Here is a 112,081-nt window from a genome sequence, read left to right on the forward strand (position 1 = left end):
ATGCTGCAGAAGATCATCGGCGTGTTCGCCCTGGCGATGGCGCTGCAGATGGGACTCGATCTACGACCGAAGGCCACTGGCCACGCGCCGGGACGACCGGAGCTGTCGCTGGTCGGCGTGGTGATCGGCTGGGCCTCGGCGATTTTCGGCATCGGTGGCGGCTCGCTGTCGGTGCCCTACCTGACCTGGCGCAGTGTGCCGATGCAGCAGGCAGTGGCGACCTCGGCGGCCTGCGGTCTGCCGATCGCCATCGCCGGGGCGCTGAGTTTCATGGTGGTCGGCTGGCACGAGCCGCAGCTGCCGGACTGGAGCCTGGGTTTCGTCTATCTGCCGGCCATGCTGGGTATCGCCGCCACCAGCATGTTCTTTGCACGGCTCGGCGCGACGCTGGCGCACCGGCTGTCGGCCAAGGTTTTGAAACGGCTGTTCGCTCTGCTGTTGCTGAGCGTCGGCATCAATTTTCTGGTTTGAGGAGTAACCGATGCTGCCCTATCCGCAGATCGATCCGGTGGCGATATCCATCGGCCCCTTGCAGATTCACTGGTACGGCCTGATGTATCTGATCGGCATCGGCGGTGCCTGGTGGCTGGCCTCGTTGCGGGTGCAGCGCTTCGCACCCGAATGGTCGAAGGACAAGCTGTCCGACCTGGTGTTCTGGGTGGCGATGGGCGTGATCGTCGGGGGGCGGCTGGGTTACGTGCTGTTCTACGATCTGGCCGCCTACGTCCATCAGCCGAGCCTGATCCTGCAGGTGTGGAAGGGCGGCATGTCGTTCCATGGCGGTTTGATCGGCGTGCTGCTGTGCAGCTGGATCTTCGCCCGGCGCAACGGCAAGAGCTTCTTCGAACTGATGGACTTCATCGCGCCGTTCGTGCCGATCGGCCTCGGTGCCGGGCGCATCGGCAACTTCATCAATGCCGAGCTGTGGGGCAAGGCCAGCGATGTGCCCTGGGCGATGGTCTTTCCGACCGATCCGCAGCAGCTGGCTCGGCACCCGTCGCAGCTCTACCAGTTCGCCCTGGAAGGGGTGGCGCTGTTCGTCATCCTCTGGCTTTACTCGCGCAAGCCGCGGCCGACCATGGCGGTGTCCGGGCTGTTCGCGGTGTGCTACGGCATCTTCCGCTTCATCGTCGAGTTCGTCCGCGTGCCGGACGCGCAGCTGGGTTATCTGGCGTTCGGCTGGCTGACCATGGGCCAGGTGCTCTGCGTGCCCATGGTTCTGCTGGGCGTCGGCATGATCGCCTGGGCCTATCGCCGCGACGCGACCAAGGCCGTGGTCTGATCCGCCAGGGAGCGCGGCTTGTCGCCATGAGGGCGACAAGCCGGCCCCGGCCTTTTACTATTCGCGCAGCCTTTTCACCGCGCTTCGGCGCCCGCTTCGAGTCAATCGATGAAACAGTATCTCGACCTGATGCGCCACGTGCGCGAACACGGCACCTTCAAGACCGACCGCACCGGCACCGGCACCTACAGCGTGTTCGGCCATCAGATGCGCTTCGACCTGGCCGAAGGCTTTCCGCTGGTCACCACCAAGAAGTGTCACCTGAAATCCATCATCCACGAGCTGCTGTGGTTCCTTCAGGGCGACACCAACATCAAGTACCTGCAGGAAAACGGCGTACGCATCTGGGATGAGTGGGCCGACGAGAACGGCGAGCTGGGCCCGGTCTACGGCTACCAGTGGCGTTCGTGGCCGGCACCGAACGGTGAATCCATCGACCAGATCGCCAACCTGCTGGCGATGATCAGGAAGAATCCGGACTCGCGTCGCCTTATCGTCTCGGCCTGGAACCCGGCGCTGGTCGAGCAGATGGCGCTGCCGCCGTGCCATGCGTTGTTCCAGTTCTACGTCGCCGACGGCAAGCTCAGCTGCCAGCTGTACCAGCGCTCGGCCGACATCTTCCTCGGCGTGCCCTTCAACATCGCCAGCTACGCGCTGCTGACGCTGATGGTGGCGCAGGTCTGCGACCTGCAGCCGGGCGAGTTCATCTGGAGTGGCGGCGATTGCCATCTGTACGCCAACCATCTGGAGCAGGCCGACCTGCAGCTGACCCGCGAGCCGCTGCCGCTGCCGACCATGAAGCTCAATCCGGACGTCAAGGACCTGTTCGCCTTCCGCTTCGAGGACTTCGAACTGGTCGGCTACGAAGCGCATCCGCACATCAAGGCGCCCGTCGCCGTCTGACTTTGGTCGGGTTTGCCGTTGCGGATAACCCGACTGTCACATTAGCCGTATAGACTCGACCGCTCAGGGATACTTTGGGAGGCGAGTCATGCGCAGGGTCGTGTTCAATCAGAAGGGCGGTGTCGGCAAGTCGAGCATCGCCTGCAACCTGGCAGCGGTCAGCGCATCGCAGGGTTATCGCACGCTGGTGGTGGATCTCGATGCCCAGGCCAACTCCACGCATTACCTGACCGGACTGACCGGTGATGACGTTCCCACCGGCATCGCCGACTTCTTCAAGCAGATCCTCGCCGGCGGTACGGCTGGCAAGAAGGCGCGCCCGCCGATCCTGGAAACCGCCTTCGACAACCTGCACCTGATCAGCGCCACCGCCGAGCTGGCTGACCTGCAGCCCAAGCTGGAGGCCAAGCACAAGATCAACAAGCTGCGCAAACTGCTCGAAGTCCTCGCCGAAGATTACGATCGAATCTACCTCGATACGCCGCCCGCGCTGAACTTCTACACCGTGTCGGCACTGATCGCTGCCGATCGCTGCCTGATTCCTTTCGACTGCGACAGCTTCTCGCGGCAGGCGCTATACGGCCTGCTGGGGGAGATCGAAGAGTTGAAGGAAGACCACAACGAGACGCTCGAGGTCGAGGGCATCGTGGTCAACCAGTTCCAGCCACGGGCCGCGTTGCCGCAGCAGATGATCGACGAACTGCTGAGCGAAGGACTGCCGGTGCTGCCGGTCAACCTGATGAGTTCGGTGAAGATGCGCGAGTCGCACCAGGCCTGCATGCCGCTGGTCTACCTGGATCCTCGGCACAAGTTGAGCCAGCAGTTCGTCGAGCTGCACGACCTGCTCGAAGCGAACGGCTGAAGCGGCCCGGACTGCGCCTGGCGGCTTCAGTCGTCGGCACGCCGCTCCAGCTTCTTGCCCAGCCGTGACGCGTACAGCTCGCCGATCATCCCGCGACGGAACACCAGTACGCAGACCATGAAGATGATCCCGGTGACCAGCGTCACCGGCAGTTCCGAGGTGGCGAAGTAGTTGCCCAGCGTGGTCACCAGGGCGGCGCCGAACACCGGTCCGACCAGGGTGCCGATGCCGCCCAGCAGGGTCATCAGCACCACCTCGCCGGACATCTGCCAGCTGACGTCGGTCAGCGTGGCGAACTGGAACACCAGCGCCTTCAACCCGCCGGCCAGCCCGGCCAGCGCGGCGGACATGACGAAGGCTCCGAGCTTGTAACGCGACACCGAATAGCCGAGGGAAATGGCGCGGTTCTCGTTCTCGCGGATCGAGCGCAGGATCATGCCGTACGGCGAGTTGATCACGCGCCAGATCAGCAGCATCCCGGCGAGAAACACCGCGAGCACGAAGAAGTACATGTACAGCGGCTCCTGCAGATCGATGAAGCCGAACAGGTGCCCGCGCGGAATGTTCTGAATGCCGTCCTCGCCATGGGTGAAGGGCGCCTGCAGGCAGAAGAAAAAGAACATCTGCGACAGCGCCAGGGTGATCATCGTCGAGTAGATGCCCTGCCGGCGGATCGCCAGGAAGCCGATGATCAGCCCGAGAAACGCCGCACCGCCGACGCCGACGAGAAGGCCAAGTTCTGGCGGCAGTCCCCACTCCTTAACCGCGTGCGCGGTGAAATACGCCGCGCCGCCGAAGAACGCTGCGTGGCCGAAGGAGAGAATGCCGGTGTAGCCGAGCAGCAGGTTGAAGGCGCAGGCGAAGAGGGCGAAGCACAGCACCTTCATCAGGAAGATCGGGTAGAAGTAGAACGGTGCCAGCGCCAGCGCGACCACGCCGCTCAGGATCAGCACGGTCTCCAGGCGCAGCAGCGGGCGTTTGGTGGTAGGCGTGACGTTCACCGGGCTGTTCATCAGGCGTCCCTCCCCATCAGGCCGGCCGGCCGCACCAGCAGCACGATCGCCATGATCACGAAGATCACGATATTCGACGCTTCCGGGTAAAACACCTTGGTCAGTCCCTCGAGAATGCCCAGCATGTAGCCAGTGATGATGGCGCCGAGAATCGAGCCCATGCCGCCGACCACCACCACGGCGAACACCACGATGATCAGGTTCGAGCCCATCAGCGGGCTGACCTGGTAGATCGGCGCGGCGAGCATGCCAGCGAGGCCGGCCAGCGCCGCGCCCATGCCATAGGTGAAGGTCAGCAGCAACGGCACGTTGATGCCGAAGGTGCGCACCAGCGTCGGGTTCTCGGTGGCGGCGCGCAGGTAGGCGCCGAGCTTGGTCTTCTCGATCAGCAGCCAGCTGGCGAGGCAGATCACCAGCGAGGCCAGCACCACCCAGGCGCGGTACTTGGGCAGGAACATGAAGCCCAGGTTGTAGCCGCCGGCCAGTTCTTTCGGCACGGCGTAGGGTTGCCCGGAGGAGCCGTAGAAGTAGCGGAACGCGCCTTCCAGGGCGAGCGCCAGGCCGAAGGTGAAGAGCAGGCTGTATAGGTGGTCGAGGTTGTACAGCCGCGACAGCGCCAGGCGCTCGATCACCGCACTGCACAGGCCGACGATGATCGGCGCGAGGATCAGCGCCGGCCAGTAGCCGATGCCGAGGGTCGCCAGCAGCAGGTAGCCGGCGAAGGCGCCGATCATGTACTGCGCGCCGTGGGCGAAGTTGATGATCTTCAGCATGCCGAAGATGATCGCCAGGCCCAGGCTGAGCATGGCGTAGAACGAGCCGTTGATCAGACCGATCAGCAACTGACCGAGGAAGGCCTGGATCGGTACATCGAAAATCGTCGTCATCAGACCCCCAGGGCTTCGTTGAGCATGCTCATGCGGCCGGGCAGATCGGCGACGTCGAAGGTGTCGATGACCTTGCCGTGGTCGACCACGTAGAAGCGGTCGGCGACCTTGCTGGCGAAGCGGAAGTTCTGCTCCACAAGCAGGATGGTCATGCCGCGCTGCTTGAGTGTCTGCAGCACCTCGCCGATGCGCTGGATGATTACCGGCGCCAGACCTTCGGTGGGTTCGTCGAGCAGCAGCAGCCTGGCGCCGGTACGCAGGATGCGCGCCATGGCCAGCATCTGCTGCTCGCCGCCGGAAAGCTTGGTGCCGGGGCTCTTGCGGCGTTCCTCGAGGTTGGGGAACAGCTGGTAGATCTCAGCCAGGGTCATGCCGCCCTTGGCGATCACCGGCGGCAGGGTGAGGTTTTCCTCCACCGTCAGCGTGGAAAAGATGCCGCGTTCTTCCGGTACATAGCCGATGCCGTGGCGGGCGGTGCGGTGTAGCGGTACACGCAGCATGTCCTTGCCATCGAAGCGGATGCTGCCGCTGCGCTTGCGGATAATGCCGACGATCGAGCGCAACGCGGTGGTCTTGCCGACGCCGTTGCGGCCGAGCAGGGTCACCGTCTCGCCCTGCTGCACGTCCAGATCGATGCCGTGCAGGGCATGGCTTTCGCCATACCAGGCGTTGAGGTCGCGCACGCTGAGCAAGGGTTCAGTCATCGTCGGTCCCCATGTAGGCCACGCGCACGCGCTCGTCCTGGCTGACCGTGCGGTAGTCGCCGGAGGTAAGGATTTCGCCGCGCTGCAGCACGGTCACCTGATGGCAGAGGTCGGCGACCACCTTGAGGTTGTGCTCGACCATCAGCACCGCGCGCTGGGTGGCGACCTCGCGGATGATCTCGGCGACCACGTGCACATCCTCGTGCCCCATCCCGGCCATGGGTTCGTCCAGCAGCAGCACCTTGGGTTCCAGCGCCAGGGTGGTGGCGATCTCCAGCACGCGCTTGCGCCCGTAGGACAGATCAGCGGCCAGCTCGTTGCGCTTGTCGGCCAGGCCGACCGACTCGATCAGCTGCATGGCGCGTTCGTTGAGGCGATTCAGCGAACGCATCGGCAGCCAGAACTGCGTGGCCAGCCCGCCCGGGCGCTGCAGGGCCACGCGCACGTTGTCCAGCACGGAGAGGTGCGGGAACACCGCCGAGATCTGGAACGAGCGCACCAGCCCCATGCGCGCCACCCTGGCCGGGTCGGTACGGGTGATGTCATGGTCGAGCAGGCGAATGGTCCCGCTGGTGGGCTGCAGGAACTTGGTCAGCAGGTTGAACACCGTGGTCTTGCCTGCGCCGTTGGGCCCGATCAGGGCGTGCACCCGTGCATGACGCACGTCCAGGTCGACATTGTTGACCGCGACGAAGCCGCCGAACTCTTTGCGCAGGCCTCGGGCAGAGAGCATCACCGGCGCGTCCGTGGCTGCGCCGGCGGACGGTCCGCCTGCGTTCAGGCCTTGCGCTGCGGCCATGCTCACTGCCCGACCAGATCGCAGCCACTTTCGGCCGGATCGATATAGGCCTCATTGCCCGGTACGGTCGCCAGCACCTTGTAGTAGTCCCACTCGCGCTTGCTTTCCTCGGGCTTCTTCACCTCCATCAGGTAGACGTCGCTGATCAGCCGGCCGTTGGCGCCGACCTTGGCGTTACGCGCGAAGACATCGTCCACCGGCATCTCGTGCATCGCCTTGGCGACCGGTTCGGTGGCATCGGTGCCGGCTTTCTCGATGGCCTTGAGGTACTGCATCACGCCGGAATAGGTGCCGGCGTGGATCATGTTCGGCATGCGCCCGGTGCGCTTGAAGAAGCGCTCGCCGAACTCGCGGGACTTGTCGTCGCGGTCCCAGTAAAAACTCTCGGTCAGGGTCAGCCCCTGGGCGGCGTCGAGGCCCAGGCCATGCACTTCGGCGAGGGTGAACAGCAGCGCGGCGAGGCGCTGGCCGCCGGCGACGATGCCAAACTCGGCGGCCTGCTTGATGCTGTTGGCGGTGTCCAGGCCGGCGTTGGCCAGGCCGATGACCTTGGCCCCGGAGGATTGCGCCTGCAAGAGGAACGAGGAGTAGTCGGTGCTCGCCAGCGGATGGCGCACCGCACCCTTGACCTCGCCGCCCTTGGATTTGACGAACTTGCCGGTCTGCTCTTCCAGCGAATAGCCGAAGGCGTAGTCGGCGGTGAGGAAATACCAGCTGTCGCCGCCCTGGGACACCAGCGCACCGCCGGTGCCGACCGCCAGCGCATGGGTGTCGTAGGCCCAGTGGAACCCATAGGGCGAGCATTGCTTGCCGGTCAGCTCCGTGGTGGCGGCGCCGGTCACCAGGTTGATCTTCTTCTTGCTCTTGGAAATGCCCTGTACCGCCAGCGCCACCGAGGAAGTGGTCAGCTCCATGATCGCGTCGACCTGCTCGCGGTCGTACCACTGGCGCGAGATGTTGGAGGCGATGTCCGGCTTGTTCTGGTGATCGGCGGTGACGACCTCGATGGGGGCATCCAGGACCTTGCCGCCGAAGTCCTCGGCCGCCATCTTCGCCGCCTCGAACGACCACTTGCCGCCGAAGTCGGCATATACGCCGGACTGGTCGTTGAGGATGCCGATCTTCACCTTGCCGTCGGAAATCTCGGCCGAGGCGGGGACGGTAACCGCGGCCGTCAGGGTTGCCGCTGCGATTGCTGAAAGCTTCATGCGAATCTCCTTGCACGGATTGCTCGGCATACGGACTCGCCCCATACGAAGCGAGGCGTATGGAGTGGGTTAGGGAAAAGCTGCGCAGGTCGGTGAATGCGCTGCTGCTGGAGTCGCTCGCACAGCAATAGCGGGTGATTGCCAGGGGACAGCGGGGATCGGACGGCGCCAGGTGCCGGGTGACGCCGTCAGGTCGTCGATCCCGGCCGAGTCGCTGGGTGAGGGGCCGGGCCGGAAACGGATCGAAGCAGGGCACATGGGCGTCTTCGTCTTATTGTTGTTCTGGCTCTAAACGTAGCAGGGGTTTGCCGGGACGCAACCCGGACGATACGGATAGGCTCGGAGCTGGCGACCCCGTGTGTGCAAATGGCATGGACCGGCATGGGTTGCTCAGCGAGCGATCAGGATGTCGCAGGGCGGCTGGTCGAGAAATTGCCGGGCCAGACTGCCCAGCAGCGCGCTGCTCAATTCGCCCCGGCTGTGGCTGCCCAGTGCCAGCAGCTGCGGCTGCAGGTCGCGCAGGGCGGCGTCCATGCAATTGCTGCGTTCGCCCTGACAGAGGCTATGGCTCAGCAGCGCGCCAGTGTCGGGCAGTTGCTGCTGGATGTCCTCGACCAATTGATCGAACAGCTCCTGCTGCAGTGCCAGGCCTTCCCGATCCGGACCGTGAACCTCGGCCATCTCGTGCACGTGCAGGGCATGCAGTTCGGCGCCATCGCCCAGCAGTTCCCAGGCGCACTGCATGGCGCGGGTGGCACAGCGGGAAAAGTCCAGCGCCGCGACGGCGCGCCCATACGCCGCGTCCGCGGGGATCGTTGCCAGCAACAGCGCCGCCGGACTATCGAGCAGCACGCGCTCCAGCATGGTGCCGGCGAACCCCTGGGTGGAGCCCCGATGGTGCCGGCCCAGCACCAGCAGGTCCGCTTCCAGTCCCTGGGCCTGGGTCAGGATTTCTTCCGCGGGATGGCCACGGCGAACCCAGGGCTCGCCGTTGCCCAGGCCGTTTTGCTGCAGGCGGGTCTGCAGCAAGGCCCGGGCAGCCTGTTCATCGATGTCGCCTTCGCGTGAGTCGAACACATGCAGCAGGCTGATGCGGGCACCGGTCCGTCGCGCCAGTTGCGCGCCGCGCCGCAGAGCCAGGTCGGCCTCCGGGCTGAGGTCATGAGCGACGAGAATGTGTTGGATCATGGCGACCTCGCGAGGCTGGCGAAAGCCGCAAGTATGCCGCGCCGGCACAGTGCTGTCCCGCTCCCGGCGGGCTGTCCCGGGCCCGCTTGGTGCGCCAACTTGGCGGTGAGTGGTCACTGCTGCTTTTGTCGATCCCGCCGTGCGGATATGCTTGCCGACATTCGAGCAGGAGTGAAGGATGAGCAAGGTCAGTGTGCTGGTAGTGGATGACGCACCCTTTATCCGCGATCTGGTGAAGAAGGCGCTTCGCAGCCAATTTCCCGGTATTCGCATCGAGGATGCAGTGAACGGGCGCAAGGCCCAGCAGATGCTCACCCGCGAGCGCTTCGATCTGATTCTCTGCGACTGGGAAATGCCAGAAATGTCGGGGCTGGAACTGCTGACATGGTGCCGCGCGCAGGACGCGCTGAAATCCGCGCCTTTCATCATGGTGACCAGCCGTGGCGACAAGGAAAACGTGGTGCAGGCGATCCAGGCTGGCGTATCGGACTTCATCGGCAAACCGTTTTCCAACGAACAGCTCACCGGCAAGGTGCGCAAGGCGCTGGGCCGTGCCGGCAAACTGGATGCGCTGGCTGCCAGTGCACCGGTCAGGAGCATGGCTACCGGCATGGCCAACGACTCCCTCGCCGCGCTGACCGGCGGCAAGGCGGAGCCACGTCCCGCTGCGTCGCCTGCGCAACCCAAGGCAGCACCCTTGCTGCAACCCGCTGCGCCAGCTCCCGCTGTAGCGCCATCCGGACGAGGGCAGGGGCAGCTGCGCCTGGCCAATGGCAGCGTCGCCTGCGTCATCAAGACGCTGAGCCTCAAGGAGGCGCTGCTGGTGGTCAAGCGCGGCGAGCAGCTACCGCAGGTGCTGGAAAGTGCCGTGCTCGATCTTGATCTCGAACAGGGCGAGGGCAGCGAGATCGCCCGCCTCAACGGCTATCTGCACGCTGTCGCGGCCTTCGAGCCGAAGCCCGACAGCGAGTGGCTGCAGCTATCGTTCCGCTTCGTCGACCGCGATCCCCAGAAGCTCGACTATCTGTCGCGGCTCATCGCCCGCGGCACGGCGCAGCGGCACTTCGTCCCGGGCGCCTGAGCGGCTCTGCCGGGCGACCGTTCGGCGCCTGGCAGTTCGCACAACCCGACCGGCATCACACCCCGACGGTCGGTGGCTCGCACAGGCCAGTCGCCACTGCTAGTCTTTGCGCTCCAACACCCTAATCACTAGAAATCTGCCGTTATGCTGGGGCGCATTCTTCTGTTGCTCGGGCTGCCACTGCTGGCCACGCCGGCACTGGCCCTGACCATCTACAAGTACACCGATGCCAACGGGGTCGTGACGTACAGCGATCAGGCCGCGCCTGGCGCCCAGGTCTTCGTCTTCCGTGACCGCATGGTGGAAAAGCTCGACACCCAGGTCAGGCTGGAAACCCGCAAGCACGCTGCCGGCGAGACGCTGTTGGTGCGCAACGACCTGTTCGCGCCGGTGGACATCGAGCTGAGCCTGGAAAACGTCGAGAATGCCGTTGGCGCGCCAAACGAGCCGATCCGCTGGGTGCTACCCCCGCGCAGCCAGATTCGCCTCGCCACCCTGGCCCCGCGTGACGCATCCAGGCCGCTGCGATACACCCCCAGGCTGCGCCATGCGCTGGGTGATCCACGCCTGTTGCCCAAGCCCTACAAGTATCCGCTGCCCTGGCGCGGCGGGCCGTTCCGCCTGACCCAGGGCGCCAACGGCCAGTACAGCCACTTTACGCCCAAGGGGCGTTACGCGGTGGACATCGCCATGCCCGAGGGCACGCCCATCGTTGCCGCGCGCGGCGGCATGGTGGTGAAGGTCGAGAACGAGCAGAGCGGGCGCGGTAGAAACCCGGCCGGCAACTTCGTGCGCATCATGCATGACGACGGCACCATGGGCGTCTACCTGCACCTGATGAAGGGTTCGGTGGCGGTGCGCGAGGGCCAGCGCATCGAAACCGGCATGCGCATCGCGCGCTCCGGCAACACCGGCAACAGCACCGGACCGCACCTGCACTTCGTGGTGCAGCGCAACGTCGGGCTGGCCATCGAGTCGATTCCCTTCGACTTCTCGCAGCCCGTCAACAGCCTGCCGAACTTCGCCGTGGGCGGGGAATAACAGCGGCAATCTGCAAGTCACGAGCTTCAAGGAAAGGCAGGAAAAGCGGCTTCAAGCTGCAAGAATAGCTCGACAGGCGTTCGCTGCCGGCTCACACACTGATTCGCTTGCCGCTATAGGTCGGGCCGCGCTGCACCGACCCGACGAGCGGAGTCACTGTGGATGTAAGAAGCTACACCTACCCCACGCTAGCTTGCTGCTGGTTCACCCTGCTTGAGCACCTTGGCCAGCACGATCTTCGGTCCGCGCATCTTCTTGATGACGATCTGCAGGCCTTCGACCTGGAGGACCTCGTCCTCGTCCGGGACGCGCTTGAGCGTTTCGTAGACCAGGCCCGCGAGGGTTTCCGCCTCGACGTGGTCGAGATCGATATCGAGCAGGCGCTCAAGCTTGAACAACGGCGTGTCGCCACGCACCAGCAGCTTGCCGGGCTGGTAGGCGAGCACGCCGCGTTCGGTCTTGCGGTGTTCGTCCTGGATGTCGCCGACCAGCACTTCCAGCACGTCTTCCATGGTCAGGAAGCCGATCACCTTGTGATCGCCTTCCTCGACCAGGACGAAATGCGCACCGCCCTGGCGGAACTGTTCCAGCAGCGTGGCGAGCGGCATGTGTTTGGATACGTGCTCGAGAGGGCGCAGCAGTTCGTTCAGGCAGAAGCGCTCGGCCAGGTGGTCGTCTGCCGCCAGCGCCAGCAGCAGGTCCTTGATGTGCAGCAGGCCGACGTACTCGCCCCGGTCACTGTCGTAGACCGGATAGCGACTGTACTTGTGCCGGCGAATCACCTCGAGAATCTCGGCCAGCGGTGCGTCGTGATCCAGTTGCAACAGGTCTTCGCGGGAGTTGGCCCAGTCGACCACCTCCAGCTCGCTCAGCTCCACCGCCGAGGCCAGCACCTGGATCTGCTGGTTGCCAGGGTCGCGGGCGCGATTGGAGTGCAGGATCAGCTTGAGCTCCTCGCGGCTGTAGTGGTGGTCGTGGTGTGCGCCCGGTTCACCCTGGCCGGCGATGCGCAGGATGGCGTTGGCGCTGGCATTGAGCAGGTAGATGGCCGGGTACATCAGCCAGTAGAAGATGTACAGCGGCACGGCCGTCCAGAGCGACAGCAGTTCGGGCTTGCGGATCGCCCAGGACTTGGGCGCCAGTTCGCCGACGACGATGTGCAGGTAGGAAATGATGAAGAACGCGGTGAAGAAGGCGATGCCGTGTACCAGCGCTGGTGACTCGATGCCGAAGCTCGCTAGCAGTGGTTCGAGCAGGTGGGCGAAGGCCGGCTCGCCGACCCAGCCCAGGCCCAGCGAAGCCAGGGTGATACCCAGCTGGCAGGCGGAGAGGTAGGCGTCGAGCTGCTCGTGCACGGTGCGCAGGATATGTCCGCGCCAGCCATGGCCACTGGCAATGGCTTCCACCTTGGTGGCGCGCAACTTGACCATGGCGAACTCGGCGGCGACGAAGAAGCCGTTGAGCAGGACCAGGAACAGAGCGAAGAGAATCAGGCCGAAATCGGCGAAATAAGAAGAGGCGGCGTAGCTGGGGGAAGGGTCCATGAAGGGGTCTGGTAGTCAATGTCGCGACAGGATGGCGGCGGCGCGCCGGCTTTTCAAGCGCCCGAGCGTGACTTTGCTTCAGGCGCGGCTCAGCGGGTAGCCGTTTGGCCGCGCTGGAAATGGCAGGAGAAGCAGCTGCCCTGGCCTGGAATGCTGGTAATGTCCAGCCGTCCCTGGTGGCGCAACAGCACATGCTTGACGATGGCCAGCCCCAGACCGGTGCCACCGGTGCTGCTGGCGCGGCTGGAATCGACCCGGTAGAAGCGTTCGGTCAGGCGCGGCAGGTGCTTCTGCTCGATGCCGATACCGCTGTCCTCGACGCTGAGATGTGCGCCGGCTTCGTCGCTCCACCAGCGAACATGCACACTGCCACCGTCGGGCGTGTACTTCACCGCGTTGAACACCAGGTTGGAGAAGGCGCTGCGCAGTTCCGTCTCGCTACCCTTGAGTTGCAGCGCCGGATCGGCATCGAGTCTGATCAGGTGTCCGCGGCTGCCGGACAAAGCGCGGGCATCGCTGATGATCGACTGCAGCAGCAGGCCCACGGCCACTGGCTGGTTGTCCGTCGGCCGGCTGCTGGTTTCCAGGCGGGCCAGCAGCAGCAGGTCGTTGAGCAGGTGCTGCATGCGTCCGGCCTGCTGATTCATCTGCTGCAGGGCACGGAGCCAGCGCGGGTTCACCGCCTCGGCATTTTCCAGCAGGGTTTCCAGGTAACCGGCGATCACCGTCAGCGGTGTGCGCAACTCGTGGGAGACGTTGGCCACGAAGTCCTTGCGCATCTGCTCCAGCTGATGCAGGCGGGTGACGTCGCGGACCAGCAACAGGTGTTCGCTGTTGCCGTAACGGGTGACGTTGAATTGCAGGCGCACACGATCATCGACCGGCGAGGCCAGCTCCAGTGGCTGGTCATAGTTGCCGCTGTCGAAGTACTCCTTGAAGGCCGGGTGACGCACCAGGTTGCCGATGGGATGGCCGGTGTCCTGCGGCTTCTTCAGGCCCAGCAGGCGGTTCGCAGCAGGGTTCCACCACTCCAGGTTGCCGTCGCTGTCGAGCATGATCACCGCATCCTTGAGGGCTGCAGTGGAGCCCTGGGCGCGATCGATGATGCCCTGCAACTGGCCGCGCAGACGCAGATCGCGGCGTTGCAGCTGGTACAGGCTGTCGAACACGTCGCCCCAGATGCCGGCCGAATCCGGTGGTGCTTCGTCGGGGTCGGCGCGGTGCAGCCAGCGCTGCAGGCGCAGCAGCTGGCGCAGGGTCCAGGCCAGATAGCCGCTCAGGCCGACGACCAGCGCCCAGGCATATTCGCCGCTGATCAGGCCCACCAGCAGACAGCCGCCCAGCAGAAGCAGCAGGCGACGCACGAGGGCTCCTTGCCAGTCCTGATTCAACCGATGCACTCCAGAGATGTGGCGATGATGTGGTGAATGACGCCGGGACGCATGCTCACCCGGCGCATTCAGCTCTTGCTGGAGAAACGATAACCGGTACCGCGTACCGTCTGCACCAGGTTCTCGTAGACTTCACCGAGCGCCTTGCGCAGGCGGCGGATGTGCACGTCGACGGTGCGTTCCTCGACGTAGACGTTGCCGCCCCAGACCTGGTCGAGCAGCTGGCTGCGGGTGTAGGCACGTTCCTGGTGGGTCATGAAGAACTGCAGCAGGCGGTACTCGGTAGGGCCCATCTCGGCCGGCTTGCCATCGATGGTGACACGGTGACTGACCGGATCGAGCAGCAAGCCGCCGATCTCGATGGGCGACTCGCTGTCCATCGGCGCCGCGCGGCGCAGCACGGCCTTCAGGCGCGCTACCAGCTCGCGAGGCGAAAACGGCTTGGTGATGTAGTCATCGGCACCGACTTCCAGCCCCTGGATCTTGTTGTCCTCTTCACCTTTGGCGGTGAGCATGATGATCGGCGTGTCGGCGGTCAGCTCGTCACGCTTGAGGCGACGTGCCAGTTCGATGCCGGAGGTGCCGGGCAGCATCCAGTCGAGCAGGATCAGGTCCGGCTTGCGGTCGATGATCAGGGCATGGGCCTGCTGGGAGTTTTCCGCTTCGAGACAGTCATAACCGGCCATTTCCAGGGCGACGACGATCATCTCCCGGATCGGCGCCTCGTCATCGACGATCAGTATGCTCTTGCCATTCATGGTCAGGCCTCGGGTCCGTTCTTATCAGCCGGCATTAGATAACGGAATTATTGCAGCCATGTGACAGGTAGACGGCAATGGCGGCTGCGTCTCGGATCGCACGGCCGGCATTCCGCCTAGGCTCTGGTTGCGTAATCCAGCACGATGCCGGCGAGAATCGCCAGCCCCGCCCAATGGTTGTGAAGAAAGGCCTTGAAACAGGCTTGCGGCTTGCGCGAAGCGGTCTGCCGGTACTCCCAGGCGAAGCAGCCGGCGGCAACCACCAGCCCGAGGTGGAACCACTGGCCCAGCTCGAAGCGCATGCCGGCGAGCACCAGGCAGAACAGCGCCAGGCCCTGCAGCGTGACGATGATGATGCGGTCCGCTTCGCCGAAGAGGATCGCGGTGGACTTGATGCCGATCTTCAGGTCGTCCTCGCGGTCGGCCATGGCGTAGTAGGTGTCATAGGCCACCGTCCATAGCAGGTTGGCGATGAACAGCAGCCAGGCTTCGGGCGGCAGGCTGCCGGTTTCGGCAGTGAAGGCCATCGGCATGCCCCAGGAAAAGGCCGCGCCGAGCACCACCTGCGGATAAAAGGTGTAGCGCTTCATGAACGGGTAGCAGGCGGCCAGGGCCACGGCGCCAAAGGACAGGTAGACCGTTGTCGCGTTGGTCAGCAGGACCAGTAGGAAGCTCAGGCCCAGCAGCACGGCGAATAGTGTCCAGGCCTCGCGCGAGCTGATCTTGCCGGTCGCCATGGGGCGCGCCTGGGTGCGTTGCACATGGCCGTCGAAGTTGCGGTCGGCGAAGTCGTTGATCACGCAGCCGGCGGCGCGCATCAGGATCACGCCGGTGACGAAGATGAACAGGTTCTTTGCGCTGGGCACGCCTTCGGCTGCGATCCACAGCGCCCACAGCGTCGGCCACAGCAGCAGGTAGGTGCCGATGGGCCGGTCCAGGCGCATCAGCTGGATGAAGTCCCAGGCGCGCGGGTGCAGGCGATTGCACGATTGCAGCAATTTCAGATACATCGGCGGCTCTCCTTGGCGGAATGGGGTGCGCAGCGGGGCGCCTGTTCAGGGGGCGATATCGGCGGCCTGCCACAGTGCCGACAGGAATACCTCGCTGACCAGCACGCCGAGCCGATTCTGGCGGAAGCAGGAACGCCGTGCCCAGAGGCCCTCGGCGCGGCACTCCGTCGGCAACCAGGCGGCTGGATAGCGGCAGGCCTCGAGCGTGCCGCGGGTAAAGGCTGGATCGCTGAACAGCAGTTCGCCCAGGGAGCGATTGCCGAGGCGTTGCAGGTCGAGGCCGGATTCCTCCAGTTGCGCCCGTGCCGCGACGCTGCGGGCGAACACCCAGGGCTGGTCGTGACCGCACAGATAGACTTCGCGCACCCAGCCCTCGCTCCCGGCCGGAAGGTTGAGCACGGCGCATTCATCGGCGCGCAACGGCTGCCAGGCTTCATGCAGCGGCGTCACGCTGAAGGCGCCATTGGCCAGATCGGTCAGGCGGCGGGTCAGCGAGCCCTTGTCGACGTACAGCCAGTCGTACAGGGCGGGATCGAGCGGGAAGGGCAGGCGGTCGGCACTCAGCCAGTCAGGAAATTCGGACACAGCGCGTTCGGGCATGATGAAAAGAGCGGCGAGTCTAGCACGCGCTCCGGCTACTGCAGGACGCGCGCGACGACGCGAGCGTTGGCCCGTTTTGTAGGTCTGTGCAAACAGCGCTACCGGACCATCATGTCCAGCCTTCCAGGCGCATGGTGGCACGCACCAGGCGCTGCTCCTCCTGCTCGATCTCCTTGAGGTTGTCGCGAATGCTGTGGATATGGTCGCGCGCCGCGCGCTGTGCCTGATCCGGCAGGCGCTCGGTGACAGCGTGATAGAGCCGCGAGTGCTGGCGGTCGATCTGCCGTTTCGGTGCCGGGCGGTGATAGAGATTGTTCACCGAGGCGAACACGGTACTGAGCATCAGGTCGGTGAGCGATTGCAGGGTGTGTACCAGCACCGGGTTGTGCGAAGCCTCGCAGATGGCCAGGTGGAAGGCATGATCCAGGCGTGCATGCTCGCGCGGATCGGCACCTTCCGCGTTGCTGTGGGCGGCGAGCATCTCCTCGTAGCGCCGGCGCACGAGGATAAAGTCCGCATCGGTGCCGCGCAGGGCCGCCAGCCGTGCCGATTCGCCTTCGAGCAGGGCGCGCACTTCCAGCAGGTCATAGAGGGTGCGTGGCTGCGAGCTGAACAGGTGCATCAGCGGGCTGGCATCATGCTTGCCCGACAGTTCGGCGACGAACGAGCCCCGCCCCTGGGCGGTCTCGATGATGCCGCGCCCGCGCAGCACGCGCAGCCCCTCGCGCAGCGCCGAGCGGGAAATGCCGAGCTTCTCGCACAGGCGCCGCTCCGAGGGCAGGGCCTGGCCGACCTTCAATATGCCGTCGACGATCAGCCGCTCGATACGCTCGGCTACGACGTCCGCCACTTGACGGCGGTCATTGTTGAACTCGTTCACCATACTGCTTTCTCCAGCTGGTAGGACCAGTTGAAGCGAAGTTTACCGCGGTCGACGGAAAAAGAGTAAGCATGCGGTCTAGAGGGATATCAGGTAGTGTCTCGCCGGGGCCAACTACAAAAAACTGGTAGGACCAGTTTGCGCGAGCCTAGACGGCCAGACGCCATCGGCGCTAAAGATGCGTCATTCCACCGCAGCTGCTGGTGCTGGCTGCAACCCACGAGAACCGGAACTTGCCATGAACATTCTCTACGACGAACGCGTCGATGGTGCGTTACCAAAGGTCGACAAGTCCGCCCTGCTTGCCGAGCTGCAGGCGCGGTTGCCCGACCTGGACATCCTCCACCGCAGCGAGGACCTCAAGCCCTACGAGTGCGACGGGCTTTCCGCCTACCGCACCACGCCGCTGCTGGTGGTACTGCCCGAACGCGTCGAGCAGGTCGAAACCCTGCTCAAGCTCTGCCATCAGCGCGGCGTTCCGGTGGTCGCCCGCGGTGCCGGCACTGGCCTTTCCGGCGGTGCGTTGCCGCTGGAGCAGGGCATCCTGCTGGTGATGGCGCGCTTCAACAAGATTCTCGAGGTCGACCCGGCCGGGCGCTTCGCCCGTGTCCAGCCCGGCGTGCGCAACCTGGCGATTTCCCAGGCCGCGGCGCCCCATGAGCTTTACTACGCCCCCGATCCGTCGTCGCAAATCGCCTGTTCCATCGGCGGCAACGTCGCCGAGAACGCCGGCGGCGTGCATTGCCTGAAGTACGGGCTGACCGTGCACAACCTGCTCAAGGTCGACATTCTTACCGTCGAGGGCGAGCGCATGACGCTCGGCTCCGACGCCCTCGATTCACCGGGCTTCGATCTCCTGGCGCTGTTCACCGGTTCCGAGGGCATGCTCGGCATCGTCACCGAGGTGACGGTCAAGCTGCTGCCCAAGCCGCAGGTGGCCAAGGTGCTGCTCGCCGCGTTCGACTCGGTGGAAAAGGCCGGGCGTGCGGTGGGCGACATCATCGCCGCGGGCATCATCCCCGGTGGCCTGGAGATGATGGACAACCTGTCGATCCGCGCCGCCGAAGACTTCATCCACGCCGGCTACCCGGTGGATGCCGAGGCGATCCTGCTCTGCGAGCTGGACGGCGTGGAAGCCGACGTGCACGACGACTGCGCGCGCGTCAGCGAAGTACTCAAGCTGGCCGGCGCCACCGAAGTGCGCCTGGCCAGGGACGAAGCCGAGCGCGTGCGCTTCTGGGCTGGGCGCAAGAATGCCTTCCCGGCGGTTGGACGTATCTCGCCGGATTACTACTGCATGGACGGCACCATCCCGCGCCGCGAGCTGCCGGGCGTGCTCAAGGGGATTTCCGATCTGTCCGAGCAGTTCGGCCTGCGCGTGGCCAACGTGTTCCACGCCGGCGACGGCAACATGCATCCGCTGATCCTCTTCGATGCCAACCAGCCCGGTGAGCTGGAGCGCGCCGAGGAACTGGGTGGCAAGATTCTCGAACTGTGCGTCGAGGTGGGCGGCAGCATCACCGGCGAGCACGGCGTCGGCCGCGAGAAGATCAACCAGATGTGCTCGCAGTTCAACGCCGACGAGCTGACCCTGTTCCATGCGGTCAAGGCGGCCTTCGACCCGAGCGGCCTGCTCAACCCGGGCAAGAACATTCCGACCCTGCATCGCTGCGCCGAATTCGGCCGCATGCACATCCACAACGGCCAGCTGCCTTTCCCCGAACTGGAGCGTTTCTGATGTCCGTAATCGCCAACGACGCCAGCGCGCAGTTGCTGGATCAGGTCAACCAGGCGCTTGCCGCCAATACGCCGCTGCGTATCCAGGGCAGTGGCAGCAAGGCCTTCCTCGGCCGTGCGCTCGAAGGTCAGGTGCTCGACGTGCGCGAGCACCGCGGCATCGTCAGCTACGACCCCACCGAACTGGTGATCAGCGTGCGCGCCGGCACCCCGCTGGTGGAACTGGAAGCGGCGCTGGACGCCGCCGGACAAATGCTTCCTTGCGAGCCGCCGCACTTCGGCGATGGAGCCACCGTTGGCGGCATGATCGCCGCCGGCCTGTCCGGCCCGCGCCGCCCATGGAGCGGATCGGTGCGCGATTTCGTGCTCGGCTCGCGGGTCATCACCGGGCAGGGCAAGCTCCTGCGCTTCGGTGGCGAAGTGATGAAGAACGTCGCCGGCTACGACCTGTCGCGCCTGATGGCGGGCAGCTTCGGTTGCCTCGGCGTACTCACCGAAGTCTCGCTCAAGGTCCTGCCCAAGCCGCGCCTGTGCACCAGTCTGCGTCTGGAGATCGACCTGGAACGCGCGCTGCTCAAGCTCGCCGAGTGGGGTCAGCAGCCGGTGCCGATCAGCGCCGCCAGCCATGACGGCCAGGCGCTGCACCTGCGTCTGGAGGGCGGCGAAGGCTCGGTCAACGCTGCGCGCGAGCGCATCGGCGGCGAGGACCTGGGCCTCGGCTACTGGAACGATCTGCGCGAACAGCGCCTGGCCTTCTTCGCCGACCCTCGTCCGCTCTGGCGCCTGGCGCTCCCCAACAACACGCCGGCGCTGGCGCTGCCAGGCGATCAGCTGGTGGATTGGGCCGGCGCCCAGCGCTGGCTGAAGTCCGATGCCGAAGCCGCAACCATCCGGGGCATTGCCGGCGAAGTCGGCGGGCATGCCACCTGCTTCAGCGCCGGTGCCGCCGAGAGCCCGTTCCAGCCGCTGGCCGCACCGCTGCTGCGCTATCACCGCCAGCTCAAGGCCGCACTCGACCCGCAGGGGATCTTCAACCCCGGCCGCATGTATTCCGAGGTCTGACGACGTATGCAAACGAATCTGAGCGAAGCCGCGAAAAAACTGCCGCGCGCCGAGGAAGCCGAAAGCATCCTGCGCTCGTGCGTGCATTGCGGCTTCTGCAATGCCACCTGCCCGACTTACCAACTGCTGGGTGACGAGCTGGACGGTCCGCGTGGGCGCATCTACCTGATGAAGCAGATGTTCGAGGGTGGCGAGGTGACCGAGAGCACCCAGCTGCACCTGGACCGCTGTCTGACCTGCCGCAATTGCGAAACCACCTGCCCATCCGGGGTGAAATATCACAACCTGCTGGACATCGGCCGCGATTTCATCGAACGCCAGGTCCAGCGCCCGCTGGGCGAGCGTATAGTGCGTGGCGGTTTGCGCACGGTGATCCCGCGTCCGGGCCTGTTCAAGGCGCTGCTGGGCACCGGCAATGCGCTCAAGCCGCTGATGCCGGCCTCGCTCAAGGGCCATCTGCCGCGCGAGATCCGCCCGCCCAAGCCGCGCCCGCAAGTCATGCACGGTCGTCGCGTGTTGATGCTCGAAGGCTGCGTGCAGCCGAGCCTGGCACCGAGCACCAACGCCGCCGCCGCGCGGGTCCTGGATCGCCTGGGCATCAGCGTCAGCCCGGCCCGTGAGGCCGGCTGCTGCGGTGCGGTGGATTACCACCTCAATGCCCAGGATGCCGGTCTGGACCGCGCACGGCGCAACATCGACGCCTGGTGGCCAGCCATCGAGGCCGGTGCCGAAGCCATCGTGCAGACTGCCAGCGGCTGCGGTGCCTTCGTCAAGGAATACGGCCACCTGCTCAAGGATGACCCGGCCTACGCCGCCAAGGCGGCGCGCGTCAGCGAACTGGCCAAGGACCTGGTCGAGGTGCTGCGCAGCGCCGAACTGGAAAAGCTCAATGTGCGCGCCGACAAGCGCATGGCCTTCCATTGTCCGTGTACCCTGCAGCACGCACAGAAGCTTGGTGGCGCGGTCGAAGACGTGCTTGCCCGGCTGGGCTTCCAGCTCACCGCGGTGCCTGATGCGCATCTGTGCTGCGGCTCGGCGGGCAGCTATTCGATTACCCAGCCGGAAATCTCCATGCAGTTGCGCGACAACAAGCTCAACGCGCTGGAAAGCGGCAAGCCGGAAGTGATCGTCACAGCCAACATCGGCTGCCAGACGCATCTGGACGGCGCCGGCCGTACGCCGGTCAAGCACTGGATCGAAGTGGTCGAGGAATCGATGGGCTGATTGGTAGGGTGGGCTTCAGCCCAGCGTTCGTTGGCGCCCGAGGCTGCTGGTGGGCTGAAGCCCACCCTACGGGACTGACCGGGAGTGCCGCGCCACATAACGCTCACGCACGAATAACTTGAATATGACAACCGGAGAATCGAGATGAAAAGCAAAGCCGTACTGAGCCAGACCGAAGTGGCTGCCATTCTTGCCGCCGCCCGCGCCGAAGCGCAGGCCAATGGCTGGGCCGTGACCATCGTCGTCGCCGACGACGGCGGCCATCCCCTGGCGCTGGAGCGTCTGGACGGCTGCGCGCCGATCGCCTCCTACATCGCCACCGAGAAAGCCCGCAGCTCGGCGCTCGGCCGTCGCGAAACCAAGGGTTATGAAGACATGGTCAACGGCGGTCGCAGCGCCTTCCTTTCGGCGCCGGTGGTCTGCTCGCTGGAAGGCGGCGTGCCGGTGATCGTCGATGGGCAGGTGGTCGGTGCGGTCGGCGTGTCCGGCGTCACCGCCGTGCAGGACGCGCAGATCGCCAAGGCCGGCGTCGCCGCCCTGGCCAACTGATCAGGCAACAGGAGAACAATAGATGACCGAGCGTGTAACCCTGGGCCGCCTGCAAGTCGCGGCCAATCTGCAGCGTTTCATCGAAGACGAAGTCCTGCCGGGCACCGGTATCGAGGCCGCCGCCTTCTGGCAGGGCCTGGACACCCTGGTCCATGACCTGGCGCCGAAGAACCGCGAGCTGCTCGCCGAGCGCGACCGTATGCAGGTCGAGCTGGACACCTGGCACAAGGCCAATCCGGGTCCGATCAAGGACATGGCCGCCTATCGCGCCTTCCTCGAGTCCATCGGCTACCTGCTGCCGGTGCCGGGCGAGGTGAAGATCGAGACCGCCAACGTCGACAGCGAAATCGCCACCCAGGCCGGCCCGCAGCTGGTGGTGCCGATCATGAACGCGCGCTACGCGCTGAACGCCGCCAATGCCCGCTGGGGCTCGCTGTATGACGCGCTCTACGGCACCGACGCGATTTCCGAGGAGGGTGGCGCGCAGAAGGGTCCGGGCTACAACGAAGTCCGCGGCGCCAAGGTCATCGCCTACGCGCGCAATTTCCTCGACCAGGCCGCGCCGCTCGCCGAAGGCAGCCACGCCGATGCCACCGCTTACCGCGTGCAGGATGGCCAGCTCAAGGTGACCCTGGAAAACGGCAGCATCACCGGGCTGGCGCAGCCGGAGAAGTTCGTCGGTTTCCAGGGTGAAGCGGTCGAGCCCAAGGCCGTATTGCTGAAGAACAACGGCCTGCATGTCGAGATCCAGATCGATCCGAACAGCCCGATCGGGCAGACCGACGCCGCCGGCGTGAAGGATCTGCTGGTCGAGTCCGCGGTTTCCACCATCCTCGACTGCGAGGACTCGGTCGCCGCGGTCGATGCCGACGACAAGGTATTGGCCTACCGCAACTGGCTGGGCATCGTCCAGGGCACTCTCAGCGAAGAAGTCGCCAAGGGCAGCTCCAGCTTCGTCCGTCGCCTCAACCCGGACCGCGAGTACAGCGCGCCGAATGGCGACGAACTGAAGCTGCACGGCCGCTCGCTGCTGTTCCTGCGCAACGTCGGTCACCTGATGACCAACCCGGCGATCCTCTACGACGGCGATCGTGAAATCCCCGAAGGCATCATGGATGGCGTGTTCACCAGCCTGATCGCCAAGCATGACCTGGCGCGCAAGGGCAACTCGCGTACCGGCAGCATCTACATCGTCAAGCCGAAGATGCACGGTCCGGCCGAAGTCGCCTTCGCCGACGAGCTGTTCGGTCGCGTCGAGGACCTGGTCGGTCTGCCGCGTCATACCGTGAAGCTCGGCATCATGGATGAGGAACGTCGCACCAGCGCCAACCTCAAGGCCTGCATCGCGGCAGCCAAGCACCGCGTGGCCTTCATCAACACCGGCTTCCTCGACCGCACCGGCGACGAGATGCACACCTGCATGGAAGCCGGCCCGGTGCTGCGCAAGGGCGACATGAAGTCCACCCCGTGGATCCAGTCCTACGAGCGCAACAACGTGCTGGTCGGCCTGGCCTGCGGCCTGCGCGGCAAGGCCCAGATCGGCAAGGGCATGTGGGCCATGCCGGACATGATGGCGGCGATGCTGGAGCAGAAGATCGGCCACCCGAAGTCCGGCGCCAACACTGCCTGGGTACCGTCGCCGACCGGCGCCACCCTGCATGCGCTGCATTACCATCAGGTCGATGTACAGGTCGTACAGAGCGAGCTGGAAAAGGTCGACCTGGCCGCCGAGCGTGAGCAACTGCTCAATGACCTGCTGACCATCCCGGTGGTCGCCGAGGCCACGTGGAGCGCCGAGGAGAAGCAGCAGGAACTGGACAACAACTGCCAGGGTATCCTCGGTTACGTGGTGCGCTGGGTCGAGCAGGGCGTGGGTTGCTCCAAGGTGCCGGACATCCATAACGTCGGCCTGATGGAAGACCGTGCGACGCTGCGCATCTCCAGCCAGCACATCGCCAACTGGCTGCGTCACGGCGTGGTCAGTCGCGAGCAGGTTCAGGAAACCCTGGAGCGCATGGCCAAGGTGGTCGACCAGCAGAATGCCGGCGATCCGCTCTATCGCGCCATGTCCAGCGACTACACTCAGTCGGCGGCGTTCCAGGCGGCCTGTGATCTGGTGTTCAAGGGGCTCGAGCAGCCGGCCGGTTACACCGAGCCGCTGCTGCACGCCTGGCGCCAGCGTTTCAAGGCAGCCCAGGGCTGACAGGCCAGCAGGAACCGCGTGCTGCCGGATATGCGGCGCGCGCGGTGCAGGACAGCAGCCCCAGGTGCCCAGCGGCGCCCGGGGCTTTCGAGCATGAGCGGCACGGCTTCGGCCGGGTCGTTTGGAAGCGCACCGCGTGGGGGCGTTTTCGTGCGAAGAACCGGGCATGCCCGGACACACTAGAAGCGGTTCACAACAAAAACTCAGGGACCCAACAAATGAGTCAAACACTACTGTCCATCCTGGCCTTCGTGCCGCTGGTACTGGCGGGTGTGCTGCTGATCGGCTTTCGCTGGCCGGCCAAGTACGCAATGCCGCTGGTTTTCGTCCTAACTGCGCTGATCGGCCTGCTGGCCTGGGACATGACCCTCAACCGGGTCGTCGCATCCACCTTGCAGGGCCTGATCCTCACCGCAGCGATTCTCTGGATCATCTTCGGTGCGATCCTGCTGCTCAACACGCTGAAACATTCCGGGGGGATCAGTTCTATTCGGCGTGGCTTCTCCAACGTCAGTCCGGACCGTCGCGTCCAGGTGCTGATCGTCGCCTGGCTGTTCGGCTGTTTCATCGAGGGCGCCTCGGGCTTCGGCACGCCGGCCGCGGTGGCCGCACCCCTGATGGTGGCACTGGGCTTCCCGGCGCTGGCCGCCGTGGTCATGGGCATGATGGTGCAGTCGACGCCGGTGTCCTTCGGTGCCGTGGGTACGCCGATTTTGGTCGGTGTGGGCGCTGGCCTGGACAAGACCGGCATCAGCGAGCAGCTGGTTGCGGTGGGCAGTAACTGGGAGGTGTTCTTCCACCTGATCTTCTCGCGCGTCGCGATCATCCACGCGCTGTGCGGGATTCTCATGCCGCTGATCATGATCAGCATCATGACCCGCTATTTCGGGCGCAACAAATCCTGGACCGAAGGGCTGGCAGTTGCCCCGTTCGCCGTGTTCACCGGTCTGGCATTCGTCATTCCGTACGCCGCTGCCGGTGTATTCCTCGGCCCGGAATTCCCCTCCATGATCGGTGCGCTGGTCGGTCTGGCCATCGTCGTGCCTGCCGCCAAGGCCGGATTCCTGCTGCCCAAGGACAGCTGGGATTTCGCACCTGCCAGCGAGTGGCCCGCCGAATGGATGGGCAAGATCGAGATGAAGATCGAGGACGTCGCCGGCAAGACGCCGATTTCCGTACCCATGGCCTGGGCGCCGTACCTGCTGCTGGCGGCACTGCTGGTCTGCTCGCGGGTGTTCCCGGACTTCAAGGCACTGCTGATGTCGCTGACCTTCGGCTGGAAGGACATCCTTGGCGAGACGGGGGTTTCCGGTACGCTGGAGCCGCTGTACCTGCCGGGTGGCATCCTCTGCATCGTGGTGCTGATCACCTTCTTCCTGCACCGCATGAGCGCGCGGGAACTGGGCGCGGCCATTTCCGAATCGAGCAAGACCCTGCTCGGTGCCGGCTTCGTGCTGATCTTCACCATCCCGATGGTACGTATCCTGATCAACTCGGGTGTTAACGGCTCCGACCTGGTGTCGATGCCGGTGGCCATGGCGCAGCTGGTCGCCAACAGCGTGGGTGATGTCTATCCCTTCTTTGCCCCGGCCGTGGGCGCGCTGGGTGCCTTCATCGCCGGTTCCAACACCGTGTCCAACCTGATGCTCTCGCAGTTCCAGTTCAACACCGCGGGCCTGCTGGGTCTGTCCGGTGTGTTGATGGTGGCGTTGCAATCGGTCGGTGCGGCGGCGGGCAACATGATCGCCATTCACAACGTGGTAGCGGCTTCGGCCACCGTCGGCCTGCTCGGTCGCGAGGGGATCACCCTGCGCAAGACCATGCTGCCGACCCTGTACTACCTCATCCTGGCCGGCACCATCGGCCTGATCGGGTTCTACGTGATGGGCATCAGCGATCCGCTGGTGGGTGCCGCAGGCTAAGCCTTGCAGCATCGAAACGGGCGGCCTGGGCCGCCCGTTTTCATTTATGGGCTTGGTGCGGTGCGACGTTCTGGTATAGCGTGCGTCACAGTCGACTGGCAGCGAGGTGACCCATGAAGAAGTGGCAATGCGTGGTGTGCGGCTACATCTACGACGAAGCGCTGGGCGTACCGGAAGAGGGCATCGCCCCCGGAACGCTCTGGGAAGACGTGCCGGAAGACTGGGTGTGCCCCGACTGCGGCGTCGGCAAGCTCGATTTCGAAATGATCGCGATCGGCTGATCCCGTTCCGCCCAGCACAAGAGGACATCATGTGAGCGCACCCGTAGTCATCATCGGTACCGGCCTGGCCGGCTATAACCTGGCGCGTGAATTCCGCAAGCTGGACCCGCAGACGCCACTGCTGATGATTACCGCCGACGATGGTCGTTCCTACTCCAAGCCGTTGTTGTCCACCGGCTTCGCCGCCAACAGGAATGCCGAAACCCTGGGCATGGCTGCCGCCGGCACCATGGCCGAGCAACTCAATGCCGAGATTCGCACGCATACCCGGGTCACTCGCCTCGAGCCGGCGAATCGATGCGTCTGGATCGGCAACGAGCCGGTGGCGTACCGCGATCTGGTGCTGGCCTGGGGCGCACAGGCGATCCAGGTACAGGTCGAAGGCGCCGCCGCGGATCTGGTCTTTCCGATCAACGACCTGCACGATTACGGCCGCTTTCGTGCTGCGCTGGAAGGCAAGCGCCGGGTCCTGATCCTCGGGGCCGGACTGATCGGCTGCGAATTCGCCAACGACCTGCTGCAGGGTGATCACGAGGTCGATCTGGTGGCGCCCGGCGAGCAGGTCATGCCCGGCCTGCTGCCGCTGGAAGCTGCCCGGGCAGTGAGGCGTGGCCTGGAAGGCATCGGCGCACGTTTCCACCTGGGCAACGTGCTGGAGCGTCTCGAACGCAACGGCGCTGAGCTTCAGGCGACGCTGTCCGACGGCACGCAACTGACCTGCGACCTGGTGGTCAGCGCGGTCGGCCTGCGTCCGCGTACCGCGCAGGCGGCCGAAGCGGGGCTGGCGGTGGCGCGCGGAATCGTCGTCGATCGCCTGCTGCAGACCTCGGCTGCACACGTCTACGCCCTCGGCGATTGCGCCGAAGTGGAGGGGCTGAACCTGCTCTATGTGATGCCGCTGATGGCCGGTGCGCGGGCTCTGGCTAAAACGCTGTTTGGCAATCCTACCTTTGTCAGTTATGGCCCCATGCCGGTCACGGTGAAGACCTCGGCGTGTCCGGTGGTGGTTTCGGTACCGCCTGCCGGACGCGCGGGAAGCTGGTCGGTCGAGGCCCATGGAAACGACGTCAAAGCGCTCTATCTCGGGCCTGGCGGGCAGTTGCTCGGCTATGCGCTGACGGGTTCGGCGGTGCAGGAACGAATGGCCCTGAACAAGCAGTTACCGCCAGTGCTGGCGGAACTACCGCAAATTCTGTCGCTAAAGTCCCCCAACTGAGCTTGCAGGGCGTCCGCGGGGACTGGCGCAGGTGCTAGCGCCGTGCCATTCTCCATGGGTCTGCCCCAGCCTAGAGCTGTTGCAGCGCCTTTAGCGCTGTTCTTGTGAACAGTACGGACACAACAACAAAAACGTCTCAGAGGCTCCCAATGCGTAAACCGGAACTCGCCGCAGCCATTGCCGAGAAGGCTGATCTGTCCAAGGACCAGGCCAATCGCGTACTCAACGCCGTGCTGGATGAAATCACCAATGCGCTGAACCGCAAGGACAGCGTCACCCTGGTCGGTTTCGGCACCTTCGTTCAGCGCCACCGTGGCGCCCGCACCGGGAAAAACCCGCAGACCGGGCAACCGGTCACCATCAAGGCCAGCAATACCGTCGCGTTCAAACCGGGCAAGATGCTCAAAGACGCCGTCAACTGACGCTGCGCCGACCCGGAGCCGATCGGCTCCGGGTAAACCTGACCGACCGGTCTTCCCCGGACCCGTTCGTACCCGTCCTTCCCCCCGCCGACCAAGCCACTACAATGCGGCCTTCCTCTCGTACCGGTCGGGACAACACGTCATGAAATTCCGCTTTCTGCTTTGGATGCTGGGCCGCCTGATGGCCAAGGCCAGCCGCACCAACCCCGAGTTCCAGCAGCAGCTGGGCGACAAGGACCTGAGCTTCCAGCTGCACACCCTGGATGGCAAGGTCGCCCGGCACTTCGTGGTGAAGGACCAGCGCGTCACCAGCAAGCGCGGCCCGGCGAGCGAGCCGGCGTTCTCCCTGGGGTTCAAGGATGCCGCCTATGGCTTCGCCACCATGACGGCGAAGAACAAGCAGCTGGCGTTCATGCAGGGGATTCAGAACAAGGACATCCAGATCCAGGGTAATCCGGCGCTGGTGATGTGGTTCCAGGGGCTGACGAAGTACCTGAAGCCGAAGAAGGCCTAAAGGCAGCTTCAAGCGTGTGGCTGCTCTTCCCGCCAAACCCTCGCTTCATCCTTCAACCAATCCCGAAACGCCACCAGTCCCGCCGACTCCACCTTGCGCTCGGGAATCATCAGGTAATAAGCCCGCGTCTCACTGCGGTAGACATGCGGATGCGCCAGCACCAGGCGTCCCTCGGCCAGTTCCCGCTGGATCAGAAACGGTGGAATCAGCGCCACGCCCATGCCGTGCTCGGCCGCCTGGGCCAGCATGGAAAACAGTTCCAGCCGTGGCCCGGTCATGTCGCGGGCGACCTTCAGCCCCACTGAGTCGAACCATTGCCGCCAGGCGTAGGGGCGGGTGGTCTGCTGCAACAGCGGCATCTCGGCGAGGGCTGCGTTGCTCAGTTGCGCGCCATCGACCAGCAATGCCGGGCTGCACACCGGCTGCAGATCTTCCGGCATGAGTGCATGCGCCTCGGTCCCCGACCAGTCGGCATCGCCGAAATAGATCGCCGCATCGAACTCGGTATCGGCGAACAGGAAGGGGCGGGTGCGGTTGGTCAGGTTCACGGTGATATGTGGGTGCCGTGCCTGGAAATGCCGGAGCCGCGGCACCAGCCACTGGGTAGCGAAGGTCGGCACCACTGCCAGTTCGATGCTCATGGCGCCCTGCTGGCCCATCACCGACAGGGTGTCGCGCTCCACTGCGTCCAGCTGCGTGGCGATGCGGCGGGCATAGGACTGGCCGGCAGCGGTCAGCTTCACGCCGCGGCGCGAGCGACGGAAGAGTGCCAGGCCGAGAAACTCCTCCAGGCCGCCGATCTGCCGACAGATTGCGCTCTGGGTCAGCGCCAGTTCGTCGGCAGCGCGGGTGAAGCTCTCGTGGCGGGCCGCGGCCTCGAAGGCGATCAGGGCGGCAGTGCTGGGGATCTTGCGGCGCATTATGCGGAGCCCTCACTAGAGTGGCGTAATAATCGCGAGGAAGCTTATCTCGGAGTGAATAAAACGCACAGCTCGATGCGAAATCCTCGTTTGCCGCGTTTCCCGGCTGGGCATAGGATCACGCCACGTCGCCGCGCCGAGGTGCGGCGCACACGACAACAAGAGGAGCCCCCGATGGCCGGCAAAGCAAACTTCAACTGGATCGACCCGCTGCTACTGGATCAGCAACTGACCGAAGAAGAGCGCATGGTGCGCGATAGCGCCGCGCAGTTCGCCGCTGACAAGCTGGCACCGCGCGTGCTGGAAGCCTTCCGCCACGAACGGACCGATCCGGCGATCTTCCGCGAGATGGGTGAAACCGGCCTGCTCGGCGCGACCATTCCCGAAGCCTATGGTGGCAGCGGCCTCAACTACGTGTGCTACGGGCTGATCGCCCGCGAGGTCGAGCGCATCGACTCCGGCTACCGCTCGATGATGAGCGTGCAGTCGTCGCTGGTGATGGTGCCGATCTTCGAATTCGGCAACGAGGCGACCAAGCAGAAGTACCTGCCCAAGCTGGCCAGCGGCGAGTACATCGGCTGCTTTGGTCTGACCGAGCCGAACCACGGCTCGGACCCGGGCAGCATGGTCACCCGGGCGAAGAAGGTCGATGGTGGCTATCGCCTCTCGGGCAGCAAGATGTGGATCACCAACAGCCCCATCGCCGATGTCTTCGTGGTCTGGGCCAAGGACGACGAAGGACAGATCCGCGGCTTCGTGCTGGAGAAGGGCTGGGAAGGGCTGTCCGCTCCGGCAATTCACGGCAAGGTCGGCCTGCGTGCGTCGATCACCGGTGAGGTCGTCATGGACAACGTGTTCTGCCCGGAAGAGAACGCATTCCCCGATGTGCGCGGGCTGAAGGGGCCGTTCACCTGCTTGAACAGTGCGCGCTACGGCATCAGCTGGGGCGCGCTGGGCGCCGCCGAGTTCTGCTGGCATGCCGCCCGCCAGTACGTGCTCGACCGCCAGCAGTTCGGCCGTCCGCTGGCGGCCAACCAGCTGATCCAGAAGAAACTCGCCGACATGCAGACCGAAATCACCCTGGCCCTGCAGGGTTGCCTGCGCCTTGGGCGGATGAAGGACGAGGGTACGGCGGCGGTGGAGATCACCTCGATCATGAAGCGCAACAGTTGCGGCAAGGCGCTCGACGTGGCGCGCATGGCCCGCGACATGCTGGGCGGCAACGGCATCAGCGACGAGTTCGGCGTGGCGCGGCATCTGGTCAACCTCGAGGTGGTCAACACCTATGAAGGCACCCACGACGTGCATGCGCTGATCCTCGGTCGCGCGCAGACCGGCATCCAGGCGTTTTTCTGATGCCGCCGTAGGGTGGATGACGCTTTTTTCATCCACCGCTGGCCACGCAAGGTGGACGGGTGAAGCGCCAGCCATGCGCCCCGATCCACCCTGCGTTCACTTGAGCTTCGAGATTTCACCCATGCCCGGCGCCCTGTCCCATATCCGCGTGCTCGACCTGTCCCGCGTGCTTGCCGGGCCCTGGTGCGGGCAGGTTCTCGGCGATCTCGGTGCCGAGGTGATCAAGGTCGAGCGCCCGGAAACTGGCGACGACACCCGTCACTGGGGCCCGCCTTATCTCAAGGATCAGCATGGCGAAAACACCTCGGAGGCGGCCTATTACCTGACGGCCAATCGTAACAAGCAGTCGCTGACTGTCGACTTCACCCGGCCCGAGGGGCAGCGCATCATCCGCGAGCTGGTGACGCAGAGCGACGTGCTGCTGGAAAACTTCAAGGTCGGCGGTCTGGCCGCCTATGGGCTGGACTACCAGAGCCTCAAGGCGATCAATCCGCGGCTGATCTATTGCTCGATCACCGGCTTTGGCCAGGACGGTCCTTACGCTAGCCGTGCCGGCTACGACTTCATGATCCAGGGCCTGGGTGGGCTGATGAGCCTGACCGGGCGCAGCGATGCGGAAGAGGGCGCCGGGCCGGTCAAGGTCGGCGTGGCGCTGACCGATATCCTCACCGGGCTCTACGCTGCCGTGGGCGTGCTCGCCGCGTTGGCGCACCGCGAGCATAGCGGCGAAGGCCAGCACATCGACACGGCGCTACTCGACGTGCAGGTCGCCTGCCTCGGCAACCAGGCGCTCAACTACCTCACCACCGGAGTGGCGCCGAAGCGCATGGGCAATGCCCATCCGAACATCGTGCCCTATCAGGACTTCCCCACCGCCGATGGCGACATCATCCTCACTGTCGGCAACGACGGCCAGTTCCGCAAGTTCTGCGAGGTGGCCGGGCATGCCGAGTGGGCGGCCGATCCGCGCTTCGCCACGAATCGCGCGCGGGTCGCCCATCGCGCCGAGCTGATTCCGCTGATCCGCCAGGTCACGGTGTTCCGTACCACGGCGGAATGGGTCCGTGCGCTGGAGCAGGCCGGCGTGCCCTGCGGGCCGATCAACGACCTGGCCCAGGTGTTCGCCGACCCGCAGGTGCAGCAGCGTGCTTTGAAGATCGACATGCCGCACCCACTGTCCGGCACGGTGCCGCTGGTGGCCAGTCCGCTACGCTTGTCCGCCTCGCCGGTGGACTACCGCAACCCGCCGCCGCTGCTTGGCGAGCACAGCGAGGCGCTGTTGCAGCGCCTGCTGGGCATGAACGATGAGCAGATCGCCCGCCTGCGCCAGGCCGGCGTCATCTAGCTCAGAAGCCTTCCAGCACGATCTTGCCCTTGGCTTTGCCGCTTTCCAGCAGGGCATGGGCACGACGCAGGTTGGTTGCGTTGATGGTGCCGAAGTGCTCGCCGAGGGTGGTGCGCAGCACGCCGCGGTCGACCAGTTCGCTGACCCGCTGCAGCAGATTGTGCTGCTCGATCATGTCGGGCGTTTCGAACAGGGCGCGGGTGAACATCAGTTCCCAGTGCAGCGACAGGCTCTTGCGCTTGAGCTTCATCACGTCCAGCGGCTGCGCCGGGTCATCGATCAGGCTGAGGCGTCCCTGCGGCGCCAGCGCTTCGACCAGTTGATCGAAGTGACGGTCGGTGTGGGTCAGGCTGGCGACATGGCTGACGCTGGCGAAACCGGCACGCTGTAGCTGGTCGTACAGCGGCTGGCTGTGGTCGATGACGTGATGGGCGCCCAGTTCGCGCACCCAGGCCTGGGTTTCCGGGCGCGAGGCGGTGGCGATCACGGTGACGTCGGTCAGCTGGCGCGCCAGCTGCAGCATGATCGAGCCGACCCCGCCGGCGGCCCCGACGATCAGCAACTGCTGGCCGCTGCCCTGGCCTTCAGCCAGTTGCAGGCGATCGAACAGCAGCTCCCAGGCCGTGATGGAGGTCAGCGGCAGCGCCGCGGCTTCGGCGAAACCGAGGCTTTGCGGCTTGCGGCCGACGATGCGCTCGTCCACCAGATGCTGCTCGCTGTAGGCGCCGGCACGAGCAATCGAGCCGGCGTAGAACACTTCATCGCCGACTTTGAACAGGCTGACCTCGCTGCCCACACCCACCACCACACCGGCGGCGTCCCAGCCCAGCACCTTGGGTTGTCCACCCTCGGGCTTGGTATTGCGGCGCACCTTGGTGTCCACCGGGTTGACCGAAATGGCGCGTACTTCCACCAGCAGGTCACGCGGTCCGGGCACCGGCGCGGGCAGTTCGATGTCCTGCAAAGACTCGTGGTGATCGGTGGGAAGAGAGTTGAAGTAGGCGACTGCTTTCATGCTGTTTCTCCAGAGAGGGGGCGGCTGGTTGCGGTAGGCCATACTCGTTTATTTGACTCGGCGGAAAAACGAGGTAATAAGCGAGTCTCTTTCAACAGGATTTTGAAAATGCTGCGTTTCGACGACCTGCAGCTGTTCATTCGCACGGCCGACAGCGGCAGTCTGTCCGCTGCTGCACGAGCGCTGGACACCTCGCCAGCGGTGGCCAGCGCCGCACTCAAGCGCCTCGAAGCTTCGCTCGGTGCTCGATTGTTCGTGCGCTCGACGCGCAGCTTGCGGCTCACCGCCGAGGGCGAGCTGTACCTTGGCCATGCCCGCGCGGCGCTGGCCAGCCTGAAGGAGGGCGCGCAGTTGCTCGTCGGTGGTCGGGAAGCGATCAGCGGCGTGTTGCAGTTATCGGCACCCTCGGACTTTGGCCGCAATGTGCTGTTGCCCTGGCTGGACGCCTTCCAGGCGAGCCATCCGCAATTGCAGGTGCGCCTGCTGTTGGGCGATGGGCTGACCGATCTGTTCCGCCAGCCGGTGGATGTCGCCCTGCGCTATGGCGCGCCGGAAGACTCCAGCCTGGTGGCCTTGCCGGTCGCCGCCGACAATCGCCGGGTGCTCTGTGCGTCTCCGGCCTATCTGCAGCGGCATGGTGAGCCGCGGCGACTGGACGACCTGGCGGCGCACAACTGCCTGCGTTTCATGCTTGCAGGGCGGGTTCATGATCGCTGGTGCTTTCAGCACGGACGCCGCGCGCTCACGGTGCAGGTCGGCGGTGACCGGGTCAGCGACGATGCCGATGTGGTGCGCCGCTGGGCACTTGCCGGTGTCGGCCTGGCCTACAAGTCATGGCTGGACATTGCCGACGATGTGGCTGCGGGCCGCCTGCGGGTACTGCTGCCCGATTGCCTCGGCGAAGCCGCACCGCTCAGCCTGCTCTGCGCCCATCGTGCGCAGCTGAGCAAGCCGGTACGGCTGTTGCGCGAGCACTTGCAGGGGCGCTGTGCGGCGCTGCTGGCGCGAGCAGCGTGGCATGGGGCCTAGGCCCGGCGTACTATCGGGGTGAACTCTATGGCCCTTGGCTATTCTTATCCGAATACTGGTTAACAAATGGACTGGCGCATCATGCTCACGCGTTTTCGAAACACCTGGCAACTGACCGTTGTCTTCCTCATGTCCTGGCTGCTGGCCGGCTGTGGCGTCAATAACATTCCCACCTATGACGAGCAGGTCAAGGCCGCCTGGTCGCAGGTGGAAAACCAGTATCAGCGGCGCGCCGACCTGATCCCGAACCTGGTCGAGACGGTCAAGGGGTTCGCCCGCCAGGAGCAGGAAACCCTTACGGCAGTGATCGAGGCCCGCGCCAAGGCGACCTCGATTCAGGTCGATGCCGGCACCCTGGACGATCCGCAGAAGTTGCAGCAGTTCCAGCAGGCGCAGAACCAGCTGACCGGCGCTTTGAGTCGCTTGATGGCGGTTTCCGAGCGCTATCCGGAGCTGAAGTCCAACCAGAACTTCCTTGCCCTGCAATCGCAGCTCGAAGGTACCGAGAACCGCATCGCCGTGGCGCGCCGCGATTTCATCGCTGCAGTCGAGCGTTACAACACCGAGATTCGAACGTTCCCCGGTCGCATCTGGCATACGCTGATGTACAGCGACATGCCGATTCGCGAGAACTTCGAGGCCACGGCCGAGAACGCCGAACAGGCGCCAAAAGTGCAGTTCCAATGACCTCAAGGTTCGCCCTGCTGCTGGCCCTGGTGCTCTGGGCCGGTAGCCTCGTCGCCCAGGAATCCGAGCTGCCGGCATTGACCGGTCGGGTGGTCGATCGCGCCGAGTTGCTCGATAACCAGGCCGAGGCGCGCCTGACCCGCATGCTGGCGGCGCACGAACAGGCGACCGGCGAGCAGGTGGTCGTGGTGACCGTGCCGGACCTGGGCGGACGCAGCATCGAGGAACTCGGGCTGGAGCTCGGCCGGAGCTGGGGGATCGGCCAGAAAGGTGAGGACAATGGTGCCCTGCTGATCGTTGCCCGTGACGATCGCAAGATCCGCATCGAGGTGGGCTATGGACTGGAAGGCCGCCTCACCGACGCGCAGTCCTCGGTCATCATCAACAGGATCATCGCGCCGGCATTCCAGCGCGGCGACTTCACTGCCGGGATCAGCGAAGGCGCGGAGGCGATCATCACTGTGCTGGGCGGTGATCCGCTGCCCGCCGAGCTGCGACCGGTCATGCCGATGACGCAGGAGCAACCCGGCGGCCTCGGGATTCTCGGTTTCTTCCTCATGCTGGTAGCGATCTTCGTCATCGGCGGCGGGCGCGGTGGCCGCGGTGGCGGTCGTCGCGCACTGCTGCTTGGCGCCTTGCTCGGCGGCATGGGGCGGGGCGGTGGCGGCGGTTTCGGCGGGGGTGGCTTCGGTGGAGGCGGCGGCGGTTTCGGGGGCGGTGGCGCTTCCGGCGGCTGGTAAATCAATGATGGATGAACGATGACCTTACTCAGCGAAAGCGAACTGCAACAGGTAGCCGAAGCGATCGAGCGCGTCGAGCGTGACACCGATGCCGAGCTGGTGACGGTATTGGCCTCGCAGGCCGACGACTACCACTACATCCCCCTGCTATGGGCCAGCCTGATCGCCCTGCTGCTGCCCGGTGCCGCGCTGTTCTTCACCGGTTGGCTGGGTGCCTGGCAGCTGCTGCTGGTGCAGTGGGCGACCTTTATCGTGCTCGCGGTACTGTTCCGCATGCCTGTGCTGACCAGTCGCCTGATTCCGCGCTCGGTGCGCAACTGGCGCGCCTGCAATCTGGCGCGGCGTCAGTTCATCGAACTCAATCTGCATCACACCGAAGGTGACACCGGGGTGCTGATCTTCGTCTCGGAAACCGAGCGCTATGTGGAGATCCTGGTCGATCGCGGCATTTCCAGTCGCATCGAAAATGCAGCCTGGGAGTCGATTGTCGACAGCTTTACCGAAAGCGTGAAGCGCGGCCAGGTGCTCGAAGGGTTCCTCGGTTGCATCGATGCCTGCGGGACTCTGCTGGCCCGACACGTGCCCAAGACCCATGAGCGCAACGAGCTGCCGAACCGCCTGGTAGTGCTGCCTTAGCGCTCCCCGCAGCGATGGCGCCCGTGGGCGCCATCCGTTCACCGCATGCGTCGTTGTTCGGCAAGTAGCTGGCGCTCGCGCTGCAGGGCGCGCGCAAGGGGTTGCTGAGCGTCGCGCTCGGCCGCGGCGATCAGTGTCTGGTCGACCAGGTCGCGCTGTGCATGACTGCCGCCGAAGCGCTGCGCCTGATTGCGGATCGCCCGCAGCAGCTCTACGCATCGCCCATGGTCACCTTCGACGAACGCGACCACCGCCTCGACGCCCGGAGCGCCGATCTGGCCGGTGAAGCGTGCGTTGTCGTCGTCCCGCGCGCAGGCCCGTCGCTGGGCTTCACGCAGCAGGCCCAGCAGGTCCTCGCGGCCGGCGCAGGCGAAGGCCATCGCCGCGTGAAAGTCGTTGAAGGCATAGTTGCCGTCCGCTGCCATCGCTGCCCAGCGCTCGGCCACGCCCGCCCAGCGGTCGCCGACATCCACGCCGCGCAGTTGCAGCCGCCAGAGCAGTGCGCTTGCGTCGATCAGCTCCAGCGCCAGGGTGCTCTGTTGGCCATTCACCGGGCCGTCGAACAGGGCCAGCGCAGCATCGCAATCGTCCAGTTCGATGTGATGCAGCGCCAGGTGCCACCAGTTGTGCACCGCCAGCATGCTGTCCTGCTGCCAGGCCGGATTGCCGCGCATCCAGGCGATGCCTTCCTCGCGCCGCCCCTGCATCTCCAGCACATGCGCGACGGCGTGTTGCGCCCAGGCATCGTCGGGTTGCAGCGCGATTGCTTCGCGGCCATAGCGTTCGGCAAGCCGATAGTCACCGGTCTCTTCCAGCCCGAAGGCATACAGGCCGAGCAGCGCGTGATAGCCAGGCACTTCCAGCGACCAGTCCGGCAGGACGCGGGCGATGCGGTCGCGCAGCATGCGTGCATCGCCGGTGAAGAAGTCGATCTGCTGCCCGGCCTGCAGCGCCAGCATGTCGTGGGGGTAGTCGATGCTGAGGTCTTCCAGTACGCGCCCGGCGGCGTGCCAGTGGCCGTCCAGCAGCTGACCCAGCGCCTGCAGGTGGCGTGCCTCGCGGTCATTGTGCGGCAGCTCCCGGGCGCGCTCGTACGAGGCGCGGGCCACCGGCAGGGCGGCCGCCTCGGTGCCGAGCAGGTAGAGCCAGGCGTGCAGGACATGGCCCATGACCAGTTCCGGCGAGGCCTGCAGTGTGACCTCGGTGGTCGCCAGCGAATCGGCGTGCAGGCAGCGGAACTGCGCGAGCGCCCGATCGAGCAGGGGCTGCGCCTCGCTGTTGCAGCCGGTCAGTTGGTACCCGTGTGCGTCTTTCATTGTTCTATGCTCCATGAGTCCGGTTCGTTGGCATCGGCCAACGTGCCCATACTCGGGGTTACGTCTGCGTTGCACCCCAGTCATCCTGGAAACAAACCGGCTATTTCCGCCATGGCCCGCTCAGAGATCGCCGAACGCCCGCCGCTGACCGTCGCCCTGCTGGCGACGCCGGACAGTACGGCGTCGACGTTGTTCGGCCTCTACGATCTGCTGCTGGGCGCCCGTCGCGACTGGCAGCAACTGCTGCACCGCGCCGATGTGGCATCGCCTTTCCTGCCGCTGATCGTCAGTCGCGACGGGCGCTCGCTACGCGTCTACAACGACATTCCGGTCCACCCTCACGCCAGTCTGGACGATGCGCCGCCGACCGATGTGGTGATCGTCAGCAATCTTGCGGTCAGCCCCTGGGAGCCGCTGGACGATCGCTATGCGCGCGAGGCGCAATGGCTGTGCGAGCGCTACGCGGCCGGCGCGACGCTGGCGGCGGCTTGCTCCGGAGCCATGTTGCTGGCGCGTACCGGACTGCTAACCGGTTGTGAAGGGACTTCGCACTGGGGCTATTGCGATTGCCTGCGCCGCGAGTATCCGGACGTGCACTGGCATCCGGACAAGGCATTGGTCAGTACCGGGGTCGGCCAGCGTCTGGTGATGTCCGGCAGTGGCAGCAGCTGGCATGCGCTGGGGCTGTTTCTCATCGCCCGTTTCGTCGGTGCGCGTGAGGCGATGGAGGTGGCGCGGCTGAACCTGTTCGACTGGGACGCGACCAGCCCGCTGGCCTACGCGGCGATGATGCGCACCAGCCAACTGGCCGATCCGGTGATCGCCCGCTGCCAGGAGTGGGCCGCGCAGCACTACGAGGAAGAGGCTCCGGTGAGCGCCATGGTGCGCATCAGTGGCCTGCCGGAGCGGACCTTCCAGCGCCGCTTCGCCCTGGCCACCGGTCTGACGCCGCTGGATTACATCCATACGTTGCGGCTGGAGGAGGCCAAGCAACTGCTGGAAAGCAGTGAGCTGTCGGTGGAGGCGATCGCCTGGGAGGTCGGTTATCAGGACGCCGGCTTCTTCGGGCGACTGTTTCGGCGCAAGGTCGGCCTCACGCCGGCGCAGTACCGGCGGCGCTTCGGCGTGCTGTCGCGCCGCCTGGCCGGCATTGCCACACTGCAGCAGGTGGCGCCGGCCATGCACTGATCCCTGGCTCAGCGCCGGGTTGGGCCGTCGTCTTCCGGCTCGCTCGATAGCACCGGCGACAGTTCGAAGCTGTCGGTACTGTCCATGGCGCTGGCCGCGACGCGGTCGATGCTGTTCAGCGCATGGCCGATGATCGAGCTGACACTGGCTTCGTGATGTTGCACGGGTAGCCGCTCGATGGCCGCCAGCACCTCTTCCCCGGGCACGGTTTCCACTGCGAGCAGGCGTTCGGTGATGTGATCTAGCGCCGGTTTCAGTCGCTGCAGCAAGGCGAGACATTCCTGATTGAGCTGCTGCAGCAGTTCGTCCGCCGCCTCCAGCGCTTCGCGCGGATCGCTTTCCAGATGCGCATCGCGCACGGCCTGCAGGCTCAACAGTGAACCGCGCGGGCCCATGCCCAGGGCGCCGACCATGGATAGGGCGATCTTCGAGGCTTCCTGCAGGTCCTGTCCGGCGCCGGACGATACCTCGTGGAAGTACAGCTGCTCCGCGCCACGGCCGGCCAGCAGCATCTGGATGCGATTGCGCAGTTCGGAATACATGTGCAGGCGCTTGTCTTCCACAGGGGTGACCAGTGTCACACCCAGGGCCTGCCCGCGCGGCAGGATGGTGACCTTCTCCACCCGGCCGACCTTCAGTGCCGCCGCCACCAGCGCATGGCCGGCTTCGTGCACGGCGATGCGCTTGCGGTCGGTCGGCGACAACGGCGTGACTCCGGAGGGCTGCTCGCCGATGCGGCAGGTTTCCACGGCGTCGACGAAGTGCGCCATGTCGACCTGCCGGGCGCCATCGCGGGCGGCCAGCAGGGCGGCATGGTTGACGATGTAGGCGATGGCTGCGGGCGTCAGGCCGACGGTGTTGCGCGCCAGTTGCGGGAAGTCCAGAGCGCTCGACGCGCTGATCTTGCCGGCGTACAGGCGGAACAGTGCTTCACGGTCATCGAGGCCGGGCAGGCCGACAGCGACGGAGCGGTCGAAGCGGCCTTCGCGCACCAGCGCCGGATCCAGCGAGTTGGGGAAGTTGGTCGCACCCAGCACCAGCACGCCGCGTGCACCATCGAAACCGTCCATTTCGGCGAGGAACTGGTTGATGATACGGTTGCTCTCGGCATCGCTGGAGCGTGTCTGCTCGGCGCGCTTGCCGATGCCGTCGATCTCGTCGATGAAGATGATGCACGGCGCCTGCTTGCGCGCGGTGCGGAACAGCGCCTTGACCTTCTGGATGCCGACGCCGAAATACATCGACGAGAAATCGCTGCCTGTGACCTGGATGAAGCTGGCATTCGACTCGCTGGCCAGCGCCTTGGCCAGCTGGGTCTTGCCGGTGCCGGGCTCGCCGGTCAGCAGCACGCCCTTGGGCGGTCGGGCACCAAGACGGGCATAGGCGGCCGGATCGCGAAGGTAGGCAGTGACGTCGGCGAGGGCCTGCTTGGCCTCGGCGGCGCCGATGACGTCGGCGAAGGTCACGCCGCTGCCCTTGCGCTGGACTTCGAAGCTGCGGGTCTTCATGGCGAAGAATACCGCCGCACCGATCAGCAGCAGGACGATCGGTGAATAGGGCAGCAGGATCTTGTAGAACGGTTTTTCCGCGTCGGTCTGGAACATCACCAGTGGGAACAGTTCGCCGCTGCTCTGTGCGTACTGCTCGAGCAGCAGCCCGGCGACACGACCGGACTGGTCCGGCACCCAGTAGCGCAGGCCGTCGTGCAGGCTGACGTACACCGCATCCTTACCCAATGCGGCGCTGGCGATGCTGGCGCCACGCAAGTCGTTCATCAGTACCGAGAGGTCGCGGCGATTAGCCTGCCAGAGCTCGGTGGAGTCCTGCAGGGCTTCGAGCATACTCGCCGCTGCGCCAGTGGCTGGCGTCGACGGGGCGGTAGGGCGCAGCTGCCAATAGGCGACGCTGGCGGCGATCAGCAAGAGCAGAAAAATGGAGAGTACAGGGCCGAAGCGGCCTTGTAGCAGGCGGGGTGTTTTCATTTCACATCCAATCGGGAAGGCCCGACGTATCAAAAACCACCGCCAGGAGGCGGACCACAGTATTTGCGGGAAACCCCGCGGCGCCAGTTGCATGGCGCGCCACAGTTCGGGATGTTTTGGATGCGATTTATATGCCCGGCTGTGTCTCGGGTCGGCAGACTCCGATAGCCGGCGAGAATACGGCAAGTGCCACCATGGAGGCGGCCACGCGACGAACGGATGGTAAGTTTTCGACGAATGACCGGTGCCTCGGGGAACTAAATTCGCGGCGAATGCGTGGCGTGGGCGGGCGGCGGATGGCATCTGTCACGTAAGTGATCCGATGCAGAGATTGTCCCGCAAGGGCCTGCTAGGGTTCATCGTCGCACGGTCGCTTGTCACGAACCGGGCGCAATAAGAACCTGCCGACAGTCGCCCGGAACCGATGCCGGTGCGGAAAAACAACGTCCGACCGACCCGAGACTTCAACATGCCGAACAATAAGAAGAATCTTCGCTGCGCCTTTCTCTGTGCGCTGATTACCCTCCTGCCATTTGCGTCGGCCAGTGCCGACGGGGAAACCATCAAGCTGCTCACGCAGAACTTCCCGCCGTTCAGCATGGCCGACGATGGCAAGAATTTCGCCAAGGAGGAGGCGATCAGCGGCATAGACGCCGAAGTGGTGGCCGCCCTGTTCAAGCGCGCGGGCGTGCCCTACGCGATGACGCTGCGTTTCCCGTGGAGCCGCCTGCAGCAGCTGGCCGAGAAGACCCCGGGCTTCGCCGTCTTCTCCCTCAGCCGTACCCCCGAGCGCGAGCCCAAGTACAAGTGGGTCGGTCCGCTCAGCGAGATCCAGATTCGTGCTGCTCAAGACTCCGGAGAGCCGGATTCAGGTCTCCAGCCTGGATGATGCCAAGCAGTATCGAATTGGCTCAAAGGATGGCAGCGTGGGCAGTCAGTACCTGATCAATCGTGGTATCGAGGTGCAGAGTTCGCTGATCGATACGCCGGCCAAGCTGAAGGCCGGTCAGTTCGATCTGTGGGCGACCACCAACCCCTCCGGCGAATACGAGGCGAAGCAGGCCGGCGTCGGCCCGCTGGTCGTGGCGCTGACCCTGAGCCGCGTCGACCTATACCTGGCGCTGAACAAGGAAACGCCGGATGCGGTCGTCGAGAAACTGCAGCGGACCCTCGACCAGATGATGCAGGAAGGGCTGCTGCAACAGGCGGCGCAGCGTTACGTGAACTGAAGGTGTTCCACGCTACCGGGGAGCGGGTGATCGTCCCCTGACGCGATTTTTCGCAGATCGCTATCTGCGAAAAATCACATCCCCATCCAGGCATGAGCGAGCCATGTCTGTACGGCACTCGGCTCAGGCTGCCGCAGCGAGGACTGGCGCGCTCTTACTGCATATCGGCTGGCGGGATTCCGGCCTGCTGATGGTTGAGGCCGCGAGCGGATGCGGCCCGTGCGCCTGTTCAACCAACAAATCACCGGAAAACGAGACGGCGGGATTTTTTGCCGGTTTGGACTGCCTTAGTCCAGTGGAGCGGGACCGCTCCAACCGCATTCCTGACGATTCGAGAGTTCGATGACTTGCTTCAACAACTACATGCGCCGTGCCTTCTACATGGCTGCTGCAGTCTGGATTGCGCCTGTCGCCGCGGAAACCCTGCCCGAACCGGTAGGGCATGTGGCGCGGGTGGAAGGTGCTGCGTACATCAGCAGTCGCGGCCATACCAACGCTGCCAAGGTCGGCCAGGCGATCGTGCCGGGAGTGGTTTTGAGTACCGGTGCGGAGGGCGCGCTGGGGGTGATTTTTGGCGACGGCAGTGTGCTGGCGTTCGGCCCGCACAGTGAGCTGATCCTCGACGACTATCGCTTCGCTCCGGCTTCGGATGAGCTGCGCCTGCGCGCGACGCTCACCCGCGGCACGCTCAACCTGATTGCGGGTGACATGGCTCGCCTCGATCCACAGGCCATCGCCGTCGACACGCCTGATGGCCGCATCGGTGTACGCGGTGGCCAGGTATTGATGAAGGTGGCGCCGTGAGACCGCTGGCGCTGAGCAAAACGATAGCGCTGCTGACGGTGGTGCTACTGGGCGGCTGCGCGCAGCATTCCTACGTGATGCTGGCGGACGATGCGAATGGGCGCGGTGGCGTGATGCTGGGGAAAGAGGGAGAGCATCGGCTGGATGCGCCCGGCAAGGGTATGGCGATAGCGGGTATTGGTCAGCCCTTCGCCGTGTCCGAAATGCGCCGCAAGGCGGATTTCGACAAGGCGCTGGCTGCCCAGCCCGCATTGCCCGAGCGCTTCACGCTTCACCTGACATCGTCCGGTGGGCTGGACGGCGCGACCGGGCAGTTGCTGGACAGCGTTCTGCTGGCCGCGCGGCGCCGTGATTATCCGGTGGTCACGGTAATCGGCCACACAGATACCCTGGGTCATCGTGCGGCCAACGAGCAGGTGGGTTTGCGTCGCGCCCAGGCGGTAGCAGAGCTGCTACGCACCAAGGGGCTGGAAGCGATGGAGTTGCGGGTGGAATCCCATGGCGAACGCAATCCGCTGGTAGCGACACCGGATGCCACTGTCGAGCCGCGTAATCGCCGGGTCGAGGTACTGGTACGCTGAGGTGATGCCGGCGAGGCAGGCTTATGCCGCGCCGGTGCAGACGATCAGCTCAGTCGATGACCAGTATCGCGTCCATTTCCACCTGGGCGCCCTTGGGCAGGGCGGCAACGCCGATGGCGGCGCGTGCCGGATACGGCTGCTGGCAATAGCGGCTCATCACCTCGTTGACGGTGGCGAAGTTGGCCAGGTCGGTGAGGAAGATGTTGAGCTTGACGATGTCCTTCAGCGAGCCGCCAGCCGCTTCGGCCACGGCCTTGAGATTCTCGAATACCTGCACGGCCTGCGCTTCGAAGCCTTCCACCAGCTCCATGCTCGCGGGGTCCAGCGGAATCTGCCCGGACAGGTAGACGGTATTGCCGGCGCGGATCGCCTGGGAATAGGTGCCAATGGCGGCGGGGGCTTTATCGGTATTGATTACGGTCTTGCTCATTTGCGCACTCCTCGGGAATTGGCTTGGGGCACGAAGGATAAAACAGCCAGTGGGGGAAAAGACGATAAAAGCGGTTGGAAGTCGAGGCTGGACGGGCAAGCGGCTCGAGGGCGCTCTTTCGTCCGGTCTGCTGCCTCTAACGCCTTTTCGTAATTTATGCCTTGACTCGCGTGATCCGCGTCACGCCCTTGATCGCCCGCAGCTTCTTGATCACCCGCGCCAGGTGCACGCGATCATGCACGCTGACTACCAGCTGGACCACGCTGATGCGGCCGTCGCGCTCGTCCATGCCGATCTTCTCGATGTTGCCATCGGCGGCATTGACGCTGCCGGCGAGCAGGGCGATGAGGCCGCGCTGATGCTCCAGCTCGACGCGCAGTTCGACATTGAACTCGCCGGTAACATCCTTGGACCAGGATAGCTGTATGCACTTGTCCGGGTTGTGGCGGACATCGGCGATGTTTCGACAGGTTTCCAGGTGCACCACCATGCCCTTGCCGGCGGACAGGTGCCCGACGATCGGATCGCCGGGGATCGGCGTGCAGCACTTGGCATAGTTGAGCACCAGTCCTTCCGTGCCGCGGATGGCCAGTGGGCCCTGCAGCGCCGGTGCCTCCTCGTCGTCACTCAGGATCAGGCGACGAGCGATGACATACGCCATGCGATTGCCCAGCCCGATGTCTTCCAGCAGATCCTCGACGTATTCCATGTGGTACTCGGCGAGTACCTGCTGAATACGCTCCGGGCTGATCTTCTCCAGGCTGGTTTCGAAACCGCTGAGCGCCTTGCTCAGCAGGCGCTCACCGAGGTTGATCGACTCCGAGCGGCGTTGCAGCTTGAGTGCATGGCGGATGTGGGTGCGTGCCTTGCCGGTGACGACGAAATTCAGCCAGGCCGGATTCGGCCGCGCCCCCGGCGCGGTGACGATCTCAACCGTCGAGCCGCTTTCCAGCGGTTGCGACAGCGGCGCCAGGCGGCGGTTGACGCGACAGGCGATGCAGGTGTTGCCGACGTCGGTATGCACCGCGTAGGCAAAGTCGACCGCAGTGGAACCCTTGGGCATCTCCATGATGCGGCCCTTGGGGGTGAAGACGTAGACCTCATCGGGGAACAGGTCGATCTTCACGCTTTCGATGAATTCCAGCGAATTGCCGGCGCGCTGCTGCAGTTCCAGTACGCCCTTGACCCATTGCCGCGCGCGCGCGTGGGTGCCCTTGGGCACTTCGTCCTCGTTGGATTTGTACAGCCAGTGCGCGGCGATGCCGTTGTTGGCCATCTCTTCCATCTCGCGGGTGCGGATCTGGATCTCGATGGGCACACCGTGCATGCCGAACAGCGTCGTGTGCAGCGACTGGTAGCCGTTGGCCTTGGGGATGGCGATGTAGTCCTTGAAACGACCCGGCAGCGGCTTGTACAGGCTGTGCACGGCGCCGAGCACGCGATAGCAGGTGTCGGCCTTGTCCACTACGATGCGGAAGGCGTAGACGTCCATGATCTCGTGGAATGCCTTGCGCTTGCCGCGCATCTTCTTGTAGATGCTGTACAGGTGCTTCTCGCGGCCCAGCACCTCGCCTTCCAGGCCTTCGCGCTCGAGGCAGTGGATCAGCGACTGTTCGATCTTCTCGACGATCTCGTTGCGATTGCCGCGGGCGCGGCGAACCGCCGCGCGGATACGCTCGGAGCGCATCGGGTGCATGGCCTTGAAACCGAGATCCTCGAATTCCACGCGCATGGTGTGCATGCCCAGCCGGTTGGCGATGGGGGCGTAGATTTCGAGGGTTTCCTTGGCGATGCGCCGGCGTTTCTCGCCGGCCAGCACTTCCAGCGTGCGCATGTTGTGCAGGCGGTCGGCGAGCTTGACCAGGATCACGCGAATGTCGCGGGCCATGGCCATGGCCATCTTCTGGAAGTTCTCGGCCTGGGCTTCGGCCTTGGTCTCGAAGTTCATCTGGGTCAGCTTGCTGACCCCGTCGACCAGTTCGGCGACGGTTTCACCGAATTGCGCGACCAGTGCTTCCTTGGGGATGCCGGTGTCTTCGATGACGTCATGCAGCATCGCGGCCATCAGGCTCTGATGGTCCATGTGCATGTCGGCGAGGATGTTGGCTACCGCGAGAGGGTGGGTGACGTAAGCTTCACCGCTGCGCCGGCGCTGGCCATCATGGGCCTGCTCGGCATAGAAATAGGCGCGACGGACCAGATTGACCTGGTCCGGGCCGAGGTAGGTCGACAGGCGATCCGCGAGCGCGTCTATGGCTGGCAAGATAATGCTCCTTGCCAGCGGGCTTCGATGTTATCGGTTCGACTTCGACCTGGCATTTAATCAGATGGCCTCGTTGGGCTCTTCCTCGTACTGGGTGAAGAGCGGTTCGTCATCGACGATCTCGTCCTGGGCGATGACATCGTAGTCGACCAGGCCGGAGGCGATTTCGCGCAGCGCGACCACGGTTGGCTTGTCGTTTTCCCAGGCCACTTTCGGCTCTTTGCCGCCGGTCGCCAGTTGACGCGCGCGCTTGGTGGCAAGCATGACCAGCTCGAAGCGGTTATCAACGTTGTCCAGGCAGTCTTCAACGGTAACGCGGGCCATGGTGTTCCTCGTGATCAATAGCGGTAGAGCATGCCCGAATGGGCGAGCGGACGGAGTAGTCTAAAAAATCACCAGCCTTAATGGAAGCGCTGTTTCTTCGCGGCCGCGTGGCTGGTCAACGCTCGGGGCTCGGCGTGTTGGGTTTCGCTGCGCTCAACCCAACCTGTGTTGTACCTTCAACCTTCCTAAGCCAGCAAATCGCCGAGCAGGCGGGCGTGGCGTTGTTGCTGGTTACGCTGTTTAAGCTGGTTGGCGCGGAAGATCGATTGCAGATCGATCAGGGCATGGGCGAAGTCGTCGTTGATCACCAGGTAGTCGTACTCGACGTAGTGGCTCATCTCGCTGACGGCTTCGCGCATGCGCTTCTCGATGATCTCGTCGCTGTCCTGGCCGCGATTGTTGAGGCGCTGACGCAGGGCCTCCTGGGACGGCGGAAGGATGAAGACCGACTTGGCCTGGGGCATCAGGCGGCGGACCTGCTGCGCGCCCTGCCAGTCGATTTCCAGAATCAGGTCGAAGCCCTCGGCCAGTGTTTCCTCCAGCCAGCGCTGCGAGGTGCCGTAGAGGTTGCCGAACACTTCGGCATGCTCAAGAAACTCGTTGCGCTCGAGGCGGGCGAGGAATTCCTCACGGCTGACGAAGTGATAGTTGACCCCGTCGACCTCCCCCGGCCGCATGGCGCGGGTGGTGTGCGAGACCGATACGCGCACCTGTGGCTGGGCGTCGATCAGGGCCTTGACCAGGCTGGTCTTGCCGGCCCCGGAAGGCGCGGAAACGATATAGAGCGTACCGGTGGTGGCGGACATGACGGGTTCCTGGAAAACGCTATGAGTGCTGATGGGTGAAAAAGTAGACCAGCCGCCTGTGCGGCTGGCGGCTATTCGAGATTCTGTACCTGCTCGCGCATCTGCTCGATCAATACCTTCAGGTTGACCGCGGCCTGGGTGCTGCGCGGGTCAAAGGCTTTCGAACCGAGGGTATTGGCTTCGCGGTTGAGCTCCTGCATGAGGAAGTCGAGACGGCGTCCGGCCGCCCCTCCGGCCTTGAGTACGCGCCGCACTTCGGTCACGTGGGTGCTCAGGCGGTCGAGCTCCTCGGCCACGTCGCTCTTCTGTGCCAGCAGGACCATCTCCTGCTCGAGGCGCGGAGGATCGAGTTCTGCGCGGATCTCGGCAAAGCGATCGATGATCTTCTGGCGCTGGGTTGCGAGCATCTGCGGCACCTGCTCGCGCAGCGTGGCGACTTCCTCGAGCATGCTGTCCAGTCGGTCGCCGAGCAGTTTGGCCAGTTCCTCGCCTTCGCGCCGACGGCCTTCCTTGAGCTGCTCCAGTGCCACGTGGAAAAGCTGCAGCGCGCTCTGGTTGAGTGCCTGGGGATCGGCGGCGTCGCCAACCAGTACGCCGGGCCAGCCGAGTACCTGCAGCGGGTCGATGAGGGCTGGCTGGGCAATCAGCGCGGCAACCGTCTCGGCCGCCGCGATCAGCTGGCTGGCACGTTCGCGGTCGACCTGCAGGCTGTTGCGGTCATTCGCCTCGACGAAGCGCAGGGTGCATTCCACCTTGCCGCGCGACAGGCCCTTGCGCAGGGCATCGCGAACCGCGCCCTCGAGATCGCGGAAGGCTTCCGGCAGGCGCAGGTGCGGCTCCAGATAGCGGTGATTGACCGAGCGGATTTCCCAACTGAGGGTTCCATTGGCGCCGGCCTGCTCGCTGCGGGCAAAGGCCGTCATGCTGTGGACCATGGGGAATACCTCTCGAATGCGGACTGCGAAAGGCGGAGGATTGTAAAGGAAAACGGGCCGTCACTGCAGCGATGGCCGGACGGTCCGACCATTTCCCTGTCGATGGGCTCTATAATGCCGCACACATTCTTATCTAGCAGGACGTACCCATGAAGCGACCCAGTGGCCGTGCCGCCGATCAGCTCCGCTCGATCCGCATCACTCGCAACTACACCAAGCACGCCGAGGGTTCGGTATTGGTGGAGTTCGGTGATACCAAGGTGATCTGCACAGTCAGCATCGAGTCGGGTGTTCCGCGCTTTCTGAAGGGGCAGGGGCAGGGCTGGCTGACCGCCGAGTACGGCATGCTGCCGCGCGCCACCGGTGAGCGGAACCAGCGGGAAGCCGCGCGAGGCAAGCAGGGTGGGCGCACGCTGGAAATCCAGCGCCTGATCGGCCGCTCGTTGCGTGCGGCACTGGACATGAGCAAGCTTGGCGAGAACACGCTGTTCATCGACTGCGACGTGATCCAGGCCGACGGCGGTACGCGTACCGCTTCGATCACTGGCGCCATGGTCGCGCTGATCGACGCACTCAAGGTATTGAAGAAACGCGGTGGCCTGAAGGGCGGCGATCCGCTCAAACAGATGATTGCGGCGGTCTCGGTCGGCATCTATCAGGGTGAGCCGGTGCTGGATCTGGATTATCTGGAAGACTCCGCTGCGCAGACCGATCTGAATGTCGTGATGACAGACGCCGGCGGTTTCATCGAGATTCAGGGTACGGCCGAAGGTGCGCCTTTCCACCCTGACGAGCTGAACGCCATGCTGGCCCTGGCGCACGATGGCGTGCGCCAGCTGTTCGAGCTGCAGCGCGCAGCGCTGGCTGACTGAGTGAGAGGTAACGCGAAATGACCGATCGGGAACTCGTGCCGCTGCCCAGTCGAGAGGCGCGGCAGTGGGCGATGTTCTGCCACTACTCGTCGTTCTTCTGGTTCCTGGCACCGATGATCGGCAACGTGATCGGCCCGCTGATCGTATGGCAGTTGAAGAAGGACATGGATCCCTTCGTCGACCAGCAGGGCAAGGAGGCGCTGAATTTCCAGCTCACCTTCAGCATCCTGCTGATGGTCTGCGGCGTGCTCGCCTGGATTCTCATCGGCTTTCCGCTGATGGTGCTGGTAAGCGTAGTGGCCCTGGTGCTGGTGGTGATCGCCGGCATTCGTGCCAACGAAGGCAAGCCCTACCGCTATCCGTTCTGCTGGCGGATCGTCAAGTAGGGCAAGCCGCGTTCTAGAGGCTCAGCGTCCAGTCGTAGTCCACCAGCAGCGGGGCGTGCTGGGAGAAGCGCGGCTGGCGAGGCAGGCGGGCTGTGCGTACGAAGCGACGCAGGCCGGAGGTGAGGATCTGGTAGTCGAAGCGCCAGCCGAGGTTGAGCATCTCGGCCTGCTCGGTATCCGGCCACCAGCTGAACAGATCGCCTTCCCGGTTGACTTCGCGCAGCGCATCGACATAGCCCATGTTGCCGAATATCTCGTCCAGCCAGGCGCGCTCGGGCGCAAGGAAGCCGGGATCCTGCTGGCAGTCGCGCCAGTTCTTCACGTCCAGCTTCTGATGGGCGACGTACAGCGATCCGCAATAGATGTACTCGCGGCGCTTGCGGCGCTGCTTGTCCAGATAGTGGGCGAAGTCGTCCATGAACTTGAGCTTGTGATTCAGGCTGGCATCGCCGCCATGGCCGGAAGGAACCAGCAGGCTGGCAATGCTGAGCTTGTCGAAATCGGCCTGCAGGTAGCGACCGTAGCGATCCGCGGTCTCGAAACCCAGGCCAGTGATCACGGCTTTTGGCTGCAATCTGGAGTAGAGCGCCACGCCACCTTGTTCCGGAATCTCGGCATCGCAGGCGTAGAGGAAGTAACCATCCAGCTGGTAGGCCGGATCGTCGAGTTCCAAGGCAGAGGCGCGGGTATCCTGCAGGCAGATGACATCGGCATTCTGTGCTTGCAGCCAGCTGAGCAGTCCCCGCTGTGCCGCCGCTTGAATGCCATTCACGTTGACGCTGATGATCCGCATAAATGGCCCCTAAAAACACGTGCGTGTATGATAACCCAAGCTCTTCGCAATTAGCTAAAACAGTGGTCTTCCGGGAAATTTCTTCATGCAGGCGTACCAGCGCGAGTTCATTCGCTTCGCCATCGAGCGCGGCGTTCTGCGTTTCGGTGAGTTCACTCTCAAGTCGGGACGCACCAGCCCCTATTTCTTCAACGCCGGACTGTTCAACAGTGGCAGCGCGCTTGCGCAGCTCGGGCGCTTCTATGCCGCGGCGGTGATGCAGAGCGGTCTGGACTTCGACGTAATCTTCGGTCCGGCATACAAGGGCATCCCGCTCGGTGCCGCTACCGCGATCGCCCTGGCCGAGCAGCACCAGCGTGACGTGCCCTGGTGTTTCAATCGCAAGGAGGCCAAGGATCACGGCGAGGGCGGCACCCTGGTCGGTGCGCCGCTGGCCGGACGCGTGCTGATCGTCGATGACGTGATCACCGCAGGCACCGCGATTCGTGAGGTCATGCAGATTATCCAGGCGCAGAATGCCGAGGCGGCGGGCGTACTCATTGCGCTCAATCGCCAGGAGCGGGGGCAGGGAGAGCTGTCCGCAATTCAGGAAGTGGAACGTGATTATCGAATGCCGGTAATCAGTATTGTGTCGCTGGAGCAAGTGCTGGAGTATCTCGCCGACGATGCTCAACTGAAACGGCATCTGCCCGCGGTGCAGGCCTATCGCGAGCAGTATGGAATCTGACCCGGGTAGGTAGTCCGCCATGCGTAGATCGGTAGCCGCGCGAACGATGCTCCTGTTAGGGGGCCTGACCTCGGCGTTGGCCTCGGCTGCCGAGCTCTATCGTTATGTCGACGAGCACGGTGTGGTCGTGCTCGACCGCCATGGTGTGCCGCCTCAGCATATATCGCGGGGTTATCAGGTCCTCAACGAACAGGGTCGTGTCGTTCGCGAGGTGCCGCCAGCGCCGACCGCCGAGGAGTTCGCCCGCCAGCAGGCACAGAAGGCACGTGATGCTGCGGACACCCGGTTGCTTCGCCTGTACGCCAGCGTCGAGGACGTGGAGCGCGCCGAGACGCGCAAGCTGGCGGAGTTGGATAGCGTCATCGGGCTGGCTCGGGGAAATCTGCAGTCACTCCGGAGCCAGCGTAGCGGGCTGCAGAAACAGGCCGCCAATCACGAGCGCGCGGGGCGCACGGTTCCGGACAATTTGCTGGCGCAGATCGAAAACCTCGAGCAAGAAGAGCAGAGCCTGCTGCGCGACCTCAAGCGTTTCGAGGCGGTGCGTGCCGATGCCGAGGTCAGCTTTGCCGATGATCGCCAGCGGATTGCCGAACTGCTTGGGCGCAATCGATAGACGCGTCACGTGTGGGGTGGGCTGCGCCCCGTCGTATCACCTTTGTTCGCCAGCCTCCTTTGCCGTCGAAAGTGGCCAGATGCCAGCTTTCGGATCAATGCATAGCTTGCTCATTATCATAGAGAAGCGCTCTAGCTCAATGCTTTCAAGGTAGGGGTGAGTTGCGCGAGGTCAGTCTGTACCGTGGCGCAAATTATCGGGTACGGCTGATCAGCATGAATGATAGGGACCTACGCAGTTATCAGGAGCTCCACAAGCCGAAGGGAAATTTCGCGACTCGCGCTGAATACCTCGAGCACGAACTGGAGATCATGGCGCCGAAGCGCTGGGGCATGAACCTGCCGTTTCGTGACTACCGCTTCGAGTACGAAGACTGGGTGCCGGCGATGGCGGCCACCATCGGCAAGATAGTCATGGTTGCGGCAGTCGTTGCGGCTTTTGCCGGGCCGATGGGGCTGTCCAACGAGTTCGTGATCGAGAACGCGCGCTACGAGATGCTGATCGCGGCGCTGCTGTTCGTCGTGGTGTTCTCCGGTTTTCTCAATCCCACGGCCAACCTCGCCGGGACCCACGGCCCGCTGATTCCGCTGATTCCGCTGATCGTCGCATCGGGCGGGCACCCCATGGCATTGGGGATCATGGTGGGCGTGCTCGGTTTCACCTTGGGTGTGTTCAAGGGCGGCAGCCTGTTGGCACGCCTGACCAGCGACGGCGTCTGTGGCGGCCTGCTGCTGTACCTGGGCTTCATCGGCATCACCTCGCAGATCAAGAAGCTGTTCGGCTGGGCCGATGGCTTCGACATGGGCTATATCGCCTTCGTCGTGGTGTTCGCCACCATCGTGATGTACGCCTATCTCGAACATATCCGCATGCGCTGGCTGGCGATTCCGTTGGGCTCGGCGTTGGCGGCAGTGATTGCCTTCGCCTTGGGCGCGCCGTTCGAATTCAGCACCGCGCCGGGCGTGCCCAACCTGAATCCGATGTACTGGTGGGGTGAGAACACCGGCTGGCAGATTGGTCTGCCCGAGCTGCATCACTTTGTTGCCGTCGCGCCCTTCGCCGTGCTGGCGGTAGCCATGTGGTCGCCGGACTTCCTCGGGCACCGCGTGTTCCAGCAGCTCAACTACCCGCCGAAGGCGAAGAAGGTGCTGATGAACATCGACGACACCATGTGCGTCGCAGCCGCGCGGCAGATCGTCGGTACCTCCCTGGGCGGCGGCAATCTGGCCTCGTCCTGGGGTACCTTCATGGTGCCGGCCGCGATTGCCAAACGGCCGATTCCCGCGGGTGCGCTGCTTACCGGCCTGCTCTGCGTGGTCGCGGCGCTGTGGGGCTACCCCATGGACCTGGCGATCTGGCCGCCGGTACTGAGCGTGGCGTTGATGGTCGGGGTGTTCCTGCCGCTGCTGGAAGCCGGCATGCAGATGACCCGCGAAGGCAAGACCTCGCAGTCGGCGGCCATCGTGATCTTTTCTTCGGCGCTGGTTAACCCGGTGTTCGGCTGGTCACTGACCGTGCTGCTCGACAACCTCGGCCTGATCGGTGACAAGGCGCGCGGCCAGTCGTTGAGTCACCTGCATCGCTGGGTCATCCCGACGATCGTTTTCGTCGTGCTCTGCGGCGTGATGCTGGGTATCGGCATGTTCCCGGGCATCCCGGCGATGCTCGAGTCGTTCCGCATCGACCTCTGATTCAGTCGGCGGAAAGGAAAAAGGGAGCCTGGGCTCCCTTTTTCCTTTTGTGGCTTTGTCAGCCCTGGCTGTTGGTGATCAGCGTGCCGACGCCGACGTCGGTGAAGATCTCCAGCAGCACGGCGTTGGGCACGCGGCCATCGATGATATGGGCGCTGTTGACGCCGCCCTGCACTGCTTCCAGCGCGCAGCGGATTTTCGGCAGCATGCCGCCGTAGATGGTGCCGTCGGCGATCAGGGCGTCGACCTGGGCCGTGGACAGGCCGGTCAGCACGCTGCCCTGCTTGTCCATAAGGCCGGCGATGTTGGTCAGCAGCATCAGCTTCTCGGCTTTCAGCGCCTCGGCTACCTTGCCGGCCACCAGGTCGGCGTTGATGTTGTAGGACTCACCGTTCTCGCCCACGCCGATCGGTGCGATCACCGGGATGAAGTTGCCCTGCACCAGCATCTCCAGTAACTCGGCGTTGACTCCGGTGACTTCACCGACATGGCCAATGTCGATGATTTCCGGCTTGGTCATCTCCGGCGTCTGGCGGGTCGCCTTGAGCTTCTTCGCGCGGATCAGACCGGCATCCTTGCCGGTCAGGCCGATGGCGCTGCCGCCATGCTGGTTGATCAGGCTGACGATGCTCTTGTTGACCTGTCCGCCGAGCACCATTTCCACCACGTCCATGGTCTGGCTGTCGGTGACCCGCATGCCGTCGATGAAGTGACTTTCGATATTCAGGCGCTTGAGCAGGTCGCCGATCTGCGGGCCGCCACCGTGCACCACCACCGGGTTGATGCCGACCGCCTTCATCAGCACGATGTCGCGGGCGAAGCCGGTCTTCAGCTCCTCGCTTTCCATCGCGTTGCCGCCGTACTTGATGACCAGCGTCTTGCCGACGAACCGGCGGATATAGGGCAGGGCCTCGGACAGTACCTTGGCGAATTGGGTGGCAGCTTCACGGCTGAGGGTCATGCAGGGCTCCGCAAAATCAGAACGGCAGTTTGAGGTCGGGTGCAACGTTGAGCAGCTGTGCGCGGAAAACGTCCTGAATACGGCTGAGTTCTTCCTCGCTGTCGGCCTCGAAGCGCAGCACCAGAACCGGTGTGGTGTTCGAGGCGCGGATCAGGCCCCAGCCCTTGGGATAGTCGACCCGCACACCGTCGAGGGTGATCAGGTTGGCTTCGCCCCACTGAGCGTCGCGTTGCAGGGCGTCCATGATGGTGAATTTGCTTTCCTCTGTCACCGTGATGTTGATTTCCGGTGTGGAGATATCGCAGGGGAATGCGGCGAACACCTGCTCGGCGTCGCGCTTGTCCTGGCTGAGGATTTCCAGCAGGCGCGCGGCGCTGTAGATGCCGTCGTCGAAGCCGAACCAGCGCTCCTTGAAAAAGATGTGGCCGCTCATTTCGCCGGCCAGCAGGGCGCCGGATTCCTTCATCTTCTTCTTGATCAGCGAGTGGCCGGTCTTCCACATCACCGGGCGGCCGCCGTAGCCACTGATCAGCGGCGTGAGGCGGCGGGTGCATTTGACGTCGAAGATGATGTCGGCGCCGGGATTGCGTGAAACCACATCTTTGGCGAACAGCATCAGCAGGCGGTCCGGATAGATCATGGTGCCGGCATTGGTCACCACGCCGACGCGATCTCCGTCACCGTCGAAGGCCAGGCCCAGGTCGGCGTTCTCGGCTTTCACCCTGGCGATCAGGTCGACGAGGTTCTCCGGCTTGCCCGGGTCCGGGTGATGGTTGGGGAAATTGCCGTCGACCTCGCAATACAGCGGAATCACCTTGCAGCCCAGCGCTTCGATCAGCAGGGGAGCGATGACGCCGGCGACGCCGTTGCCGCAGTCGACCACCACCTTCATCGGCCTGGCCATGGCGATGTCTCTGCGGATCTGTTCGAGATAGCGCTCCAGCACATCGATCTGTTCGACCTTGCCGATGCCGCTCGCCAGGTCGTTGCTCTCGATCCGTTTGCGCAGGGCCTGGATCTGCTCGTTGGCCAGGGTGTCGCCTGCGATGACGATCTTGAAGCCATTGTAATCCGGCGGGTTGTGGCTGCCGGTGAGCATGACCCCGGACTTGCCGGCGAGGATGTTGGCTGCGTAATAGAGCACCGGGGTCGGCACCATGCCGACATCGCTGACGCTGCAGCCGCTGTCTACCAGGCCTTGTATGAGGTGCTGGACCAGTTCCGGACCGGACAGGCGTCCGTCGCGGCCGACCGATACGTCGGGCTCTCCCTGGGCAAGGCTCTCGGACCCGATGGCGCGGCCGACCCAGTAGGCGGTTTCGGTAGTCAGGCTGTCGCCGACGACGCCACGGATGTCATAGGCGCGGAAGATACTGGCGGGCAAGTTCGGGGCTTTGGCGCTGCTCATTGCGGTTTCTCGCTCCTTGATGTCGAGGCCGAAGATATCCTGGTCCTCGTCGAGAATATCGATGTCGAGAATATCGGTTTCCGGCAAGCGCGGATCGATGTACTCGGCAGGTTTGGCAGGCCGGACGGCTTGAGCCGCGGCGGATGCCTGGGTTGGAGCCGGTCCGGTGGGGCGGACGGGCAGTCGAGCGATGTTCCTGGCCAGTGCGTCGAGGACCGGCAGGCTCAAGGCCGGTACTTGGATGGCCTTGCCGGCCGAGAGTTCCTGCAGCAGTTGGCCGATCTGCCGCACGTCTTCGCGCAGCTTGCGTTGCTGGCCGCCAAGCACCAGCTGCAACCCGACCAGTACGCCTGCCAACGCCAGGAGTGCGGCAGCCATCAACTGCAGCGGCGACAGAGCGGCCGGCGTCGCGTCGCCGACCGGCAGGTAGGCGAGTTTCCAGTTCGGGTTGCTGCTGGCGAGGGTCAGAGCGGACGCCGCATCGCCTGTCGTGCCTCGCTGCAGGAGCAGTTGTTCCGGGGCGCCCGGGAACTGCTGGATGAGGCGCAGTTGGCCTGCTTCGGCGGGCGGAATCGGCAGTGTGGCGAATACGTGTTCAAGATCGCTCACCAGCAGCAGGCTGCCGCGTATGGCCTGCTCGCCCTCCGCGCGCAAGGCATGGGCGCTGTAGAGCAGCCAGCGGTTACCGACCTTGTACGCTTCCGGCGCGGGTGACTGGCCGGCTTCGGCCCGTTGTAGCAGGTCGAGGGCGGCGAAGTTCAGCGGCCCCGGGCGACTGCTGTCCGGTACGGCTGTGCCACGCCTGTTCAGGTGTGCGTCGATCACGCCGGGCAGCCCCAGCAGGCGCTGCTCGGCTTCGCGTCTGCGCTCGGCGTCGGCGTCGGCGCGTAGCACGTCGACCAGCTGTTGCTGGTCTGCTGCAGCCTGTGTGTCGATGCGCAGCTGCCGCAAGGTCTGCTGCACGGCGCTGGCCTGACCCTGGCCCCAGGCATTGGCCAGCCGCAGCTGTTGCTGCTGGTGAGCACCCTGCATGCCCATCCAGAGCAGTGCGGCAGCCGCGCCGAGCCCGAGCAGGCTGCTACCCAGGCCGCCAAGCAGGGGCTTGCAGTCGATTCCGCGGCGCGTGCTGCGGGTATCGCCCGGGTTCAGTACGCCTGAGTCCTTGGCGGTACGTTTGAAGAGTGCCATGAAGCTCCTCGAATCATCCTGAGAGGTAAGCGGGGGCGTATTGCCTAGTGGCTACCGGAATGCCCGAAACCGCCGGCTCCGCGATCACTGCTGTCGAAGCTGTCGACCAGTTCGAAGCGGGCCTGGACCACCGGCACCAGCACGAGCTGCGCGATTCGCTCGCCAACGGCAATGCTGAAGGCGCTCTGGCCGCGATTCCAGCAGGACACCATCAGCTCGCCCTGGTAATCCGAATCGATCAGTCCGACCAGGTTGCCGAGCACGATGCCATGTTTGTGGCCAAGGCCCGAGCGGGGCAGAACCAGGGCGGCCAGTCCCGGATCGGCGATGTGGATCGACAGGCCGGTCGGGATCAGTAGTGTCTGTCCCGGCTCCAGCACGGTGTCGCTCTGCAGCATCGCACGCAGGTCGAGGCCGGCGGAGCCCGGCGTGGCGTATTCGGGAAGCGGGAAATCGCGGCCGAGGCGAGGGTCGAGAATCTTGGCTTGGAGTGCGTGCATGGCTGGGACCTTCGATGTTTGGGAGAGCCGCATTGCTGCTTCAGCAGGCCCTATGCCTGTTTGTAGCGGTTGGCGATGAAGGCCACCAATTCACGGGCGATGTGCCCCTTGCTGGCCTGGCTGAAGCGGGTTTCATGTTGCTGGCGGTCGATCACGCTGACGGCATTGTCTTCGCTGTTGAAGCCGATGCTGGGGTTGGCCACGTCGTTGGCGACGATCAGGTCGAGATTCTTGTCGCGCAGTTTGCGCGTGGCGTACTCCAGCAGGTTCTCGGTTTCGGCAGCGAAACCGACGCAGAACGGCCGATCCGGCCGGCTGGCCAGGGTCGCGAGGATATCCGGATTGCGCACCATCCGGAGCAGCAGGCCGTCACCGCTGTTGGGGTCTTTCTTCAGTTTTTGCGGTGCCACCACTTCAGGTCGGTAATCGGCTACCGCTGCCGCGGCGATCAACAGATCGCAGGGCATCGCCGCCTCGCACGCGGCGAGCATGTCGCGGGCGCTGACCACGTCGATGCGCTGGACACGATCGGGTGTTGGCAGGAACACCGGGCCGGTGACCAGCGTGACCCGCGCACCGGCTTCGGCGGCTGCCTCGGCGAGCGCGAAGCCCATCTTGCCGGAGCTGTGGTTAGTGATGTAGCGCACCGGGTCGATGTTTTCCTGGGTCGGCCCGGCAGTGATCAGCAGGTGCAGTCCGGTCAGCAGGCCGGTATCGAAGCAGTCTGCGGCGGCCTGGGCAAGTTCCTCCGCCTCGAGCATCCGGCCCATGCCGACATCGCCGCAGGCCTGGCTGCCGGAGCCGGGGCCGAACAGGCGGATGCCGCGCTCGAGTAGCAATTCGCGGTTGGCCTGGGTGGCGGGGTCGGCCCACATTGCCTGGTTCATCGCCGGCGCGAGGGCGACCGGGGCGTTGGTCGCCAGCACTACGGTGGTCAGCAGGTCGTTGGCTATGCCCTGGGCCAGGCGTGCCATGAGGTCGGCGGTGGCCGGCGCGATCAGTACCAGGTCGGCCCAGCGGGCCAGTTCGATGTGGCCCATGGCCGCTTCCGCGGCGGGGTCGAGCAGATCCAGGTGGACCGGGTGACCGGAAAGCGCCTGCAGGGTGAGAGGGGTGATGAATTCACGCCCGCCCTGGGTCATCACCACCCGGACTTCGGCACCATGATCGCGCAGGCGGCGGACCAGTTCGGCACTCTTGTAGGCGGCGATGCCGCCGCCGACGCCCAGGACGATGCGTTTACGATACAGCCGCTGCATAGGCCTGCCTTGTTATCTCATGGGGGACTGTCCGGAGTGAGAACCAGGTCAGAACTCGCCCGTTACCCCGGAAAAATGACGGGCTAAGATAGCACAGCGCCCACAGTGGAAAAGTGGGCCTGCTCGACAGGGAGGTGATATGAGCATACGTGACTGGCCCGCGGCGGAGCGGCCGCGGGAGAAGCTTCTCGAGCAGGGGGCGGCGGCACTTTCCGACGCCGAATTGCTGGCGATATTCCTGCGTACCGGCGTTGCCGGCAAGAGCGCGGTGGACCTGGCCCGTCACCTGCTCGCCGAGTTCGGCAGCCTGCGGGCATTGCTGGAGGCCGAGCTGGATCAGTTCAGCGCGCATCTGGGGCTGGGGCCCGCCAAGTTCGCGCAGTTGCAGGCCGTATTGGAGATGGCGCGCCGGCATCTGGCCGAACGGCTGCGACGCGATTCGGCGCTGGAATCGCCACAGGCGGTGCGCGACTACCTCAAGGCGCGTCTTCGTCATGAGCCCCATGAGCTGTTCGGTTGCCTGTTCCTCGATTCCAAGCACCGTGTCCTGGCATTCGAGGTGCTGTTCAGCGGCACCATCGACGGCGCCAGCGTCTATCCGCGGCAGGTGGTCAAGCGCGCGCTGGCGCAGAATGCGGCAGCGGTGATCCTGACGCATAACCACCCCTCCGGCGTGGCCGAGCCCAGCCAGGCCGACCGGCAACTGACCCAGCGGTTGAAGGAGGCACTGGCGCTGATCGACGTGCGTGTACTCGATCATTTCATCGTCGGTGATGGCGAACCGTTGTCGATGGCCGAGCATGGCTGGATGTGATCGGCGCTACGCCAGCAGCGGCACCAGCAGCAGCGGGCCGAGTGCCAGCAGCACGAAGCGCCCGTTCCAGCCAAAGGCGATGCGCCACGGGGTGAGCCCGGCGTGACGTGCCAGCATCAGCGCCGAGGGGCCGTAGGGCGAAAGCAGCATCGCCAGCGAGAAGCCGGTGAGCAGCGCGACAGCCGGCTGCATGACCGCCACGCCGTGGCCTGCCAACTGCGCCAGCAGTGCCGTACACAGGCTCAGCGAGATGATCGGCGCGACGCCGAGCAACGCCAGGGCGATGATGGTGAACATGCCGGCGCTGCTCAGGCCGAACAACGCCAGGGGGGTGCTGCTGAAGTGACTGGCCAATGCATCTACCGGTACCAGCGCCGCCGTGAGGCCTCCGAGCAGTGCGGAGCAGGCAAAGATGAAGGTCTCGTTGCGCATTCCGGCCAGCGTGTCCCGTACCTCGACATAGGCGCCTGACCGTGAGGCGCCTTGATAGAGCAGCAGCCCGATTACCGCCGGCGGCACCAGCAGCATCGCGGCCTGGGTTGCCGACAGCCAGGTCAGGTTGGCCAGCAGTGCGATCAGCAGGATACCGAGCAGGCTGCCATACAACAGGCTGCGCAAGCCATTCGCCGGGCCGGCAGGTTGCGCGCCATTCAGCGAGTCGTCGGTCCCTTGCAACTGCTGCAGCCGGCCATTTTCCAGCGGCCAGCCGATCAGCAGCAGGATGGCCCCGGCAATGAGTCCGAACGGCAGCAAGGCGCTCCAGCTCAACCCGGGCAGTTCACGGGTGAGGATCGCCACGGCCACGCTGGTTGGCGCCAGCAGCGGCACCAGCGCAAAGCCGCGAAGGGCCGTAACCATAACGCCCCTGGTGCCTTCCCGGCGCTGTGTCTGGTTGTAGGCGTGTCGATCCAGATGGCGCTCCAGCGAGCCGCAGACGAGATTGAGCATGCCGAAGCTCAGTATCGAGCCGATGGCGAAGGTGCTCAGCAGATAACTCGGGTAAAGACTTGCGCCCGGCTGTCGCAGTAGCAATCGGTGCAGCTCGCCGAGTTGCGGCAGGCGCTTGACCGCGCAGTGCGCCAGCCCCAGCGCGCCAATGAATGCTCCGTAATAAGCCGCTGCAGCGAGCATTCGTTGCGCCTGCTGCCAGCTGGGCTCGCCGAACAGCAGCCAGCAGCCGAACAGGCCCAGGGTCGCCAGCCCGAGCCGGCGCGGATAAGGCATGAGCGAGCGCCAGTGCCAGCCGAAGAACAGCACCAGCAGACCACCGCTGATCACGCTCGGCAGTTGCGTGCGGGTGATCAAGGCGATCAGTTCGCAGGCGAGCGCCAGCGGTAGCAGGGCAATCATTGTTCAGGGCAACTCGCTTCGTAGCTTGCCACGCTGATAGACGCCTTCGCCGAACGCCAGCAGTCGGTCTTCCTCATCCAGCAGGTCGCAGCTGGCCATGAACACCTTGTGCCCGGAAGAACGGCAGCGAGCCACGGCGCGGACCAGACTGCCGGCGCGCGCCGGTGCGCTGAAATTGATATTCATCGAGAGTGTGGTCGCCACGCGCCGCTGGTCTGCCTGCTCCACCCAGGTGCCGCACAGTCCCATCGCCACGTCGAGCAGAGTTGCGCTGACGCCGCCATGCAGGCTGCTGGCGTTGTTCAGGTGCCTTGGCTGCAGCCGCAGTTCGATCACCACCTGGGTGGGGCCGTATTCACTGAGGCGGCACCCAAGGTCCTGAAAGAATCCCGTTAGCGAGGCTTCCACCTTCTGTAGCGAGGTGTCGGAGCAAGACTGATCGGACATGTAGAAGTATCGGGCTAGGGCTTGCGCAGCAGGGTGGCAGTCTTTAGATGCCCGGTCAATCATGTGGAATGCCATTCCGCTATGCGAAATTGCTGTCAGGTCGACGGAGCGAATTGCAGTCGCACGATGGCAGTGCTGCGGGGCCTGCCAGCGTCGCGCATTCGATCGGTCTTCCCGCTTCGATCGATCGCGGGATGCGCCAGCCATGTTGCAGATGAACGAGCCGAGCGGCTTAAGTTGGCTCGGGTACGGCCGCTAACGCTGGGGTGAACTCCGATAACGGCATGTTGCTACTAAGGCACACTGGTCTTTAGCGGAGCGTACGGGTAAAACGTCGGATCGTTCCGGCAAGAGTAAGAGGCGTCCATGAGTCCCGCCAACCGTCACCCCAAGGCCGTCGTGTTCCATGCCGCGCTGGTCGTCGGTCTGCTGCTCATGCATTACTGGCTGGCGCCGCCGATGCTGGTAACTGCCGTTCTGCTACTGGCTGCGTCGCTCTGGCCGTGGTTCACGACGGGGCTGGCAGCGCAAGGCAGCGCTTCGGTCGACGACGGCCCCTCACAGGTCTTCACCGAGCTGAGCAAGAACCTGTCGCGCAATACCTGCCACAACGCGCTGTCTGCCGCCCAGGTCGCATTCAGCGCCGAGCAATTGGCCAATCGCTTGCAGTCGCAGCTGCAGGCCGTCAGTGAAATTGCCAATGGTGCTCAGGCCATCGCGGCTACGGAGCAGGCCAGTGCCGAGCGCGCGCGGCAGACGCTGGAGGCTGCCCAAGCCGTGCGCCAGCGCAGCGATGCCGGACAAGCCGAACTGCAGCGGGCGATCGAGCGGATGCAACAGCTCAGTGCGCAGACGCATGCCAGTCGCGAACTGATCGATGGCCTCTCTGCGCGCACCGAAGAGATTCGCCAGATCACTGATGTGATCCAGTCCATCGCCAGCCAGACCAATCTGCTCGCACTCAATGCTGCCATCGAGGCTGCGCGCGCCGGAGAGGCTGGCCGTGGCTTCGCCGTGGTTGCCGACGAGGTACGCAGCCTGGCGGCGCGCACGTCCAGCGCTACCGAGGAAGTCGGGCGGATGGTGGCCGATATTCGCGAACAGAGCGAGGCGGTGGTCAGTTATATCCAGCGTCAGGGCAATGAGCTGGACGCAGCGGCCGAGCAGATTGCAAATACCGGAGAGCAGCTCAGCGGCATCGCCGGCCTGGCTGGCAGCGTCGAGAGCCAGGTGGCGCAGATCACCACGGGGGCCGCCGACAACCATCAGCGCCTGACAGGCCAGTTCGTGGCGCTTGACCAACTGCGCGCGGATGCGCTGGATAGCGAGAAGCAGACGCTGCAGCTCGAGCACGCGGCCGAGCGTCTGGTGGCACAGGCCGAAAGCGCCAGCGAACAGTTGGCCGAGGTACAGCTCGACGACTATCACCAGGCGATGTTCGACCTGGCTCGGCAAGGCGCTGCGGCCATCGCCGCGCGCTTCGAGGCCGACATCCAGGCCGGGCGTATCAGCCTCGCCGACTTGTTCGATCGCAATTATCGGGCGCTGCCCAACACCGATCCGGTGAAGTACCAGACGCGCTTCGACCATTATGCGGACCAGGTGCTGCCGGCCATTCAGGAGCCGCTGCTGCTGCATCCTGCACTGGTCTATGCCATTGCCACGACCCCTGAAGGCTACGTGCCGACCCATAACCGAGCATTCAACCAGCCGCCGGTCGGTAATCCGGAGATCGATCGGGTCAACAGCCGCAGCAAGCGCCTGTTCAATGATCGTACCGGGGCTCGTTGTGGCAGCCATCAGCGGCGTGTGTTGCTGCAGACCTACAGCCGCGACACCGGCGAGCTGATGCATGACCTGTCCGTTCCGATCATGGTCGGCGGGCGTCACTGGGGCGGGCTGCGGCTGGGCTATCGGCCCGAGGAATAGCATTCGGCCATGCAGGTTGGCGCTATAGCCCTGTGTGTGACAGGGCCGCAAGCGCCCGCAACGGCTAAGCTTGGCTGATCGCAATTGCCTGGGACTGCGCCCAATGAAAACCCTCACCGATCACCTGGCCCAGTACGCCGCCTACCACCGCGACCCGCGCAACCTGCTCACCCATTTCGTCGGCATTCCGCTGATCGTCATGGCGGTGGCCGTTCTGCTGTCGCGCCCGGGGCTGTCATGGGCAGGACTCTGGATCAGCCCGGCGGCAATGCTGTCGTTTGCCGCTGCGGTTTTCTATCTTCGCCTGGATCTGCGCTACGGCCTGCTGATGAGCACCGTGCTGCTGCTATGTCTCTGGCTGGGCGCGGGGCTCGCCGCTGCTGCCACGGCGCTCTGGCTGGGGGTGGGGCTCGGCCTGTTCGTGCTCGGTTGGATCATCCAGTTCGTCGGCCATTATTTCGAAGGTCGAAAGCCAGCGTTCGTCGACGATCTGAGCGGGCTGATCATCGGGCCGCTTTTCGTAGCGGCCGAGATCGGCTTCATGCTTGGTTTGCGCGAGTCGCTGCGCCAGGCCATCGAGGCACGCGTCGGTCCGGTGCGCCTGCGTCAGTCAGTAGCGCGCGGCTGAGTGCATCAGGGCCTGACAGCCATCCACTGGTCGCTGAGGCTACGGGCATGGCGGTCGACCGTGATCGGCGCGAAGGGGCGGCCCGAGGCGGTAGTGAAATTATTGCTGCCGCTGTTCATGTCCTCCAGCGCCACCTTGAGAAAATCCCAGCGGGTCTTAAGCCTGGCCAGCGCCGGGTCGTGCTTGTCATCCAGTTCCGCCAGTTGCGCATCGATGGCTGGCACCAAACCGCGCTCGTCCTGCCCGAGGTAGGTGTCCGGCTGCTCGCGAGCGATCTCGAAGGAACCGATATAGGCGCGACTCAGATACTGCACGGCGAGATACTCGACCTTCGCCGGCAATTCCGCCCGCGCGTCTGCGCCCTGTTGCTCGCGAACCGCGGACAGGAAGTCGCGCAGCGCCTTGCTCAGCTGCAACGGCCAGCCCCAGGGCATGTCGTCCTCCTCGTAACCGAAGCTCGCCCCTTCGCGCAGTCGGGCCTGAAGCGCCTGATGGCTTTCGCGTAGTGCACTGGTGGGGGCGGGAACGTCGAGCAAAGCGGCATTCAGCGCCTGGATGTCTGCTTCCAGGCGCATCAGGTGGGCCTTCTGGAAACCTTCGCCGCGGTAGAGCAGCAGGCTGCTGGTGGCGCGGTTCGCGTGGATCTGCATGCTTTGCAGGGGTGCGATTGGCTCGGCCTGGGCTGCTTCGGTGAAGCCGGGCAGCATCGCCAGTATCAGCAGTAGCCAGAAACGAGTGAAACGATTCATCGTCGTGCTCCTTTCTTATTTTTATAGAAGCGCTGCGTGCAGGTTGGCAGCGATCCGAGCCTAGCGGAGTGCTGGCCAAGTGGTATCACCCCAAAGAATGATTTGTGCCGCTTTGCAGTCAATCAGGCGGTATCGTGCGACAGTCGGACGCGATCGCTAGAGCATCTTCTCGAGGCCGATAAAGGTGGCGAACCAGGCATTGAAACGGCGCCAGAGCCCGCCCGGCTCCTTTTCGATGACGCGCAGGCGGCCGTTGTCCTCGGCAATCCAGACCATCCTGCTGTGCCCGTCGCGCTCCTCCAGGCGTACCTCGTAGCTCAGGGCCGGTGACATGCCTTCGAGCGTCAGACGGTGGACTTCGCGGGCCAGCTCCCTGCTTTGCACCAGAATTCCCACTTCGCTGTTCCATAACACCGAGCGTGGATCGAGGTTCAGCGAGCCAATGAATACCCTCTCCTGATCGAAAACCGCGGCCTTGCTGTGCAGGCTGGATTCCGATTCGCCGAGGAAACTGTACGACGGCTCCTGGTCCGGCTGCCGGCGCAGTTCGAACAGGCGTATTCCCAGCGTCAGCATCTCTTCGCGATAAGGGCCGTAACCGCCATGAACGGCTGGCACATCGGTGGCCTCCAGCGAGTTGGTGAGGATACGCACGCTGACGCCTGCTCCGGCGCGGTCGGCCAGGTATTGCACGCCGCTGTCGGTGGGCACGAAGTAGGCGGAAACCAGCGTCAGCTCGCGGCTCACGGTCCGCAGGGCGGGGGCGAGTTGCGTAGTCAGCAGCAGCGAGGTATCCGGTACGCCTTCGGCGAGCAGTTTTTGCGGCGCGTCCCACAGTGCTTCGGCGGGCGCCCAGATGAGTTCGCCCAGCCATTGCGCCAGTTGCGGGCGCTGCTTGTAGCGCATCAGGCGTCGATACTGCTCGCTGTTTTCGTGACGCGCCTGCTGCAGGTAGTCACGCAACTTCTGCCGCGCTTTGTCCAGGCTGGCTTGCCGTGGTTGCTGCCAGAGAAAATGCTGGATGGGCACGCTCAGTTGATCGTTCCAGTATTCATCGAAGCTCTGTGCCAGCTGCTCGGCTACCGGTCCCGCGCCGAGCAGGTCGATATCGGTGAAGTTGATGCCCTGATCCGCCTCGAAATACTCGTCGCCCAGGTTGCGGCCTCCGACGATCGCCAGGCTACCATCGACCAGCATCAGCTTGTTGTGCATGCGCCTGTGCTGCAGTGACAGGTGCAGCAGGCGGCCCAGGGTCCTGGTGACGGCATTGCTGCGCCCGAGGTGAAGAGGGTTGAAGACACGAATCTGGATGTTGGGGTGCGCGGCCAGCGTCGCGATCTGGTAGTCCTGCCCGTCGCTGGTGGTGTCGTCCAGCAGCAACCGCACGCGAACGCCGCGATCGGCTGCCTGCAGCAGTTCGTCGATCAGTGCGCGGGTGGTCAGGCCGTCGTGGACGATGTAGTACTGCACGTCCAGGCTGAGCTGCGCGGCGCGAATCATTTCGCTACGGGCGGCGAACGCCTCGGTGCTTTCGGCCAGCAGGCGAAAGCCCGAATGGCCGGCCGGGTGGCCGGCGGCGAGCTGCTGTATGCGCCGGCCCAGTGCTGACGCCTCCGGTGCCACTGCATAGGACTCGCTCGGCTCGGGGTGGCTGGCACAGCCGGCCAGCAGCACCAGCAGCAAAACGGTCAGGTAGGCGCGCAAGTTTTCTCCGGCTATGCATCCTTTCATTCATGCTTGGACGTTGCGCTTCGTCCGAAAATTCAGAAACGGTCCTTCAGTCGATACCAGAGCATGCCCAGGGCCAGCAGTGGCGAGCGCAGGGCAGGCCCGCCGGGGAAGGTCGGATGTGGCACCTTGGCGAACAGGTCGAAGCCACTGTCCTGCTGCCCGGCAATGGCCTCAGCGAGCAGTCGGCCCGCCAGGTGCGTGGCGTTCAGGCCATGCCCGGAATAGGCCTGGGCATAGAACACGTTGCTGTGCTCCGGCAGGCGGCCGATCTGCGGCAGGCGGTTGGCGCCGATGCCGATCATCCCGCCCCACTGGAAGTCGATGCCGATGCCGACGAGCTGCGGAAATACCTCGAGCATCTTCGGCTGCATGTAGGCGGCGATGTCCTTGGGGTCGCGCCCCGAATAGTGACAGGCACCACCGAACAGCAGCCGGCCATCGGCGGAGAGGCGGAAGTAGTCGAGTGCCACCCGCTGGTCGCAGACCGCCGTGTTCTGCGGCAGCAATTCCCGGCGCAGGGGTTCGGGCAGCCGCTCGGTGGCGATGATGTAGCTGCCGGCTGGCAGCACCTTGCCGGCGAGTTTCGGCTGCAGGCCCTTGAGGTAGGCGTTGCAGGCCAGGACGAGATTGTCCGCCTGTACCACGCCCTGCCGCGTATGGACCCGCACCTGCGGGCCGTACTCGATGCGTTCGACGGCCGATTGCTCGAACAGGCGCACACCCAGCGATTGCGCGGCGGCGGCTTCGCCAAGCGCGAGGTTCAACGGGTGCAGGTGCCCCGAGCCCATGTCCAGCAGGCCGCCGAGGTAGCGTTGGGAGCCAACCACCGCGGCCAGGTTGGGGCGTGACACGCGCTGCAGGGGATGTGGATAGCCCAGGCGCAGCAGGTCGGAATAGTCTTCGTCGAAGCTCTTCAGATGCCGGGGTTTGGTCGCCAGGTCGCAATAGCCCCAGGTCAGGTCGCAGTCGATGGCGTAGCGCTCGATGCGCTGGCGGACGATGTCCACCGCTTCGAAGCCCATGCGCTTGAGTTCGTCGACGCCTTCTTCGCCGAGGACTCTGCCGAACTGCTCGACATCATGCCCGACGCCGCGAATCAGCTGGCCGCCATTGCGTCCGCTGGCACCCCAGCCGATGCGTTGCGCTTCCAGCAGGATGACGCTGAAACCGCGTTCGGCCAGTTCGATGGCTGTGTTGAGGCCGGAGAAGCCGCCGCCGACGATACACACGTCGGCCCGTTGTTCGCCTTGCAACGATTCGCAAGCAAGCTCGCGATTGACGCTGGCGGCATAGTAGGAGGGCGCATGTACGCTGTCGTTCGACGCGGATGCCTGATGCTTTATCGAAGAGTCATATGTCTGCATGCGCCTAGGGTAGACCGGAGCGATGCCGCGGAGCAAAGCCGAACCTTACCAGCGGTGGCATGCGATACCTGTCATGGTGCTGCTGCCCGGCTTCTAGCCGCTCTAGTCCGGGACGGGCAGGTCGAGTGATTCCTTGATCTCTTCCATCACGATATAGCTCTTCGATTCGCGCACATGCGGCAGCTTCAGCAGGATGTCGCCGAGCAATTTGCGATAGGAGGCCATCTCCGAGATGCGCGCCTTGACCAGGTAATCGAAGTCGCCGGACACCAGGTGACACTCCAGTACATGGGGCAGCTTGAGCACGGCTCGGCGGAATTCCTCGAAGATGTCGCCGGACTTGTACGCCAGGCTGATCTCGACGAATACCAGCAGGCCCGCCTTGAGGTGCTGCGGATTCAGCCTGGCCGAGTAGCCCATAATGATGCCCTCGCGCTCCAGGCGGCGTACCCGCTCGGTACATGGGGTGGTCGACAGGCCGACGCGCTCGCCCAGTTCGGTGAACGGCAGGCGTCCTTCAGCCTGCAGGATGCGCAGGATATGGCGGTCGATCTTGTCCAGTTCGCGACGTGTCTGATGCCGGGTTCTCAAGGGATATACCCTCCATTAAAAGCAATCGAGGCGTGGAAAAATGCCAAAGATAGCTTTTTATATGGTGAATATCACTGCATAGGCCTTCTTATACTCCGCTCAATAGTGATCTGGAAAAGCCCGTTGCAACGGGTGGGAGGCAGCAATGCGTGTACTGGTATTGGGTAGCGGTGTGGTTGGCACTGCCAGCGCCTACTATCTGGCGCGAGCCGGTTTCGAGGTAGTCGTGGTCGATCGGCAGCCGGCGGTGGCGATGGAAACCAGCTTCGCCAATGCCGGCCAGGTGTCGCCCGGTTATGCCTCGCCCTGGGCTGCCCCCGGCGTTCCGTTCAAGGCGATGAAGTGGCTGTTGCAGCGCCACGCACCACTGGCCATCAAGCTCACCGGTGACGTCGACCAGTACCTGTGGATGGCGCAGATGCTGCGCAACTGCACCGCAGCCCGCTATGCGGTGAACAAGGAGCGGATGGTGCGGCTGTCCGAATACAGTCGCGATTGCCTCGACGAATTGCGTGCCGAAACCGGTATCGGTTACGAGGGACGCCAGCTCGGTACCACACAGTTGTTCCGCACCCAGGCGCAGCTGGATGCGGCGGCCAAGGACATCGCCGTACTGGAACGTTCCGGCGTGCCCTACGAGCTGCTGGATCGTGCGGGTATCGCGCGGGTCGAGCCGGCCCTGGGGAAAGTGGCGCACAAGCTGAGTGGCGCTCTGCGCCTGCCTAACGACCAGACCGGCGATTGCCAGATGTTCACCTCGCGCCTGGCCGAAATGGCCGTGGAGCTTGGGGTCGAGTTCCGTTTCGAACAGAATATCCAGCGTCTCCAATATGCCGGCGACCGGATCGACGGGGTATGGATCGACGGCAAGCTGGAGACGGCAGACCGCTACGTGCTGGCGCTCGGCAGCTACAGCCCGCAGATGCTCAAGCCGTTGGGCATTCGCGCTCCGGTCTATCCGCTCAAGGGCTACTCGCTGACCGTGCCGATCAGCGATCCGGCGATGGCGCCGCAATCGACCGTGCTCGATGAAACCTACAAGGTGGCCATTACCCGGTTCGATCAGCGTATCCGAGTTGGTGGCATGGCCGAGATTGCCGGGCATGACCTCTCGCTCAATCCGCGTCGGCGGGAAACCCTGGAAATGGTCGTCGGCGATCTGTTCCCGATGGGCGGTGATCCGGCCGAAGCGGAATTCTGGACCGGGCTGCGACCGGCGACGCCGGATGGGACACCGATCATCGGTGCCACTCCCTATCGCAACCTGTTCCTTAACACTGGCCATGGTACGCTCGGCTGGACCATGGCCTGCGGCTCCGGCCGGGTGCTCGCCGATCTGCTGGCTTCCAGGCGCCCGCAGATCAGCACCGAGGGGCTGGACATCTTCCGTTATGGCAAGCGTAAGGAAACCCGTAAACATGCCCATCCGGCGGCTGCACACTGAAACCCGCTACAGCGAGGCGGTCATCCACAACGGCGTGGTGTATCTGTCCGGACAGTTGGCCGATGATCTGGCCGGCGACATCCGCCAGCAGACCCGCGAAACCCTGGCGAGCATCGAGCGCTTGCTGGACGAGGTCGGCACCAGCAAGGCCCGGCTGTTGTCAGCGACGATCCATCTCAAGGATATCGCTGCCGACTACGCCGGTATGAACGAGGTATGGGACGCCTGGCTCGCGGCGGGCACGGCGCCGGCACGTACCACGGTCCAGGCGCTGATGTACGTACCCGAAGTGCGGGTGGAAATCACCGTCGCCGCCGCGATGCCCGTTCTCGCCGGTCCGGTGCTCTGAGTCCCGATGCGGGCGACCGACGTTTCGATCAGAGTGTTGTAAATTCTGAACGCCATTGCCATGATAAGCCCCCTCATCGCTTCGCTCTTGAAAGGGGGCTCCCGTATTGGACGTCGGCGTTCGACTGCAAACCATCCGCAAGCTCAAGGGCCTGTCCCAGCGTGAACTCGCCAAGCGTGCAGGCGTTACCAATAGCACCATTTCCATGATCGAAAAGAACAGCGTCAGCCCGTCTATCAGCTCGCTGAAGAAGGTGCTGGGAGGTATCCCCATGTCGCTGGTGGAGTTCTTTTCGCCCGATTTCGAACAGGATGGCGACACCCCGGTGGTCTACAAGGCGGGTGAGCTGATCGATATTTCCGATGGCGCAGTGAGCATGAGGCTGGTGGGCAAGGCGCACCCGAGCCGAGCCATCGCCTTTCTCGACGAAACCTACCCGCCCGGCACCGATACCGGCGAGGAAATGCTCGCACACCAGGGCGAAGAGGCCGGCATGCTGATTCATGGCCGGCTGGAGCTGACGGTCAACGGCCAGGTGTACGTACTGGAAACCGGCGACAGTTACTATTTCGAGAGCAGCAAACCGCATCGCTTCCGCAATCCGTTCGACGAGCCTGCTCGTCTGATCAGTGCGACGACCCCGGCCAATTTCTGAGCGGCCGTGGCAGCTGCTGCTGCATCGCCCGTTGCGACAATGGGTCGCGGCTAGGCCCCGTGCCGGCAAGGGTTGTTTCGGCGGGCCAGGCTTGCCGCTATACTAGCGCCCGCCTGCGTAACCGTGGCCGCGGGCGTGTCTAGCCACAATGAGGGTGTAAGGTGAACCTGATTAAGAAGATCCTGGTAGCACAGACTGCCGTAGTGGCCCTGTGGGCAATGAGCGCTCAGGCTGCGACTGACGAAGCCATCGCCGAGCGTCTCAAGCCGGTGGGCGAAGTATGTATTCAAGGTGAAGAGTGTGCCGCTGCTGGTGCCGGCGCTGCCGCCGCCGCAGGTGGCGCAGCCCGCAGTGGTGCCGATGTGTACGGCAAATTCTGTACTGCCTGCCACAGTTCCGGCCTGCTGAACTCGCCGAAAACCGGTGACACTGCCGCCTGGTCCGCACGTGCCGATGCTGCGGGTGGCCTGGATGGCCTGCTCAAGCATGCCATCAGCGGTATCAATGCCATGCCGCCGAAAGGTACCTGTGGCGATTGCTCCGATGACGAGCTGAAGGCTGCGATCCAGCACATGTCCGGCCTCTGATCGAGCGTCTGGCATTATCGACACGGCCGCCTTCGGGCGGCTTTGTCGTTTCTGCGGGGAGCAAAGCGCGGCTGGTTCGAGTCGAACGGCTACAGGCCGGATGCAATCGACGCCAGAGGAGCCCTGCATGCCCAGTACCGCACCACAACCCGAGCAGTTGCGCCTGACCAGCGACGGACGCACCCCCAACAGCCCGCATCCGGTACTGATCTATCGTCAGCTGCCGTTGGCCGGGCCGAGTCCCGCGGACGCCTTCGAGCGGCTGTTCGACAGCCATCTCTGGCCTTCGGCCTGGCGTGGCACCGTCTATGACTATCACCACTACCATTCCACCGCCCATGAGGTGCTGGGCGTGGCCAGCGGCTGGGCGCGGCTCAAGCTGGGAGGCGAGCAGGGACAGGAGGTCGATCTGCGCGCCGGCGATGCGCTGGTGCTGCCAGCCGGGACCGGGCATTGCGCGTTGCAGGCGAGCGAGGATTTTCAGGTGGTGGCGGGCTATCCCGTCGATCAGCAGTACGACATGCAGCGACCGGATGCGGCCACGCACGACCAGGCACGCGAGCGCATCGCCCGGGTCGGCGTGCCCGTCAGCGATCCGCTGGCGGGCACCCAGGGTGCGCTGGTGACGCTCTGGCGTGGCGAGGCGGCGCCGGTCAGTCGATGAACTGCACTTCGCCGTTGGCCAGCGAGGCGACCCGTGCCAGCGACTCGATGCGATAGCCCGCTTCTTCGAGTTCCTGGCGGCCGGTCTGGAATGACTTTTCGATCACGATACCGAGGCCGGCGATGCTGGCACCGGCCTGGTTGATGATTGAGATCAGGCCCTTGGCCGCTTTGCCGTTGGCCAGGAAGTCATCGATGATCAGCACGCGGTCGGCGTCGGAGAGGTGATTGGTTGAAATCGCGATGGTGCTTTCGACCTGCTTGGTGAAGGAATACACCGAAGCGGTCAGCAGATGGTCGGTCAGCGTCAGCGATTGATGCTTGCGGGCGAAAATCACCGGCACGCCCAGCTCCAGTCCCGCCATGATCGCCGGGGCGATGCCGGAGGCCTCGATGGTGACGATCTTGGTGATGCCCTCGTCGCGGAACCGCCGGGCGAATTCCTGGCCGATCTGCTGCATCAGCACGGGGTCGATCTGATGGTTCAGGAAGGCATCGACCTTGAGCACTCGGTCGGACAGTACGACGCCTTCATTGCGGATCTTCTGTTTCAGCTGTTCCACAAACGCGCTACCTCAAGCGTGGGCGGCTCGGTACCCCTGACGATTCGCGCTCCCGAAAGCCGACTGGGCGCTGCGCCATGATGGCGAGCGCCCAGCCCGATTCGATCCTGCATCCATTCGCCAGCGTTTCCCGCAGCCTGGAAAGCCGCGCATTCTCGCTCAATTCCATGCTCGGGTCCAAGTGGACCGTTCAGTCCGCTATTTCGAACGACAGCCGGCGAGCGCCCGCCGCCCCATCGAACAGCGACATTTGGCGGGGCGAATGGCGGCGGGGTAATGGCTAACGCAGTGCGCCGTCGCGGTCAGCCTGCAGTATTCCGGCGATGTTCAGCCGAACAGCTGCTGCTTGCGCCGCAGCCAGCGGTAGCCGTAAGGTCCGAGCCCGAGCTTCAAGGGCGACCCTTCCGGCTGGCCGTATTCGCGATCGGCGAGTACGTCGACCATGTCCTGAAGGTCATCGGCCTGAATCGTCACGGTTGTCTCCCGGTCCGCCAGATTGACCAGCATGAGCACCGTGGAGCCGTTGTCGTGACGAATGGCGAATACCGCGGGATCGTCGACCCCGACTGTCTGGCGCTCGCCAATACCGATTTCGCGCAGACCGATGCGGGTGCGGATCATGTTGCCGGTGCGCGCCATCAGCGAGTCGCTGCGCAGAGTCTGGGCGAACACGTTGATTTTCGCGTAGCTGAACGGACCCTCGTCGATCAACGGCGCGGCCAGCTCGCCAGTGGTGCAGGAAAAACCGGCGTTGGCTCGTTGGACCACTGCATGGGCGTGCACACGGCCTCCCGTTCCGGGCGTTCCATATCATCGCCCATGCCGATCTCCTCGCCGTAGCGGATGATCGGCGTGCCCGGAAGTGAAAACAGCAGGGCGTGGCTGGCGGCAATGCGGCGTTCATCGCCATCGAGCATGGGCGCGAGCCTTCGGCGGATGCCGCGGTTGTAGGCGCGCATCCGCGGGTCGGGGGCGAAGGTTTCCATCACCTCGTTGCGCTCGCTTTCGTTCAGGCGATCCAGGCTCAGTTCGTCATGGTTGCGAATCCATAGCGCGTACTGTGAGTGGCTCGGCGGCAGTGGCTGGCCGTTCAGGGCGCGGCACAGGGGCTCTGCCCGTTGTCGCGCCAACGCCAGGAAGAAGTGGTTGTTGGTCCAGAAATCGAGCAACAGGGTGACGCGGTCGGCCTCGTCGCCAAAATACTCGACGTACTTCTCCGGATCGGTATCGATCTCGCCGAGCAGCACGGTTTCCGGGCGGCGCATGGTGACGAAATCACGCATATGCTCAAGCAGCCAGTAGCCCTTTTTCAGGTCGCCGCCGCCAGCCTGGCGCACCATATGCACGGCCGCGTCGATGCGAAAGCCGGAGACGCCCAGGCGCAGCCAGAACGACATGACTCGCTCGATCTCGTGGATCACCCGCGGGTTGGTCAGGTCAAGATCCGGCTCGTGCTTGTAGAACAGATGGCGGTAGTACTGCCCGGCCTGCTCGTCCCAGGTCCAGACGCTGTCCTCCACCGTCGGGAAGACCGGCTCGATGGAGTCGTCCGGCTCGTCGGCCCAGATGTAATAGCCGCGGTAGGGCGAGTTGCGGTCCCGGCGGGCCTCCTGGAACCACTTGTGCTCGCTGGAGGTGTGTTGCACCAGCAGTTCGACGATCACATGCAGGCCCAGCTCCTCGGCCTTCTCCAGCAGCGCGACCATGTCGGCCAGGTCGCCGAAGCGCGGTGCAACCTGCAGGTGATCGGTGACGTCGTAACCGGCGTCGCGAAAGGGCGATGCGTAGAACGGCATGATCCACACCGCGGTGGCGCCCAGTCCGCGGATGTAGTCCAGGCGTTCGGTGATGCCGCGCAGGTCGCCGCAGCCGTCGCCGTTGCTGTCGCGAAACAGGGCGGGATCGACCTGATAGATCACCGCGTTGCGATACCAGAGTGGGCGCATGCTCAGGTCTCCCTCGGACGCAGGATCAGCGCCTGGCCGGCTGCCAGGCGGCCGTCGAACGATTCGTCTTCCCCGATGCCATCGCTGGCGATCTGCACCGTCCAGTGATCGCTCTGCGGGAAGGCGTGTGGGTGATCGGAAAAATTGATGCAGACCAGCCGGCGATCCTCGCCAAGCTGCCTGCGATAGGCCAGCACCTCGGGATGCGAAGGCAGCTCCTCGAAATCACCGTGGTGCAGCGCCGGGCTGGCCTTGCGCGTGGCCAGCAGGCGCTGATAGAGCGCGAACATCGAGTTCGCCGCGCCGACCTGCCGTTCCGCCGCCAGTTCGTCCGCTTCGGGTGGAAAAGGCAGCCAGGGCGTCGCGCCATTCCAGCCATGCGGCGGTTTGGCTTGCCAGGGAATCGGCGCCCGGCAGCCATCACGTCCGCCCGGATCGATACGTCTTTCGGCAGTGATCGGCGCATCTTCCAGGCCCAGCTCTTCGCCCTGGTAGATGAACGGCGTGCCACGCAATGTCAGCAGCAGCAACGCGGCAGCCCGTGCGGCGCGCTCGCAGCCCTGGTAGCGGCTGCGCTGGCGCACGTTGTCGTGGTTGGACAGCACCCAGGTCGGCCAGGCGCCAGCTGGCTGCAGCCAATGCTCGACCTCGCGGATGCAGGTGCGAAACAGCACCGGGTCCCAGGGCGCATCGAGCGGATTGAAGTTGAAGGCCAGGTGCAGCTCGTCGCCGGCGCCGTAGTACTGCAGCACGCGCTCGGTGGAGCGGATATTCACCTCGCCGACCAGCATGCGCTCGCCCGGGTAGCTTTCGACCAGCTTGCGCAGGCCGCGCAGAACCTCGTGGCTGTAGGGCTGGTCGTTGAAGTCGGAGAGCGGCTGGCCGGCCTGGCAGCGCGGGTCGTCGGCGAAACTCGGGTCCTTGCCAGTGCAGTGGATGACGTCGATGCGAAAGCCGTCGACGCCGCGCTCGAGCCAGAAGCGCAGCACGCCGTGCATCGCCTCGACGACTTCCGGGTTGCGCCAATTGAGGTCCGGCTGCTTGGCGAGGAACAGGTGCAGGTAGTACTGCTGGGTGTGCTCGTCCCAGGTCCAGGCGCTGCCGGCGCCCAGCGCGGCGCGCCAGTTGTTCGGTTGGTCGCGCCAGATGTACCAGTCGCGCTTGGGGTTATCCCGCGAGCTGCGCGATTCGATGAACCAGGGGTGTTCGTCCGAGCTGTGATTGGGCACGAAATCGAGCAGCACGCGAATGCCGCGGGCGTGGGCTTCGCCGATCAGCCGGTCGATGTCCTCCAGCGAGCCGAACAGCGGGTCGATGTCGCAGTAGTCGCTGATGTCGTAGCCGGCGTCGGCCATGGGTGAACGGAAGATCGGCGACAGCCAGAGCGCATCGACGCCCAGCGCCTGCAGGTGATCCAGATGGTGCAGCACGCCATTGAGGTCGCCGATGCCATCGCCATTGCTGTCGGCGAAGGAGCGCGGGTAGATCTGATAGACGGTCGCGCCGATCCACCAGGGTGTTCGGGTTGTCTCGCTCATGCTCTGCACCCCCCATGCGTCTCGCTTGCGGCCGGCCCTGCACCGCCGCTCTGTCAGGTTACGACTGGTCATCGGCGCATGGGTTCGTCGGTTCATTGATCGGGGTCGAACGCAAGGCCGGATACTGCGCCTAAGCTAGCATCTGACTTTCAATCCGCTCCGAGGAGATTTGCCATGCTGCGTATTGCCATCAATGGGTATGGGCGTATCGGTCGCGCGGTCGTGCGCGCGCTGTTCGAACGCGGGCTGCAGGACCGGGTACAGGTGGTCGCCATCAACGATCTCAGCGAGCACCGGACGCTGGTGCATCTGACGCGCTTCGATTCGACCTTCGGTCGCTTTCCCGAACCGGTCGAGCTGCAGGGGGATTCGATGGTGGTGCGTGGCCAGTCCATTCGCCTGCTCGCCGAGCGCGATGCGACCCAGCTGCCATGGAAGGCCCTGGCTGTCGACGTGGTGCTCGAATGCACCGGCAAGTTCAAGCAGCGCTCGCAGATCGAGCAGCACCTGCAGGCTGGCGCCGGCCGGGTGTTCGCCTCGCATCCCCTGGAGGACGCCGACCTGACCGTGGTTTACGGGGTCAATCATGAGCTGCTCGGTGCCAGCCAGCAGGTGATTTCCAACGCCTCGTGTACCACCAATTGCCTGGCCCCGCTGGCCAAGGTGCTGCACGAAGCGCTGGGTATCCGTCAGGGACTGCTCAATACCGTGCACTCCTATACCAACGACCAGAGCCTGCTGGACAAGGCCCACAAGGACCTCTACCGCGCCCGCGCGGCGGCCGAATCGATGATTCCCTCGACCACCGGGGCGGCCAAGGCGATCGGCCTGGTCCTGCCGGAACTGGCCGGGCGTCTGGATGGCCTGGCGGTGCGGGTGCCGACGCCGAACGTGTCGCTGGTCGACCTGACCTTCACCGCCGAGCGTGCGCCGGCGGGCGTCGAGGAGGTCAACCAGATCCTGCGCGAAGGCGCGAAGAACATGCTGCCCGGCGTGATGGAGTGCAACGACCTGCCGCTGGTTTCCCGCGATTTCTTCGGCCACCCGACGTCGTGCGTGGCCGATCTCAACCACACCCGGGTTCAGGGCGACCTGGTGAAGGTGTTGGCCTGGTATGACAATGAATGGGCCTTTTCCAACCGCATGCTGGATGTCCTGCTGGCATGGGGCGCAGCCGGTGCGGCCGCATGAGGCCGTTTGCATAGCCTTGTGCCCAGGGCTTCGAGCGCGCGGCGGACACGGCTAGAGTCCGCAACTGCGCTCGATTGCCTGTCTGCATTCGAGCAGCCCCTGGCGCAAGCGCTCCAGGGCCGATTCGAAGCGGAAGGCGGGCGCCAGTATGCATAGCGCGTACGTCACCCCGCCCACGTGCAGCGCGGTGCCGATGGCGCATACGCCCTGGACATGCTCCTCCCTGTCATAGGAGAAGCCGTGCAGGCGAACCTGGGCGAGCTCCCTGTGCAGCGCCGCGCGGCTGTTGATGGTGCGCGCGGTGAGCTGAGGCAGGGGATCGGGCAGCAGGCCGTCGATGGTTTCCTCGGGCAGGTCGGCCAGCAGGGCCTTGCCGGCACTGGTGGCATGCATTTGCAGAAACTGCTCTGGCATCGGCGCCACGCGCAGTTCCTGGCTGGAGACGAGCGCGTGGACGATACCTAGCGTGGTGCCTTTGGCCTGGATCAGGCAGACGGTCTCGTCGCATGCTTCTGCCAGGCTCTGGAGATGCGGCCTGGCCAGGCTGACGAGGTCGCCATTGACCCTTGACGCCAGTCGCAGGATTGCCGGCCCCAGGCGCATGCCACCCGGTGCGGCTTCCACCAGGCCTTCGACTTCCAGCGCGGCAACCAGGCGCTGCACGGTGGAGCGGGGCAGGGCGATGGCCTTTGCGATGGCGCCAAGGCTCATGCCCTTGTTCTGACCTTCGAGTGCACGCAAGACCGCTGCCGCACGGCTGATGACCTGGATCGCCCCGCGGCCGGCATCGTCCTGGTTGTTTGCTGTGCTGGTAGTCATCGGTTCGCCTGTGTTGTGCCTGTATCGTTATACGGTACACTGCACCGAATATTTCCATCCATCGAAATTTTCGGAGCCCTCGGTCATCCGTGGGTAGCTCTTATCATGGTCGCGTCTGCAATTCGAGAATCGGCTGCTGCGACAGCGGTTGCGGCGAGCCCGTCGCTGCCCACGCCGTTCACCTTTCGGCTGGCGCTGGGGCTGGTCGGGGTATTGCTGGCCACCCTGACCGCCGGCATCAATAGCCGGATCACCTCGATCGCTCTCGCCGATCTGCGCGGCGCATTCGGCATCAGCTATGACGCCGGCACCTGGGTCACTGCCAGTTATGTAGCCGCCGAGGTCGCGGCCATGTTCATTGCGCCCTGGCTGGCCGTGACCTTCTCGCTGCGCCGCTTCGGCATCGGCATGACGCTGATCTTCGCCGGGTTGGGCGTGCTGTGCCCGTTGGCGCCGAACGCCGACAGCCTGATTCTGTTACGCATCCTGCAAGGGCTGGCGGCCGGTTCGCTGCCGCCGCTGCTGATGACCGCCGCACTGCGCTTTCTTCCCTGGCACGCGAAGATCTACGGCCTGGGTGCCTATGCGTTGACCGCGACCTTCGGGCCGAACCTCGCACTGCCACTGTCGGCCTTATGGACCGAGGCGGTTGGCTGGCAGTGGGTGTTCTGGCAGATCGTACCGCCCTGTCTGCTCGGCGCTAGCCTGATCGCCTATGGCCTGCCGCAAGACCCCCTGCGCCTGGAACGTTTCAGGCAGGCGGACTGGCAGGGTGCGCTACTCGGCTGCCTCGGGATTGTCTTTCTGGTGCTCGCGCTGGAGCAGGGCGAGCGGCTCGATTGGCTGAATTCCGAACTGATCAGGGCGCTGCTGCTGGGCGCGGCAGTGCTGTTGCCGTTGTTCCTGCTGCACGAGTGGTTTCACCCCCTGCCGCTGATCAAGCTGCAACTGTTCGCCCGGCGTAATTTTGCCTATGGCGTCTCGACGCTGGCGCTGATGATGCTGGTCGTGACTGCCGGCAACCTGCCGCTGCTGTACATGAGCCAGGTGCACGGCTTTCGGCCGGTGCAGGTCGCGCCGTTGGCGCTGGGCCATGCGCTGGCGCAACTGCTGCTGGCGCCCCTGGTGGCCACGTTGATCAATCGCCGGACCGTGGATGCCCGTTGGGTGGCAGGTGCCGGGCTGCTGCTGATGATCTGCGCGTGCCTGGCCGGAAGCCGGCTGACTTCCGCCTGGGCAGTGGAGAATTTCTATCTGAGCCAGGTGCTTCAGGCCATGGGCCAGCCGATGGTGGTCGTGCCGCTTTTGATGATTTCGACCGGCGTGGTGCATCCCATGGAAGGACCGTTCGCCTCCGCCATGGTCAATGGGATTCGCGGCATCTGCAGCGTCATCGGCGTAGCCCTGATGGACGCCTTGCTCAGCCATCGCGAGCAGTTCCATTCCTTCGTTCTGCTCGATCAGCTCGGGGCGCAGTCCGGGTTCTGGAACGGCGCGAACCTGGCTGATGTTGCCGGACGTGTCCGCGACCAGGCCCACGTGCTGTCCATGGCCGATGCCTACCTGAGCATCATCGGCGTGCTGATGCTGATGTTGCTCTTGTTGGTTTTTTTACCCACGCGTGCCTATCCACCGCAACCGCCGGCCGTTGCCGCCACTCGTTGAGTCTTTTATGAACGCCAAACTATTAATGCTCCCCATGGCCGCCGCCCTGCTCATCGGCGGATTTTTTGTAGTTGCCGGCCCATCGGATACCAGCACCTACGATGCCTATGTGCGTGCCGATGCCACGTGGATTGCGCCGAAGATCGCCGGGCACGTGGCCGAGGTGCTGGTGCAGGACCACCAGCGCGTGCAGGCCGGCCAGCCGCTCGTGCGCCTGGATGATCGTGACTATCGCGTCGCCTTGAGGCTGGCAGAAGCGGATGTCACTGCCGCCCTCGCGGCAATCGCGAATCTTCAGGCGATGCTTGTCCGCCAGGATGCGTTGATCGAGCAAACTGCTGCGACCATCCGTGCCGACAGCGCCTCGCTCAACTTCGCGCAGGCCAGTGCCGAGCGTTATCTGCGGCTGTCCAGGCTCGGCGCGGTGCCACGTGAGGAGCAGGAGAAGGCCAGTTCTGAATTGCAGCACTGGATCGCCGTGCGCGAGCGCGACCGGGCCGCGCGGACTGCTGCCAGCAAGGAAATCTTCGTGATCGAGGCGCAGATCGACCAGGCCAAGGCCGCCCTGGCCAGGGCGGAGGCGGTTCGTGATCAGGCTGCTCTGCAGCTCTCCTACACAGAGATCCTTGCGCCGTTCGAGGGCACGGTCGGTGCTCGTGCCGTCACTCCCGGCGCCTACGTTGCGCCGGGTAATAACCTGCTGGCGGTCGTCCCGCTGGCCGAGTTGTACGTGACGGCGAACTTCCGCGAAACCGAAGTGGCGAAGATCCATGCGGGGCAACCGGTCACGCTGCGCATCGATGCGCTGCCGGACGTTGAGCTGCGCGGCCATGTGGACAGCCTGGCTCCTGCGACGGGCGTCACTTTTTCGCCACTGGCGCCGGACAATGCCACAGGCAACTTCACCAAGGTCGTGCAGCGGCTGCCGGTGAAGATCGTCTTCGAACCCGGTCAGCCGGCGCTGGCGCGGTTGCGTGTGGGCATGTCGGTGGTGCCGACCTTGCTGGGCGAGAGCAGCTGAACCCCGGGCGGCTGCGCGCCGGCAACTCTGCAGAATGGACCCGGTCTGAATGACTATCCGATTCGGTGCAGGGGAATCCGAAAATGCCGGAAACGAAAGGCGCCTGGAACTGGACACTGGCCGACTTCCGTTCCGCGATTGCCGCCGCTCAGCCGACCCCCGGCTGCGGCGCAGCGGCGGCCGTCACCGCTGATATCGGCTTGGCGCTGATTCTCAAGGGGCTGCGGATCAGCGAGGTTCACGGGACTGGCGCAGAGCGCCAGCACCTTGTGCGATCGGCCGAAACGTTGCTGGGCAGGCCTGGCGCCTTTGCCGACGATGACATGCAGGCGTTCGACGATTATCTGAGTGCTGCTCGTCGCGGCCAGCCCGAAAGCCGGCAGGCGGCATCTCGCCAGACCTGCGCCGTGCCACTGGCCACGGCGCATTGCTGCCTGCAGGCGCTCGGCCTCGCCGTATCCGCCTGGCCCCTGGTGCTGCCCATGTTGCGCAGCGATGTGCAGGCCGGCGCTGTGCTCGTGCATGCCGGGCTCAGCGCCGCGCTGATCAATGTCGATGCCGATCTGCCAATGGTCGAGGACGTCGCCGAGCGCGATCTGGTTGCCCAGGCACGTCAACGGCTGCAGGAACAGGCCGATGAGCGGCTGCGGCGGTTGCTCGATCTGGTTCAGGACGCTGCTGCGCACGTCGACTGATCAGGTGCTCGCGCCGGGCCGGCTGCAGCGGCGTGTCTGCTGGCGAGCAGACGGGCTGCGAAATCAAGCGAGTAGTGACGGATCGAAAATGAGAAAAAAAGTCTCATTTTTGTTGACGGCTGGTGCGTGTTGTTTCTAGTCTGCAAGCCGAAGTGAGACATAGGGTTCCGAAATAACAAAAGAGGCCTTGAGGCCACCCTGCAATCGCCGCTTTTTCATGCACTGGCCGTTCGGTCGGGCGCTGGACCTTGCGGCTGCACACGGAGAAAGCCATGAGCCACCGCATCGTCCTGCCGCGCCTGATGGAAGTCGGCGCCGGCGCCAGTCAGCAGATCGTTTCCGTGCTTCACAACCTGGGCTGCAGCAAGCCCCTGATCGTCACCGACCGGATGATGGTCGAGCTGGGTTATGTCGCGCGCATCAGCGAAACGCTGGCCAAGGCCGATATCCCCTGCGACTGCTTTGCCGACACCCTGCCGGAGCCGACCGCGGCGTCGATTCATGCGGGTGTCGAGATGGTTCGCCAGGGCGATTACGACTCGATCATCGCCCTCGGCGGGGGCAGTCCGATCGATTCGGCCAAGGCCATCGGCATCCTCGGCAAGTTCGGCGGCGAGATGCGCGACTACCGCTTCCCACGCGATGTCAGCGAAGCCGGCCTGCCGCTGATCGCCATCCCCACCACGGCCGGAACCGGCTCGGAAGCGACGCGCTTCACCATCATCACCGACGAGACCAGTGACGAGAAGATGCTCTGTGCCGGCCTCGGCTTCATGCCGGTCGCTGCGCTGATCGACTACGAACTGACCCTGTCGTTGCCTCCGCGGGTGACCGCCGACACCGGCATCGACGCGCTGACCCATGCCATCGAGGCCTACGTCAGCCGCAAGGCCAGCCTGTACAGCGATGCCCAGGCACTGCAGGCCATGCGACTGCTGGCGCCCAATCTGCGCGCGGCCTATCACGAGCCCGGCAACCGCGCCGCCCGCGAAGCGATGATGCTCGGCGCGACGCTGGCCGGGATCGCCTTCTCCAACGCCTCGGTGGCGCTGGTGCACGGCATGAGCCGTCCGATCGGTGCCTTCTTCCATGTGCCGCACGGGCTGTCCAACGCCATGTTGCTGCCGGCGATCACGGCGTTCTCGATTCCCGCCGCTCCCGAGCGCTACGCCGACTGCGCGCGTGCCATGGGCGTGGCGGGTGAGGGCGACAGCGTTGAAGTGGCGAACGACAAGCTGCTGACCGAGCTTCGCGCGATCAATCAAGAGTTGCAGGTGCCGAGCCCGGAGCAGTTCGGCATCGCCCGCGAACGCTTCTTCGAGCTGCGCGAAACCATGGCGCGCCAGGCCCTTGCCTCCGGCTCGCCTGGCAATAACCCGCGCGTACCCACGGAAGCGCAAATCATCGATCTCTACGAAACCGTCTGGAACCAGGAGTGAAGCCATGCAGACCCTCGGCAATCTGATCAACAACGAGGCCGTCGCCGGCCGCTCCGAGCGCCACGCGACCGTCTACAACCCGGCCACCGGTGAGCCGCGCCTGTACGTCTCGCTGTCCTCGGCGGACGAGACCCGCGAGGCCATCGCGGCCGCCCAGGCCGCCTTCGAAGGCTGGTCGAAGACCCCTCCGCTGGTGCGTGCACGGGTGATGTTCCGCTTCAAGGAACTGCTCGAGTGGCGCCGCGACGACGTTGCCCGCTTGATCACCAGCGAGCACGGCAAGGTATTTTCCGACGCCCAGGGCGAAGTCACCCGCGGGCTGGAAGTGGTCGAGTTCGCCTGCGGCATCCCGCACCTGCTCAAGGGCGAGTTCTCCTCCAACGTCGGTCGCGACATCGATTCCAACTCACTGATGCAGCCGCTGGGCGTCTGTGTCGGGATCACCCCGTTCAACTTCCCGGCCATGGTGCCGCTGTGGATGCTGCCGGTGGCCATCGCCTGCGGGAATACCTTCGTGCTCAAACCCTCGGAAAAGGACCCCAGCGCCACCATGCTGCTCGGCGAACTGCTGGCCGAGGCGGGGCTGCCGGCTGGCGTGCTGAACATCGTCAACGGCGACAAGGAGGCGGTGGACGTGCTGCTCACCGACGAGCGCGTGCAGTCGGTCAGCTTCGTCGGCTCGACGCCGATCGCCGAGTACATCTACGCCACCGCCTCGGCCCACGGCAAGCGCTGCCAGGCGCTGGGCGGCGCGAAGAACCACATGGTGGTGATGCCCGATGCCGATCCGCAGCAGGTGGTCAGCTCGCTGATGGGCGCAGCCTACGGCTCGGCCGGCGAGCGCTGCATGGCGATTTCGGTGGCGGTATGCGTCGGCGACGAGGTGGCGGACAAGCTGGTCGGCATGCTGCAAAGCGAAATCGGCCAGATGCGCACCGGCCCCGGACTGGGCGTCGAGCCCGAACCGCACATGGGTCCGCTGGTGACCCGCGAGCATCAGCAGAAGGTCAGCGGCTATATCGACCTCGGTGTCGCCGAAGGCGCCAGCCTGGTCTGCGACGGTCGCGGGATCAAGGTCGAGGGTTACGAGAATGGTTTCTACGTCGGCCCGACGTTGTTCGACCGCGTCACCCCGGAGATGCGCATCTACCAGGAAGAGATCTTCGGCCCGGTGCTCGCCGTGGTGCGGGTGAATTCGTTCGACGAAGCACTGAAACTGGTCAACGACCACGAATACGGCAACGGCACCTCGATCTTCACCCGTGACGGTGATACGGCGCGGCAATTCGAGGAGAACGTCAAGGTCGGCATGGTCGGCGTCAACGTGCCGATCCCGGTGCCCATGGCCTTCCACTGCTTCGGTGGCTGGAAACGCTCGGTGTTCGGCCCGCTGAACATGCATGGCCCGGACGGCGTGCGCTTCTTCACCCGGATGAAGACCGTGACCCGGCGCTGGCCGACCGGGATTCGCGCGGGGGCGGATTTCGCCATGCCGACCATGAAGTAGGTTCCGGCTTCCACCGGGCCGGCCTCGCTCCGTAGTTCCGTAGGGCGGGCCTCAGCCCACCAAGGGGCGCTCATCCCATGACTGGCGCTGTGACGTATCGGTGCGCTGAAGCCCACCCTGCCGGGCCTGGGCAGTTCGACGTAGGGTGGGCTTCAGCCCACCAGCGCGGCAGCGGGCCAGCCGATCTCATGCCGGCAGCGATACACTGCGACTTCCGCAAGCCACTCCTATTCATCAACGACAAGGCAGACGATGCGCAGCACTCTTCGCGAAAAAGGCTCCTCCATCACTCGTGTGCTGGAAATCATCGAGGCGGTGGCTGCAGCGAAGGAGCCGCTCAGCCCGACTGCCCTGGCCGAACGGCTGGACATTCCCAAGGCCAGCGCACACCGGCTGGTGCAAACGCTGGAGAGGGAAGGCTTCCTGCAATTCGGCCTGCGTGGCGGCCTGTTGCCCGGCGAGCGCCTGCATGTCGCAGCGCTGAACGTCCTGCGCAGCAGTCGGCACAAGGCCCTGCGTCAGGCGATCCTGCGTCAGCTGTCCGAAGCGATCGGCGAGACCTGCGGCCTGGCGATCCCGGACGGCCTGGACATGCTCTACTTCGACCGCGTGCAGACCAACTGGCCGCTGCAGATCAATCTGCCCATCGGCAGCCACACGCCGCTATGGTGCACCGCCAGCGGCAAGCTCTACCTTGCCTCGCTACCAGCCGAACAGCTGGAGCGCGTGCTGCCGCGCCTGCCACTGCAACGCATGGCTCGCAATACCATCACCGACCTCAGCGCATTGCGTGACGACCTGGCGCGCATCCGCGAGGAGGATCTGGGCATCGACTCGGAGGAGTTCATCGACGGCATGGTGGCCTGCGCAGTGCCGGTGCGCGATGCCCAGGGCCAGTTGCTGGCCTGTCTGTTCAGCCATGCGCCGGTGATCCGCTGCTCGATGGCACAGCTGCTGGAGTTCGTGCCGCATCTGCGCACCGCCGCCCAGGAGCTGGAAGCCGTGCTTGGCAGCGCGGCGGCGCTGGAGCAGCGCTGACTCAGATCACGTAGAACAGGATGGCAACGAAGTGCAGCAGGCTACCGACCATCACGAACAGGTGCCAGATGCCGTGCCAGTGACGGAAGCGGTCGTCGAAGACGAAGAACAGGATGCCAACCGTATAGCAGATGCCGCCGGCCAGCAGCCAGGTGAAGCCGGCGCCACCCAATGCAGCCAGTAGCGGTTCGACCGCCACCAGCACGATCCAGCCCATCACCGCGTAGATCACCAGCGACAGCACCCGTGCTTCCGAGCGTGGCTTGATCTCCTGCAGCATACCGATCACCGCCAGGCCCCAGACGATGCCGAACAGTGTCCAGCCCCAGGGGCCGGCCAGGGTCACCAGGCAGAACGGCGTGTAGCTGCCGGCGATCAACAGGTAGATCGACAAGTGATCGAGCTTGCGCATCACCACCTTCGGTCGCCCGCGCAGGCTGTGGTACAGGGTAGATGTGCTGTAGAGCAGGATCAGGCTGAGGCCGTAGATCGCTGCGCTGACGATCTTGGTTACCGTACCGTCGAGTGTCGCCAGCACCAGCAGCCAGATGGCACCCAGGCAGGCCAGCACGGCACCGACCAGGTGCGTCCAGGCATTGAAGCGTTCGCCGTGATACATCGAGTCCCTCCAGGAAGCGCGACCAACCAAGCATGCCGCGTGTGGGTTACGGGATACAGACAGACCGATGATGATCGTCGGAATTCAGGGCGCAGGGCGATTTCAGGCTTCGGGCTGTTTGCCAGCCTTCGGCCGGCATCGCCGCGAGGCCGCGCCCACAGGTCTGGAGAAGGCAGGTTGCTGTCGCATTTCAGGCTTCAGGCGTTTTTTCCGCCTAACGCTTCAGCATCGCCCGCATCGCCGCCAGCGCGTCGTTGCCGCGCGCGGCCTTCACCTCCACCGGCGCATCTTCCTGGCCTTCCCATTCCAGGTCTTCCTGCGGCAGTTCGTCGAGGAAGCGGCTGGGCATGCATTCGATGATCTCGCCGTACTGCTTGCGTTTGGCGGCGAAGGTCATCGCCAGGTTCTGCCGTGCGCGGGTGATGCCGACATAGGCCAGACGACGTTCTTCCTCGATGGTGTCGGCCTCGATGCTGGAGCGGTGCGGGAGGATTTCCTCCTCCATGCCAAGGATGAACACGTAGGGGAACTCCAGCCCCTTGGAGGCATGCAGGGTCATCATCTGCACGCCCTCGGCGCCTTCTTCCTCTTCCTGCTGACGTTCGAGCATGTCGCGCAGCACCAGCTTGGCGATGGCTTCCTCGATGGTCATTTCGCCTTCTTCGTCCTTCTCGAGCGTGTTCTTCAGCGCATCGATGAGAAACCAGACGTTGCCCATGCGGAAATCCGCAGCCTTGTCGCTGGAGGTCTGCGAGCGCACCCAGGTCTCGTAATCGATGTCCATGACCATGCTGCGCAGGGCGGCGATCGGGTCGTTCTGCGCGCATTGCTGGCGCAGGTTGTCCATGTAGCGCTTGAAGCGCGACAGGCGATCGGTGAAACGGCTGTCCAGATGTTCGCCCAGGCCCATCTCGTCGCAGGCGGCGTACATCGAGATCTTGCGTGCGGTGGCATAGTTGCCGAGCTTTTCCAGGGTGGTCGAGCCGATCTCGCGGCGCGGCACGTTGATCACCCGCAGGAAGGCGTTGTCGTCGTCCGGATTGACCAGCAGGCGGAAGTAGCTCATCAGGTCCTTCACTTCCTGGCGGGCGAAGAAGCTGGTGCCGCCGGACAGCCGATAGGGAATCTGATGGTGCTGCAGCTTCAGTTCGATCAGCTTGGCCTGGTAGTTGCCGCGGTAGAGGATGGCGAAGTCGCTGTAGGGACGCTGCGTCTTCAGGTGCAGGGTAAGGATCTCCACCGCCACCCGCTCGGCCTCGGCTTCCTCGTTGCGGCAGCGGATCACCCGTATGGCGTCGCCGTGGCCCATTTCCGACCACAGCTGCTTCTCGAAGGCGTGCGGGTTGTTGGCGATCAGCACGTTCGCGCACTTGAGGATGCGGCTGGTGGAGCGGTAGTTCTGTTCGAGCATCACCACCTTCAGCGAAGGGAAGTCTTCCTTCAGCTGCATCAGGTTTTCCGGCCGCGCGCCGCGCCAGGCATAGATCGACTGGTCGTCATCGCCGACCACGGTGAAGTGCGCCCGCTCCTGTACGAGGAGTTTCACCAGCAGGTACTGGCTGGCGTTGGTGTCCTGATATTCGTCCACCAGCATGTAGCGCACCTTGTTGCGCCACTTCTCCAGTACCTCGGGGTGGTTCTGGAACAACTTCACCGGCTGCATGATCAGATCGTCGAAATCCACCGCGTTGTAGGCCTTGAGCGTGCGCTGGTAGTGGGTGTAGACGATCGCTGCGGTCTGCTCCTTGGGGTTGCGTGCGTTGGCCAGCGCGTCCTCGGGGGTGATCAGGTCGTTCTTCCAGTTGCCGATGTAGCCCTTGATTTCGTCGACGCCGTCATCACCGGCATATTCCTTCTGCATGATGTCGGTCAGCAGGGCCTTGATGTCGCCCTCGTCGAAGATCGAGAAGCCGGGCTTGTAGCCGAGCTTGGCGTATTCCTTGCGGATGATGTTCAGGCCGAGGTTGTGGAAGGTCGAAACCGTCAGGCCGCGGCCTTCGCCACCACGCAGCAGGCTGCTGACGCGCTCTTTCATCTCGCGTGCGGCCTTGTTGGTGAAGGTCACGGCGACGATGTACTGGGCGCGGATGCCGCACTGCTGGATCAGGTAGGCGATCTTGCGGGTGATCACGCTGGTCTTGCCGGAGCCGGCGCCGGCGAGCACCAGCATGGGGCCGCCGACGTAGTTCACGGCTTCCTGTTGCCGAGGATTGAGTCGGGACATGTCGTTCAGGTCGTTCGAAGCGGGGACGGGAGTTTAACAGGCTGGTGCGCCGATGCTGGTCCGTTGCATGCTTGCTAAAGCGCCGATCGTCGCGCCCGGGGCTTGGCTGGGGCAAATAATCGATTAGTCTTGTGCGTTGCCGGAGGCAGTTGCATAGGGACGGTGCGGGAACCGGGCGCGCACGGCGCGTCTTCAACCTATCGAGTCCGGAGGCTGCGTGCCAGCGCCCGTCCAATCCATGCCGCTGCTGTTGATCGCCGATCAGCCCGAATGGGCCGAGCGGCTGCGCGCCTGCCTTTCACCCGGCAAGGAGCAGTTGGTCGTCGCGCAAGACCCTGACGCCGCCCGCGCACAGCTTGAATCGCCCTGCGTGCTGCTGACCACGCCGCAGTGCCGGCCAGCGGCCGGGCGCTACCCCTGGCCGCTGATCCTGCTGCTCGATGACGAGCCTGCGGAGCCGCCGGAAGGTGCGGTGGATTGGCTGGTGGCCGATCAGTTGAGTGCCGAGGTGCTGCGCCGCTGCCTGCGCTACGTGCGCGAGCGCTGCAACCTGCAGGGCACGCTGCAACGACTCGCCGAGCAGGACCCGCATACCGGCATCGTCAATCGCCAGGGCTTCCAGGCGCTGCTGCCCGATGCCCTGGCCGGGCATCAGGGGCAAGGGCTGGTGCTCGGTTACCTGGACCTGGACAACTTCCGCCACGTCAACGACGCGCTCGGTCATCAGGCCGGCGATCGGCTGATCCTGCAGGTGGTGGCGCGGCTCAAGGCGCAGCTGGAGGTCGGCGACATGCTGGCGCGGCTGGGCGGTGACGAATTCGCTCTGCTGCTCGACACCCACGGCGGCGCTGGGCGGGCCGAGGCGGTTGCCGATCGCATCGTCGAGGCGCTGGCCGAACCTTACTGGGTGGAAGGCGAGAGCCTGATGCTCGGTTGCAGTCTCGGGCTGGCGCGCGCCAGCACTGGTGTCGGCGCCGACCCGCTGCTCTGGCACGCACAGATCGCCATGCGTCAGGCCAAGGCTGGCCAGGGTTGCACCTGGTGCTTCTACGACGAGCATGTCAGTCGCGGGGCGCGCAGCCTGGCCGATCAGGAGGGCGAGTTGCGTCGTGCGCTGCGTCGCGGCGAGCTGGAACTGCACTATCAGCCGCGGCTGTGCCTGGGCACCGGGCGCATCGTCGGGATCGAGGCGCTGGTACGCTGGCTGCACCCCGAGCACGGGCTGCTGGGGCCTGATGCCTTCATTCCCATGGCCGAGGAGAGTGGCCTGATCGTGCCGCTCGGCTATTGGGTGATCGCCCGGGCATTGCGCGACCTGCAGAGCCTGCACGAGGGTGGGGCGGATGCGCTGCACATGGCGGTCAATCTGTCGTTTCGCCAGTTCCAGGACAGCCAGCTGCTGCCGACGCTCAATCGGCTCATCGAGGAGCGCGGCATCGACCCGCACTGGCTGGAATTCGAACTCACCGAAACCGCGGTGATGCGCCGCAGCGAGCAAGTGCAGACCGCCATGGCGGCGCTGGGCCAGCTGGGCGTGCGCTTCTCGCTGGACGACTTCGGCACCGGCTTCTCCTCGTTCGTCCACCTGTCCAGCCTGCCCATCACGCTGTTGAAGATCGACAAGAGTTTCGTCGCCAGCATGAGCGTCCGGCCGGAAAAACGGCAGTTGGTGCAGGCGATGGTCGGGCTGGCGCACAACCTGCGCCTGGAGGTCGTGGCCGAAGGGGTCGAAACGGCCGAGCAGCTCGAGCTGCTGCGCCAGTTCGGCGCGCAGCAGGTGCAGGGCTACCTGGTCAGCCAGCCGCTACCGCTGGCCGAGCTGATGGCTTTCATGCAGGTCGAGCAACGCGCGGGACTGGCGCACTGACCGGTCCGCCGCGTTCGCGGCAGACCGGTCTGCGCTTCAGCGGACCATGTGCAGGAAGTGCATGTGCTTTTCATACTGGCCGAGGATGTCGCTGATCACGTCCTCGCGGCTCCAGCCCATCACGTCGTAGTCCTGGCCACCTTCCTTGAGATGCACCTCGGCGCGGAAGTACTTGCGCTCCTCGCGCTCGTCATCCTCGCTGCTGGCGGCGACGAAGCTGGGCATCGCATAGGCCCGTGGGCGAACCTCGTAGATGAAGTCCGGCTCGCCCTCGTGGACGATCTCGAAACGTACTCGGCGGTCCTCGCCTTCGCTGATCTCGACGGTATAGCCCTGCTTGCGCATTTCCTCGGCGATGGCCTCGCAGGCCGGATGCACCACTTCGGCGATGAAACGCACCACATGGGCGCGGCGCGGGAACAGCATCAGTGTCCGCAGGCGCCGCTGCCAGCCGCCCTCGCTGCGCGGTGCGCTGGGTGAAGTGCTCAGCGCCTGATAGCGCAGCCCCTGCTTGGTCGCGTCCAGGCGCAGCGCCTTGAGCAGGCCCCACATCGAGCAGAGCAGGGCGATGGTGAAGGGCAGGGCACTGGCGATCGTCGCCGTCTGCAGCGCGGTCAGGCCATCGGCCAGCAGCAGCGCGATGGCGACACCGCCCATCGATGCCGCCCAGAAGATCCGCTGCCATACCGGCGTGCCCTGCTGGCCGCCAGAGGCGAGCATGTCCACGACCAGCGCACCGGAGTCGGCCGAAGTGACGAAGAACACCACCACCATGACGATGGCGATCAGCGATATCAGCGCCGAGAAGGGGAAGTGCTCGAGGAAGGCGAACAATGCCAGAGAGCTGTCGCGCTCGATGGCCTCGCCGAGGCTGCCAACATGTTCCCAGAGGATCATGTGGATCGCGGTATCGCCGAACACGGTCATCCACAGCAGGGTGAAGGCGGTCGGCACCAGCAGCACGCCGGTGACGAACTCGCGGATCGTCCGTCCGCGCGAAATCCGCGCGATGAACAGCCCGACGAAGGGCGACCAGGCCAGCCACCAGCCCCAGTAGAACAGGGTCCAGCCGCCGATCCAGTCGTTCGGCTCGTAGGCGTAGAGGTTGAAGGTCTTGTTGACGATATCCGACAGGTAGCTGCCGGTGTTCTGCACGAAGGTCTGCAGGATGAAAACCGTCGGCCCGGCAATCAGCACCAGCAGCAGCAGCAGCGCCGCCAGCGTCAGGTTCAGCTCCGACAGGCGGCGTACGCCCTTGTCCAGGCCGGTGACGACCGAAACCGTGGCCAGCAGGGTGGTGGCGATGATCAGCCCGATCTGCACCGGCACCGAGATCGGCAGCCCGTAGAGGTGGTTCAGGCCGGTGTTGATCTGGGTGACGCCCAGGCCTAGCGAGGTCGCCACGCCCAACACGGTGCCGATGATGGCGAAGATGTCCACGGCATGCCCGATCGGCCCGTAGATGCGTTCGCCGATCAAGGGGTAGAGCGCCGAGCGCAGGGTCAGCGGCAGGCCATGGCGGTAGGCGAAATAAGCCAGGATCATCGCCACGATGGCGTAGATCGACCAGGCATGCAGGCCCCAGTGGAAGAAGGTGATCTTCATCGCCTCGCGCGCGGCGAGCGTGGTACCGCCTTCACCGGTCGGTGGCGAGAGGAAGTGCATCACCGGCTCGGCAACGCCGAAGAACATCAGGCCGATACCCATGCCGGCGGAAAACAGCATGGCGAACCAGGTCAGTGCACTGTAATCCGGCACACTGTGATCCGGGCCGAGCTTGATGTCGCCGTAGCGACTGAAGGCCAGCAGCACGACCATCAGCAGGATCAGCGCGACGGCGAGTATGTACAGCCAGCTGACATTGGCGATGATCCAGGCTTGGGTATCGCCGAAAAGCGCTTGTGCATGGCCCTGGAAGGCTACGCTGTAGATCACCAGCGCCAGGATGATGAGTGCCGAGCCGTAAAAGACCGGTGCGTTGAGATGGGAGGAAGAGGGCTGTTTTGCCTCCATGCTGCGCTCCTTCGGTTGCGTCTGGGGAGTGTTCGCCGTCGGCGAAAAGCATGCAACTTAACACAGACGGCCAAGGCTTCCGTCTGTCGGCTGGCAATCGATACCTGCCAAACCCCCGTCGCAAGGTGGCTCAGGCCTGGCTGCCGGGCCGATACTGCAGGGCTTCGGCGAGGTGCTGGCGACCGATGCGCTCGGCCTGTTCCAGGTCGGCAAGGGTGCGCGCCACCTTGAGCAGGCGGTGTGCAGCCCGCAGTGACAGCGTGAGGCGTTCGCAGGCGCGTTCCAGCCAGGTCTGGTCTTCGTGGCTGAGCCGGCAGTGCTCGCGCATACCGGCAAGGTCGAGAAAGGCATTGGCACAACCCTGGCGGGCCAGTTGCAGTCGCCGCGCCTGCGCCACCTGGGCGGCCAGTATGGCGCTGCTCTGCTCCGCTTGTGGGGGCGCGTTGAGCGCCGTGGCCTCGCGCGCCACGGTCAGGTGCAGGTCGATGCGATCGAGCAGCGGGCCGGAGAGCTTGCTGCGGTAGCGTTGGATCTGGTCCGGCGTGCAGCGGCAGCGGCCATTGGGATCACCTAGATAGCCGCACGGGCAGGGATTCATGGCCGCGACCAGCTGGAAACGCGCCGGAAAGCGCACCTTGTCGCGCGCACGGGCGATCACGATGTGGCCGGATTCCAGAGGCTCGCGAAGAACCTCGAGCACCTTGCGGTCGAATTCCGGCAGTTCGTCCAGAAACAGTACGCCCTGATGCGCCAGCGTGATCTCGCCGGGTTGCGGCCGGCTGCCGCCACCCACCAGCGCCGGGCCGGATGCACTGTGATGGGGCTGGCGAAACGGGCGCTGCGGCCAGTGCTGCAGCGGGCTGTGGCTGGCCACCGAGTGGATGGCGGCGACTTCCAGCGCCTCCTGTTCGTCCAGCGGCGGCAAGAGACCGGGCAGGCGGCTGGCCAGCAGTGTCTTGCCGGTGCCGGGTGGCCCGGAAAACAGCAGGTTGTGTGCCCCGGCGGCGGCGATCAGCAGGCCGCGTTTGGCGGCCTGCTGGCCTTGCACGTCGGCCAGGTCCGGGTAGGGCTGGATCTGCCGCAGCAGCCCCTGGGCCACGTAGGGTTCGAGCGGCGTAACGCCGTTGAAGTGCGCGGCGACTTCCAGCAGGTGCTCGGCAGCATAGACGGTCAGGCCCGAGGCGAGGCTGGCTTCCTCGGCGTTGGCCCTGGGCACCAGCAGCGCGCGCCCCGCAGCTCGTGCGGCGAGGGCCGCCGGCAATACGCCCTGAACCGGGCGAAGGGTCCCGGATAGCGCCAGTTCGCCCAGGCATTCCAGGCTGTCCAGGCGATCGCCGGGCAGCTGGCCGCTGGCGGCAAGGATGCCCAGGGCGATGGACAGGTCGAAACGGCCGCCATCCTTGGGCAGATCGGCGGGGGCAAGATTGAGGGTGATACGGCGGGGCGGAAAGTCGAAGCCGGAGGTGAGGATCGCGCTGCGTACGCGGTCCTTGCTCTCCTTGACCGCGGTTTCCGGCAGGCCGACCAGTGTCAGCGCCGGCAGACCGTTGGCCAGATGCGCCTCGACGGTCACCGATGGTGCCTCGACGCCGATCTGGGCGCGGCTGTGAACAATGGCCAGGGACATTCGATCACTCCTTTGATCGTCTGGCCCGCTCTGTCAGGAAGCGGGCGGTGTGAGCTTTTCTTCCAGTTCGGCGACCTTGGCTTCGAGCGCCTCGAGGCGCGCACGGGTGCGGGCAAGCACGACCATCTGACTGTCGAATTCGTCGCGGCTGACCACGTCGAGCTTGTTCAGCGCGCCCTGCACGACTGCCTTGAGCTGGGCTTCGAACTCGCCACGTGGTAGCGGCGTTTCGCCATTGAACAGGCGCGAAGCCTGGGAGCCGATGGCATCTAGGAAAGCTTTTGGCGGCAACATTGAGAACACCTGTCGTTGAACGGGGCGCAGTGTAGCACGGGCTTTTTCCGACCTTATGCGACAGCGCGTGCACGAAAAATGAGCAAGCGGTGGTGCGTCCTTGCACCAATAATGTGCACTGCATGCGCGCAACCGTCCGTCGGGTCCCGTCCATGTTGGCGCGCGCCCCGTAAACCGGGCTTTGCGCAAAGCTGGCATCGATTCTGCTTTGTCCCCAGCGACGCATGCACCACCGGGTTGCGGTGCATGGGCGATTCGAGACGCTTTGTCGGAGAGGTTGGTGGTGTCGGTCCGCCGCCCGGCTACAGCCGGAGCGTTACAAGAGCCAGACACTGAGCTTAGACTTGAGCCGGGTTCGTACTTCTGGGGCAAGTCCACCTAAAACGGGAGAAGTTTTCATGAAACTAGTCACTGCCATCATCAAGCCGTTCAAGCTGGACGACGTGCGCGAGTCGCTGTCGGAAATTGGCGTACAGGGCATCACTGTTACCGAAGTAAAAGGCTTCGGTCGCCAGAAGGGTCACACCGAGCTGTATCGCGGTGCCGAATACGTCGTCGACTTCCTGCCGAAGGTGAAGATCGACGTGGCCATCGCTGACGACCAGCTCGATCGCGTGATCGAGGCCATCACCAAGGCGGCCAACACCGGCAAGATCGGTGACGGCAAGATCTTCGTGGTCAACCTGGAACAAGCCATCCGCATCCGTACCGGCGAAACCGATACCGACGCGATTTAAGCCGTACCTCCGAACCCCCACGCCCCAGGAGTAAAACCATGACTCTGCGAAGATTCGCAGGGCTAGGAGCCCTTTTGTCTCTGTTAAGCCCCGGTCTGGCCATGGCGCAGGAGGCAACGCTGGATTCAGGCGACACGGCATGGATGCTTACGGCCACTGCGCTGGTGCTATTCATGACCATCCCTGGGTTGGCGCTGTTCTACGGCGGCATGGTCCGCTCGAAGAACATCCTCTCGGTGATGATGCAGTGCTTCGCCATCACCGGCCTGATGAGCATCCTCTGGATGGTCTATGGCTACAGCCTCGCTTTCGACACCACGGGTATGGAAGCAGGCGTCACCAACTTCAATTCCTTCGTCGGCGGCCTGGATCGCGCCTTCCTCAGCGGCCTGACCCCTGACAGTCTGGTCGGTGCCTTCCCGGAAAGCGTCTTCATCACCTTCCAGATGACCTTCGCCATCATCACTCCGGCACTCATCGTCGGCGCCTTCGCCGAGCGCATGAAGTTCTCCGCGATGCTCGTGTTCATGGGGGTCTGGTTCACCCTGGTCTATGCGCCGATCGCGCACATGGTCTGGGGCGGCGACGGCGGCCTGATGTGGGATTGGGGCGTGCTCGACTTCGCCGGCGGCACCGTGGTGCACATCAATGCCGGTATCGCCGGGCTCGTGGCCTGCCTGGTGCTGGGCAAGCGCAAGGGCTATCCGACCACGCCGATGGCGCCGCACAACCTGGGTCTGACTTTGATCGGTGCCGCGATGCTCTGGGTCGGCTGGTTCGGCTTCAACGCAGGCTCGGCCATCGCAGCCAACGGCACCGCCGGCATGGCCATGCTGGTCACCCAGATCGCCACTGCGGCGGCTGCGCTGGGCTGGATGTTCGCCGAGTGGATCGGCCACGGCAAACCCAGCGCCCTGGGTATCGCCTCCGGCGTCGTTGCAGGCCTGGTCGCCATTACGCCTGCTGCCGGCACCGTCGGCCCGATGGGCGCCCTGATTATCGGCCTGGTGTCGGGGGTGGTCTGCTTCTTCTGCGCCACCAGCCTGAAACGCAAGCTCGGTTACGACGATTCGCTGGACGCCTTCGGTGTGCACGGGATCGGCGGCATCGTCGGTGCGCTGCTCACCGGCATCTTCGCCGCGCCCATGCTGGGTGGCTTCGGTGAGGTGGAGAACATCGGCCTGCAGCTGTGGATCCAGTTCAAGGGCGTGCTCTTCACCGTGGTCTACACCGGCATCGTCACCTACCTGATCCTCAAGGCGATCGATCTGGTCATGGGGCTGCGGGTCAACGAGGAGCAGGAAACCATCGGCCTCGACCTCAGCCTGCATAACGAGCGCGGCTACAACCTGTAATCCATTCAGGGCACCCCGGAGCCAACCCCGGGGCCAATCCGAAAAGCGGCACAGGCCATCGATGCGACATGCGATGGCCTGTGGGCCGAACAGCGCAAAAGCGCGACAGCAAGAGGTGAAACATGGATAGCACTGCATTGATACCCGTCCAGTACGGACTCGATACCTTCTACTTCGTGATCTGCGGAGCGCTGGTGATGTGGATGGCGGCGGGTTTCGCCATGCTCGAGGCCGGTCTGGTGCGGGCGAAGAACACCGCCGAGATCCTGACCAAGAACATCGTGCTCTACGCGCTGGCGTCGATCATGTATCTGCTGGTCGGCTACTACATCATGTACTCCAGTCCGGACGGCGGCATCCTGCCGAGCCTGGGCTTCCTGATCGGTGACGAGAACGCCGTCGACGTGGTCGCTGCCGGTGGTGAGGATGCGCCTTACTACTCCGCGCGTGCCGACTTCTTCTTCCAGATCGTGTTCGCCGCGACCTGCATGTCGGTGGTGTCCGGTGCGGTGGCCGAGCGCATGAAGCTCTGGGCCTTCATCGCCTTCGCAGTGGTGATGACCGGCTTCATCTACCCGATCCAGGGTTTCTGGAAGTGGGGTGGCGGTTTCCTCGACGCTGCTGGTTTCCTCGACTTCGCCGGTTCGGGCCTGGTGCACATGGCTGGTGCCGCTGCCGCTCTGGCGGGTGTCCTGCTGCTCGGGGCGCGCAAGGGCAAGTACGGCCCGAACGGCCAGATCAATGCCATTCCCGGTGCCAACATGCCGATGGCGACCCTCGGTGCCTTCATTCTGTGGATGGGCTGGTTCGGCTTCAACGGTGGCTCGCAGCTGAAGATGAGTACCATCGAAGACGCCAACGCCGTAGCTCAGGTCTTCGTCAATACCAACATGGCTGCAGCCGGCGGCCTGATCGCTGCGCTGATCACCGCGCGCCTGCTGTTCGGCAAGTCCGACCTGACCATGGTCCTCAACGGCGCACTGGCTGGTCTGGTGGCGATCACTGCCGAGCCGCTGACGCCGAGCGCCCTGCAGGCCACGTTGATCGGTGGCGTGGGTGGTGTGCTGGTGGTGTTCAGCATCCTCGGCCTGGACAAGCTCAAGCTCGATGATCCGGTCGGTGCGATCTCCGTGCATGGTGTTGCCGGCATGTGGGGCCTGCTGGCCGTGCCGCTGACCAACGCCGATGCCACCTTCGCTGCGCAGCTGCTGGGTCTGGTGTCGATCTTCCTCTGGGTGTTCATCGCCAGCCTGATCGTCTGGGGCATCATCAAGGCGGTGATGGGCCTGCGCGTCAGCGAGGAAGAGGAGTACGAAGGGGTGGACGTGGTCGAGTGTGGCCTGGAAGCCTACCCGGAGTTCACTCGCCAGTAACGATTCGCAGGTTCATGACAAGGGCGCCTTTTGGCGCCCTTTGTTTTTTCCTGCGTCACGCTAGAATGCGCGCGACCAGCCGTTGAGCATGACGAGATGTGGCTACAGAACCTGATCACCTTGCGCGCTCGGCCACGTGGCTTTCATCTGATCACCGATGAGCTGCTCGCCGCGCTGCCGGAACTGCGGCAATGCCAGGTCGGTCTGTTACACCTGTGGCTGCGACATACCTCGGTCTCGCTGACCATCAACGAGAATGCCGATGCAGCTGTGCGGCGCGATTTCGAACGGTTCTTCAACCGCCTGGTGCCGCAGGGCGATGAAGGTTACGAGCATGACTACGAAGGGCCGGACGATTTGCCGGCACACTTCAAGGCCAGCCTGCTCGGCTGCCAACTGAGCCTGCCGGTCAGCGCAGGCCGCCTGGCGCTCGGCACCTGGCAGGGGATCTATCTCGGGGAACACCGCGACCAGGGTGGCGCGCGGCAGATAGTGGCAACGCTGCACGGGACGGCAAGTTGAATTTTTTTTGGTGATGTCGGTCATTCCGCATCGCTGGGCTATAACTTACTCCGCTTTGGCAAGCCATGAGGTAGAACATGAGCGACGAAGAACTCGAACAAGACGATCTGGACGTGAGCGACGAGGAAGAAGGCGAGGAGCTGAACGCTGCCGATGACGGCGACGACAGCCTCGATGACGAGGGCACCGACAGCGAGCGCGCCACGCCGGCCAAGAAAGCCAAGGCCAAGGCCGCCGAGCCGGACGAGCTGCCGAGCCTGGAAGCCAAGCAGAAAGAGCGCGAGGCGCTGGCGCGGGCCATGGAGGAGTTTCTGGCACGAGGTGGCCGCGTGCAGGAAGTCGAGCCCAATGTCGTCGCCGACCCGCCGAAGAAGCCGGATAGCAAGTACGGCAGCCGCCCTATCTGAGCCACGGATTACGCAAACGAACAAGCCCGCCATCAGGCGGGCTTGTTCGTATTCGGGATAACCCGGGCTCGTTGCTCAGGCACTGCGCCAGTCGAGCAGCAGCTTGGGAAGCTCGGCGAGGCTCTGGATCTCGGCGTCGGCTCGGTAATCGTGCGACCAGGCGATCCGCTTCGGGTTGAACCAGATCGCGCGAAGACCGGCCTGCTGTGCCCCGGCGATGTCATCCAGGGCGTGATCGCCGATGTGCACCGCCTGTTCGGGGCGTGCATCGCCCAGGCGCAGGGCCTGCTGGAACGGGTGCGGGTCGGGCTTGCCGACACCCAGCTCCTCGGCGCACAGGGTGAACTGGAAGTAATCGGCCAGGCCCAGGCGGCGCACGTCGGCATTGCCGTTGGTGATCACGCCGAGGGTGTAGTGATTGGCGAGAAATTCCAGGGTGGGCTGCACGTCCGGGAATATCTGGACCTCGTGGCGCGCGTCGAGAAACACTTGAAACGCGCGTTCGGCCAGTTCGTCCGCTTCGTCGCCCGGATACCCGGCGTCCCGCAGCGTGTGCTGCAGAATGCGTCGGCGCAGCTCGCTGATGCGGTGGCGCAGCGCGGGTTCCCGCTCCACCAGCATGCGGCGTATCGCGCCCAGCGCCTCGACGGGAAATTCACCCAGGCGCTGTGCGTGCGCGGCCAACCAGTCGCGCAGCGCTGTCTCCGCGCTCTGGATGGCCGGTGTGGTTTCCCAGAAGGTATCGTCCAGGTCGAAAGTGATCAGGCGAATGTTCATGTGTCAGTGTCCTGCTTGCGCTTGGCGCGCGGATGCGCCTGGTCGTAGACCTTGGCCAGATGCTGAAAGTCCAGGTGGGTGTAGATCTGCGTGGTACCGATGTCGGCATGGCCGAGCAGTTCCTGCACCGAGCGCAGGTCCTGGGAGGACTCCAGCAGGTGGCTGGCGAAACTGTGGCGCAGCATGTGTGGATGCAGGTGCTGGCCGAGCTCGCGCACGCCCGCCTGGCGCACCCGCAGCTGCACGGCGCGCGCGCCGAGACGGCGGCCCTGCTGGCCGACGAATACGGCACCGTCGGGAGGGTTGGCCAGCGCCCGCAATGGCAGCCAGGCCTGCAGCGCTTCGCGGGCCTTGCGCCCGACCGGAAGCTCACGCACCTTGCTGCCCTTGCCGAGTACCCGTACCAGGCCCGCGCCGAGGTCGAGCTGGTCGAGGTTCAGGCCGACCAGTTCCGATAGTCGCAGGCCGGAGGAATAAAACAGCTCGAGCATCGCCTGGTCGCGAAGGGCGATGAAGTCGTCCTCGACACCGCCGTCGAGCAGCTGCATGGCGCGGTCGGTATCCAGCAGGCGCGGCAGGCGGCGTTCACCCTTCGGTGCGGATAGCCCGGCGGCCGGGTCGTGCTGACAGATACCTTCCTGATTGAGATAGCGATACAGGCCGCGTACCGACGACAGCAGGCGCGCCAGGCTGCGGCTGGACTGGCCCTGGCGATGTAGCTCGGCGACCAGCTGGCGCAGGTGGCGGCTTTGCAGTGCGCGCCAGTCGTCGATCCGCTCGCGCTCGCAGAAGGCCAGCAGCTTGAGCAGGTCGCGGCGGTAGCCGTCCAGCGAATGGCCCGACAGCTGCCGGACGCTGCGCAGGTATTCGAGATAGGCGTCGAGGGCAGCGGCAAGCGTCAAGCTACAAGCTCCCAGTAAAAGCGTTTGGCCTGCGCTGCGTTCTTGCAGCGTGCAGCTGCTTCAGCGCACCGACCGCAGCGGCATGGCGAAGCGTGGCAGGACGCGGGTCAGTACTTCGGCGATGTAGCCGAGGAACAGCGTGCCCAGCGAGCTCTTGTAGTGCTGCGGGTCCGGGCTGCCGATGGCCAGCACGCCCAGCTGGCTGTTCAGGCTGACCACGGCGGCGGAGCCGACACTGCCGCCGTCCTCGCCGAACAGGAAGCTCAGTTCGTGGGGACGCAGCACGCCGCAGATGGTTTTGCCACCGTCGAGCAGTCCACCGATGCTCTGCTTGGCCTCGCCGATGCTGACGCAGCGCCCGACCGGCAGCGTCGCTTCGCTGAACAGGATCAGGCTGACGTAGGGCACTTGAAACTCATGGCGCAGGCTGTCCTCCACCGCACCGACCACTTCTTCCAGACTGCTGGCGTCGAGCAGGTCGAGCACCAGGCGGCGGGTCTTGTCGAACAGGCGGTCGTTGTCGCGTGCCACGTCCATCAACTGCGAAAGCCGATGGCGCATCTCGATATTGCGCTCGCGCAGCAACTTGACCTGGCGCTCCACCAGGGACACCGCGGTGCCCGGCTGGTGGGGGATGCGCAGTTCCGGGATCAGCTCGTCATGGTCGACGAAGAATTCCGGATGGGCGCGCAGGTAGGCGGCGACGGCTTCGGCGTCGGGTAGCGGTGTGCTGCCCTGGGTCTGGTCGGTCATAGGCGAACCTGTCCTTCAAATACGCGAACGGCGGGACCGGTCATCATAACCGGCTGTCCCGGACCTGCCCATTCGATGGACAGACGGCCACCCGGCAGCTCGATCTGCAGCGGCGAGTCCATCCAGCCCTGGCGTATTGCCGCGACAGCGGCGGCGCAGGCGCCGGTGCCGCAGGCCTGGGTCTCTCCGGCCCCGCGTTCCCATACCCGCAGGCGGGCATGAGCGCGGTCGACGATCTGCAGGAAGCCAACATTGACTCGCTGCGCAAAGCGCGGGTGATGTTCGATCTTCGCGCCCAGTTCGTGTACCGGCGCCTGTTCGACGTTGTCGACGCGCAGCACCGCATGGGGGTTGCCCATGGATACGGCGGCCAGCTCGACGCGCTGGCCATCGACCTCGAGCGAATAGCTCAGGGCCTCCTGGTCGGCCTGGAACGGAATCTCGGCCGGCACCAGTCGCGGCGGGCCCATGTCGACGCGGATCTGGCCATCGGGGCGGATGTCCAGTTCGATGATGCCGCCCTTGGTTTCGACCTTGATCCGGCGCTTGACGGTCAGGCGCTTGTCGACCACGAAACGGGCGAAGCAGCGCGCACCGTTGCCGCATTGCTCCACTTCCGAACCGTCGGAGTTGAAGATGCGGTAGCGGAAATCCACGTCCGGATTTTGCGGCGGCTCGACGATCAGCAACTGATCGAAGCCGACGCCGGTGTGGCGGTCACCCCACTGCTTGGCGTGCTTGGGCTGGATGTGCGCGTGCTGGCTGACCAGGTCGATGACCATGAAGTCGTTGCCCAGACCGTGCATCTTGGTAAAGCGCAGAAGCATGATCTCGGCCTCAAGTGGGCAGCAGGCTTTCGCCGGCGTATAGCTCCTGAACGCTCTCGCGACGGCGCACTTCGAAGGCCTGGTCACCATCCACCAGCACCTCGGCGGCGCGGCCGCGGGTGTTGTAGTTGGAGCTCATGACGAAGCCGTAGGCTCCGGCCGAACACACCGCCAGCAGGTCGCCTTCGACCAGCGCCAGCTCGCGATCCTTGGCGAGGAAATCGCCGGTCTCGCAGATCGGTCCGACGATGTCGTAGCGACGCGTATCGCCCTCGTGTGGCTGCACCGCCACCACGTTCATCCAGGCCTGGTACAGCGCGGGGCGGATCAGGTCGTTCATCGCCGCATCGACGATGGCGAAATCCTTGTGCGCGGTGTGCTTGAGGTATTCCACGCGGGTCAGCAGCACGCCGGCGTTGGCGACGATGGAGCGGCCCGGCTCGAACACCAGCGCCAGGCCGCGGCCTTCGATGCGCTGGCGCACGGCCTGGATGTAGTCGCCCGCCAGCGGTGGCTGCTCGTCGCGGTAACGCACGCCGAGGCCGCCACCGAGGTCAAGGTGACGAATCTGGATGCCTCGTTCGGCGAGCCGATCGACAAGCGCCAGCAGGCGGTCGAGGGCATCGAGGAAGGGTGGCAGGCTGGTCAGCTGCGAACCGATGTGGCAGTCGACGCCGACCACGTCCAGGTTCGGCAGCTCGGCGGCGCGGGTATAGACTGCCTCGGCATTGTCGATATCGATGCCGAACTTGTTCTCTTTCAGGCCGGTGGAGATGTACGGGTGGGTGCCGGCATCCACGTCCGGATTGACCCGCAGCGACACCGGCGCCTTTTTGCCGAGCTCGGCGGCGACCTGCTGCAGGCGCTCCAGCTCGTCGGTGGACTCGACGTTGAAGCAGTGCACACCGACGTCCAGCGCGCGGCGCATGTCGTCGCGGGTCTTGCCGACGCCGGAGAAGACGATACGGTCCGGCTGCCCGCCGGCGGCCAGCACGCGCTCCAGTTCGCCACTCGAAACGATGTCGAAACCCGCGCCCAGGCGTGCCAGTACGTTCAGCACGCCGAGGTTGGAGTTGGCTTTGACGGCGAAGCAGACCAGGTGCGGCATGCCATCCAGCGCATCGGCATAGGCCCGGTACTGGGCCTCGATGTGGGCGCGGGAATAGACGTAGGTCGGGGTGCCGAAGCGTTGCGCGAGTGCGGGCAGTGCCACGCCCTCCGCGAAGAGTTGACCGTCGCGGTACGAGAAGGCCTCCATGAACAGCCTCCTTTAGAGTTCGAAACGGTCTTTGGAACGTTCTTTGACGGCTTTCTCGTCGTCTGGCAGGTACAGCGGACCTTTCTGGCCACAACCGCTGAGCGCGGCGGCGAAGACGGCGAGGGCGATGAAGGGAAGCAGGAGGCGCTTCATGAGGGCTGGAATCCTTGAAAAATCTAATCGCCGGAGTATACCCAGCACCCGCCGGATTGCCTATGCGAGCTGCACGCCACACGGCGGCTGCAAGGCCCGGCGACTCGCCTGATCCGGCCGGGCCCTGCTAAGCTCGCCGCCATCGCGTGCGGCCAGCGCCGCCTGCAGAACAATTCGAGGAAGTGTTGCATGAGCCTGAGCGAAGCCCGTTACCACGATCTGATCGATGCCTTGCAGGAGAGTGTCGAAGATGTATTCGATGACACCAGCCTGGATGTCGATCTTGAAAACTCCGGTGGTGTGCTGACCGTGCGCTTCGACAACGGCAGCCAGCTGATCCTCAGCCGTCAGCCCGCGCTGCGCCAGTTGTGGGTCGCGGCGCGCTCCGGCGGGTTTCATTTCGACTACGACGAAGGCAGTCGGCTGTGGCTGTGCGATGCCAGTGGCGAGCGGCTCGGCGAGCTGCTCTCACGGGTGACGCTGGAGCAGGGCGGCGAGGCGCTGGAATTCGAGGATATCTGACTCTTTCGGTGTGCAGGCCCCGAAATCCGCGGGCTGCAGGCAGGGGCCTTGCTTATTCGGGCTGCTGTGATAGTGTCTTTCGCAGGTCACAAAACCCCGCCTTCGGGCGGGGTTTTGCTTTTTTCGTCCTTTCGATTTTCGCAGGAGCTTGCCAGAACCCATGACCAGTGCACCGCCGATCATTCTTACCCAACTCGACCTGCAGCGCCTCGAGCGGCTGCTTGACAGCCTGGACGACTACGGTCCGGCCGCCGAGGCGCTCGAGCAGGAACTGTCGCGGGCGCAGATCGTGGAACGCAGCGAGATGCCGGCAGGTGTCGTGACCATGAACTCGCGGGTACATTGCCTCGACGAGGGCAGCGGCAAGGATTACCACCTTACGCTGGTCTATCCTCACGACGCCGGCAAGGAAGGTACCGTTTCGGTGCTGGCGCCGGTGGGTACGGCCCTGCTCGGCATGAGCGTCGGCCAGCACATCGACTGGCCGGCTCCGACCGGCAAGCTGATCAAGCTCACCCTGCTCGCCATCGAATACCAGCCCGAGGCCGCGGGCGATCCGTTCTGAGGCGCGCCGTTCACTCGATGAGCTGCCCGCTGGTTACGCTTGCCGGGCTGGTGCCGGCAGTGCTGCGGCAGGGCGATCCTGGCGCCTGGGAAACTGCTGCTCCTGTCCTCAGTACCTGATAGCCGAATTCAGCGCAGCTTCCAGCCGTGACTTGTAGCGCAGGTACTGCACCGTCTGGCTGCGCCCGGTTCCATGCAGGCCTGAGAGGTCCAGGTCGGTAATGTAGCAGGGGTAGCGCTCGCCATCACGGCGGTGCGAAATGATGGTGCGGGCCACGGCGGCGAATAGATCGGCGCCATACTCCAGCCCGGAGAATTCCTGCTGGTTGCAGTACAGCGTGACCTGCGAGCGACCGCTTTCGCCGGCTTCGACAATGGCCTGCACATCGTAGAACGGGTCGCTCACTTCGCCCTGCGGTACCGGGCGTCGCTCCAGCTGAAGTGGCTGCGTATCGTTGCCCGGCCTGATGCGGTAGATGAGCACTTCCGGATCTGCCGCCTCCGGAACCGGGCTCGGCTGCTGGGCCCGGCGTCGGTAGAATACCGACTCGAGAAAGCGCATCAGCGGCTTGAGTAGCGTGCGTTCGTCGCGATAGGGCAATGTCTGGTGCCACAGTGCGTTGCACTCGTCGAGTACGCTCAGAGCCGCCGTCTCGCCGGTTTTGCGATAGAACACCTGCAGGCAGCCCGGACGCCCCTGGGCGAGGATCAGCGCCAGTTCGTCACCGGCCAGCGCCCGACTATCGAGCAGCAGCGGGCTGAATGCATGATGTGCCTCGGCGAGGTGTTCGAGCAATGCCTCGCGGTCGTTCAGGCTTGTCAGTCGCAGCGTGTCGTCGGCGCGTTGCAGGACATGGAAGTGCTGGCGGATCTGCAGCAGGTGGCGTGCGCGAGGTGAGCCGGCGAGGCTGTGGTATGCATCATGGAAAATCTGCTCCATCCGGCGGGCGATGGCCTGGCCGCGGTTGCGGGCGAAGCAGAACACCTGCAGTGGCGGTTCTGCTGCGCTCCATGAGTGGCTCAGGTAGTCGCGCAGGCACTGGGGCAGCGCCTGCGGACCTTCGTAGCGGGTTACCAGCAGCTCGTTCCAGCTATTGAGAGTGATCTGGTCCACGCTCAGCACGAGATTTTCCGGCGTTGCGTTCCGGGTGGCCTGCTCGGCGCTCGCTGGCTGCTCCGGTGTGAGCAGCGTCGGGTCCAGGCCGATGTTGACCAGCAAGAGCACGCGGCTGGGCCTGCTGGCAGCCAGCAGCGCCTCTTCGCCAACCGGTGCCAGCGGCAGGGGCAGCACGCGGCGCAGATCGCTTAGCAGCGAGAACAGTTCTGCTTCGCTCAGGCCACTGTCACCGGGGAACAGCGACAGCTGGGTACCTGCGTCGATCACCCCGTTGCGATGACCCCAGGCAAGCAGCGCGACCAGCTCACGAAAGCGTTTGAGGGGCGCGAAGTGGGCCAGCTCGAGGACCGTGAGCTGGCCCTGATAGAGCGTCCAGCGCGCATCCCCTGCTGCATCGTAGTCGTGCACGAGGGTCAGACTGTCCTCGCTCATGTCCGGGGAAATGCCGAGGTTGACGAACTCCACCTTGCCGGCCTTGCGCTCGATGGCGGCGTACAGGCGGCGACCCAGTACGCCGAGGTCGCGACTGGTGAGCGGGCTGGCCGCCTGCAGGCGGCGGGTGAAGTCGCTGAGAAAACGGTAGCCGTAGGTCAGTTCGTTGACCAGTGCGCGACGCTCCTGGCTGACCTGGCGCACCTTCCAACGGCTGCGGTTGTCGAGCAGGTTGAACTGTCGTTCGTCCCACTGCCAGTCGCGAGTCAGGCCTTCGAGCACGGTCCGCTGCCAGCTCTTGTTGCGGTTGAGTGGCGGCCGGCTGAGAGGGCGATTGATTTTCAGATACAGGCAACGGCGTGCCAGCTCCAGGCGCTCGCGTTCGCCGCGTTCGCCGAGATAGTGCTCGATGGCCCGGTAGGCGGCGATGTACGGGTCGAGTTGCTCCAGTTCGATGCGGCCCTGGTAGACCGCCTGCTTGAAATCCAGCGCCAGGCAGCGTAGCTGCGGGTGCCGGCTGGCATAGACCTCCACCAGCAGCAGCTTGAACAGGGATTTGTAGGGCGAGTCGATGGCCTTGTAGAGCTGCCAGAGGCCGGCACCGACAAACTCACCCGGCGGGATCTGGCCAAGGTGGCCCAGGTCGAGTACTTCGTCTGCGCGAACGAAACGCTTGGCCAGCAGGGTGGCCACGTACTCATCGTAGCGATGCTCTTCATAGTCGGGCACCAGCCACCAGAGCGGGGTACAACCACCGAGCCAGAGCGCGGTACGGTAGAACTCGTCCAGCAAGAGATAATGCTGCGTGGTTCCGCAGTCATCGGATGTCAGCTTGGCTTCACGCTGGCCCTGAGTGAAACGCTGCGGATCGACCAGGAAGAAGTGTGCCTCGCTGCCCTGAGTGGCTGCCCAGCTTCGCAGCGCATCGCATTTGCGGCGCAACTCCGCTATCTGCCTGGCATCCAGTTCCGGGTCGTGACAGACCCAGACGTCCAGATCACTGTGTTCGTCCTGTGCCACGGTGCCCAGGCTGCCCATGAGATAAAGCCCGAGGATCGGCTGGGGCGCCTTGCCGCGCAGTGGCTTGTAGATGAACGAGCGGCTGAGACGCTGCACTTCTGCCAACTGATCGGCATCCGGCTCGTAGTTGGCGAGCCCGGCGGGCGTAGTGGCCGAGACATAGCCGGGAAGGATCGGATGATTGACGTGAAACAACAGGGGCAACAGCTTGAGTACCTGCTGCTGGCGTGTCGACATAGCCTGTGCGGCCCGCGCCAGGCGTGCACTGTTGACTGCGAGGAATCGCGCCCGCAGCGCGCTCAGCACCTTGCGATCGATGCCTTCTTCGAGAATCGGATGGATGATGTGCTGGGTGCGGGTCATGGCGGTTCGTGCAGGCGAGGCGGACCCTGTTCATCGGCCGCCGGACGCAGGCCTTGAGGTTGCAAAAGCTGTCACTCGTCGCCCGGCGCAGGCCTCCTTTCCCGCCCGGAGCAACCGAAGCAATCAGGCGGCAGCGGTTTCCGACAGGATGGTCAGCAGCGTTTGCGCCTGTTCGGCCGCATCGCGACCGAGGCTGGTGAGATAGCCGCCATCGGCCTGCGTGATCAGGCCCTTGGCATGCAGGCGCCCGAAAGCGGCAATGGTGGATGGGCTGGCATCGTGATGCACCTTCAGCCCTTCCTGCAGATTTTCCAGATTGAACTGTCGAAGGACTTCCAGTTCGGCGACCAACTCAGGGGTGTACGACATGCTCGCTCCTCGGGTGGTGGGCTCTTGCCCTGTGTGCTGAGTGTAGTTGCTGTCGGCGACTTCGCCTTGATCCAGGTCCGGTCCGGAGGAGGAGGTGCGCAGCATCGGTACCAACCGCAGGTCCGGTTCGGGCGGCGTGCTTTCCTCCGCAGTGGGGCGCTCGACCTGGCTGCGTCCCATGCGCTTCTGCGGCGCGTTGAAGGTCCTATTCGGGCAACTCCGGCAGATTGCGCAACATGCTCTCGTAGGCTTCGCCATCAAAGGGGCGGTCCTCACTGAGCATGCTGCGGATTTCATGGGCCAGGACCAGTGCCATCATCTGCAGGCTTTCATCGCGCTCATAGCCGACCAGGGTCAGCTTGTTCAGGGTCGCCTGGGTGGCGGGCGGATCGCCTGCTTCCAGCTGGTTCTCGATAGCCTGGATCAGAGTGGATTCGGCGAAGGCTTCATCTTCGTCGCTGCTGGGCATGTCTTGCGCCATGGCGGGTTTCTCGTCGTGCGGTGCCGGATTCTCTTCGTCGAGCTGGCAGATCGTGCAGCTGCCATCATCCGGTCGGTTGGTTTCGACGTAGCGTACCCGCCGATGAGCGGCTTGGCGATGAGCATCGATGCGATAGCGTGGGCGGTCTGGGTCGCGCATGAGTTGCTCCAGAGTATGACTGCGGCTAGCCACCAGGCAGATGCCGGGATAATGCATGCCGATATCGCCTCAATCGATGAGGCTCAGTGCCAGGCACAGTACGCCAAATGCGCTCCAGACCAGCGAGAAGATCAATGGCGTGCGCAGCGAGAACAGCAGGGTGCGCTTGTAACGATGTCCGCCGACCGGGCTGCTGCCCTCGCCGAACAGCGCCGACTCGTTGTTCGGCAACATGCCGACTCGGCCTTCGAGCTGCAGCAGTTCGGACTGCTTCTGATGCCAGCGCTCGATGACATCGAAGTTGGCCTTGATGCCGGGCATGGCATGCAGCGAAGTGGTCAGGCCGAGCACGGCGAGGATCGCCGGCACCACCAGGCGGAACAGCTCGCCCCATTCCGGGTTGCTATTGGCCATTGATGAAGCGAAGGCAATCATCAGGAACGACTGCGAGGACATGTAGGCACTGGTGCGTTCGGCCAGCAGCGAGGATTCGAAATGGATTTCCGAACGGTAGAACGCCAGGCGCTCCTTGGGCGAGTCGAAGAGCTCGGCGCCCTGGGTATCCTGGTTCAGCAGCAGGGTGCGCAGGTCGGTCATGCAGGCCTCGATGAGTACGGGAGGCGCGGCTGCAATTTGCCGCCGGCTGCATGTAGGTCAAGCGTAATGCCCGAGAGTTCCGGCCGGCGACTCGGCGGTCGGTAGCGAGGGCGGCAGCGGGGCAGGCATCGGCAGGATCACTGCGGCGCCCCGCTGCCAGGAGCGGACCATCAGCGACCGGCGAGCAGTTCCTGGCCACGCTTGACCGCGGCGTGGACCTGAGCTGGCGCGGTACCGCCGATGTGGTCGCGGGCGTTCACCGAGCCTTCCAGGGTCAGCACGGCGAAGACGTCGTCGCCGATCTGGTCGCTGAACCGGCGCAGTTCGTCGAGGCTCATCTCGGCCAGGTCCTTGCCGCTCTCGACGCCGTACTTCACCGCGTGGCCGACGATCTCGTGGCAGTCGCGGAAGGGCAGGCCCTTGCGCACCAGGTAGTCGGCCAGGTCCGTGGCGGTGGAGAAGCCGCGCAGCGCCGCCTCGCGCATGATCTCGCGCTTCGGTCGGATCGCCGGAACCATATCGGCGAACGCACGCAGGCTGTCGCGCAGGGTGTCGGCGGCGTCGAACAACGGCTCCTTGTCTTCCTGGTTGTCCTTGTTGTAGGCCAGCGGCTGGCCCTTCATCAGGGTCAGCAGACCGGTCAGCGCGCCGAATACGCGGCCACTCTTGCCGCGCACCAGTTCCGGCACGTCCGGGTTCTTCTTCTGCGGCATGATCGAGGAGCCGGTGCAGAAGCGGTCGGGCAGGTCGATGAACTGGAACTGCGCGCTGGTCCACAGCACCAGCTCTTCGGAGAAGCGCGACAGGTGCATCATCGCCAACGAGGCAGCAGCGCAGAATTCGATGGCGAAGTCGCGGTCGGAGACGCCGTCCAGCGAGTTGCCGGAGATCGCTTCGAAGCCCAGCAGTTCGCAGGTGATCTCGCGCTGGATCGGGTAGGTGGTGCCGGCTAGCGCCGCCGAGCCCAGTGGCATGCGGTTGGTGCGCTTGCGGCAATCGACCAGGCGCTCATAGTCACGCGAGAGCATTTCGAACCAGGCCAGCAGGTGATGGCCGAAGGTCACCGGCTGTGCGGTCTGCAGATGGGTGAAGCCGGGCATGATGGTGTCGGCTTCGGCTTCCGCCAGGCCCAGCAGGCCCTGCTGCAGACGGGTGATCTCGCCGAGAATCACGTCGATCTCATCGCGCAGCCAGAGGCGGATGTCGGTGGCCACCTGGTCGTTGCGCGAGCGCCCGGTATGCAGCTTCTTGCCGGTCACGCCGATGCGGTCGGTGAGGCGCGCCTCGATGTTCATGTGCACGTCTTCCAGATCGACGCGCCAGTCGAAGGTGCCGGCTTCGATCTCGGCCTGTATGTCCTTCAGGTTGGCGATGATCTGGTCGCGCTCGTCCGCACTCAGCACGCCGGCCTTTTCCAGCATGGTGGCATGGGCGATCGAGCCCATGATGTCGTGGCGATAAAGGCGCTTGTCGAACTCGACGGAGGCGGTGAATCGGGCGACGAAGGCGTCGACGGGCTCGCTGAAACGGCCGCCCCAGGACTGGTTGGTCTTGTCGGTGCTCATGTATGCGCTCGCTGAAATCCGAAGGCTGAGGAAAGGCGACGATGATAACAGGGATGACGCTGAGGGCGTGCCCACCGCGAAGGGTGAGCTGGCTGGCAAATCCGCACGATTGCGAGCCTGTCCACGAGCGCTCGGCTTGCCGTTGTGCAAGTCGGCAAGGAAACTGCCAGGCAGGCGAACCGACAGGCTGAATCGTGTGAAATCCACTGCCGTATCCGATGACTTTTTCGTGCCCGAGCTATGTCAGCCCGATGCCTTGCTCGGCCTGGTCCTGCTCGCCGAACTGCTGGTATTCGTGCTGGTGCTGGCCGAGCCGATGCAGCCCGGCTTCAACTGGATGCGGCTGGCGCTGACCTCGCTGTTCGTGCAGTGGATCGTCCTGCTCTCGGCCGGCACCATGTGCCTGCTACGTCCTCTGCTGGCGCGGCTCGGCGCGGCGATAGCAGGGCTTGCCTGCTGCACGCTGGTGGTCGGGCTGACCCTTGCCTGCACCGCCGTGGCCGACATTTATCAGCTCGGCGGCCCGCTGTCGCGCCAGGGCGAGGCCAATCTTTACCTGCGCCATGCGCTGATCAGCCTGATCATGTCGGGGCTGCTGCTACGCTATTTCTATCTGCAGAGCCAATGGCGCCGTCAGGAACAGGCCGAGCTGCGCGCGCGGATCGAATCACTGCAGGCGCGCATTCGACCGCACTTCCTGTTCAACAGCCTCAACAGTATCGCCAGCCTGGTGGCGACCGACCCGAACAAGGCCGAGCAGGCAGTGCTGGATCTGTCCGACCTGTTTCGCGCGAGCCTGGCGCGGCCCGGCACGCTCGTGGCCTGGCGCGACGAACTGGAGCTGTCGCGGCGCTATCTGTCGATCGAACAGTATCGTCTGGGAGATCGCCTGCAGATGGACTGGAAGGTCGACGGCGTGCCGGACGACCTGCCGATACCGCAGCTCACGCTGCAGCCTCTGCTGGAGAATGCACTGGTGTACGGCATACAGCCGCGGATCGAGGGTGGGGTGGTCAGCGTAACCGCCGATTATGTCGGTGGCGTGTTTCGATTGGTGGTCAGCAACCCTTTCGATGAATCCGCTCAAGCGCAGGCATCACGCGGTACGCGCCAGGGGCTGCAGAACATCGACGCACGATTAGCGGCACTTTTCGGTCCGCTAGCGAGTCTCAGCGTGGAGCGCCGTGAAGGCCGCCATTACACATGTCTACGCTATCCATGTGCGAGACAAACGCAGGAAGCCTGATCTATATGAATGTCCTGATTGTCGATGACGAACCTCTAGCCCGCGAGCGCCTCAGCCGACTGGTAGGTGACCTCGACGGCTACCGAGTCCTCGAACCCGCCGCCAGCAATGGCGAAGAAGCATTGAGGCTGATCGAGGAACTGCGCCCTGATGTCGTGCTGCTGGATATCCGCATGCCGGGGCTGGATGGCCTGCAGGTTGCAGCCAGGCTTTGCGAGACGGATGCGCCGCCTGCCGTGATCTTTTGTACGGCCCATGATGAATTTGCCCTGGAGGCGTTCCAGGTCAGCGCGGTTGGCTACCTGGTCAAGCCAGTGCGCCCGGAGCACCTCTCCGAGGCGCTGAAGAAGGCCGAGCGGCCGAACCGGGTGCAGCTCGCCGCGTTGACCCGGCCGGCGGCGGTATCCGGCGGCGGGCCACGCAGCCATATCAGTGCGCGGACGCGCAAGGGCATCGAGCTGATTCCGCTGGACCAGGTGATCTACTTCATCGCCGACCACAAGTACGTCACCTTGCGCCATGCCGGTGGCGAGGTGCTCCTGGATGAACCGCTGAAATCCCTGGAGGACGAATTCGGTGATCGCTTCGTGCGCATCCATCGCAATGCGCTGGTGTTCCGTGATCGCATCGAGCGCCTGCAACGCACGCCGCTCGGGCATTTCCAGCTGTTCCTCAAGGGCCTCGAAGGCGAGGCGCTGACGGTGAGCCGCCGGCATGTGGCGGGTGTGCGCAAGCTGATGCAGAACCTCTGAGCCAGCACGGTTCCCTGCGCAGGTGGCCGTCAGCTCGAGCAACTGGCGGGCTCCGCGCGGTGGCGCTACACCACCCTTTACTTGATTCCGGCCAACCCAGGCTGGTTGTCCGGCCTGTTATCATCGCCGGCAATTCATTGTTCTGGAATTGCCCATGTCTCGCGAAATTCGCATCGCCACCCGCAAGAGTGCCCTGGC

At 64.6% G+C, this 112,081-nt stretch carries 109 protein-coding genes and 1 pseudogene (2 of these 110 only partly in view); 58 read left to right on the forward strand and 52 right to left on the reverse strand.

The window, feature by feature from the left end:
* From B597_RS35300 to B597_RS35315, 4 genes are all read left to right on the forward strand, one after another.
* Nucleotides 1–471: the 3' portion of a sulfite exporter TauE/SafE family protein gene (locus tag B597_RS35300; protein ID WP_003297335.1), read on the forward strand. Its footprint begins 312 nt before the window's first position; only the last 471 of its 783 coding nucleotides appear in the window; the start codon falls outside the window, past its left edge; the stop codon is at nt 469–471.
* A gap of 10 nt (nt 472–481) precedes the next feature.
* Nucleotides 482–1,282, forward strand: a complete 801-nt coding sequence (lgt, locus tag B597_RS35305) for a prolipoprotein diacylglyceryl transferase (RefSeq protein ID WP_024162064.1) — start codon at nt 482–484, stop codon at nt 1,280–1,282.
* A gap of 108 nt (nt 1,283–1,390) precedes the next feature.
* Nucleotides 1,391–2,185 carry a thymidylate synthase gene (locus tag B597_RS35310; protein WP_003297337.1) on the forward strand — a complete coding sequence of 265 codons (795 nt, stop codon included), beginning with the start codon at nt 1,391–1,393 and terminating at the stop codon, nt 2,183–2,185.
* 88 nt (nt 2,186–2,273) lie between these two features.
* Complete coding sequence (locus B597_RS35315) at nt 2,274–3,047, forward strand: ParA family protein (protein WP_003297338.1); 774 nt, start codon at nt 2,274–2,276, stop codon at nt 3,045–3,047.
* A gap of 26 nt (nt 3,048–3,073) precedes the next feature.
* Here B597_RS35315 and B597_RS35320 read toward each other — a convergent pair whose 3' ends face one another.
* From B597_RS35320 to B597_RS35345, 6 genes are all read right to left on the reverse strand, one after another.
* Nucleotides 3,074–4,060, reverse strand: a complete 987-nt coding sequence (locus B597_RS35320; protein WP_003297339.1) for a branched-chain amino acid ABC transporter permease — start codon at nt 4,058–4,060, stop codon at nt 3,074–3,076.
* Nucleotides 4,060–4,947: a branched-chain amino acid ABC transporter permease gene (locus B597_RS35325; RefSeq protein WP_003297340.1), complete on the reverse strand. Its 888-nt coding sequence runs from the start codon at nt 4,945–4,947 to the stop codon at nt 4,060–4,062. Before B597_RS35325 ends, B597_RS35320 begins: the two co-directional genes overlap by 1 nt.
* Nucleotides 4,947–5,651, reverse strand: coding sequence for an ABC transporter ATP-binding protein (locus tag B597_RS35330; RefSeq protein ID WP_003297342.1), 705 nt, complete (start codon nt 5,649–5,651; stop codon nt 4,947–4,949). Before B597_RS35330 ends, B597_RS35325 begins: the two co-directional genes overlap by 1 nt.
* On the reverse strand, nt 5,644–6,450 hold the full coding sequence (locus B597_RS35335) for an ABC transporter ATP-binding protein (RefSeq protein WP_003297343.1): 807 nt from the start codon (nt 6,448–6,450) through the stop codon (nt 5,644–5,646). The genes B597_RS35330 and B597_RS35335 overlap by 8 nt, the downstream gene beginning before the upstream one ends.
* A 2-nt stretch (nt 6,451–6,452) precedes the next feature.
* A complete protein-coding gene (locus B597_RS35340) occupies nt 6,453–7,658 on the reverse strand; it encodes an ABC transporter substrate-binding protein (RefSeq protein ID WP_003297345.1) in 1,206 nt (401 codons plus the stop codon).
* A 390-nt stretch (nt 7,659–8,048) separates the two neighbouring features.
* Nucleotides 8,049–8,846 (reverse strand): universal stress protein, encoded by a 798-nt coding sequence (locus B597_RS35345; protein WP_003297346.1) that lies wholly within the window; start codon nt 8,844–8,846, stop codon nt 8,049–8,051.
* 178 nt (nt 8,847–9,024) lie between these two features.
* Between B597_RS35345 and B597_RS35350 the strand changes: the two genes are divergently transcribed.
* Nucleotides 9,025–9,927 (forward strand): response regulator, encoded by a 903-nt coding sequence (locus tag B597_RS35350; protein WP_003297348.1) that lies wholly within the window; start codon nt 9,025–9,027, stop codon nt 9,925–9,927.
* A 144-nt stretch (nt 9,928–10,071) separates the two neighbouring features.
* The gene (locus B597_RS35355) at nt 10,072–10,968 is read left to right on the forward strand and encodes a peptidoglycan DD-metalloendopeptidase family protein (RefSeq protein ID WP_003297350.1); all 897 of its coding nucleotides are present in this window, start codon (nt 10,072–10,074) and stop codon (nt 10,966–10,968) included.
* A gap of 188 nt (nt 10,969–11,156) precedes the next feature.
* On the opposite strand, the gene B597_RS35360 is transcribed toward B597_RS35355, so the two are convergent.
* The 6 genes from B597_RS35360 to glcC form a co-directional block, all read right to left on the reverse strand.
* Nucleotides 11,157–12,512, reverse strand: a complete 1,356-nt coding sequence (locus B597_RS35360) for a hemolysin family protein (protein WP_003297351.1) — start codon at nt 12,510–12,512, stop codon at nt 11,157–11,159.
* A gap of 89 nt (nt 12,513–12,601) precedes the next feature.
* Entirely contained in the window at nt 12,602–13,903 is a 1,302-nt protein-coding gene (phoR, locus tag B597_RS35365) for a phosphate regulon sensor histidine kinase PhoR (RefSeq protein WP_003297353.1), read from the reverse strand.
* 68 nt (nt 13,904–13,971) lie between these two features.
* Nucleotides 13,972–14,661, reverse strand: a complete 690-nt coding sequence (gene phoB, locus B597_RS35370) for a phosphate regulon transcriptional regulator PhoB (protein WP_003297354.1) — start codon at nt 14,659–14,661, stop codon at nt 13,972–13,974.
* A 116-nt stretch (nt 14,662–14,777) separates the two neighbouring features.
* A complete protein-coding gene (ubiA, locus tag B597_RS35375; protein ID WP_003297355.1) occupies nt 14,778–15,671 on the reverse strand; it encodes a 4-hydroxybenzoate octaprenyltransferase in 894 nt (297 codons plus the stop codon).
* Nucleotides 15,672–15,716: 45 nt separating this feature from the next.
* Complete coding sequence (locus B597_RS35380) at nt 15,717–16,271, reverse strand: chorismate--pyruvate lyase family protein (protein WP_003297357.1); 555 nt, start codon at nt 16,269–16,271, stop codon at nt 15,717–15,719.
* A 109-nt stretch (nt 16,272–16,380) separates the two neighbouring features.
* A complete protein-coding gene (gene glcC, locus B597_RS35385; protein ID WP_003297358.1) occupies nt 16,381–17,154 on the reverse strand; it encodes a transcriptional regulator GlcC in 774 nt (257 codons plus the stop codon).
* Nucleotides 17,155–17,389: 235 nt separating this feature from the next.
* Between glcC and glcD the strand changes: the two genes are divergently transcribed.
* From glcD to B597_RS35435, 10 genes are all read left to right on the forward strand, one after another.
* Nucleotides 17,390–18,889, forward strand: coding sequence for a glycolate oxidase subunit GlcD (glcD, locus tag B597_RS35390; RefSeq protein ID WP_024162066.1), 1,500 nt, complete (start codon nt 17,390–17,392; stop codon nt 18,887–18,889).
* Entirely contained in the window at nt 18,889–19,950 is a 1,062-nt protein-coding gene (gene glcE, locus B597_RS35395; RefSeq protein ID WP_003297361.1) for a glycolate oxidase subunit GlcE, read from the forward strand. The genes glcD and glcE overlap by 1 nt, the downstream gene beginning before the upstream one ends.
* A gap of 6 nt (nt 19,951–19,956) precedes the next feature.
* Nucleotides 19,957–21,174, forward strand: a complete 1,218-nt coding sequence (glcF, locus tag B597_RS35400; protein WP_024162067.1) for a glycolate oxidase subunit GlcF — start codon at nt 19,957–19,959, stop codon at nt 21,172–21,174.
* A 144-nt stretch (nt 21,175–21,318) separates the two neighbouring features.
* A complete protein-coding gene (locus B597_RS35405) occupies nt 21,319–21,723 on the forward strand; it encodes a heme-binding protein (protein ID WP_003297363.1) in 405 nt (134 codons plus the stop codon).
* A gap of 22 nt (nt 21,724–21,745) precedes the next feature.
* Complete coding sequence (locus B597_RS35410) at nt 21,746–23,926, forward strand: malate synthase G (RefSeq protein ID WP_003297364.1); 2,181 nt, start codon at nt 21,746–21,748, stop codon at nt 23,924–23,926.
* 218 nt (nt 23,927–24,144) lie between these two features.
* Nucleotides 24,145–25,848: an L-lactate permease gene (locus B597_RS35415; protein ID WP_024162068.1), complete on the forward strand. Its 1,704-nt coding sequence runs from the start codon at nt 24,145–24,147 to the stop codon at nt 25,846–25,848.
* A gap of 113 nt (nt 25,849–25,961) precedes the next feature.
* Nucleotides 25,962–26,129, forward strand: coding sequence for a rubredoxin (locus B597_RS35420; protein ID WP_003297368.1), 168 nt, complete (start codon nt 25,962–25,964; stop codon nt 26,127–26,129).
* A 31-nt stretch (nt 26,130–26,160) separates the two neighbouring features.
* Nucleotides 26,161–27,345, forward strand: a complete 1,185-nt coding sequence (locus B597_RS35425) for an NAD(P)/FAD-dependent oxidoreductase (protein WP_003297369.1) — start codon at nt 26,161–26,163, stop codon at nt 27,343–27,345.
* Nucleotides 27,346–27,494: 149 nt separating this feature from the next.
* The gene (locus tag B597_RS35430; RefSeq protein ID WP_003283322.1) at nt 27,495–27,767 is read left to right on the forward strand and encodes an HU family DNA-binding protein; all 273 of its coding nucleotides are present in this window, start codon (nt 27,495–27,497) and stop codon (nt 27,765–27,767) included.
* Between the two features lie 142 nt (nt 27,768–27,909).
* The gene (locus tag B597_RS35435; RefSeq protein ID WP_003297371.1) at nt 27,910–28,281 is read left to right on the forward strand and encodes an SCP2 sterol-binding domain-containing protein; all 372 of its coding nucleotides are present in this window, start codon (nt 27,910–27,912) and stop codon (nt 28,279–28,281) included.
* A gap of 8 nt (nt 28,282–28,289) precedes the next feature.
* Here the strand turns inward: B597_RS35435 and B597_RS35440 are convergent, their stop codons facing one another.
* Nucleotides 28,290–29,201, reverse strand: coding sequence for a LysR family transcriptional regulator (locus B597_RS35440; protein ID WP_003297372.1), 912 nt, complete (start codon nt 29,199–29,201; stop codon nt 28,290–28,292).
* 174 nt (nt 29,202–29,375) lie between these two features.
* Here B597_RS35440 and B597_RS35445 point away from each other — a divergent pair, with 174 nt between their 5' ends.
* Nucleotides 29,376–30,557 (forward strand): acyl-CoA dehydrogenase, encoded by a 1,182-nt coding sequence (locus B597_RS35445; protein ID WP_003297373.1) that lies wholly within the window; start codon nt 29,376–29,378, stop codon nt 30,555–30,557.
* A gap of 121 nt (nt 30,558–30,678) precedes the next feature.
* The gene (locus B597_RS35450; protein ID WP_003297375.1) at nt 30,679–31,902 is read left to right on the forward strand and encodes a CaiB/BaiF CoA transferase family protein; all 1,224 of its coding nucleotides are present in this window, start codon (nt 30,679–30,681) and stop codon (nt 31,900–31,902) included.
* Nucleotide 31,903: 1 nt separating this feature from the next.
* On the opposite strand, the gene B597_RS35455 is transcribed toward B597_RS35450, so the two are convergent.
* Nucleotides 31,904–32,917, reverse strand: a complete 1,014-nt coding sequence (locus B597_RS35455) for a zinc-binding alcohol dehydrogenase family protein (RefSeq protein WP_003297376.1) — start codon at nt 32,915–32,917, stop codon at nt 31,904–31,906.
* A 108-nt stretch (nt 32,918–33,025) separates the two neighbouring features.
* On the opposite strand from B597_RS35455, the gene B597_RS35460 reads away from it, so the two are divergent.
* The 4 genes from B597_RS35460 (at nt 33,026) to B597_RS35475 (ending at nt 36,009) form a co-directional block, all read left to right on the forward strand.
* Nucleotides 33,026–33,946, forward strand: a complete 921-nt coding sequence (locus tag B597_RS35460; protein ID WP_003297377.1) for a LysR family transcriptional regulator — start codon at nt 33,026–33,028, stop codon at nt 33,944–33,946.
* A gap of 66 nt (nt 33,947–34,012) precedes the next feature.
* Complete coding sequence (locus tag B597_RS35465; protein WP_003297378.1) at nt 34,013–34,633, forward strand: LemA family protein; 621 nt, start codon at nt 34,013–34,015, stop codon at nt 34,631–34,633.
* Nucleotides 34,630–35,373: a TPM domain-containing protein gene (locus B597_RS35470; RefSeq protein WP_024162070.1), complete on the forward strand. Its 744-nt coding sequence runs from the start codon at nt 34,630–34,632 to the stop codon at nt 35,371–35,373. The genes B597_RS35465 and B597_RS35470 overlap by 4 nt, the downstream gene beginning before the upstream one ends.
* An 18-nt stretch (nt 35,374–35,391) precedes the next feature.
* Nucleotides 35,392–36,009, forward strand: coding sequence for a TPM domain-containing protein (locus tag B597_RS35475; RefSeq protein WP_003295424.1), 618 nt, complete (start codon nt 35,392–35,394; stop codon nt 36,007–36,009).
* A 38-nt stretch (nt 36,010–36,047) separates the two neighbouring features.
* Here the strand turns inward: B597_RS35475 and B597_RS35480 are convergent, their stop codons facing one another.
* Entirely contained in the window at nt 36,048–37,325 is a 1,278-nt protein-coding gene (locus B597_RS35480; RefSeq protein ID WP_024162071.1) for a tetratricopeptide repeat protein, read from the reverse strand.
* Nucleotides 37,326–37,436: 111 nt separating this feature from the next.
* Between B597_RS35480 and B597_RS35485 the strand changes: the two genes are divergently transcribed.
* The gene (locus B597_RS35485; RefSeq protein ID WP_024162072.1) at nt 37,437–38,513 is read left to right on the forward strand and encodes a GlxA family transcriptional regulator; all 1,077 of its coding nucleotides are present in this window, start codon (nt 37,437–37,439) and stop codon (nt 38,511–38,513) included.
* Nucleotides 38,514–38,521: 8 nt separating this feature from the next.
* Here the strand turns inward: B597_RS35485 and B597_RS35490 are convergent, their stop codons facing one another.
* Nucleotides 38,522–40,495, reverse strand: coding sequence for an AAA family ATPase (locus B597_RS35490; RefSeq protein ID WP_003295428.1), 1,974 nt, complete (start codon nt 40,493–40,495; stop codon nt 38,522–38,524).
* 469 nt (nt 40,496–40,964) lie between these two features.
* Here B597_RS35490 and B597_RS47920 point away from each other — a divergent pair, with 469 nt between their 5' ends.
* The 4 genes from B597_RS47920 (at nt 40,965) to B597_RS35505 (ending at nt 43,109) form a co-directional block, all read left to right on the forward strand.
* The gene (locus tag B597_RS47920) at nt 40,965–41,384 is read left to right on the forward strand and encodes a transporter substrate-binding domain-containing protein (protein WP_330216721.1); all 420 of its coding nucleotides are present in this window, start codon (nt 40,965–40,967) and stop codon (nt 41,382–41,384) included.
* Between the two features lie 37 nt (nt 41,385–41,421).
* The gene (locus B597_RS47925; RefSeq protein WP_419184902.1) at nt 41,422–41,724 is read left to right on the forward strand and encodes a hypothetical protein; all 303 of its coding nucleotides are present in this window, start codon (nt 41,422–41,424) and stop codon (nt 41,722–41,724) included.
* A gap of 342 nt (nt 41,725–42,066) precedes the next feature.
* Entirely contained in the window at nt 42,067–42,528 is a 462-nt protein-coding gene (locus B597_RS35500; protein WP_003295429.1) for a FecR domain-containing protein, read from the forward strand.
* On the forward strand, nt 42,525–43,109 hold the full coding sequence (locus B597_RS35505; RefSeq protein WP_003295430.1) for an OmpA family protein: 585 nt from the start codon (nt 42,525–42,527) through the stop codon (nt 43,107–43,109). The genes B597_RS35500 and B597_RS35505 overlap by 4 nt, the downstream gene beginning before the upstream one ends.
* Before the next feature lie 49 nt (nt 43,110–43,158).
* Here the strand turns inward: B597_RS35505 and B597_RS35510 are convergent, their stop codons facing one another.
* The 5 genes from B597_RS35510 to B597_RS35530 form a co-directional block, all read right to left on the reverse strand.
* Nucleotides 43,159–43,539, reverse strand: a complete 381-nt coding sequence (locus B597_RS35510) for a RidA family protein (RefSeq protein ID WP_003295431.1) — start codon at nt 43,537–43,539, stop codon at nt 43,159–43,161.
* A 154-nt stretch (nt 43,540–43,693) separates the two neighbouring features.
* Nucleotides 43,694–45,802, reverse strand: a complete 2,109-nt coding sequence (gene spoT, locus B597_RS35515; protein ID WP_024162073.1) for a bifunctional GTP diphosphokinase/guanosine-3',5'-bis pyrophosphate 3'-pyrophosphohydrolase — start codon at nt 45,800–45,802, stop codon at nt 43,694–43,696.
* A gap of 60 nt (nt 45,803–45,862) precedes the next feature.
* Nucleotides 45,863–46,126 carry a DNA-directed RNA polymerase subunit omega gene (rpoZ, locus tag B597_RS35520; RefSeq protein ID WP_003295433.1) on the reverse strand — a complete coding sequence of 88 codons (264 nt, stop codon included), beginning with the start codon at nt 46,124–46,126 and terminating at the stop codon, nt 45,863–45,865.
* Between the two features lie 185 nt (nt 46,127–46,311).
* Nucleotides 46,312–46,932, reverse strand: coding sequence for a guanylate kinase (gmk, locus tag B597_RS35525; RefSeq protein WP_003295435.1), 621 nt, complete (start codon nt 46,930–46,932; stop codon nt 46,312–46,314).
* Between the two features lie 71 nt (nt 46,933–47,003).
* Nucleotides 47,004–47,867 (reverse strand): YicC/YloC family endoribonuclease, encoded by an 864-nt coding sequence (locus B597_RS35530; RefSeq protein WP_003295436.1) that lies wholly within the window; start codon nt 47,865–47,867, stop codon nt 47,004–47,006.
* A 149-nt stretch (nt 47,868–48,016) separates the two neighbouring features.
* Between B597_RS35530 and rph the strand changes: the two genes are divergently transcribed.
* Nucleotides 48,017–48,739 (forward strand): ribonuclease PH, encoded by a 723-nt coding sequence (gene rph, locus B597_RS35535; protein WP_024162074.1) that lies wholly within the window; start codon nt 48,017–48,019, stop codon nt 48,737–48,739.
* A gap of 17 nt (nt 48,740–48,756) precedes the next feature.
* A complete protein-coding gene (locus B597_RS35540) occupies nt 48,757–49,125 on the forward strand; it encodes a DUF4870 domain-containing protein (protein WP_003295440.1) in 369 nt (122 codons plus the stop codon).
* A 13-nt stretch (nt 49,126–49,138) separates the two neighbouring features.
* On the opposite strand, the gene B597_RS35545 is transcribed toward B597_RS35540, so the two are convergent.
* Entirely contained in the window at nt 49,139–49,918 is a 780-nt protein-coding gene (locus tag B597_RS35545) for an exodeoxyribonuclease III (protein WP_003295442.1), read from the reverse strand.
* A gap of 85 nt (nt 49,919–50,003) precedes the next feature.
* Here B597_RS35545 and pyrE point away from each other — a divergent pair, with 85 nt between their 5' ends.
* From pyrE to B597_RS35560, 3 genes are all read left to right on the forward strand, one after another.
* Nucleotides 50,004–50,645 (forward strand): orotate phosphoribosyltransferase, encoded by a 642-nt coding sequence (gene pyrE / locus B597_RS35550; protein ID WP_003295444.1) that lies wholly within the window; start codon nt 50,004–50,006, stop codon nt 50,643–50,645.
* Nucleotides 50,646–50,691: 46 nt separating this feature from the next.
* On the forward strand, nt 50,692–51,258 hold the full coding sequence (locus tag B597_RS35555) for a DUF4124 domain-containing protein (protein WP_003295445.1): 567 nt from the start codon (nt 50,692–50,694) through the stop codon (nt 51,256–51,258).
* A gap of 215 nt (nt 51,259–51,473) precedes the next feature.
* Complete coding sequence (locus B597_RS35560; protein WP_024162076.1) at nt 51,474–52,949, forward strand: DUF3360 family protein; 1,476 nt, start codon at nt 51,474–51,476, stop codon at nt 52,947–52,949.
* 58 nt (nt 52,950–53,007) lie between these two features.
* Here B597_RS35560 and argB read toward each other — a convergent pair whose 3' ends face one another.
* Genes argB through coaBC form a run of 4 tightly spaced genes read right to left on the reverse strand, consistent with a single transcriptional unit; the run spans nt 53,008 to nt 58,265 of the window.
* On the reverse strand, nt 53,008–53,910 hold the full coding sequence (argB, locus tag B597_RS35565) for an acetylglutamate kinase (protein ID WP_003295449.1): 903 nt from the start codon (nt 53,908–53,910) through the stop codon (nt 53,008–53,010).
* 16 nt (nt 53,911–53,926) lie between these two features.
* Nucleotides 53,927–56,506 carry a phosphomannomutase/phosphoglucomutase gene (locus B597_RS47930; protein ID WP_003295451.1) on the reverse strand — a complete coding sequence of 860 codons (2,580 nt, stop codon included), beginning with the start codon at nt 56,504–56,506 and terminating at the stop codon, nt 53,927–53,929.
* Nucleotides 56,507–56,550: 44 nt separating this feature from the next.
* Nucleotides 56,551–57,006, reverse strand: coding sequence for a dUTP diphosphatase (gene dut, locus B597_RS35575; protein WP_003295452.1), 456 nt, complete (start codon nt 57,004–57,006; stop codon nt 56,551–56,553).
* A gap of 50 nt (nt 57,007–57,056) precedes the next feature.
* Nucleotides 57,057–58,265, reverse strand: a complete 1,209-nt coding sequence (gene coaBC, locus B597_RS35580) for a bifunctional phosphopantothenoylcysteine decarboxylase/phosphopantothenate--cysteine ligase CoaBC (RefSeq protein WP_003295453.1) — start codon at nt 58,263–58,265, stop codon at nt 57,057–57,059.
* Between the two features lie 139 nt (nt 58,266–58,404).
* On the opposite strand from coaBC, the gene radC reads away from it, so the two are divergent.
* Nucleotides 58,405–59,079, forward strand: a complete 675-nt coding sequence (radC, locus tag B597_RS35585) for a RadC family protein (RefSeq protein ID WP_003295454.1) — start codon at nt 58,405–58,407, stop codon at nt 59,077–59,079.
* A gap of 6 nt (nt 59,080–59,085) precedes the next feature.
* Here the strand turns inward: radC and B597_RS35590 are convergent, their stop codons facing one another.
* Entirely contained in the window at nt 59,086–60,429 is a 1,344-nt protein-coding gene (locus tag B597_RS35590) for a hypothetical protein (protein ID WP_024162077.1), read from the reverse strand.
* Between the two features lie 3 nt (nt 60,430–60,432).
* Nucleotides 60,433–60,876 carry a PaaI family thioesterase gene (locus B597_RS35595; protein WP_003295458.1) on the reverse strand — a complete coding sequence of 148 codons (444 nt, stop codon included), beginning with the start codon at nt 60,874–60,876 and terminating at the stop codon, nt 60,433–60,435.
* 366 nt (nt 60,877–61,242) lie between these two features.
* On the opposite strand from B597_RS35595, the gene B597_RS35600 reads away from it, so the two are divergent.
* Both B597_RS35600 and B597_RS35605 read left to right on the forward strand, forming a co-directional pair.
* Nucleotides 61,243–62,805, forward strand: a complete 1,563-nt coding sequence (locus B597_RS35600; protein WP_003295459.1) for a methyl-accepting chemotaxis protein — start codon at nt 61,243–61,245, stop codon at nt 62,803–62,805.
* Nucleotides 62,806–62,908: 103 nt separating this feature from the next.
* A complete protein-coding gene (locus B597_RS35605; RefSeq protein WP_024162078.1) occupies nt 62,909–63,433 on the forward strand; it encodes an Mpo1 family 2-hydroxy fatty acid dioxygenase in 525 nt (174 codons plus the stop codon).
* 5 nt (nt 63,434–63,438) lie between these two features.
* Here the strand turns inward: B597_RS35605 and B597_RS35610 are convergent, their stop codons facing one another.
* The 4 genes from B597_RS35610 to B597_RS35625 all read right to left on the reverse strand — a co-directional run bounded on the left by B597_RS35610 (nt 63,439) and on the right by B597_RS35625 (nt 67,868).
* A complete protein-coding gene (locus B597_RS35610) occupies nt 63,439–64,182 on the reverse strand; it encodes a hypothetical protein (protein ID WP_024162079.1) in 744 nt (247 codons plus the stop codon).
* A 156-nt stretch (nt 64,183–64,338) separates the two neighbouring features.
* Entirely contained in the window at nt 64,339–65,886 is a 1,548-nt protein-coding gene (locus tag B597_RS35615) for a phospholipase D family protein (RefSeq protein WP_024162080.1), read from the reverse strand.
* Nucleotides 65,887–65,945: 59 nt separating this feature from the next.
* Nucleotides 65,946–67,277 carry an NAD(P)/FAD-dependent oxidoreductase gene (locus B597_RS35620; RefSeq protein WP_003295464.1) on the reverse strand — a complete coding sequence of 444 codons (1,332 nt, stop codon included), beginning with the start codon at nt 67,275–67,277 and terminating at the stop codon, nt 65,946–65,948.
* A 102-nt stretch (nt 67,278–67,379) separates the two neighbouring features.
* Nucleotides 67,380–67,868, reverse strand: coding sequence for an Lrp/AsnC ligand binding domain-containing protein (locus tag B597_RS35625; protein WP_003295466.1), 489 nt, complete (start codon nt 67,866–67,868; stop codon nt 67,380–67,382).
* 145 nt (nt 67,869–68,013) lie between these two features.
* Between B597_RS35625 and dadA the strand changes: the two genes are divergently transcribed.
* The 5 genes from dadA to B597_RS35650 all read left to right on the forward strand — a co-directional run bounded on the left by dadA (nt 68,014) and on the right by B597_RS35650 (nt 71,567).
* Complete coding sequence (gene dadA / locus B597_RS35630) at nt 68,014–69,312, forward strand: D-amino acid dehydrogenase (RefSeq protein ID WP_003295468.1); 1,299 nt, start codon at nt 68,014–68,016, stop codon at nt 69,310–69,312.
* Nucleotides 69,287–69,661, forward strand: a complete 375-nt coding sequence (locus B597_RS35635) for a RidA family protein (RefSeq protein WP_003295470.1) — start codon at nt 69,287–69,289, stop codon at nt 69,659–69,661. Before dadA ends, B597_RS35635 begins: the two co-directional genes overlap by 26 nt.
* A 106-nt stretch (nt 69,662–69,767) precedes the next feature.
* The gene (locus tag B597_RS35640) at nt 69,768–70,316 is read left to right on the forward strand and encodes a cupin domain-containing protein (RefSeq protein ID WP_003295471.1); all 549 of its coding nucleotides are present in this window, start codon (nt 69,768–69,770) and stop codon (nt 70,314–70,316) included.
* A 161-nt stretch (nt 70,317–70,477) separates the two neighbouring features.
* A complete protein-coding gene (locus B597_RS35645) occupies nt 70,478–70,903 on the forward strand; it encodes a c-type cytochrome (protein WP_003295472.1) in 426 nt (141 codons plus the stop codon).
* A gap of 127 nt (nt 70,904–71,030) precedes the next feature.
* On the forward strand, nt 71,031–71,567 hold the full coding sequence (locus tag B597_RS35650; protein WP_003295473.1) for a cupin domain-containing protein: 537 nt from the start codon (nt 71,031–71,033) through the stop codon (nt 71,565–71,567).
* Here B597_RS35650 and xpt read toward each other — a convergent pair.
* The 3 genes and pseudogenes from xpt to B597_RS35665 form a co-directional block, all read right to left on the reverse strand.
* The gene (gene xpt / locus B597_RS35655; RefSeq protein WP_003295475.1) at nt 71,557–72,129 is read right to left on the reverse strand and encodes a xanthine phosphoribosyltransferase; all 573 of its coding nucleotides are present in this window, start codon (nt 72,127–72,129) and stop codon (nt 71,557–71,559) included. The genes B597_RS35650 and xpt overlap by 11 nt on opposite strands.
* A gap of 327 nt (nt 72,130–72,456) precedes the next feature.
* Nucleotides 72,457–74,075 (reverse strand): annotated as a pseudogene (locus B597_RS35660) (alpha-amylase family protein).
* Nucleotides 74,076–74,077: 2 nt separating this feature from the next.
* Nucleotides 74,078–75,613 (reverse strand): alpha-amylase family glycosyl hydrolase, encoded by a 1,536-nt coding sequence (locus tag B597_RS35665; RefSeq protein WP_003295476.1) that lies wholly within the window; start codon nt 75,611–75,613, stop codon nt 74,078–74,080.
* A 174-nt stretch (nt 75,614–75,787) separates the two neighbouring features.
* On the opposite strand from B597_RS35665, the gene gap reads away from it, so the two are divergent.
* Nucleotides 75,788–76,804 carry a type I glyceraldehyde-3-phosphate dehydrogenase gene (gap, locus tag B597_RS35670; protein WP_003295477.1) on the forward strand — a complete coding sequence of 339 codons (1,017 nt, stop codon included), beginning with the start codon at nt 75,788–75,790 and terminating at the stop codon, nt 76,802–76,804.
* A gap of 51 nt (nt 76,805–76,855) precedes the next feature.
* On the opposite strand, the gene B597_RS35675 is transcribed toward gap, so the two are convergent.
* Nucleotides 76,856–77,623, reverse strand: a complete 768-nt coding sequence (locus B597_RS35675) for an IclR family transcriptional regulator (protein ID WP_003295478.1) — start codon at nt 77,621–77,623, stop codon at nt 76,856–76,858.
* Nucleotides 77,624–77,728: 105 nt separating this feature from the next.
* Between B597_RS35675 and B597_RS35680 the strand changes: the two genes are divergently transcribed.
* From B597_RS35680 to B597_RS35705, 6 genes are all read left to right on the forward strand, one after another.
* The gene (locus B597_RS35680) at nt 77,729–79,288 is read left to right on the forward strand and encodes an MFS transporter (RefSeq protein ID WP_003295480.1); all 1,560 of its coding nucleotides are present in this window, start codon (nt 77,729–77,731) and stop codon (nt 79,286–79,288) included.
* 7 nt (nt 79,289–79,295) lie between these two features.
* Complete coding sequence (locus B597_RS35685) at nt 79,296–80,309, forward strand: HlyD family secretion protein (protein ID WP_024162082.1); 1,014 nt, start codon at nt 79,296–79,298, stop codon at nt 80,307–80,309.
* A gap of 83 nt (nt 80,310–80,392) precedes the next feature.
* Nucleotides 80,393–81,004 carry a cyclodeaminase/cyclohydrolase family protein gene (locus B597_RS35690; protein WP_003295484.1) on the forward strand — a complete coding sequence of 204 codons (612 nt, stop codon included), beginning with the start codon at nt 80,393–80,395 and terminating at the stop codon, nt 81,002–81,004.
* 272 nt (nt 81,005–81,276) lie between these two features.
* A complete protein-coding gene (locus B597_RS35695) occupies nt 81,277–82,443 on the forward strand; it encodes an iron-containing alcohol dehydrogenase (RefSeq protein ID WP_003295485.1) in 1,167 nt (388 codons plus the stop codon).
* Nucleotides 82,444–82,447: 4 nt separating this feature from the next.
* Nucleotides 82,448–83,950, forward strand: coding sequence for a CoA-acylating methylmalonate-semialdehyde dehydrogenase (locus tag B597_RS35700; RefSeq protein ID WP_003295488.1), 1,503 nt, complete (start codon nt 82,448–82,450; stop codon nt 83,948–83,950).
* Nucleotides 83,951–84,202: 252 nt separating this feature from the next.
* Nucleotides 84,203–84,988 (forward strand): IclR family transcriptional regulator, encoded by a 786-nt coding sequence (locus B597_RS35705; RefSeq protein ID WP_003295490.1) that lies wholly within the window; start codon nt 84,203–84,205, stop codon nt 84,986–84,988.
* A gap of 1 nt (nt 84,989) precedes the next feature.
* Here B597_RS35705 and trhA read toward each other — a convergent pair whose 3' ends face one another.
* Nucleotides 84,990–85,607: a PAQR family membrane homeostasis protein TrhA gene (trhA, locus tag B597_RS35710; protein WP_003295492.1), complete on the reverse strand. Its 618-nt coding sequence runs from the start codon at nt 85,605–85,607 to the stop codon at nt 84,990–84,992.
* A gap of 214 nt (nt 85,608–85,821) precedes the next feature.
* A complete protein-coding gene (gene rep, locus B597_RS35715; RefSeq protein WP_003295494.1) occupies nt 85,822–87,831 on the reverse strand; it encodes a DNA helicase Rep in 2,010 nt (669 codons plus the stop codon).
* Nucleotides 87,832–88,069: 238 nt separating this feature from the next.
* Here rep and B597_RS35720 point away from each other — a divergent pair, with 238 nt between their 5' ends.
* Nucleotides 88,070–89,698, forward strand: a complete 1,629-nt coding sequence (locus tag B597_RS35720; protein WP_003295496.1) for a putative bifunctional diguanylate cyclase/phosphodiesterase — start codon at nt 88,070–88,072, stop codon at nt 89,696–89,698.
* Between the two features lie 36 nt (nt 89,699–89,734).
* On the opposite strand, the gene B597_RS35725 is transcribed toward B597_RS35720, so the two are convergent.
* From B597_RS35725 to B597_RS35735, 3 genes are all read right to left on the reverse strand, one after another.
* Nucleotides 89,735–91,711, reverse strand: coding sequence for a BCCT family transporter (locus tag B597_RS35725; protein ID WP_003295497.1), 1,977 nt, complete (start codon nt 91,709–91,711; stop codon nt 89,735–89,737).
* Between the two features lie 130 nt (nt 91,712–91,841).
* Entirely contained in the window at nt 91,842–93,338 is a 1,497-nt protein-coding gene (locus B597_RS35730) for a YifB family Mg chelatase-like AAA ATPase (protein WP_024162084.1), read from the reverse strand.
* A gap of 33 nt (nt 93,339–93,371) precedes the next feature.
* Complete coding sequence (locus tag B597_RS35735) at nt 93,372–93,632, reverse strand: accessory factor UbiK family protein (protein WP_003295501.1); 261 nt, start codon at nt 93,630–93,632, stop codon at nt 93,372–93,374.
* Nucleotides 93,633–94,030: 398 nt separating this feature from the next.
* Between B597_RS35735 and glnK the strand changes: the two genes are divergently transcribed.
* The 5 genes from glnK (at nt 94,031) to sutA (ending at nt 98,026) form a co-directional block, all read left to right on the forward strand.
* The gene (glnK, locus tag B597_RS35740; RefSeq protein WP_003096476.1) at nt 94,031–94,369 is read left to right on the forward strand and encodes a P-II family nitrogen regulator; all 339 of its coding nucleotides are present in this window, start codon (nt 94,031–94,033) and stop codon (nt 94,367–94,369) included.
* A 38-nt stretch (nt 94,370–94,407) separates the two neighbouring features.
* Complete coding sequence (locus B597_RS35745) at nt 94,408–95,724, forward strand: ammonium transporter (RefSeq protein WP_003295503.1); 1,317 nt, start codon at nt 94,408–94,410, stop codon at nt 95,722–95,724.
* Between the two features lie 122 nt (nt 95,725–95,846).
* On the forward strand, nt 95,847–97,097 hold the full coding sequence (locus tag B597_RS35750; RefSeq protein ID WP_003295504.1) for an ammonium transporter: 1,251 nt from the start codon (nt 95,847–95,849) through the stop codon (nt 97,095–97,097).
* A 96-nt stretch (nt 97,098–97,193) separates the two neighbouring features.
* Nucleotides 97,194–97,619 (forward strand): secondary thiamine-phosphate synthase enzyme YjbQ, encoded by a 426-nt coding sequence (locus B597_RS35755; RefSeq protein ID WP_003295506.1) that lies wholly within the window; start codon nt 97,194–97,196, stop codon nt 97,617–97,619.
* Between the two features lie 77 nt (nt 97,620–97,696).
* Nucleotides 97,697–98,026 (forward strand): transcriptional regulator SutA, encoded by a 330-nt coding sequence (gene sutA / locus B597_RS35760; RefSeq protein ID WP_003295508.1) that lies wholly within the window; start codon nt 97,697–97,699, stop codon nt 98,024–98,026.
* A 75-nt stretch (nt 98,027–98,101) separates the two neighbouring features.
* Here sutA and B597_RS35765 read toward each other — a convergent pair whose 3' ends face one another.
* From B597_RS35765 to lptM, 6 genes are read right to left on the reverse strand one after another with little or no spacing between them, the layout of a single operon-like run.
* Nucleotides 98,102–98,803 (reverse strand): HAD family hydrolase, encoded by a 702-nt coding sequence (locus tag B597_RS35765; RefSeq protein ID WP_003295509.1) that lies wholly within the window; start codon nt 98,801–98,803, stop codon nt 98,102–98,104.
* Nucleotides 98,800–99,705: a tyrosine recombinase XerC gene (xerC, locus tag B597_RS35770; protein ID WP_003295511.1), complete on the reverse strand. Its 906-nt coding sequence runs from the start codon at nt 99,703–99,705 to the stop codon at nt 98,800–98,802. Before xerC ends, B597_RS35765 begins: the two co-directional genes overlap by 4 nt.
* Nucleotides 99,706–99,765: 60 nt before the next feature.
* A complete protein-coding gene (locus tag B597_RS35775; RefSeq protein ID WP_003295513.1) occupies nt 99,766–100,458 on the reverse strand; it encodes a DUF484 family protein in 693 nt (230 codons plus the stop codon).
* Entirely contained in the window at nt 100,455–101,285 is an 831-nt protein-coding gene (dapF, locus tag B597_RS35780) for a diaminopimelate epimerase (RefSeq protein ID WP_003295515.1), read from the reverse strand. Before dapF ends, B597_RS35775 begins: the two co-directional genes overlap by 4 nt.
* Nucleotides 101,286–101,295: 10 nt before the next feature.
* Complete coding sequence (lysA, locus tag B597_RS35785; RefSeq protein ID WP_003295518.1) at nt 101,296–102,543, reverse strand: diaminopimelate decarboxylase; 1,248 nt, start codon at nt 102,541–102,543, stop codon at nt 101,296–101,298.
* Nucleotides 102,544–102,555: 12 nt separating this feature from the next.
* Nucleotides 102,556–102,696, reverse strand: coding sequence for an LPS translocon maturation chaperone LptM (gene lptM, locus B597_RS35790; protein ID WP_003295520.1), 141 nt, complete (start codon nt 102,694–102,696; stop codon nt 102,556–102,558).
* 189 nt (nt 102,697–102,885) lie between these two features.
* Here lptM and cyaY point away from each other — a divergent pair, with 189 nt between their 5' ends.
* Together cyaY and rnk are read left to right on the forward strand one after the other, a co-directional pair.
* Nucleotides 102,886–103,218 carry an iron donor protein CyaY gene (gene cyaY / locus B597_RS35795; protein ID WP_003295521.1) on the forward strand — a complete coding sequence of 111 codons (333 nt, stop codon included), beginning with the start codon at nt 102,886–102,888 and terminating at the stop codon, nt 103,216–103,218.
* Nucleotides 103,219–103,378: 160 nt separating this feature from the next.
* The gene (gene rnk, locus B597_RS35800) at nt 103,379–103,783 is read left to right on the forward strand and encodes a nucleoside diphosphate kinase regulator (protein ID WP_003295523.1); all 405 of its coding nucleotides are present in this window, start codon (nt 103,379–103,381) and stop codon (nt 103,781–103,783) included.
* Between the two features lie 108 nt (nt 103,784–103,891).
* Here the strand turns inward: rnk and B597_RS35805 are convergent, their stop codons facing one another.
* From B597_RS35805 to argH, 5 genes are all read right to left on the reverse strand, one after another.
* Nucleotides 103,892–106,714 (reverse strand): class I adenylate cyclase, encoded by a 2,823-nt coding sequence (locus tag B597_RS35805; protein ID WP_003295525.1) that lies wholly within the window; start codon nt 106,712–106,714, stop codon nt 103,892–103,894.
* 123 nt (nt 106,715–106,837) lie between these two features.
* Complete coding sequence (locus B597_RS35810) at nt 106,838–107,083, reverse strand: TIGR02647 family protein (RefSeq protein WP_024162085.1); 246 nt, start codon at nt 107,081–107,083, stop codon at nt 106,838–106,840.
* A gap of 205 nt (nt 107,084–107,288) precedes the next feature.
* On the reverse strand, nt 107,289–107,723 hold the full coding sequence (locus tag B597_RS46430; RefSeq protein ID WP_024162086.1) for a hypothetical protein: 435 nt from the start codon (nt 107,721–107,723) through the stop codon (nt 107,289–107,291).
* A gap of 69 nt (nt 107,724–107,792) precedes the next feature.
* Nucleotides 107,793–108,320 (reverse strand): hypothetical protein, encoded by a 528-nt coding sequence (locus B597_RS35820; protein ID WP_003295530.1) that lies wholly within the window; start codon nt 108,318–108,320, stop codon nt 107,793–107,795.
* 170 nt (nt 108,321–108,490) lie between these two features.
* Nucleotides 108,491–109,885 carry an argininosuccinate lyase gene (argH, locus tag B597_RS35825; RefSeq protein WP_003295531.1) on the reverse strand — a complete coding sequence of 465 codons (1,395 nt, stop codon included), beginning with the start codon at nt 109,883–109,885 and terminating at the stop codon, nt 108,491–108,493.
* Between the two features lie 196 nt (nt 109,886–110,081).
* On the opposite strand from argH, the gene B597_RS35830 reads away from it, so the two are divergent.
* From B597_RS35830 to hemC, 3 genes are all read left to right on the forward strand, one after another.
* Nucleotides 110,082–111,131 (forward strand): sensor histidine kinase, encoded by a 1,050-nt coding sequence (locus tag B597_RS35830; protein ID WP_003295532.1) that lies wholly within the window; start codon nt 110,082–110,084, stop codon nt 111,129–111,131.
* A gap of 5 nt (nt 111,132–111,136) precedes the next feature.
* Nucleotides 111,137–111,883, forward strand: coding sequence for a LytR/AlgR family response regulator transcription factor (locus B597_RS35835; RefSeq protein ID WP_003295533.1), 747 nt, complete (start codon nt 111,137–111,139; stop codon nt 111,881–111,883).
* 154 nt (nt 111,884–112,037) lie between these two features.
* On the forward strand, nt 112,038–112,081 hold the 5' end (the start) of the coding sequence (gene hemC / locus B597_RS35840; RefSeq protein WP_003295534.1) for a hydroxymethylbilane synthase. 895 nt of this gene lie beyond the right edge of the window; only the first 44 of its 939 coding nucleotides appear in the window; its start codon is at nt 112,038–112,040; the stop codon falls past the right edge of the window.

This window comes from Stutzerimonas stutzeri KOS6, assembly GCF_000307775.2.
GTDB classification, from domain to species: Bacteria; Pseudomonadota; Gammaproteobacteria; order Pseudomonadales; family Pseudomonadaceae; genus Stutzerimonas; species Stutzerimonas stutzeri_B.

What these genes read in the sequence shown, in the direction of transcription:
- lgt (WP_024162064.1), top strand. Translation starts at nt 482, where the DNA reads ATGCTGCCCTATCCGCAGATCGATCCGGTGGCGATATCCATCGGCCCC.
- B597_RS35310 (WP_003297337.1), top strand. Translation starts at nt 1,391, where the DNA reads ATGAAACAGTATCTCGACCTGATGCGCCACGTGCGCGAACACGGCACC.
- B597_RS35315 (WP_003297338.1), top strand. Translation starts at nt 2,274, where the DNA reads ATGCGCAGGGTCGTGTTCAATCAGAAGGGCGGTGTCGGCAAGTCGAGC.
- B597_RS35320 (WP_003297339.1), bottom strand. Translation starts at nt 4,060, where the DNA reads ATGAACAGCCCGGTGAACGTCACGCCTACCACCAAACGCCCGCTGCTG.
- B597_RS35325 (WP_003297340.1), bottom strand. Translation starts at nt 4,947, where the DNA reads ATGACGACGATTTTCGATGTACCGATCCAGGCCTTCCTCGGTCAGTTG.
- B597_RS35330 (WP_003297342.1), bottom strand. Translation starts at nt 5,651, where the DNA reads ATGACTGAACCCTTGCTCAGCGTGCGCGACCTCAACGCCTGGTATGGC.
- B597_RS35335 (WP_003297343.1), bottom strand. Translation starts at nt 6,450, where the DNA reads ATGGCCGCAGCGCAAGGCCTGAACGCAGGCGGACCGTCCGCCGGCGCA.
- B597_RS35340 (WP_003297345.1), bottom strand. Translation starts at nt 7,658, where the DNA reads ATGAAGCTTTCAGCAATCGCAGCGGCAACCCTGACGGCCGCGGTTACC.
- B597_RS35345 (WP_003297346.1), bottom strand. Translation starts at nt 8,846, where the DNA reads ATGATCCAACACATTCTCGTCGCTCATGACCTCAGCCCGGAGGCCGAC.
- B597_RS35350 (WP_003297348.1), top strand. Translation starts at nt 9,025, where the DNA reads ATGAGCAAGGTCAGTGTGCTGGTAGTGGATGACGCACCCTTTATCCGC.
- B597_RS35355 (WP_003297350.1), top strand. Translation starts at nt 10,072, where the DNA reads ATGCTGGGGCGCATTCTTCTGTTGCTCGGGCTGCCACTGCTGGCCACG.
- B597_RS35360 (WP_003297351.1), bottom strand. Translation starts at nt 12,512, where the DNA reads ATGGACCCTTCCCCCAGCTACGCCGCCTCTTCTTATTTCGCCGATTTC.
- phoB (WP_003297354.1), bottom strand. Translation starts at nt 14,661, where the DNA reads ATGAATGGCAAGAGCATACTGATCGTCGATGACGAGGCGCCGATCCGG.
- ubiA (WP_003297355.1), bottom strand. Translation starts at nt 15,671, where the DNA reads ATGTATCTGAAATTGCTGCAATCGTGCAATCGCCTGCACCCGCGCGCC.
- B597_RS35380 (WP_003297357.1), bottom strand. Translation starts at nt 16,271, where the DNA reads ATGCCCGAACGCGCTGTGTCCGAATTTCCTGACTGGCTGAGTGCCGAC.
- glcC (WP_003297358.1), bottom strand. Translation starts at nt 17,154, where the DNA reads ATGGTGAACGAGTTCAACAATGACCGCCGTCAAGTGGCGGACGTCGTA.
- glcD (WP_024162066.1), top strand. Translation starts at nt 17,390, where the DNA reads ATGAACATTCTCTACGACGAACGCGTCGATGGTGCGTTACCAAAGGTC.
- glcE (WP_003297361.1), top strand. Translation starts at nt 18,889, where the DNA reads ATGTCCGTAATCGCCAACGACGCCAGCGCGCAGTTGCTGGATCAGGTC.
- glcF (WP_024162067.1), top strand. Translation starts at nt 19,957, where the DNA reads ATGCAAACGAATCTGAGCGAAGCCGCGAAAAAACTGCCGCGCGCCGAG.
- B597_RS35405 (WP_003297363.1), top strand. Translation starts at nt 21,319, where the DNA reads ATGAAAAGCAAAGCCGTACTGAGCCAGACCGAAGTGGCTGCCATTCTT.
- B597_RS35410 (WP_003297364.1), top strand. Translation starts at nt 21,746, where the DNA reads ATGACCGAGCGTGTAACCCTGGGCCGCCTGCAAGTCGCGGCCAATCTG.
- B597_RS35415 (WP_024162068.1), top strand. Translation starts at nt 24,145, where the DNA reads ATGAGTCAAACACTACTGTCCATCCTGGCCTTCGTGCCGCTGGTACTG.
- B597_RS35420 (WP_003297368.1), top strand. Translation starts at nt 25,962, where the DNA reads ATGAAGAAGTGGCAATGCGTGGTGTGCGGCTACATCTACGACGAAGCG.
- B597_RS35430 (WP_003283322.1), top strand. Translation starts at nt 27,495, where the DNA reads ATGCGTAAACCGGAACTCGCCGCAGCCATTGCCGAGAAGGCTGATCTG.
- B597_RS35435 (WP_003297371.1), top strand. Translation starts at nt 27,910, where the DNA reads ATGAAATTCCGCTTTCTGCTTTGGATGCTGGGCCGCCTGATGGCCAAG.
- B597_RS35440 (WP_003297372.1), bottom strand. Translation starts at nt 29,201, where the DNA reads ATGCGCCGCAAGATCCCCAGCACTGCCGCCCTGATCGCCTTCGAGGCC.
- B597_RS35445 (WP_003297373.1), top strand. Translation starts at nt 29,376, where the DNA reads ATGGCCGGCAAAGCAAACTTCAACTGGATCGACCCGCTGCTACTGGAT.
- B597_RS35450 (WP_003297375.1), top strand. Translation starts at nt 30,679, where the DNA reads ATGCCCGGCGCCCTGTCCCATATCCGCGTGCTCGACCTGTCCCGCGTG.
- B597_RS35455 (WP_003297376.1), bottom strand. Translation starts at nt 32,917, where the DNA reads ATGAAAGCAGTCGCCTACTTCAACTCTCTTCCCACCGATCACCACGAG.
- B597_RS35460 (WP_003297377.1), top strand. Translation starts at nt 33,026, where the DNA reads ATGCTGCGTTTCGACGACCTGCAGCTGTTCATTCGCACGGCCGACAGC.
- B597_RS35465 (WP_003297378.1), top strand. Translation starts at nt 34,013, where the DNA reads ATGGACTGGCGCATCATGCTCACGCGTTTTCGAAACACCTGGCAACTG.
- B597_RS35470 (WP_024162070.1), top strand. Translation starts at nt 34,630, where the DNA reads ATGACCTCAAGGTTCGCCCTGCTGCTGGCCCTGGTGCTCTGGGCCGGT.
- B597_RS35475 (WP_003295424.1), top strand. Translation starts at nt 35,392, where the DNA reads ATGACCTTACTCAGCGAAAGCGAACTGCAACAGGTAGCCGAAGCGATC.
- B597_RS35480 (WP_024162071.1), bottom strand. Translation starts at nt 37,325, where the DNA reads ATGAAAGACGCACACGGGTACCAACTGACCGGCTGCAACAGCGAGGCG.
- B597_RS35485 (WP_024162072.1), top strand. Translation starts at nt 37,437, where the DNA reads ATGGCCCGCTCAGAGATCGCCGAACGCCCGCCGCTGACCGTCGCCCTG.
- B597_RS35490 (WP_003295428.1), bottom strand. Translation starts at nt 40,495, where the DNA reads ATGAAAACACCCCGCCTGCTACAAGGCCGCTTCGGCCCTGTACTCTCC.
- B597_RS47920 (WP_330216721.1), top strand. Translation starts at nt 40,965, where the DNA reads ATGCCGAACAATAAGAAGAATCTTCGCTGCGCCTTTCTCTGTGCGCTG.
- B597_RS35500 (WP_003295429.1), top strand. Translation starts at nt 42,067, where the DNA reads ATGACTTGCTTCAACAACTACATGCGCCGTGCCTTCTACATGGCTGCT.
- B597_RS35510 (WP_003295431.1), bottom strand. Translation starts at nt 43,539, where the DNA reads ATGAGCAAGACCGTAATCAATACCGATAAAGCCCCCGCCGCCATTGGC.
- rpoZ (WP_003295433.1), bottom strand. Translation starts at nt 46,126, where the DNA reads ATGGCCCGCGTTACCGTTGAAGACTGCCTGGACAACGTTGATAACCGC.
- gmk (WP_003295435.1), bottom strand. Translation starts at nt 46,932, where the DNA reads ATGTCCGCCACCACCGGTACGCTCTATATCGTTTCCGCGCCTTCCGGG.
- B597_RS35530 (WP_003295436.1), bottom strand. Translation starts at nt 47,867, where the DNA reads ATGGTCCACAGCATGACGGCCTTTGCCCGCAGCGAGCAGGCCGGCGCC.
- rph (WP_024162074.1), top strand. Translation starts at nt 48,017, where the DNA reads ATGAAGCGACCCAGTGGCCGTGCCGCCGATCAGCTCCGCTCGATCCGC.
- B597_RS35540 (WP_003295440.1), top strand. Translation starts at nt 48,757, where the DNA reads ATGACCGATCGGGAACTCGTGCCGCTGCCCAGTCGAGAGGCGCGGCAG.
- B597_RS35545 (WP_003295442.1), bottom strand. Translation starts at nt 49,918, where the DNA reads ATGCGGATCATCAGCGTCAACGTGAATGGCATTCAAGCGGCGGCACAG.
- pyrE (WP_003295444.1), top strand. Translation starts at nt 50,004, where the DNA reads ATGCAGGCGTACCAGCGCGAGTTCATTCGCTTCGCCATCGAGCGCGGC.
- B597_RS35555 (WP_003295445.1), top strand. Translation starts at nt 50,692, where the DNA reads ATGCTCCTGTTAGGGGGCCTGACCTCGGCGTTGGCCTCGGCTGCCGAG.
- B597_RS35560 (WP_024162076.1), top strand. Translation starts at nt 51,474, where the DNA reads ATGAATGATAGGGACCTACGCAGTTATCAGGAGCTCCACAAGCCGAAG.
- argB (WP_003295449.1), bottom strand. Translation starts at nt 53,910, where the DNA reads ATGACCCTCAGCCGTGAAGCTGCCACCCAATTCGCCAAGGTACTGTCC.
- B597_RS47930 (WP_003295451.1), bottom strand. Translation starts at nt 56,506, where the DNA reads ATGGCACTCTTCAAACGTACCGCCAAGGACTCAGGCGTACTGAACCCG.
- dut (WP_003295452.1), bottom strand. Translation starts at nt 57,006, where the DNA reads ATGCACGCACTCCAAGCCAAGATTCTCGACCCTCGCCTCGGCCGCGAT.
- coaBC (WP_003295453.1), bottom strand. Translation starts at nt 58,265, where the DNA reads ATGCAGCGGCTGTATCGTAAACGCATCGTCCTGGGCGTCGGCGGCGGC.
- radC (WP_003295454.1), top strand. Translation starts at nt 58,405, where the DNA reads ATGAGCATACGTGACTGGCCCGCGGCGGAGCGGCCGCGGGAGAAGCTT.
- B597_RS35590 (WP_024162077.1), bottom strand. Translation starts at nt 60,429, where the DNA reads ATGATTGCCCTGCTACCGCTGGCGCTCGCCTGCGAACTGATCGCCTTG.
- B597_RS35595 (WP_003295458.1), bottom strand. Translation starts at nt 60,876, where the DNA reads ATGTCCGATCAGTCTTGCTCCGACACCTCGCTACAGAAGGTGGAAGCC.
- B597_RS35600 (WP_003295459.1), top strand. Translation starts at nt 61,243, where the DNA reads ATGAGTCCCGCCAACCGTCACCCCAAGGCCGTCGTGTTCCATGCCGCG.
- B597_RS35605 (WP_024162078.1), top strand. Translation starts at nt 62,909, where the DNA reads ATGAAAACCCTCACCGATCACCTGGCCCAGTACGCCGCCTACCACCGC.
- B597_RS35610 (WP_024162079.1), bottom strand. Translation starts at nt 64,182, where the DNA reads ATGAATCGTTTCACTCGTTTCTGGCTACTGCTGATACTGGCGATGCTG.
- B597_RS35620 (WP_003295464.1), bottom strand. Translation starts at nt 67,277, where the DNA reads ATGCAGACATATGACTCTTCGATAAAGCATCAGGCATCCGCGTCGAAC.
- dadA (WP_003295468.1), top strand. Translation starts at nt 68,014, where the DNA reads ATGCGTGTACTGGTATTGGGTAGCGGTGTGGTTGGCACTGCCAGCGCC.
- B597_RS35635 (WP_003295470.1), top strand. Translation starts at nt 69,287, where the DNA reads ATGCCCATCCGGCGGCTGCACACTGAAACCCGCTACAGCGAGGCGGTC.
- B597_RS35650 (WP_003295473.1), top strand. Translation starts at nt 71,031, where the DNA reads ATGCCCAGTACCGCACCACAACCCGAGCAGTTGCGCCTGACCAGCGAC.
- B597_RS35665 (WP_003295476.1), bottom strand. Translation starts at nt 75,613, where the DNA reads ATGAGCGAGACAACCCGAACACCCTGGTGGATCGGCGCGACCGTCTAT.
- gap (WP_003295477.1), top strand. Translation starts at nt 75,788, where the DNA reads ATGCTGCGTATTGCCATCAATGGGTATGGGCGTATCGGTCGCGCGGTC.
- B597_RS35675 (WP_003295478.1), bottom strand. Translation starts at nt 77,623, where the DNA reads ATGACTACCAGCACAGCAAACAACCAGGACGATGCCGGCCGCGGGGCG.
- B597_RS35680 (WP_003295480.1), top strand. Translation starts at nt 77,729, where the DNA reads ATGGTCGCGTCTGCAATTCGAGAATCGGCTGCTGCGACAGCGGTTGCG.
- B597_RS35685 (WP_024162082.1), top strand. Translation starts at nt 79,296, where the DNA reads ATGAACGCCAAACTATTAATGCTCCCCATGGCCGCCGCCCTGCTCATC.
- B597_RS35690 (WP_003295484.1), top strand. Translation starts at nt 80,393, where the DNA reads ATGCCGGAAACGAAAGGCGCCTGGAACTGGACACTGGCCGACTTCCGT.
- B597_RS35695 (WP_003295485.1), top strand. Translation starts at nt 81,277, where the DNA reads ATGAGCCACCGCATCGTCCTGCCGCGCCTGATGGAAGTCGGCGCCGGC.
- B597_RS35700 (WP_003295488.1), top strand. Translation starts at nt 82,448, where the DNA reads ATGCAGACCCTCGGCAATCTGATCAACAACGAGGCCGTCGCCGGCCGC.
- B597_RS35705 (WP_003295490.1), top strand. Translation starts at nt 84,203, where the DNA reads ATGCGCAGCACTCTTCGCGAAAAAGGCTCCTCCATCACTCGTGTGCTG.
- trhA (WP_003295492.1), bottom strand. Translation starts at nt 85,607, where the DNA reads ATGTATCACGGCGAACGCTTCAATGCCTGGACGCACCTGGTCGGTGCC.
- rep (WP_003295494.1), bottom strand. Translation starts at nt 87,831, where the DNA reads ATGTCCCGACTCAATCCTCGGCAACAGGAAGCCGTGAACTACGTCGGC.
- B597_RS35720 (WP_003295496.1), top strand. Translation starts at nt 88,070, where the DNA reads ATGCCGCTGCTGTTGATCGCCGATCAGCCCGAATGGGCCGAGCGGCTG.
- B597_RS35725 (WP_003295497.1), bottom strand. Translation starts at nt 91,711, where the DNA reads ATGGAGGCAAAACAGCCCTCTTCCTCCCATCTCAACGCACCGGTCTTT.
- B597_RS35730 (WP_024162084.1), bottom strand. Translation starts at nt 93,338, where the DNA reads ATGTCCCTGGCCATTGTTCACAGCCGCGCCCAGATCGGCGTCGAGGCA.
- B597_RS35735 (WP_003295501.1), bottom strand. Translation starts at nt 93,632, where the DNA reads ATGTTGCCGCCAAAAGCTTTCCTAGATGCCATCGGCTCCCAGGCTTCG.
- glnK (WP_003096476.1), top strand. Translation starts at nt 94,031, where the DNA reads ATGAAACTAGTCACTGCCATCATCAAGCCGTTCAAGCTGGACGACGTG.
- B597_RS35745 (WP_003295503.1), top strand. Translation starts at nt 94,408, where the DNA reads ATGACTCTGCGAAGATTCGCAGGGCTAGGAGCCCTTTTGTCTCTGTTA.
- B597_RS35750 (WP_003295504.1), top strand. Translation starts at nt 95,847, where the DNA reads ATGGATAGCACTGCATTGATACCCGTCCAGTACGGACTCGATACCTTC.
- B597_RS35755 (WP_003295506.1), top strand. Translation starts at nt 97,194, where the DNA reads ATGTGGCTACAGAACCTGATCACCTTGCGCGCTCGGCCACGTGGCTTT.
- sutA (WP_003295508.1), top strand. Translation starts at nt 97,697, where the DNA reads ATGAGCGACGAAGAACTCGAACAAGACGATCTGGACGTGAGCGACGAG.
- B597_RS35765 (WP_003295509.1), bottom strand. Translation starts at nt 98,803, where the DNA reads ATGAACATTCGCCTGATCACTTTCGACCTGGACGATACCTTCTGGGAA.
- B597_RS35775 (WP_003295513.1), bottom strand. Translation starts at nt 100,458, where the DNA reads ATGACCGACCAGACCCAGGGCAGCACACCGCTACCCGACGCCGAAGCC.
- dapF (WP_003295515.1), bottom strand. Translation starts at nt 101,285, where the DNA reads ATGCTTCTGCGCTTTACCAAGATGCACGGTCTGGGCAACGACTTCATG.
- lysA (WP_003295518.1), bottom strand. Translation starts at nt 102,543, where the DNA reads ATGGAGGCCTTCTCGTACCGCGACGGTCAACTCTTCGCGGAGGGCGTG.
- lptM (WP_003295520.1), bottom strand. Translation starts at nt 102,696, where the DNA reads ATGAAGCGCCTCCTGCTTCCCTTCATCGCCCTCGCCGTCTTCGCCGCC.
- cyaY (WP_003295521.1), top strand. Translation starts at nt 102,886, where the DNA reads ATGAGCCTGAGCGAAGCCCGTTACCACGATCTGATCGATGCCTTGCAG.
- rnk (WP_003295523.1), top strand. Translation starts at nt 103,379, where the DNA reads ATGACCAGTGCACCGCCGATCATTCTTACCCAACTCGACCTGCAGCGC.
- B597_RS35805 (WP_003295525.1), bottom strand. Translation starts at nt 106,714, where the DNA reads ATGACCCGCACCCAGCACATCATCCATCCGATTCTCGAAGAAGGCATC.
- B597_RS35810 (WP_024162085.1), bottom strand. Translation starts at nt 107,083, where the DNA reads ATGTCGTACACCCCTGAGTTGGTCGCCGAACTGGAAGTCCTTCGACAG.
- B597_RS46430 (WP_024162086.1), bottom strand. Translation starts at nt 107,723, where the DNA reads ATGCGCGACCCAGACCGCCCACGCTATCGCATCGATGCTCATCGCCAA.
- B597_RS35820 (WP_003295530.1), bottom strand. Translation starts at nt 108,320, where the DNA reads ATGACCGACCTGCGCACCCTGCTGCTGAACCAGGATACCCAGGGCGCC.
- argH (WP_003295531.1), bottom strand. Translation starts at nt 109,885, where the DNA reads ATGAGCACCGACAAGACCAACCAGTCCTGGGGCGGCCGTTTCAGCGAG.
- B597_RS35835 (WP_003295533.1), top strand. Translation starts at nt 111,137, where the DNA reads ATGAATGTCCTGATTGTCGATGACGAACCTCTAGCCCGCGAGCGCCTC.